Raw genomic sequence first — 104,445 nt, 5'->3', positions numbered from 1 at the left:
CCCCCGTACTTGAAATATAGCTTGACCGCCCTGATGCGATCCTCGTACGAATACATGAACTACCTCCAAGTAGTCCAAGTTTTCATCCGCACCCCCGAACCGGACATTACAACTTTGCCGCTACATCCCTTATACGCATAATGCGTATTATGTTAAATAAATGATCCGAGGCCGAAAGCCCTGCAGGCAGCCTTGCCCCGGACATGCTGCGGCTGGCTACCTGCCCGTGTACCGGTCCAGCAGCTCCCGTTGCCCGGCTGGCACCTCGTAGGACATGCCGTACATCCCCAATTGCAGGCTCTTGGCAATGCGCAATGCCGGCCGCACGAACTCGGCTGCTATTGGTTTGTTGAAAGTGGCTTGTGCCGTGTCGATGAAGAGTTCGAGCCAGCGGTCGAAATGATGGCCCTCGATCCCCGCGAGCATCATGTGGCGGGACAGGACATGCCCCCGGTAGCGCTTGCTCCCAAGGACAATGCTTGACCAGAACGTGTCCATCGTTGTGAGATGCTGGTCCCATCGGCCCGAGATGACTCGGTCGAAAAGCGGGCCGATACTCTCGTCGGCGCGAACCCGCGCGTAGAAGGCACGGACAAATGCCGATATTTCGGCTTCGTCGGGCAGTTGCGCGCCTTGGGCCACGGCGTCGCTGGCGGTCTGAAGGTTATTCCCGGGCATCGTCATCCCTAAAAGATGCATCATGAATGCATCTTATCATCTATATAGTCGGGGCTGACGAATGCGCAGATAAACCCCTGCCCTTCGTCAGGTCTTCGCAGCTTGCCTTGAGACCTTGACGGGGATCCGCGCCAGCACAGACGCGGCAGCGTGCTCGTCCAGCACGCGCTGCATCATCTTCGGCTTGAGAATGAGATCTTCGAGCGTGTGTTCGTCCAACACCCGGAAGTATGCGTCAAGCGCCGCGTGCAGCACGCCGCGCAAGCCACATATCGGGGTGATGACACATTGATTGCCTTCCGCGTGGAAGCATTCGACCATCGCAAAATCGCTCTCCATCGTGCGAATCACGTCGCCGACGTTGATCTTGGACGCGGGACGGTTGAGCTGGACGCCGCCGGAGCGGCCCCTGAGGGTATGCAGGAAACCCTCCTGCCCCAGCCGGTGCACGATCTTGATCAGGTGGTTCCTGGGAATGCTAAAGCTGTCCGCAATCCGCTGGATCGTCACCAGTTCGTCCGGGTGCGCAGCAATGTAGATTAACGTACGTAGTGCATAGTCGGTGTAGTCGGTCAGTCTCATCTTCGATCCCCACTCGCCTCCAGGACGGGACGCGTCAGTATATCTTACGCGCCAAATGCATCTTTTAGGGAATCGACCCTCGAGTCAGGTGGGATGCGGCCGCCAGGACCGCCGCATCCCACCACGATCAGAACTTGTACTTCACCCCCGCATACAACGCGCGTCCGACCCCTGGGTAGAAAACCGCCGGGTTGGCAGTGCGCGCATTCGCCACGGTGCCGAAGTCACTGACGTAGCGTTTGTCGGCCAGGTTGCGGGCGTCGAGGAACAGCGTGACGCCGCGCTGGAATTCGTAGCTGGCCTGTATGCCGAACAGCACGTAGGCCGGCACCTTCATCGTGTTGGCGTAGTCCACGTAGGCGCCGGTCGGCACCCAGTCGATCGTGCCCGCCACGCGCAGCGCGGAGCCCCTGTTGTAGGCCACGGTCGTGCGGAGCACATGCTGCGGCACGCCCGCGATGCGGTTGTTGCCGTAAACCGGATCGTTGTCGAAGCGGAAATCGCTGTAGTTCCACATTTGCGACAGCGTGAGCCGGTCGCCTGCGCCAATGATATTGCGCAGTATCTCGGCGCTGGCGCCCAGCTCCACGCCCTGCAGGATGGTCCGGTTGGCGTTGAACGTGGAGGCTGGCACGTCGGGGCTGACCGTGTACTGCAGCATCTGGTCGCGCACCAGCGAACGATAGAGTGTCAGGTCCCAGCCGAAGCGGTCCAGTTGCCCGCGCGTGCCCGCCTCCACCGTCCAGCCGCGCTGCTGCGCCAGTGGCACGAACTGGTTGGTCGCGCCGATGGTCTGGTTCAGGTCCGAGAAGTCCGGCACGTCGGCGCTGCGCGTGATGTCGACGAAGGCCTGCACGTCCTTGCGCGGCTCCCACAGCACGCCGAACTTCGGATTCACGCCGCTGTAGGTGGCGCTGTCCGACTTGGCCGTTGGGCTGGCGGACAAGCCGCCGTAGTCCTGGTACTCCCGCCGGTTGCGGTACGCCTTCGCTCCCGCCATCAGCGCGACCGTAGGCCGCACGTACAGCCGGTCTTCGAGATAGGCCTCGTAGTTGAAGGCATCCTGCCGGGCGTTCAGCGTCTGTGCGCCGCGGTCGCCATTGACGTTGACGTATTGGCGGGCATTGTTGTTGCCACCAAAGAAGCGTGCCCCGGCGATCAACTGGTTGCGCATGCCGCCCAGCGTGAAGTTGCCGGTGTAGCGCGGCGCAAAGCCGTAGGTCCAGTAGTCCTGATCGATGACCTGAAAGATCGGGTGGTACAGGCTCTTGTGGATGATCCAGGTGCTGAAGTCCAGCTGGCCGTTGTCCAGCTTCACGCTGGTCACGTTGGCCAGCCGCTCGGTGCGTGTGTTACGTGCCTGGTCCCCGGCCAGCGCACTGGCGGACGCCTTGCGCGGATCGTTGAGCGCCTCATTGAGCGTGAGCGTGCCTGGCAGCAGCTGGTCGACCACGTAGGCCCCGAAGTAGAAACGCGTTTCCACGGCCGGGCTGAAGCGGTAGCCGAAGTTGGCGTTGAGCTGTTCGTACTGCCCGCGTTCGTGGTTGCGGTAGCCCTCCGAGTGATTGACGCTGAGATTGGCGAGGAAGTCGAATGCGCCGATCTGTCGCGATACCTGGCCGCTGGCGCGCGCGGTGCCGAAGCTGCCACCGTCCACGCGCAGCATGTTTGGCGCATCCGCCGTCAGCGCGGTTGGCGTGGTGAAGTTGACGGCGCCGCCCAGCGTCGAGCTGCCGAATGCCAGCCCGTTGCCGCCCTTGTAGACCTCGGCCGCGGAAAGTCCGATGGGATCGATCTGGTAGTAGTCACCGCTGCCGTCCGCGAAGTTGGTCGGCACGCTGTCCTGCAGGATTTCCAGGCCACGCGTGTGGAAGCCGCGCGAGATGCCGGAGCCGCGGATCGACAGGCGCAGCTCCTGGCCGTAGCGCTCCTGCACGTAGACCCCGGGCGAGTCCTTGAGGACATCGCGCAGATTGCTGGCGTAGGTATCGGTGTAAGACTGCGCATCGACAAATCCGACCGATCCGGCCGATTGGAACAGCGTGTCACGCTGGCGGGCCACGCCGGGCACCGTGAGTGAACCCTCGGCTGGCGCCGCTGCGCTGACGGTGATGGTGGGCAGCGTGGGGAGTGGCGCGTCATTGGATGCCTGCGTGGCGTTGGTTTGCGCGATGGCCGCGCCGCTCAGCGCGAGCGTCTGTACGACTACAGCAATGGCGGTCTTGCGCCAGGCTTTTTCAGATCTCATTTTGTTCTCGTCTACGTTTCAGGTGCCGTGGTATGGACCCCGGGCAAGCAACGGAAGCATACGAAGCACGTATCGGCCTGCGCCATGCGACATGGCAGCGCACGGCATTGAAAAGGTCTATTGCGATGTCGGGAATCGATCAGGGCAGCAGATCCGCTATCGAGTAGCCATCGAGCACGGTGAGGTAGGCCACCAACGCCCCACTCAGCACCGCGTGACAATCGGCAACGCTCGAGACCACGCAAAATCCCCCGGCGCGAAAGCACGCCATCAAGTCCAACCTGTATTCCAAGACCCGGACCACGTCGCCCACAGTGATGGCCGATGCAGGACACGCCAGGCGTGTTCCACCGATACGCCCGCGTGCGGTGTCGAGGTAGCCAGCACGGCGCAGCGCGTGGACGATCTTGACGACGTGATTGAGCGGCAGCCCAATGGCGTCGGCGATGTTCCTCGCCGTCTGCGGCCTGCCATCGTTGCGCGCGAGATGCACCAGCGCATGCAGTCCGTACTCGGTATAGACGGTCAGGCGCATCACGCATTCCGGCAAGGTGGCACCGTCGGATGGCGGAAAAAGACAGCGACATAGGTATCCATTAGCTCGCAAGACTTCCCGTTCCAGGTTTCGATGAAGTCTATTAAAGATGCATACCAAATACAACATAAATGCTCTGCATCGGATAAAAAGGCAAATTTCCGTTGCCTGGAGGACGCGATAGTCCTCACGGGTGGTGTGGCTTAACCCGCTCTGCCGCATCTAAAGATGTATAGTGAATGCATCTTTAAAGGCGAAGGCCGGCCACTCAAACAATCGGGGGTACCAAGTTGAAGTCCTTACTTTCCGCAATCCTTGCCACATCGGCGCTTCTGACGGCGCACGGTGCTTGCGCGGCAACCCGGAACTTCGAGATGAACATCGAAGACACCCGGGTCACGCTGGTAGACAAGCAGCAATTCCATACGTTTGCATTCAACGGGCAGGTGCCAGGTCCGCTGTATGTGGTGGATGAAGGCGACGATGTCAACGTCACCGTCAACAACCTGACCGCCCTGCCCCACACCGTGCACTGGCACGGCATGTACCAGAAGAACTCCTGGAAGAACGACGGCGTGCCGGGTGTCACCCAGGAGGCCATCAAGCCCGGCGACTCTTTCAAGTATCAGTTCAAGGCGGCGCCGTCCGGCACCATGTGGTACCACTGCCACGTCAACGTCAATGAACACGTCGCCCTGCGCGGCATGTGGGGGCCGCTGATCGTCCGGCCGAAGAATCCGACTGCGCTGGAGAGGAAGGTCACCAAGGAATTCATCCTGATGTTCTCCGAGTGGGACTCCAAGTGGGCGGACAAGCCCGGCTTCGGCGGCCTGCCATCAGACAAGCCCGACTACTTCACGATCAACGGCAAGGCTTATCCGGACACCCAGCCCATCCGTATCGAGAAAGGCGACGTGGTCCGCCTGCGCCTGATTGGCGCTGGCGACGGCACGCACAGTTTCCACCTGCACGGGCACAGCTTCAAGATCGCCTTCAAGGATGGCTTCCCGCTGGCCAACCCCATCATGGCCGACACCGTGCTGTTCGGGCCCGGTGAGCGCTACGACCTGATCTTCGAAGCCGACAACCCTGGCCGCTGGATGGTTCACGACCACGTCGACTCCCATACCGTCAACGGCGATCGTCCGATGGGCGGAATCATGAGCGTCGTGGAGTATGCGGGCGTGCCTTCGGACCCCTGGTACGACTGGGCCGGCAAGAAGTACCAGCCCAACTTCTACTACGAGGAATCGCTGAAGAAGGGGCCCGGTCAGTACAGCAACGACTTGCTCAAGGGCAAGGCCGTCCAGTAATCGACCCAGGAACGATCTCGATGAACATCCCTCACCTCACGCGCCTTGCCGTGGCCGCCCTCGCCTTCACGGCGGCGGGCACCGCCGCCCAGGCGAAAACCGGGCAGGAAGTCCTGCAGGCGCAATGCGTGGCCTGCCACGCCGTCACGAAACCCCAGAAGCTCGATGTGGATCGTCTGTGGCAACGCAAGGGCCCGGACCTGTACTACGCGGGCGTCAAGTTCAACCAGCCATGGCTGGAGAAGTGGCTGCAGAGCCCGACCACCATCCGCCCCGCGGGGGTGATGGTGGCCCGGGCGGTCAAGGCCTCTGCCGACAAGGGGCCCGACACCATCGACCCCGCCGCGCTGAGCCCGCACCCGAAGCTGGACAAGGACGAGGCCGCCGCCGTAGCCGCCGAGTTGATGAAGCTCGGCGGCGATGCCGGCCTGGTGGAGAAAGGCGGCTTCAAGAACGACCCGCCCAACGCCTCCATGGCCAGCCTGCTGTTTGCCAAGCTGCGCGGCTGCGCCTCCTGCCATTCGGCCAAGCCGGGCAACGGCGGCAGCTCTGGGCCGGAGATGGTGGATGGTGGCGCGCGGCTGCAGCCGGACTACGTGGTCGCCTACATCAAGGATCCACAGAAATTCGACCCGCACGTCTGGATGCCGCGCCTCGACCTCAATGATGCCGATATCCAGAAGCTGGCCGGATACATCACCACGTTGAAGGGAGAGCCGAAATGAGGCGCCAGACGACTTTCCTGATGCTCGCGCCGCTGCTTGTGGCCGCTGGCATCAACCGTGCGCATGCCGACGACCAGTTCGCGCACGCCACACGGCTCTACAACACGTATTGCGTGCAGTGTCACGGTGTGAACCGTGACGGCAACGGTGTGAACAGCCGCGACATGGCGGTCAAGCCGCGCGATCACACCGACACCAAGGCTATGGGTGACACACCGGATGAAACGCTGTTGAAGGCGATCAAGGGAGGTGGTCTCGCTGTAGGGAAATCCGTTCTGATGCCGAAATGGGAGGGCCTGCTCACCGACGACGACATGAAGGAAATGGTCAGTTACCTGCGCTTCGTAAGCAAGACTGGCACCAAGTAATACGCAACCGAGGAAAAACAAGACAAATGAAAGCCCTTCCAACCCTGCTCTTTGCCGCCGCCGCTCTCCTGGCCGGCGTGCAGGCGCATGCGAAGACCGTCAAGGTCACGATGACAGCCAAGGAGATCGACCTGCCTATCGACAACAAGGGGACGATGTACCGCACCTGGACCTTCGACGGCCAGGTGCCGGGCACCGTGGTCCATGTCACCGAAGGCGACACGATCGAGTTCACACTGATCAACGACAAGGCGAACAAGAACTCGCACTCGATGGACTTTCACGCGGCACGCGTGGATGTCGTCAAGGACTTCGAGGCCGTGAAGCCGGGTGAAGAAGCCCACTACACGTTCACTGCCGACTACCCGGGGGTGTTCTTCTACCACTGCGGCGCGGACCCGATGATCCAGCATATCGCACGCGGCATGTACGGCACGATCATCGTGGATCCGAAGGATTCCAAGGCCATGCCGAAGGCAGATCGCGAGTATGTGCTGATCCAGTCCGAGCTGTACGCGAATCCGGACAACCAGGCGGACATGATGGCCAACAAGTGGACCAACGTCATGTTCAACGGCAGCATCTTCAAGTACGACCCGGTGCATGATCCGAGCGCCACCCGCGTGCTGCAAGCCAAGCCGGGCGAGCGCGTGCGGATTTACTTCGTCAACGCCGGTGTGAACGAGTTCTCGTCGCTCCACCCCATCGCGGGTATCTGGGATCGCGTCTACGGCAGCGGCAACCCCAAGAACGTCCACGTGGGCATGCAGAGCTTCGTGGTTGGGCCGGGCGATGCCGCCACGTTCGACCTGATCTCGCCGAAGGAAGGCGCCAACGCCATCGTGTCGCACTCGCTGCGTCAGGCGCTGTCGGGCGCCATCGCCATCATGCAGTTCTCCAATGATGCCGATCCGAAGGCCGGCAAGGGCGACAACATCCTCGTGAGGTAAGCAGCGCGGGGCTAACGGCTGGCCGAGGCGGGGACATCGTCGCGGCCGGCCACAGAGAGCAAGGTGAAAAACATGAAAGAAGGTGCGATGCTGGGCATCGGCGGCGCTACCGTGGCACTGCTGGCTGGTGTGGTGGGAATGGTGGCTTCGTACGACTACGTCAACGATCCACTGATCAGCCAGGCGCGGGCGGTGACCGCCGATGCTGGGGCGCATGCGGATGGCGGGCACGACCAGATGCACGGTCGACCTGAAGCGGGGAATGCACTGCTGACGGCGGCAACCAAGTCCGCCAGTGGCGCCACGCAGTACACCTGCCCCATGCATCCGAACATCGTCACGGCCCAGCCGGGAAGCTGCCCGATCTGCGGCATGCACCTGGTCAAGGCCGGCGCCACCCAGTCGATGCCGCAGCACCAGCACGCGCAGCAATCTGCTGCCGCCGCGCCGATTGCCGTGACCGTGGGCGATGCCGCCTACCGGCAGATGGGCATCGCGGTGGAGGTCGTCACGCACCGCCAGTTGAAACCGGTCATCAATACCTACGCCGTACTCGAATCCGACCAGGGACGTGCCACGTCCGCCACGCCGAAGTTCGAGGGCTGGATCAAGCGCCTGGGCGTCGCCGCAACCGGCGAGCGGGTGCGTCAGGGCCAGGTGCTTTACGAGATCTACTCCGCCGAGGCGCAACAGCGCCAGCGCGACTACCTCGACCTGCTGACCCGCCGCGACGGCCTGACCTCCGGCGGCATGGCCGCGCTGGAACAGAGCAACGCGATGCTCGGCAGTCTTGCGCGCGAAATTGCCCGCCAGCGGGACCGCCTGCGTGAAGCCGAGATTCCGCCGGCGGTCATGGCAAAGCTCGATACGGAGCGCCGCATTACCGAGGTCATTCCCGTGCTGGCGCAGCGCGACGGCATCGTTTCCGCCATCAATGTCCGGCCGGGCGGCTTTGCCGGACCCAGCCAGCCGGTGCTGACCTACGGCGACCCGCGCGGCACTAGCGCCACGCTGTCGCTCTATCCCGATCAACTGCCACTGCTTGCGCAGGGTGGCCAGCTCACGCTGACCTCGGACACCGTGCCCGGCTGGCGCGCCACCGCACCGCTGCGTGCCACCACGGCGGAGGTCGACCCGGCCACCCGCAAGGCCCGTGTGCGCGTGACGCTCAACCAGGTGCCCGCCGCCCTCGTCGCCGGCACCTTCCTCCATGCCATCGTCGAGGTCGCGGGCGAGACCACGCTAACGGCACCGCGCGATGCCGTGCTGCGCACCGGCCACGGGAGCTTCGTCATGGTCGCGCTGGGCGAAGGACGTTTCGTGCCGACCGAGGTGCGGCTGGGCAAGGAAGACGCCGAGCGCGTCGAGATTGTCGACGGACTGGCCGAAGGCGCGGCAATCGCCGTGAACGGCCAGTTCCTGCTCGGTGCGGAGGCTTCTCTGGCGGCCACGCGCCAGCGCATGGGCGGCGGCGCGGCCGTGAAAGAGATCCTGTAACGACAAGGCAACAGCGTGGCGGCAGCGCATCCGCCCCAATGACATCGGCATGACGGAGAACATATCGTGATAGGACGCATCATCGACTGGTCCATAGCGCATCGCGCGGCCGTCCTGCTTGCCGCGGCGATGCTTTGCGTGGCGGCCATCGTCTCGCTGCGCAGCCTGCCGCTCGATGCCCTGCCCGATCTCTCCGATACGCAGGTCATCGTCAAGACCGACTACACCGGGCAGCCGCCCCAGCTGGTCGAGGATCAGGTGACCTATCCGCTGGCCAGCGCGATGCTGTCCATTCCGGATGCTGATGCCGTGCGCGGCTTCTCCATGTATGGGCAGTCCTACCTGTACATCGTCTTTCGTGATGGCGTGGCGCCTGCCGTGGCGCGTGCGCGCGTCACGGAACAGCTCAACCAGATCCGCGACCGCCTGCCCGCCGCCGTGTCGCCCACCTTGGGTCCGGATGCCTCGGGCGTGGGCTGGATCCTCGAATACGCGTTGGAGGACCCATCCGGGCAGGTGCCGCCGGATCGGCTCAAGGCACTGCAGGACTACTATCTCGCGCCGGAACTCCGCGCCATCCCCGGCGTGGCGGAAATCGCGGGTGTGGGTGGCAAGGGTCGGCAGTACGAGATCCAGGTGGATCCGCAGCGGCTGGCATCGCTCGATCTCTCGATCGCGGATGTTGCCGGCGCCGTGCGCGAGAGCAACCAGGCCATCGAGGGCGGCGCGTTCGAGCTGGCGCGCTCGCGGCTGGTGGTGCGGGCCAATGGCCTGCTGCGCAAGCCTGCCGACCTGGCCGAGATTCCCGTGGCGAACAGTGCAGACGGCGGCGCGATCCGGCTCCGGGATGTCGCCACCATCGCTACCGTGCCGCGCCCCACCGAGGGTGCCGTCGACGTGGACGGCCACGGCGATGCCGCCAGCGCCATCGTGGTCATGCGCCAGGGCCAGAACACCCTCGACACCATCGAGCGGGTCAAGACGCGCCTGGGCCAGTTGCAGGGCGGTCTGCCGGCGGGCGTGAAGGTGACCATCCAGTACGACCGCTCCTCGCTCATTCTGCGCGCCGTCGATACACTGCGCACCAAACTGATCGAGGAATCGCTGGCCGTCGCGCTCGTCTGCCTGGTGTTCCTGCTGCACCTGCGCTCGTCGCTGACCGCCATCGTCACGCTGCCGGTCGGCATTCTCGGCGCCCTGCTCGTGCTGCGGTTGCAGGGCAGCACCGCCAACATCATGTCGCTGGGCGGCATCGCGATTGCCGTGGGGGCGATGGTGGACGCCGCCATCGTCATGGTGGAAAGCATGCACCGGCGCCTGGAAAAGGAACCCGACCCCGCACCCGCGCGCCGCTGGGAGATGGTGCGCGCCAGCGCGAACGAGGTGGGTCCCTCGCTGTTCCTCTCGCTGGTGGTGATCGCCGTGTCCTTCCTGCCGGTCTTCGCGCTGCAGGGGCAGGAAGCGAAGCTGTTCTTCCCGCTGGCCTTCACCAAGACCTATGCGATGGCCTTCGCGGCCGGGCTGGCCATCACGCTGACGCCGGTGCTGATGGGCTACGCGGTGCGCGGCAAGATCCGTGGCGAATCCCGCAACCCCGTCAGCCGTGTCCTGCGTGCCGTGTATGCGCCGCTGCTCTTCGGCACGCTGCGCCATGCCCGTCTGGCGCTGGTCGCCGGCCTCGCCCTGGTGCTGAGCGCCGCGTGGCCGCTCTACCGGCTGGGCAGCGAGTTCATGCCGCCCTTGGACGAAGGCGACCTGCTATACATGCCGACCACGCTGCAATCGGTCTCCGCCGCCGAGGCGCAGCACATCCTGCAGATGACCAATCGCATGATCCTGCAGGTTCCCGAGGTCGAGCACGTGTTCGGGAAGGTGGGCCGCTCGGACTCGGCCACTGATCCGGCGCCGCTGTCGATGATCGAGACGACTATCCGCCTGCATCCGCGCGACCAGTGGCGCCCCGGCACGTCGATCGAGGACGTGATCGCAAAGCTGGACGCCGCCGTGCGCGTGCCAGGCCTGACCAACTCCTGGGGCTATCCCATCCGCACGCGCATCGACATGGTGTCTACCGGCATCCGCAGCCAGCTCGCGCTCAAGGTCAGCGGGCCGACACTCGCGGGCATCGACACCATGGCCGGCGAGATCCAGGCCGTGCTCAATCGGGTGGAAGGCACGCGCTCGGTGTTTGCGGAGCGCGCGGGCAGCGGCCGTTATCTGGATATCGACATCGACCGCGCCGCGGCCGGGCGCCTCGGCATCCGCATCGCGGACATCCAGGGTGTGATCGAAGGCGCGCTCGGCGGCCAGCAGTTGACGGTGATGACCGACGGGCGGGAGCGCATCCCCGTGACGCTGCGGCTGCCGGCCTGGCAACGCGAGACGCCGGACGCCATCGGCGCGCTGCAGGTCAAGGCGCCATCCGGCGCGCTCGCGCCACTGCGCGATCTGGCGCACATCCGCATCAGCGATGGCCCCACCGAGATCAAGAGCGAGAACGCCAAGCTGATCGGCTACGTGTTCGTCGACGTGGCTGGCGCCGATATCGGCGGCTACTACCGCCGCGCCAGCGCCGCGCTGGCGGCGGCCGGCATCCACCAGCAGGGTTACACCGCCACCTGGACCGGGCAGTACCTGCAGTTCGAGAACGCGTCCGCCAACCTCGCACTGATCGGCATCGCCACGGCTGCGCTGGTGCTGGGCCTGCTCTACCTGCACTTCCGCAGCCTGCGGCGCGTGCTGCTGGTGCTGCTCTGCCTGCCCGCCGCCGTGGCCGGGGGCGTGTGGCTGGTGTGGTGGCTGGACTACCAGATGTCGGTCGCGGTTGTCATCGGCCTGATCGCGCTGGCCGGGGTGGCCACCGAGTTCGGCGTGGTCATGGTGCTCTACCTCGACCAGGCGGTCGGCCGCTGGCGGCATGATGGCGGGCACCTCGGCTCGGCGGGCTTCTACCGCGCCGTGGTGGGCGGCGCGCTGCTGCGGCTGCGGCCCAAGGCCATGACGGTGTCGGTGATCCTTGCCGGGCTGCTGCCGGTCATGCTGTCCGACGCCACGGGCGCTGACGTGATGAAGCGGATCGCCGCACCGCTGCTGGGTGGGATGCTGTCGGCGCCGGTGTTCTCGCTGTTGCTGATGCCGGCGCTCTACGTCATGCTGTTCCGCGAGCGTGCCGCCCGCGCGCCGCGCCTCGGCACACTGGATAGGGAGGTACGGGTATGAGCACGAACGCCCCAACCCGGCCATCGGCCCACCCCGCACCCATCGCATTCGGGGAACGGGTGCGGAAGGCGGCCCGCGCGTTGTATCACCTGCTTGGCTCGATGCGCTTCGCCGTGGCGATCCTCGTCATCGTGGCGCTGGCGGCCTGCATCGGCAGCATCGTGCCGCAGAACGCCGGGCCGGCCGCCTATGTCTCCCAATACGGCACGACCTGGACGGCGGTGCTGGTGTTCCTCGGCATGACCGACGTCTACCACGCGAGCTGGTTCGGCGCGCTGCTGGTGGTCATGTCCACGTCGACGGCGATCTGCGTGGTGCGCAATACGCCCGCCATGCTCCGGCAGGTCTTCGATCGGCAGGATCGGGTGAACCGCAAGTTCGTCGAGACCCTGCCCTGCCGCGTGCGCTTCCGCCACGACGCAGGCGAGGCCGCGCTGCTGGCCACTCTGATGCCGGCGCTGCGGCGCGAGCGCTTTCGTGTCGCCACACGGCGGACGGCCGATGGGGCGCTGCTGGTGGCGGCGCGGCGCGGTGGCGCGCGGCGCATCGGCTATATCCTGACGCACGCCGCAATCGTCCTGATTACCGTGGCTGCGTTCCTTGACAGCGATCTCGCCGTGCGGGGCCGCGTGCTGGCCGGCCTCCAGCAGATCGAGACCCGCGACCTGCCCGTCGATGCCGTGCCGCCCAGCAGCGTGCTGCCGGCCGGCACGCTCAGCTATCGCGGCCAGCTCACCCTTGCCGAAGGTGAATCGGCCAGCAACGCCATCGTCCCCATCGGGGATGGCTATCTGGTCCAGCCGCTGCCGTTCACCGTGCGGCTGCACCGCTTCCACATCGAGCGCTATCCCAACGGCCAGCCCCGGGACTTCATCAGCGACCTGGAGATCCAGTTGCCCGGGCAGCCGCCGACACGCCACGCGCTGCGCGTCAACCATCCGCTCGCCGAGCACGGCGTCACGCTCTACCAGTCCGGATTTGCCGATGGTGGCAGCACGCTGAACCTGCGCATGTTCTCCCGGACTGGCGCGGCGGTGCCGCTGGCGGCCACCGTGGGCAGCGATGTGCCGCTGCTGATCGATAACGCGCCCTGGACGTTCCAGGCGAGCGACCTGCGCATGGACAACATCCAGGACACCGGCAACGCGCCGGCACAGGGCCTGCTGCGCCGCTACCTCGAAGGCCGCTCCGGCACCGTCGCCGACCTGGGACCGACCATCGAATACGTGCTGCGCGACCCGGCTGGCCAGCCCCGCACCATGGTGACGTACCTGCGGCCGCTGACCTTTGGCGGCGACCGCTACTTCGTCAGCGGCGTGCGCCGGGCGGATGGCGAGGGCTACGAGTACATCCGCGTGCCTGTCGATGCGGACGGATCGGCGACCACGTTCGAGCGATTCGAGCGCCAACTGCAGGATCCCGCCGCGCGGCAGCGTGCGGCGCGCCGGATACTGGCCAAGCCCTCCGCGGAAATGGCGGACGTGGCGGCCCGTGCGCTGGAGGTGTTCGCCCATGACGGCTCGCCCGGCATCGCCGCGCTGGTGGAAGCGACGGTGCCCGAGGCGGAACGGGGCGCAGCCACCACGCTGCTCTCCGGCCTGGTGGTGCGCGCCGCGCGCGCGCTGGCCGCCGAGGACGACGAGCAGGGTCCACAGGACGCCTCCGCCCGGCGCCGCCTGCAGGACCTGCTGAACGCCCACGACGACATGGTGGCCAGTGACGCGCCCGCGTGGGCGCTGGCCGGCACCGTCAGCCAGCGCGCCGCCTCCGGCCTGCAGGTCGCCCGGCGTGGTGGCGATGCGCTGTTGATCGTCAGCCTGTCGATGCTGGCCATCGGCGTGTGGCTGCTGTACGCGGTGCGCGAGCGGCGCCTCTGGCTGTGGTGGGACCCCGCCAGCCGCGTGGCGGTGGCCGGTCTGCGCGCCAATCGCAAGATGCCCGGGCTCGAAGCGGAACTGGCTGCATGGCTGGCGCCGCTCGGCCCCCTCCCGCCGGTGGACGCCGGCAACCGTGACTTATCGGAACCATCATGAAAACTGCCATTGCAGAGCCCGCCCCGGCGGGTGCCTCCGCCCCCGCCCTGAACGCCGCTGCGGTGGCAAATCCGCCACCGGCGGGCACCCTCCCCGGCAAGCTGTTCGCCATCGCGCTGGCGGGCGGGGTCGCCGTCTGTTACGCACGCTGGTGGGCGGCCATGGACGGCTACGAGGTCGTGATCCTCGCGCTGGCCGCCGCCGGGCTGGTCTATGCCGGCAACGCGTGGCCGCCCCTGCGGGCGTTCATGGCCGGCACGGGTGCCGTGGCATCGCTGCTCTGCTGGCAGCTCGGCCGCGATATCGGCGGCGCCGTGGCCGTCGACAACCTCGCCAGCGGCCCTGTGAGCCAGCCGGTTTTGCTGGGCTCGGGCGCGCTGATCGGCGTTGCCACGCTGGCCTCCATCGCCGGCTGGGTAGGACAGCGGGCGCGCCTGGCCGCGATCGGCCGTGCTGCCACGTGGGCCGGGCTCGGGCTCGCGGCTGCGGCCTTCCTCACGCGCTGGTACGAGTCGTACCGCATCGGTGCCGGCATGGGCCACATACCGGTCAGCAATCTCTATGAGGTGTTTGTCGTCTTCATCATCCTGACCGGCCTGATGATGCTGTACATGGCGTCCCGCTATCGCGCGGCGGGGTTCACGGTGTTCACCCTGCCGCTGCTGTGCGCGGCCTACGCCTTCCTGTTCTGGTATGGCGGCGCGCGCGGCGCAGGCGCGATCACGCCGTTGATTCCGGCGCTGCAGTCGTATTGGATGAAGCTGCACGTGCCGGCGAACTTCCTCGCCTATGGCGCGTTCTCGATCGCAGCCATGCTCGGCGGCGCGCGCCTGCTGTCGGGACGGCGTTTCATGAGGTCGCGCATGCCGGATCCGGCATGGATCGACGAAGCGGTGTACCGCGCCATCGCGAGCGGCTTCGCCTGCTTCACGGTCGCCACGATCCTCGGGGCGCTGTGGGCGGCGGAAGCCTGGGGCGGCTATTGGTCATGGGACCCCAAGGAAACCTGGGCCCTGGCGGTCTGGCTGAACTACGCGGCGTGGCTGCACCTGCGCATGCTGGGCAAGGTGAGCGCGCGCGTGCTGGCGTGGTGGGCGGTGGCCGGCCTGTTCGTCACGCTCTTCGCCTTCCTTGGCGTCAACATGTACCTGGCTGGCCTGCACTCGTACGGTTCACTCTGAACGCGGCCGACGGTTACAAAGCGCTCACACCGCGCGCACGTCCACCAATTCGCCTGCCGCGCCACGCTCCCCTTGGGGATCGACGATATCGGCGATGGCCATGGTGACGCTGACGCCCGAGAACAGGAAAGCGACGGCGAGGGCGAAAAGGGTGGCGACTTCCATGAAGCACTCCAGCGACGTTAGGAGTTTCCATTATATGATGCGTCGCACCATCTGTAAATATTTTGTATGTGGTATATCACGAGAGATTGAGTATCTCGCCTGGAAATGATCGATCAGTCGCTTTCCGTCTCTTTTCTGCATCGATCGCCGAATTCCCGGGCGGCCCAGTCGAGAAACGCCCTCACCCGTGGCGATAGCTGCCGGGACCGCTGATACAGCAGCGAGACCGGCGCCGAAGGCGGCGGCGTGTCCGGCAGGATCTCCACCAGTTCGCCATCGGCCAGTTCCCGTTCGATATGGAAGCGCGGCACCTGGGCCAACCCTAGCCCCAGCTTGATCCCGGCCAGATAGCTTTCCGTCCCGGTCACGGTCAGTACGGCCGGTATCGATACGGCCTGTATTTCCCCGTGGACGTCGAACTCCAGCGGCGTGACATTCCCCGTCGTAACCGATCGGATGCCCACCATCTGGTGCCCGTCGAGCGATGCCAGGCTCGTTGGCGTGCCGAACCGCGCCAGGTAAGCCGGCGTGGCGCAGGTCAGCCGGTCCAGGGTCGCCACTTGCCGCGCCACCAGCTCGCTATCGGGCAATTTGCCATAGCGGAGCACGCAATCGACGCCCTCCTGCACCATGTCGACCCAGCGGTCGCCCTCGCTCATCGAGATCTGGATATGCGGATGCCGGGCGAGGAAGTCCGGAAATCCCGGCAGCAGGAAATGGCGCGCGATTGTGCCCTGCACCTCCAGCCGCAGCAGCCCCTTCGGCTCGGCGCCGTTGAAGGCGCCCTCGGCGTCCTCGATGTCGTCCAGGATGGTCAGGCAGCGCCGGTAGTACGCCTCCCCGTCCAGCGTCGGCCGCACTACGCGCGTGGTCCGCTGCAGCAGCCGAACTCCCAGCCGCCCCTCCAGATCGTGGATGACCTTGGTCACCGTCGATCTCGGCACCTCCATGTCGTGCGCCGCCAGCGTAAAGCTGCGCCGCTCCACCACCCGCGTAAATAGCCGCATTGCGTCGAACCGGTCCACCCCACCCTCCGCCGATTGTTTCCCTGCCAGAACAAGTGCGGGCAATTTTAGACCGATTATCTATCCGCTCCAATCGCGCATAGTTCACTCAACCCGCAGCGTCACACAGCGAATGGCGGCCACCCAACCCCGGAGAAGAACCATGAGCACCACCCAGATCACCCCCGAAGCCACCGCCCAGGCCAAGTCCCCCAACCAGCAGGTCGCCATCGTGACCGGCGCCTCGCGCGGCATCGGCGCCGCCATCGCCCGCCGGCTGGCGCAGGACGGCTTCACCGTCGTCGTCAACTATGCCGGCAGCGCTGGCGAAGCCGAGGCGCTGGTCGCCGAGATCGAAGCCGGCGGCGGCCGGGCGATTCCGGAGCAGGCCAATGTGGCCGACCCGGCCGCCGTGGCGCGCATGTTCGATGCCGCCGAAGCCGCTTTCGGTGGTGTGGACGTCCTCGTCAACAACGCCGGCATCATGAAGTTGGCGAAGCTGGCCGACAGCGACGACGCCTTGTTCGACAGCCAGATCGCCATCAACCTCAAGGGCACGTTCAACACGCTGCGCGAAGCGTCGCGCCGCCTGCGCAACGGCGGCCGAGTGATCAACCTGTCGTCGAGCGTGGTCGGCCTCTACCAGCCCGCCTACGCGGTGTACGCCGCCACGAAGGCCGGCGTGGAAGCCATGACGCATGTGATGACGAAGGAAATGCGCGGCCGGAACATCACGGTGAACGTCGTGGCACCCGGCCCCACTGCCACCGCCCTGTTCCTCGACGGCAAGCCGCAGGAAGTCATCGACAACCTCGCCCGGCTCGCCCCGCTGGAGCGCCTGGGCGCGCCGGAGGACATCGCCAACACCGTGGCCTTCCTGGCTGGCCCCGATGGCGCCTGGGTCAACGGGCAAACCATCCGCGTCAACGGCGGCATCATCTGATGCAGGAGCGGAGTCCATCATGAAGAAAGTCATCCTCATCACTGGCGCGTCGAGCGGCTTCGGCCGCCTGACCGCCGAGGCCCTCGCCAAGGCCGGCCACACGGTCTACGCCTCCATGCGCAACACGGCCAGCCGCAATGCCGAAGTCGTGGCGCAAATGGCTGCGTTCGCCCGCACGCATGACGCTGATCTGCGTACGGTGGAGCTGGACGTACAGTCGCAGCCGTCCATCGATGACGCCGTGGCCAGCATCCTCGCCGCCACGGGCCGCATCGACGTACTGATGCATAACGCGGGCCACATGGCCTTCGGCCCCGCCGAGGCGTTCACGCCGGAACAATTCGCCCAGCTGTACGACATCAACGTGCTCAGCACCCAGCGCGTGAACCGCGCCGTGCTGCCCCATCTGCGCCGCCAGGGGCAAGGGCTGCTGGTCTGGGTGTCGAGCAGCAGTTCCGCTGGCGGCACCCCGCCCTACCTCGCCCCCTACTTCGCGGCGAAGGCAGCGATGGATGCCATCGCGGTCCAGTACGCGCGCGAGTTGTCGCGCTGGGGCATCGAGACATCGATCATCGTCCCGGGCGCGTTCACCAGCGGCACCAACCATTTCGCGCACACGGGGTTGCCTGCCGATACCGCGCGCGCGGAGGAATACGAGTCGGGCCCTTATCCCGGCTTTGGCGATGAAATCCAGCACGCGTTCGCCGGCATCGTGCCGCCCGATGCGGATGCGGGACAAGTGGCCGACGCCATCGTCGATGTCGTCAACGCGCCGTTCGGCAAGCGGCCGTTCCGCGTGCATGTCGATCCGACACAGGACGGCGCCGACGTCGGCTTCGCAGTGCTGGACCGCCTGCGTGCCGAGATGCTCCATCGCGTGGGCATGGGAGATCTGCTCGTGCCGCGCGTCGCGCAGTGAGCACGCTGCAATCTCTACGACCTCGTAACATTTTCCCCTACGCTTCTTCCATCACAACTGCACCGAGACACTGCATCATGCCCTGATGCAGTGCTCTCACGTCACCGCTTCATTACTAGTGTTGCGTGACGCGCGCATGACCCTTGTCGCACGCGGCCAACCGAACGGCCGTACTAAGTATTGCGATATACAGTCCTTACACTTCCTTACAGCACGCCCCCGTCAAACTGACTACCTTTGAATCGCTCCGGCAATGCCATGCCGATCCCATCCGCGATATGGTGTCACGGAGCATCAATGGGCGTGTAACGCCTCGCTGTACCGGTCCGCTTTTGTGGACCTCTCAAATGACCGGCCTGCCTGCCCGGTCTGGAAGTAAAGCCAGTTCCGGCGCGTAGCAACAGCCCGGGACCACGCGCATAAGAACTACCTGGGGACGACGACGTTGCGCCTCCGCGCGCGCCAACACCGCGTGCGGGGTGCAGCTTTTGCCCGTGATTTCCGCGATTCCGCTCCGGCCATCGCGGTGGGGACGCTTTTGCCCGTTTTTTTGACGGGCGCTGACTATTGTTCGGAGGATGGCATGCAGAACGACAAGCCCGACAACAAACCAACGTTGCCGACGCGCCGGCCCACCTCCCCCGCGCCCCCGCCCGGCGGTAAGCTCGACGACCCCCTCGTCGCGCGGCGTGGCGGCACGCTGAGCCTGCGGCCGCTGTGGCAGATCGTGCCGCGGCTGGCCAGCTACGGGATGGTGGCCTTCATCATCTGGGTGGTCCTCTCCGTGATGTTCCCCCCCGTGTTCACGCGGTCTTCCGAGCGCGCCGTGGTGAACAGCCCCGTGAACCTCGTCACCACGCCGGTCGAAGGCATCGTGACGAAGCAGATCGTGGCTGTGGGCAGCACCTTCGCGCAGGGGCAGTCGCTGATGACGCTCCAGAATCCCAATACCGACCGCTCGCTGCTGGTGGAACTGCTCGGCAAGCAACTCGACAACCAGAAGCGCTATGAAGCCGCCAAGGCCAAGCTCGAGGGCAACCAGGCGCGGCTGGCGTCCACCGGCGACGACATCAAGCGCTACCAGTCGGCGGCGCAGCGCGAGCATGCGTCCAAGCTGCGCGGCATCGAGGCGCGGCTCTCCGTGGCCAAGCAGCAGATCGACCAGCAGACCGACCTCGTCAATCGCAACCAGGCCATGCAGTGGGCCGGGGCGGTGAGCCAGGCCTATACCGATGCCTCGCGCAACCAGCTCACCGTGCTGGCCGGCAATCGGGATGCGATCCAGGCCGAACTGGATACCGCACGCGGCAGCAGCGAGGCGGCGCGCGGCAAGGTGTACATGTCGAGTACCGACGGCGCGCTGGGCTCGCTCGCGCAACGGCAGGACGAGTTGCGCGCGGAGAACGTGCAGCTCGAAGCCGAGATCAAGCAGTTGGAGGAGTACGGCCAGTCGGTCGACAAACTCGTCGCCGCCGAGCAGGAGCGCGTGGAGCGGGTCACCAACCTCGACATCAAGGCCTATGGCGGCGGCATCGTCGAGGATGTGACCGCCCCGCCGGGTACGCGCGTGGCGGCCGGCGCCACCTTGATGCGCACCACCAACTGCGCCCAGCCGAGCGTGGTGGCGGTGTTCCCGCGCAGCCTCAGCAAGGACCTCCTGCCCGGCGCCAAGGTCAAGGTGCAGGTCGATGGCGTGGCCGTGCCGGTGTCGGGCGCCGTGTCCGAGATCCTGCCGCGCGCCCCCGATGGCGACCAGGCGCGCTACTTCGTGCCCTTCCCGCCCATCGAGAAGAACGAGATCTATCTGATTGCCAAGCTGAACAAGCCTCTGCCTGACTTGCCCGGCAGCAGCGGCAGCGGCACGGACCGCTGCGCGCTCGGCCACTGGGCCAAGGTCAGCCTCGATCGCCCGTGGTTCAAGAGCCTGATCTGAGATCGATTGCGTTCGATTGCGTTCGACTGGATCGGCAATCCCCCACGTTCCCCACGCCCGCAGGAAGGAGACCTCGCCGTGCAGCGTTATTCCCTACCCTCCCAAGCGCTGGCGTGCGCGGGGGCGTGCCTGATGGCCGCCGCGCTCGCCACGCCGCCCCCCGCCATGGCCGCGCCCCCGGTTCCGCCCGACGCCGCGCGCCAGCAATTGCGCGATGGCGCCTGCCAGGCGCTGACCGCGCGCGTCGGCGCCTTGCCCGGCAAGGGCCCGGTCATGCTCGGCAGCTACGAGCCGGCCCCCGGCGGCGAGCCCCTGCCCGCCCCGCTGCGCCAGTCGGCCTTCGTCTATGACAACGCGCTGGCCGGCATCGCCCTCATTGCCTGCGGGCAGCCCGCCGCCGCGCGCCGGATTGCCGATGGCGTGGTGGCCGGCGTCACGCGTGACCGCCACTACCACGATGGCCGCGTGCGCAATGCCTACCGCGCCGGCGCCGTGCCCGATGGCCCGGTGCCGCTGCCGGGCTGGTGGGACGAGCCGAGCAAGAAATGGTTCGAAGACCGCTACCAGGTCGGCACGGCCACCGGCAATGTCGCCTGGGCCGCGCTGCTGCTGCTGGCGGTCTATGAATCGACGCAGGACCGCCGCTACCTGGACACCGCCGGCACGCTGATGGGCTGGATCGACAAGCAGACCTTCGCCAGCGAGCCCCCGGCGGCCTTTATCGGCGGCTTCTTCGGCCATGAGCCCGCGCCGCAGCGGCAGGGCTGGAAGTCCACCGAACACAATGTCGATGCCTACGCGGCCTTCCGCTGGCTGGGCCGCTACAGCGATGACCCGCGCTGGCGCACCGGCGCGGACCGCGCCAAGCGCTTCGTGGAGGCGATGTGGCAGCCCGGCGAAGGCCGCTTCGTCATCGGCACGCGCGACGATGGCCGCTCGCTCAACGCCGGGCCGTCCGCGCTCGATGCCTCGCTATGGCCGCTGATCGCCGTGCCCGAATCGGCCAATACCTGGCGCCGCGCGCTTGACTGGACGCGCAGCCGCCACGCCGTGGGCGGCGGCTACGGCTTCAACGCCAGCCCCGATGGCGTCTGGACGGAAGGCACCGGGCAGGCCGCGCTGGTCCTGCGCGCCATGGGCCGCGAGGACGAGGCCCGCCCGCTCTGGCCGCTGCTGCTGGCCCAGCGGGCGCCCTCGGGCTACCTCTTTGCCACGCCCGAGCGCCGCATCCGCACCGGTCTCCAGATCGGCCCGGACAGCACCACCGACGATTTCTACTACTACCACCTGCCCCACCTCGGGGCCACCGCGTGGGCCATCCTGGCCGCGGCCGGCTGGAATCCGTTCCAGCCCGGCGGACGACAGGCCGACACCGCCAATGTCGCCAACAAGGAGTGACGATGTTCGCCGATTTTCTCGAAAACCGGATGCTGATGGAGATCAACGCCGGCGCCTTCCTGATCGCGGTGCTATGCCTGCGCGGCAGCCGCCATCGCGCGGCGGACCGTTGGCTGTTCGGCATCGCCGCCGGGGTGCTGCTGTCGTGCTACTACGTCTGGCGCTGCACGCAGACCCTGCCGGACTGGCGCATGGACTTCCCGAGCGTGTGGTCGTACGCGTTCTTCGGCTTCGAGACCCTGACGATTGCCTACACGCTGATCTCGATCGTCACGCTGACGCGCACCTCGGACCACAGCGCGGCGGCCGATGCCGGCGAGGCGGTCCTGCGCCGCAGCCCCGAGGTGCCGCAGGTGGACATCTTCATCGCCACCTATAACGAGGGGCTGGACGTGCTCGAGAAGACCATCGTCGCCGCACTGGCCATCGACTATCCCAACTTCCGCGTCTGGGTGCTCGACGATACCCGGCGCGACTGGCTCAAGGACTTCTGCGGTACGGTCGGCGCGCGCTACGTGACCCGTCCGGACAACACCCACGCCAAGGCTGGCAACCTCAATAACGGGCTACAGCACAGCGCGGAGGCGGGCGGCGCGGCGTTCATCATGGTCCTGGACGCGGACTTCGCGCCGAACCGGAACATCCTGCTGCGCATCATCGGCCTGTTCGACGACCCCGTGGTCGGCGTGGTGCAGACGCCGCAGTTCTACTACAACGCCGACCCGATCCAGTACAACCTGCGCTCCACCGAATGCTGGGTGGACGAGCAGCGGGCCTTCTTCGACGTCATGCAGCCGGCCAAGGACGCCTGGGGCACCGCGTTCTGCATCGGCACTTCGTTCGTGGTGCGGCGCGACGCGCTGACCAAGATCGGCGGATTCCCGACCGGCACGGTCACCGAGGACATCCACCTGACCTACCGCCTGATGCCGCACGGCTACATCACGCGCTGGCTCAACGAGCGGCTCAGCGTGGGCCTGTCTGCCGAAGGGCTGCCTGAGTACATCAGCCAGCGCAGCCGCTGGGGGCTGGGCACGATCCAGGTGGCGCTCACCGCCGATGGCCCCCTGCGCGGGCGCGGCTATTCGCTGCGACAACGGCTGCACTACGTGCACGGCCTGCTCCACTGGCTGAGCCGCCCGTTCACCTTGATGCTGCTGGCCGGCCCCCTGCTCTACTGGTATTTCAACGTGCCGACGCTATATGGCGATCCGGTCCAGTTCCTCGCCTATGGCGTGCCGGCGCTGCTGCTGTACTGGGCCTACAGCATCTGGATCACCGGCTCGCGGGCGATGCCGATCTTCACCGAGGTCACCCAGATCGTGGCGGCACTGGCGGTGACCGCCACGCTGGCCAGCGCCGTGTTCAAGCCGTTCGGGCGACCGTTCAAGGTCACCAACAAGGGGCTGGACCGCTCGAAGCTGGTGATCCACGGCAAGTTCGCCGCGCTCTACGGCGGAATGTTCCTGTTCACCGGCATGGGGCTGGCGCGTGCCGTGGCCGCCGATGGCTCGGCGCCCGGCCTGGCCTTCAACATCGGCTGGACGCTGGTGTCGATGGTGCTGTACTTCGCCTCCCTGCTGGTGTGCTTCGAGCTGCCGCGCCCCCGCAAGGAAGAACGCTTTCCGCACCGGGAGCGCGCCGTGCTGCGGCTCTACGGCAAGGACGGCGTGGCCTACGAATTCCACGGCACCACGCGCGACCTCTCCTGCAACGGCGCGGGCCTGCTGCTCGACGGCAATGCGGCCGTCACGCGCGGCATGGACGGCGCCGAAGGGGCGATCTGGCTGGCGCCGCTGGGCTGGGTGTCCTGCCGCGTGGCGCGTGCGCGCGGCAACCTCGCCGGCGTGGCGCTGCGCCCCGACACGGCCGCCCGCCACCGCCTGATCCGCCTGCTGTTCAGCGAGCCCGCACACAACATCGCAGACCGTGGCCGGCCCGGCGTGGCCATCGCCCAGCTGCTGCGACGCGCTTTTTCGGGATAACCACCATGACCAAGACAATCACGACGATGCGCTACCTAGTCCCCCTGCTCCCGCTGGCGCTGGTCGCCTGCACGCTCGAACCCACCTACCAGCGGCCCGAGTCGCCGGTGCCCCCGCAATGGCCGACCGGCGCCGCGTACCAATCGGGCGCATCCGGTGCCCAGGCGGCCTCACCGGGGCAAGCGCAGGCGCAGGCACCCGCCGCCAGTCTGGGCTGGGAAGATTTCTTCACCGATGCACGCCTGCGCCGGCTGATCGAACTCGCGCTGGCCAACAATCGCGACCTGCGCATTGCCACGCTGTCGATCGACCAGGCGCGCGCGCAGTACCGCATCCAGCGGGCGGCGCAGTTCCCGGCCATCAATGGCAGCGCCGGCTTCGCCAGTTCGCGCATCAGCGGCGACCTGCGCCCGCCGGGGCAGGACCCGATCATCAACGCGTGGACCGCCGGCGTGGGCTTCAACGCCTTCGAACTGGACCTGTTCGGCCGGGTGCGCAGCCTCAAGCACGAAACGCTGGAACAGTACCTCGCCATCGAGGAGGTGCGCCGCAGCGCGCAAATCAGCCTCGTGGCCGAGGTTGCCAGTGCCTACCTGACGCTCCGGGCCGATCAGGAACTGCTGAAGATCTCGCAGGACACGCTCAAGGTGCAGGAAGACGCCGCGCAGATGATCGACCGCAGCAAGCGCGCGGGGGGCATGGCCCAGCTCGACACGCATCGCGCCCAGACCCAGCTGGAGACGGCGCGCGTGGGCGTGGAGCAGTACACACGCCAGGTGGCGCAGGATGAAAACGCGCTGGCGCTGCTGATCGGCGGGCAACTGCCGGCCGACTTGCCGGCGCCGCAGCCGTTCGAGAACAATTCCTTTGTGGCCGAATTGCCGGCCGGGCTGCCCTCCACCGTGCTCGAGCAGCGGCCAGACATCATGGCCGCCGAACACCGGCTCAAGGCGGCCAACGCCAATATCGGCGCGGCGCGGGCGGCCTTCTTCCCGACCATCTCGCTGACCGCCAGCGTCGGCGCGGCCAGCAGCACGCTGGCGGGGCTGTTCTCGGGCGGCATGGCCTGGGTCTTCGCGCCGCAGATCACCCTGCCGATCTTCAACGCGGGCGCCAATCAGGCCCGCCTGACCGTCTCCGAGGTGCAGAAGGACATCAACGTGGCCGCCTACGAGAAGACCATCCAGGGTGCCTTCCGCGAAGTGGCCGACGGGCTGGCCGCGCGCGGCACCTACGACCGCCAGACGGCTGCGCAGGAGGCGCTGGCGAAGGAGATTACCGAGACGCGGCGCCTGTCGGAAATCCGTTTCAAGAACGGGGTGGATGACTACTTCGGCGTCTTCGATGCCCAGCGGCAGCTCTACAACGCCCAGCAGACGCTGGTGACGATCCGCCTCGCGCGGCTGACCAGCCGGGTGGGCCTGTACAAGGCGCTCGGCGGCGGATGGACGCAGGCGACGGTGGCCCAGCCGGCTCAGCCCGCACCCGGCGCGCCAGCCGCGCCAGCCGCCCCCGCCGCGAAAGCTGCCACGCCGGCCGTCACGCAGCCGGTTGCGCAGGCACGGTGAACTGGACCACGGCGCCCCGGGGCTGGTTCGGGCTCGCCCAGAGCCGGCCGCCGTGGGCCTCGATGATCGACCGGCAGATCGACAGACCCATGCCCAGGCCCGTGGCCTTGGTCGTGTAGAACGGGGCGAACACGCGCTCGGCGTCTTGCGGCGCAAAGCCCGGGCCGGTGTCGCTCACCGTCACCAACACGCTGCCGGCCTCGGCCTGCACGGTGCGGATAAGCAATTGCCGGGCACCGTCGCCGATGCCGCCCATGGCCTCCAGCGCGTTCATGATCAGGTTGAGCAGCACCTGCTGCAGTTCCACGCGGTCGCCTTCGATGGCTGGCAAGCCGTCCGCAAGCTGCGCCTGCACCGTGGCGCGGCCCTTGTCGGCTTCGCCACGGGTCAGCTCGACCACCTCGCCGATCGCCTGATTGATGTCCACCAGCTCCTTGCGCGGCGGTGCCTTCTTGATCAGCTGGCGGATGCGCCCGAGCACGTCCCCCGCGCGGTTGGCGTCCTTGACGATACGGGTGAGCGCCTGGCCCACCTCGTCGATATTGGACGGTTTGGCGCCCAGCCAGCGCAGTGCCGCCTGCGCATTGGTCACCGTCGCCGCAATCGGCTGGCTGACTTCGTGCGCGATCGACGCCGCAAGCTGCCCCATGGTGGCCACGCGGTTGGCGTGCGCAAGTTCGGCCTGGACTTCGCGATAGCGCTGCTCGCCCTGGTGGACCCTTTCCTCGGCCTGCTTGCGCTCAGTCAGGTCGAGCACGAACGCCACGCCCTCCTTCCGGCCGGCTTCGAACGTGGCCAGGCCGACGATGACCGGCAAGTAGCTGCCATCCTTCCTGACGTACGCCTTCTCGAAGGGCCGCGCGTGCCCCGTCCGCACGGCCTCGGCCAGTGCATGGTGGTTGACCGGGCGCAATTCCGGCGGCGTCAGGTCGTTCCAGCCCACGCGCCCCGAGAGCAGTTCCTCGCGCTCATATCCCACCATGCGCAGGAAGGCATCATTGGCTTCGAGAATCTCGCCCTCGCCCCGCCAGAAGACGATCCCGATGATATTGGCGTCCACGAGTCGCCCGATTTTCGCTTCCCGTTCCGCCACGTCGCGGTACAGCCGGGCGTTCTCCAGCGAGATGGCGGCCTGCGAGGCCAGCAGCTTCAGCACCGCGATCTGGGCCGGGCAGAACACGCGGGCGGTCAGGTTGTTTTCGAGGTACAGCGCGCCGATGAGCTTGGCCTGGTTCATCAGCGGCAGGCAGAGCACGGAGCGGGCGCGATGCTGGCGAATGTACGGGTCGGCGGAGAACGACGGCTCGGCCACGGCGTCGTCGAGGAACACGTTCTCGCGCGTGCGCAGGGCATGGTAGAGGACCGATTCCGGCAGCATGGCCGCGCTCACGGGCGCCGCGCGCAGTTGCAGCAGGATCGCGTCGCTGCCGGTCGTGGCTTCCGCCGCAATTCGCAGTTCGCCGCCGTCCGACAGGATCAGCAGGCCGCGTTCGGCGCCGGCCTGCTCGATGGCCGTGCGCATGATCATCTCGATCAGGTTGTCCAGGACGATTTCGCCCGAGGCGGCCTGTGACACCTTGATCACGGTGGCAAGGTCGAGATGTTCGACTGGCGTGGCGATGGTGTTCGTCGCCCCGGGCGCGGCTTCCTCCGTCCGCAGTTGCGGATATTCGGCCTCCAACTGCCGCACCTTGCCCGCAGCGCCCCAGCGCAGGTAGCCGTAACGGGCGTCCCGCAAATAGACACGGGCGATCTTCGCCAGACCACGCGCCGCATAGAAGCGTGCCGCGAGTTCGTTGACAAGCGCCTCATTGTGCACATAACCGCAATCCTGCGCGAGCTGGATGGCGGTCTCGTAGCCAAGTTCGGCGTCCACCACACGGTCTTCGAGCCGGGCGATTTCGGCAGCCACCAGCGCGGCATGGCCGGCAAAGTTCTCCGGGCAGAGATCGGCCCAGATGCGGAGTTCGCGCTGCTGGGCGGCCAGGATGTCCAGATGCGGCTGGCGGTCGTCGGCTGGCATGGCGGTGCACAGGCCGGCCCGGGCCAGCGCGCTATAGAAGACGTACTCGCCCTCTTCGATGAACCCGTGCGCGGCCGGCAGCAGCGGTTCTGCCCGGGACGCGGCCTCCAGGGCGCCCGCATGGTCGCCGGCGACATAACGCGCCTGCAGTTTGCGGATCCAATACCAGCAGGCGTTCAGGATGGAGCCCATGGGCAGGCGGCCCTCGACCTGGGCTTCGTTGAACTGCGCGTCGTCCAGGCTGCCGAATGCCGGCGTCAGGCCGCGCAACATCCGGATCAGCGCAAGCTGGGTCTCCATGAAGCCGATGACGAGGCCGAAGCGCTTCATCTTCACGTAGGCCAGGCCGCGTTCGGCTTCGCTCTGGGTCTCTGCCAGCGGCGTGCCGATGAACAGCAGGTTGGCGGCGAGGCTGTTGCAGACGAAGGCGCCGAACGGCACGTCGCCAGTCCGGTTCGCGGCGCCGAAGGCGCGGCGCAACTGGTCGTTGGTGGTCCGCACAGGCTCCGCCCAGCGCCGGGCGAACAGCGCGTAGGACAGGTAGGTGCGGGCTTCGTAGTGATCGAGCCCGCGCCGCTCCGCCAGTTCGCAGCCAAGCTGGCCGAACTGGAAGGCGCGCGCGTAGTCGCCAAAGCGCCGCCCGACCACCCTGGGCACGTTGGTGTAGGCCACGCACGAGGCATCGGCGTTGCCGTGCTCCAGACTGAGGTTGGTCGCTTTGCAGATGGTCAGGGACGCGAGGTTGGCATCCGTATGCGACGCCGGCACGAAAAGCTTGATCAGGACGTCGACGGTACCGATCGAGGCGGGATCCTCCATCGGCGGCAAGTCGATCAGCGTTTCGATCGGCCGATCGCCGAGTTGGGACCGGATGCGCGCGTACTCGGCCTGCACCGCCGTCTCGTCCGGGTGCGGGGACCAGTCGATCCCCACATGGCGGAGGAAGGCGAGGCAAACGGCGATGGCGTTGTCGCGCTGGCCGAGCACCACGTAGATGTCCACCTGCCAGCAGGTGACCTGGGCACGTTCGACCGTCGTCGTGGCGCGCGCGGACAGCGCCGCGAACCGCGCTTCGGCCACCGGCGCCTGCCCGGACAGGAACTCGCACTGGGCGCGACCCGACTCCAGCGCGAATCGCAGCGCAGGCCGGCGGACCCAGCCGTCGTCGTTCAGGAGGGCCGCGCCCGCCGCGAAATAGGTGAGCGCCGAGGCGTAGGCCGTCGCCGCCTTGGCGCGCTCGCCGGCCAGCAGGTTGAATTCGGCCAGTTGGTCCCGTTCGTCCTGTTCGGCGATCAGCGCCGCGCCCCGGTTGAGCTGGCCCACGATCTCGAAGATCGCGCCTTCGCGTTGGTCCAGCGGCGTCTGGGCGGCAATCAGTCGCCCGACCCGGAGGTGGGCCTCGGCGCGCGAGGCTTCGGGGATCATCGAATAGGCGGCTTCGTGGATCCGGTCGTGCACGAAGGCGTAGGCGCCCTCCTGCCGCTCGACCAGCTCCTGGCGAATCGCCTCCCAGAAGGCCGCATGGACCTGCCCTTCGGCCATGCCGAGGATGGTCGAGAGCGTGGTGATGCCGGCGACGTTGCCGAGGCAGGCCAGTTGCTGCAAGGCCTGCTGGGTCGCGTCGGGCAGGCGGGCCAGCTTGCCGACCATCAGCTCCACCACGTTGTCGGTGTAACCCTTGGCGTGGATGCGGTCGGCCTCCCAGCGCCAATCCCGGGCGGCATGGTCGAAGGTCAGCAGGTTCTCATCGACCAGCCCGTGCAGGAACTGGATCACGAAGAACGGGTTGCCGACGGTCTTGTCCCAGATCAACTGTGCCAGTGGCGCGATGCGCGCCGGCTCGCCATGCAGCGACTCTGCCACCAGTTGCTCGACATGGCCGCCGGTAAGCGGCGCCAGCCGGATTTCGTCGATCCTGACGCCCTTGCCGCGAATGGCGCGCAGCGTGCCCGCCAGCGGATGCGCGTCGTCGACCTCGTTGTCGCGATAGGCACCGATCAGCATCAGGTAGCGCAGGTCCGCATGGCTCAGCAGGTCTTCCAGCAGGGCCAGCGTGGCGGCGTCGAGCCACTGGAGGTCGTCGAGAAACAGCGCCAGCGGATGCTCGGCCCGGGCGAATACGCCGATGAAGCGCCGGAAGACGAGCAGGAAGCGGTGCTGCGCCTGCTGGGGCTCCAGTTCGGCCACCGGCGGCGGCTCGCCGATGATCAGCTTCAGCTCCGGGATCAGGTCGGTCATGAGCCGCGCATTGGGCTCCAGCGCCTCCAGCAGCGCGCCGCGCCAGCGTTCGAGCTCCGCATCGGGCTTGCCGAGCAGCGAGCGCACCAGGCCCTGGAAGGCCTGCACCAGCGTGGAATACGGGATGTCGCGCTTGTACTGGTCGAACTTGCCGGACGCAAACAGCCCGCGCGGCGGCACCAGCACCCGGTGCAGTTCATAAACCACCGACGACTTGCCGATGCCGGAATAGCCGGAGACCAGCACCATCTCCGGCACGCCGCCGTCGACGATCCGCGCGAAGGCGTCGAGCATCGTATCGACCTCCTGCTCACGCCCGTACAGCTTCTCGGGTATCCGCAGCCGGTCGCGCGTGCCGTGCTCGTCGAGTGCGAGTGCGTCGATGCTGCCCTGCCGCGTCCAGTCGTCCAGACAGCGCCGCAGGTCATGCTCGAGCCCGGCGGCGGTCTGGTAACGCTCCTCGGCCGTCTTGGCCAGCAGCTTCGCGACGATGTCGCAGAGCATGTCCGGGATGGTCTCCACCCGCGTGCGCGCCGCCACCGGCAGGCGGGCGATATGGCAGTGGACCCACTCCATGGCGTCGGTCGCCACGAATGGCAGCACACCGGTCAGCATCTGGTACAGCGTGACGCCCAGGGCATAGAGGTCGCTGCGCGAGTCGATCGACCGGTTCATCCGCCCGGTCTGCTCGGGCGCCATGTAGGCGAGCGTGCCGGCGATGGTCTCGGGCGGCTCCGGGGCCTGCCGTTCGCGTGGCAGCCGCGAGGCAAGGCCGAAACCAGTGAGCCGGGCCTGGCCGTCGGCGCAATTCACGAGGATATGGGTGGGCTTGAGGTCCTTGTGGACCAGCCCGCGCTGGTGCAGCTTGCCCAGTGCCGATGCGATGCCGATGGCGTGCCCCAGGAACGTCTCCGTCTCCATCGGCACGCCCAGTTGCTGCGAAAGCGGTTCGCCGCCGGCGTCCTCCAGGATCAGCAGGCTCCGGCCACCTTCGTGGACCAGTGCCAGCGGACGGGCGGCCCAGCTGCCATCCAGTTCGTCCTTCAGGCCGAATTCGTGGGCGAGGCGATCCAGCGAGGCAGGCAGCGGGTGCTCGGCGGCGGGCCGCGCCAGCAGGACGGTCGGCCCGTTGCCGCCGCCCGGGTGCCGCCCTCGATGGAAGACGCGCTCCCCATCGTCCCACTGCATCTTCACGCTGTCATTCATTGGCACCGGCACCCTGTCTATATCTATGCGCGAAAAGGCGCCGCGACAGCATATACCAAGCCGCCAGCCGCAAGCTGCCCGGAAGGCACCGCGCGACAGGATTGTCCGAGTTTCAGGGCTGTCTGGCGGCCCGCTGTTGTCGGCTTAAATATCGGGTCGAGATAATCAGAGTTATCAGGCCATGTCGAATCGTGATTCGGCCGATTTTTCGGGGTGACGAAGGGAAAAGCCGAGGGGGCGGCTACACTGTCGCCGCTGCAATTCCTCGCTGACCTACCATGCGTTTTCCCTTGATCGCGCTGACTGCCTGCCTCGTCATGCAGGCCAGCGCCCACGCCGCCGGCGATATCGAGACCGGCCGCGCCGTATTCGACCGCAAGTGCGCCTCCTGCCACAAGATCGGCCCGGCGGCGCGCGGCACCTTCGGCCCCCATCTCAACGGCATCGTTGGCCGGCCGGCGGGCATGACTTCCGACTATCGCTATTCCGATGCCATGAAGACGTCGAAGGTGGTCTGGACCCCCGAGACGCTCCGCGCCTTCATCCACGCCCCGAACAAGGTGGTGCCGGGCAACAAGATGCGCTTCTGGGGCATCGGCGACGACAGCGAGATCACCGACCTGCTGGCCTTCCTGCAAACGGTTCGGTAGGGGCTAGAATCCCGCCAGCACCTCCCCACAGGTTTTCCATAGGCTTCCAGCGTGGCACTTGAGCAGGGCTTCATCCTGACCCGGCACTGGCGCGATACCCCCGCCGGTACCGAGGTCGATTTCTGGCTGGCCACGGACCAGGGGCCGCGCCTGCTGCGCCTGCCGCCCCAGCCGTCGGTGGCCTTCGTGCCCGAGGCCCAGCGCGATCAGGCCGAGCCGCTGTTGCGCGGCGAGCGCGGCGTGGACTTGCGCCCGCTCGAGTTGCAGGACTTCCACCGTCGGCCCGTGCTCGGGCTCTACTGCCAGCAGCACCGCCAGTTGATCCGGATCGACAAGGCGCTGCGGCAGGCTGGCGTGGATGTTTACGAGGCCGATATCCGCCCGCCCGAGCGCTACCTGATGGAGCGCTTCATCACCGCGCCGGTCTGGTTCGACGGCCAGCCGGACGCGCACGGCGTGCTGCGCCACGCGCAGATGAAGCCGGCCACCGACTATCGCCCCACCCTGCGCCTGGTCTCGCTCGATATCGAAACCACCGCCCATGGCGAGCTGTATTCGATTGCGCTGGAAGGCTGCGGCCAGCGGCAGGTCTATATGCTCGGCCCGGCGCCGGCGGGCGATCCGGCCCCGCTGGACTTCGCGCTCGAATACTGCGACACCCGCCCCGCCCTGCTCGAAAAACTCAACCAGTGGCTGGCCGAGCACGACCCGGACGCCATCATCGGCTGGAACCTCGTCCAGTTCGATCTACGCGTGCTGCAGGCCCACGCGGTGCAGTTCCAGGTGCCGTTGCGGCTGGGCCGGGGCGGCGCCGAGATGGAGTGGCGCGAGCACGCCAGGCAGCAGCACTACTTCGCGGCGGCGGCCGGGCGGCTGATCATCGACGGCATCGAGGCGCTGCGCGGCGCCACGTGGAGCTTTCCGTCGTTCAGCCTGGAGTCGGTGGCCCAGACCCTGCTCGGCGAAGGCAAGGCGATCGACAACCCCTACGACCGCATGGACGCCATCGACCGCATGTTCGCCGAGGACAAGCCCGCGCTGGCACGCTACAACCTGCGCGACTGCGAGCTGGTCACCCGCATCTTCGCCGCCACCGAGCTGCTGACCTTCCTGCTGGAGCGCGCCACCGTCACCGGCCTGCCGACCGACCGCAGCGGCGGCTCGGTGGCCGCCTTCACACATCTATATATGCCGCTGATGCACCGGCAGGGCTACGTGGCGCCGAATCTGGGCGAACTGGCGCCCGAGGCCAGCCCCGGCGGTTTTGTCATGGATTCGCGCCCGGGCCTGTACGAGTCGGTGCTGGTGCTGGACTACAAGAGCCTGTATCCGTCGATCATCCGCACCTTCCTGATCGATCCGATCGGGCTGGTGGAGGGGCTGGCCCACCCCGATGACGCCGATTCGGTGCCCGGCTTCCGGGGCGCGCGGTTCTCGCGCGGCAAGCACTGCCTGCCGGCCATCGTCGCGCGGATCTGGCAGGGCCGCGAGGCGGCCAAGCGCGAGCAGAACAAGCCGCTCTCGCAGGCGCTGAAGATCATCATGAATGCGTTCTACGGCGTGCTGGGATCGAGCGGCTGCCGCTTCTTCGACCCGCGCCTGGCGTCGTCGATCACCATGCGCGGCCACGAGATCATGCGCCAGACGCGCCTGCTGATCGAAGCGCGCGGCTATGACGTGATCTATGGCGACACCGATTCCACCTTCGTCTGGCTGCGCGGCGCCCATGCCGAAGACGATGCGGCACGCATCGGGCGTGAACTTGTCGCCTACGTCAACGACTGGTGGCGCGACCACCTGCGCCAGACCTTCGACCTGGACAGCGCGCTGGAACTCCAGTTCGAGACCCACTTCCGGCGCTTCCTGATGCCGACCATCCGGGGCGCCGAGTTGGGCAGCAAGAAGCGCTACGCCGGTCAGGTCATGCGTGCCGATGGCCGCGCCGAGATGGTGTTCAAGGGGCTGGAGACGGTGCGCACGGACTGGTCGCCGCTGGCGCAGCAGTTCCAGCAGACGCTCTACGCGATGATCTTCAACCGCGAGCCGTACCGCGATTATGTGCGGGACATCGTGCGCCGCACGCTGGCCGGCGAACTGGACGCGCAACTGGTCTACCGCAAGCGCCTGCGGCGCCAGCTTGGCGACTACCAGCGCAACGTCCCGCCTCACGTGCGCGCCGCGCGGCTGGCCGATGCCTATAACGATAGCCAGGGCCGCCCGCGCCAGTACCAGAACGGCGGCTGGATCAGCTATGTGATGACGGTGGCCGGGCCGATGCCGATGGAGACGCTCGATCCGCGCCAGTCGCCGATCGATTATGACCACTACATCACAAAACAGCTCCAGCCGATTGCCGACGCCATCCTGCCCTTCCTCGACGATGATTTCGACACGCTGCTGACTGGGCAGATGGCGCTGTTTCCGGACTGAAATCCGCCCCCATCCCAAGAGCAGCGCGGGATTCCTGCTGCATCGCGGCAGATTCGAACCGCCCGAACCCATTACACTTGGCGCCTGTTCTGATACTGCGCCCCATTCCGTCCATGTCCGAGACCCACGCCACTGCCGCCCCCGTTCGCTCCAAAGCCCTGCGCGCCGCCGCCAGCGTGCTGGTGCTACGCGACGGCCCGGCGGGCATGGAGGTGCTGATGATGCGCCGCCCCCAGCGCGACGACGACCGCAGCGCCGGTGCCTTTGTCTTCCCGGGTGGCACGCTAGATGAGCAGGATACGGCACTTCACCCCTTGTGCGATGGCCTCGACGATGCCGCCGCCAGCGCCCGGCTCAACGTCGACAAAAACGGGCTCGATTACTACCTCTGCGCCGCACGCGAAGCGTTCGAGGAAGCCGGCCTGCTGTTCGCCCGCGATGCCAACGGCCAGAATGTGGATCTCGATGCACTCGACGCGGACACCTACGGCAGCCTGCGCGAAGCCGCCGGCTACGGCGGCGCCGGCATCGCCCATGTCTGCGAACGGCTGGGCGTGCGCCTCGCCGTGGACCAACTGGCCTACGGCAGCCACTGGCTGACGCCGCCGGGCCTGCCGAAGCGCTTCGACACGCGCTTCTTCTTCGCGCTGGCGCCGGCTGGGCAGACCGCGCGGCACGATGGCGTTGAAGCGGTCGAGCATCGCTGGATGCGGCCCGTCGATGCGCTCGACCCGGCCAACAATATCTCGCTGGTGAACGTCACCCGCCGCATGCTCCAGTCGATTTCGCATTTCCCGACTGCGCAGGCGTGCTTCGACCATGCCCAAAAGCTGCGCAACATCGTGCAGATCATGCCGCGCCTGGCCACCGGCCCCAAGGGCGTGCGGCCGGTGATGCCGGAAGAAGCGCCGTACGCCGAAATCGCCCGGATCGACCCCGATGGCGCCGGCCATGGCCGCTACGCGCTGGCGCCGGGCGCAGCGGTGAAGCTCTCCGAACGGGTCTGGCGCGTCACGGCGGACAACGGCAACGTGATGACCGGCCCCGGCACCAACACCTACTTCGTGGGCGGCGGCGCGGACAACACCTGGGCGATGATCGATCCCGGCCCCGCAGATCCGGCCCATATCACCGCCGTGCTGGCCGCCGCGCCGGGCCCGGTGAAGTGGATTCTTGTCACGCATACCCACCTGGACCATTCGCCCGCCTCCGTGGCGGTGCGCGAGGCCACCGGCGCGCCGGTCTGGGGGCGCGTCACGGCCGTGCAGGACCGCCAGGACCAGACTTTCGCGCCGGACCGCATGCCCGAGCACGGAGAGCGGATCGTGCTCGGCCCGCACGCCACGCTGCGGGTGGTGCACACGCCGGGGCATGCGTCGAACCATCTTTGCTACCTGCTCGAGGAAGAGAAGACGCTGTTCACGGGCGACCACGTCATGCAGGGCTCCAGCGTCGTCATCAATCCGCCCGATGGGGACATGCGCGCCTATCTGGCGTCCCTGCAGGCGCTGCTCGACGAAGACCTGGAGTGGATTGCGCCGGGCCACGGCTTCCTGATGCCGCGCCCCCGGGATGCCATCCGGCTGCTGATTCGCCATCGGCAGCAGCGCGAGGCCAAGGTGCTGAACGCGCTGCGCGCGCTGGCGCCGGCCGATATCGGCACGCTGCTCGCCAGCGTCTACGACGACGTGCCCGAGCGCATGCATCCGGTGGCGCAGCGCTCGCTGCTGGCCCACCTGCGCAAGCTCGAGGAAGACGGCGTGGCGCGCGAGACCGAGGCGGTCTGGCATCTGATTTCGGCATGAGCCACAAATGAACCGCGCATGAACTTCAGCCTTTCCGATCTGCGCGCCTTCGTGGCGGTGGCCGAACTGAGCAGCTTCCGCGCGGCGGCGACGGAGTTGCATCTGTCCCAGCCGGCGTTGTCGCGCCGGATCGAGAAGCTGGAAGACGCCCTCGGCGTGCGGCTGTTCGACCGGACGACGCGCTCGGTGGAGATGACCGCCGTGGGCCGGGAGTTCTCGCGCAAGGCGCGCGAACTCCTTAACGGGCTGGAGGAGTCGCTGCTCGGCATCCGGGACGTGGCCACCCGCGTGACCGGCGAAGTCACGGTGGCGTGCGTGCCCTCGGCGGTGCGCTATTTCCTGCCGGCGGTGCTGCGCAAGTACCACGAGACGTGGCCGCGCATCGTCGTGCGGCTGATCGACGAAGGCGCCAACGAGGTGCTGAACCTGATCGTGCGCAACGAGGCCGACTTCGGCCTGAACTACATCGGCACGCAGGAGCCCGACGTCGAGTTCGAACCCGTGCTCAAGGAACCGTTCGTGGTGGCCTGCCCGCCCGACCATCCGCTGGCGCGCAAGCGCAAGGTCACCTGGGCCGAACTGGGCCAGTACGACTACATGACCGTGGGCAAGGCCAGCGGCAACCGCATGCTGCTGGACCTGGCGCTGACCGATGTACCCGATCGCCCGCAGTGGTATTGCGAGGTGCGGCACGTCAGCACGCTGGTGAGCCTGGTGGAAGCCGGGCTCGGCGTGGCGGCGGTGCCCCGGCTGGCCATGCCGCCGGGCAAGCATCCCACGCTGACCAGCGTGCCGCTGGTGGAGCCCACCGTCTCGCGTACCGTGGGGCTGATCCGGCGGCGCGGCCGGTCCCTGTCGCCGGCGGCGCAGCAACTGTATGACATGCTGCTGACGGCCAATGCCGAAATGCAGGGGGCCAAGACGCTTTCAGGGTCCTCCCGCCACTCAAAACGCGGCAACCCGCGCGGCAACCCCCGTACCTGAAATATCTGGATACCTTGCCGCACTGGCAGCGCGGCGCATCGCTGCCTACATTGGATGACATCGCTATTCGTCCAAGGCGCCGCCATGTCCAGACAATTTGCCATCCTGCTGCTGATGCTGGCCGCCTCCGGCGCCACCCATGCCGTCACCAAGTGCCAGAGCGGCAAGGACACGCTCTATACGGCGGCATCGTGCCCGGCGGGCTACCGCGATGTCACGTCCACCATGCGTGCCAATGTGACCACCATCACCAAGACCCCCAAGATCCGCCAGGACGAGCAGGCCTACCTGCAGAGCCGCGCCCAGATGGCGCAACAGATCCAGGTCTGGCAGGGGCGCGAGGACGATCTCGACCTGCGCGCGCAGAACGTCTTCTGGAATCAGTGCCGGGCACTCGAGTACCAGGCGCGGGCCGCCGAGCGCGCCATGCATACCACCGAGTACTGGAGCCGCGCGGACCGCTACCGCAGCGACGTCCATGCCCTGCGTTCGCAGCAATACGAGATGGGGTGCTACTTCTAGGGCCGAGGCTGATGCGAGGCGGTCATCATCCATGCCCCTCGTAGAACCTGCCGATATTAGTCAGGCTTAGATCGGCATACAGAAAATTTCAGGCTAATCGGCGCCGGTGAAACGTCTTGTCTCACATACAATTCGTTCCCATCGGCCCGCCAACGAAAGCTGGCAACGCGGTCGCAACCTACTCCTGTGATGCCATGCTGACTCTCACTGTGATCGTTGCGTATATGCTGGCCTGTATCGTCGCACTGGCCTTCGGCGCCCGCTGGGTGCTCAAGAATGACCCGCTGCTCAAGCAGTCGGGCGCCCGCCCTCACGGCGACGATCATTCGACGCTGACGCGCTAACCCGCCATGCGCTGATCGCCCCCCGGCTACGCCAGCCACGCAATCCCCAGAAGCCCGGTTCACGAGACCGGGCTTTTGCTTTGGTGGGGCTTTCGTGTATCAGGCTGCACACGCCCAAGCCCGCCTTGGAAGGTCGCGCCGCTGTCCTACACCGCGACCCGGAACGCACCGACACCCTCCCGCGCCCCGCAGTGACTATCGTTATGGCAGGCGTCCGCCTCGTGACGCCATGTCCTTCTTGTCTGCGAGCCGCCCCGCCATCCATGTCGCGCGTACCGATCCAGCCCGCCATGCGGGCCGCCCCGCCCGGCACCGTGGCCGGGCCTGATGTTGTGCCGGATGTCGTACCGGAGGGGGTGCCCGCAGTCACGGCTGAGGTGCCCGCGGACGCCGCGCCGGTGTCACCCACCCGTACGCCCCCCAAGCTGTCTGTCTCTGTGCGCCGCGCCAGCACGGCGTTGGTCATTCTGGCGACGCTCGCATCGCTCTACACCCTGCACCTCGCCCGCGACTTCATCGTGCCAGTAGTGGTGGCCATCGTCATCGCCTACCTGCTCGATCCGATGGTCGAGTGGCTCCAGCGCCAGCGCGTGCCGCGCGCCGTGGGCGCGACCGTGGTGCTGCTCGGCATGCTGGCCCTGCTGCTGTGCGGCGCCTATCTGCTCCAGGGGCAGATTGAATCTATTGTCGACCGGCTGCCCGCCATCGCCAGCAAGCTCTCCCGCTCGCTGGGCGAACTGGTGAGCGGCGACGACTCCATGCTGCAAAAGATCCGCCGCGCCACCACGGTACTGGTCGGTACCGGTCAGCCACCGCCGACCAAGGGCGCGCCGATCGTCGTCGAACGTTCCGCCGACGCCCTCAACAACGCCATCTGGGTGGGATCGATGGGCGTCTTCGCGATGCTGGCGCAGGCCATCGTCGTGCTGTTCCTGACCTGGTTCCTGCTGCTGGGCGGCGACATGTTCAAGCGCAAGTTCATCAAGATGGCCGGCACCACCATCAGCCAGAAGAAGATCAGCGTGCACATGCTCGACGAGATCAACCGGGCGATCCAGCGCTACATGCTGATGCTGGTCATCACGAACGCCGCGCTGGGGCTTTGTACGTACATCCTGCTCAGGTATCTGTCGATCGACAATGCCGGCGCGTGGGCGCTGGCGGCTGCCGCGCTGCACCTGGTGCCGTACTTCGGCGCGGTGCTGATCGCCCTGTGCCTGGGCGTGGCCGGGTTCATGCAGTTCGGCACGCTGTCCGTCGCGGCAGCGGCGGCCGGTGGGTCGATGCTGATCGCCACGCTGATCGGCTCCGGCATGACCACCTGGATGACGGGCCGCATGGCGCGCATGAACGCGGTCGCCGTCTTCGTCTCGCTGCTGCTGTTCACGTGGCTCTGGGGCACCTGGGGGATGCTGCTGGCGATTCCGCTGGCCGTCATCGCCAAGGTCGTGGCCGACCACGTCGAAGGGCTCGAGGTGGTGGCCGAGTTCCTCGGCGAATAGCCGTCCCCCTCGCCTTCCTTCCTCCTATTTCGTCACGCGGAACTTGATGCGACGCAGAATGACCGCGCCGCATGGATCACGTATAACCGAATGCTGCGCCGCGATGTGGCGGCGGCGCTTCAACCGGCAACATCTTTCGCGAGGGAGGTATCAGGCATGCGTTGGCAGCAACGTCCGCAGGGCTCCAACTGGGGCGATTTCGGTCCTGACGATCAACTGGGGCGCGTCAATTTGATCGGCCCCGAGCAGGTGGTCAAGGGCGCGCGCGAGATCCAGGCGGGGCGCAGCTTCTGCCTCTCGCTGCCGCTGGACTACCCCGGCGGCAACAAGCTCAATCCGCGCCGCCATCCGCCCGAGTTGCGCCCCACCTTCCGCGACGACTCCCCGTACATGAACTTCCCGCTGGCCAAGGTGAACCCGGCCGCGACCGATGTCATCAGCGACGATCAGGTGCTGCTCTGCCTCCAGTACTCCACCCAGTGGGACTCGCTGGCGCACGTGGGCGCGCTGTTCGATGCGGACGGCGATGGCAAGCTCGAGCGCGTCTACTACAACGGCTATCGCGCCAACGCGGACATCGTCGGCCCGGTCGACTATGCCGATGACGACCAGTTCGCCGCCCACGATTGCAGCCACGGCCATACCCACAGCCACGCCGACGCGCTCGGCATCGAGAACTTCGCCGTCAAGGGCATGCAGGGCCGGGGCGTGTTGGTGGATCTGGCCGATGTGTTCGGCATGGACTTCCGCAACGTCGGCTACGACGACCTGATGCACGCCATGGACACCCATCGCGTGGAAGTGGAGCCCGGCGACATGCTCCTGCTGCGCACCGGCTTTGCCGAAGTCGTGCAGTCGATGCAGCGCGAGCCCGACGAAGCGGTGCTCCACCACAGTTGCGCAGCGCTAAACGGGCGCGACGCCCGGCTGCTGAACTGGATCACCGATTCCGGCATCGCCGCGCTGATCGCCGACAACTACGCCGTGGAGCGCTACCCGGCCCTGCCGCCGCCCGACGAGGCGAAGACGCATCCGCTGCTGCCGCTCCACCACCATTGCCTGTTCAAGCTGGGGCTGCCGCTCGGCGAACTCTGGTATCTCAAGGACCTGGCGGACTGGCTGCGCGCGCACCGCCGCTCGCGCTTCATGCTCACGGCGCCGCCGCTGCGCCTGCCGGGCGCGGTGGGCTCGCCGGTAACGCCGGTGGCTACGGTGTGATCCGCGGTGTGCGTTTTTAAATCGTAGAAAAACTAGATAAAAAACTGGAGGAGACAACCATGAAGACTTCCGCGACATGGCGGCGGACGGCCCTTGCCTTGCTGGCGCTTGCCGGTGCTGGCGGTGTGGCCGGCATCGCCTCGGCCCAGTCGAAGGCAGGGATTTCCGATGATGTCGTCAAGATCGGCCTGCTGCTCGACATGAGTGGCCTCTACGCCGACGTGACCGGGCGCGGCAGCGCCACGGCGGCGCAGATGGCCATCGACGACTTCGGCGGCAAGGTGCTCGGCAAGAAAATCGAGCTGGTGGTGGTGGATCACCAGAACAAGGCCGACATCGCCGCCAACAAGGCGCGCGAATGGTTCGACACGGACAAGGTCGATGCCATCCTGGATGTGGCGGCTTCGGCACCCGCGCTGGCCGTGCTCGACGTGGCGAAGCAGAAGAACAAGATCGTGGTGTTCTCCGGCCCCGGCAGCGAGCGCCTCACCAACGATCTGTGCACGCCGGTTTCGGTCCACTACGCCTACGACACCTACGCGCTGGCCAACACCACGGCCAAGGCCATGGTCCAGCGCGGCGGCAAGACGTGGTTCTTCCTGACCGCCGACTACGCGTTCGGCCACACGCTCCAGCAGTCAGCCACCACGGTGGTCACCGAGGCCGGCGGGCAAGTGCTCGGCGCCGCGCGCCATCCGCTCAGTACCAGCGACTTCGCCTCCTACCTGCTCCAGGCGCAGGCGAGCAAGGCGCAGGTGGTGGGCCTGGCCAACGCAGGCGGCGACACGGTCAACGCCATCAAGGCCGCCTCCGAGTTCGGCCTGACGCGCGACGGCAAGCAGCGTATGGCCGGACTGTTGCTCTATATCAACGACATCCACGCGCTCGGCCTCAAGACCGCGCAGGGGCTGGTGCTGACCGAGGCGTTCTACTGGGACATGAACGACGCCACGCGGGCCTGGTCGCGCAAGTACTTCGACAAGGTCAAGAAGATGCCGAACATGAGCCAGGCAGGCGTCTACTCCTCCGTCACGCACTACCTGAAGGCCGTGCAGGCGGCCGGCACGGACGAGACCGCACCGACCATGGAGAAGATGAAGGCGATGCCGATCAACGACTTCTTCGCCAAGAACGGCCGCATCCGCGCCGATGGGCGCATGGTGCACGATATGTATTTGTTCGAGGTCAAGACGCCGGCCGAGTCCAAGTATCCGTGGGACTACTACAAGGTGCTGGCCACGGTGCCGGGCGACCAGGCGTTCATCCCGCCGTCGAAGTCGCAATGTCCGTTGCTCAAGGGCAGCCGCTGACGGAGCGCTGAGGGGCGCTTGACGCCCCAATTGTTCAAATCCCGGGACAGTCTGTCAGCCCAGACGCGCTTCTCCCGTTCCTGATCCCTCGTTACATTGCAGTCGCCGCCGGCACGCCCGAGCCCTTACGGGGTGCGCGGGCGGCGACCATAACAAGGATCACGAACGCATGAAGACCCGTCTCGCCTGCCTGGCCACGCTGGCCATCCTCCCTGCCCTGCCCGCTGCTGCCCACGCCCAGGGCAGCATCACGCTCTACGGCGTCGTCGACGCTGGCGTGGAATTCCTGACCAACGTGCCGAACGCGGCCACCGGCAGCAGCAACAACGTCGTGCGGATGTCCGCCGGCAACCTCTCCACCTCCCGCTGGGGCCTGCGCGGCGCCGAAGACCTGGGCGGCGGCCTGAAGGCCGTCTTCACGCTGGAAAACGGCTTCGACCTCGACACCGGCAGCGCCAACCAGGGCGGCCGCATGTTCGGCCGTCAGGCGTTCGTCGGCCTGCAGAACCAGTACGGCACGCTGTCTCTGGGCCGCCACCAGACCGTGCTGTACGACTTCTCGCTGGCCTATGACCCGATGGCCATCGCCACGCGCTACTCGGTATTGATGCACGACAAGTGGATGTCCGGCCGCGCCGATAACTCGGTGAAGTTCACCGGCCAGACCGGCGCGCTGTACTACGGTCTGTTCTACAGCACCGGCTACGACAGCAGCGCCGGCGGCGAGGTGCCTGGCGACTACAAGGCCGGCCGCAACTTCAGCGCCAGCGTCGGCTACACGGCCGGCCCGCTGTCCGCCCGCGTGGTGTACGACGAAGTGCGCGGCAGCACCGTCGCCACGGACGACAACCGCGAGCGCCGCGCCACCCTCGGCGCCAGCTACGACTTCGGCCGGGCCCGTGCCTTCGCCGGCTATCGCTGGTACTACGGCGACTTCGCCAGCAGCTCGCTGCGCACCAACCTGTACTGGATCGGCGCGAACTACCAGGTCACCCCGGCCATCACGCTGACTGGCGCCGCCTACTACACCGATGTGCGAAACAGCGGCGGCGACCCGTACAGCTTCGTGCTGTCCGGCACGTACGCGTTCTCCAAGCGCACCGACCTGTACACCATCGTCGCCTACGCCCAGAACCGGGACGGCTCGGCCATGGGCCTGTCCGGCTTCGGCCCGTCGCTGAACCGCAGCGCCAGCACCCTGACGGCCACAACCGAACAGGTGGGCGCCGGCCAGAACCAGTTCGGCGCCATCGTCGGCATCCGCCACCGCTTCTGAGCGCAGCGGCCACGCTGAAATCCACTTGACGGAGACTTTCCCTTCGTCTTTGGGCCCGCCTTGGCGGGCTCTTTTTTGGCTCTTCGAAGAATTCCGGGGATTGAATCGCGGCCTTCCGTATCCTGATACTTCGAGGAGTGCGGGTCGAAGTGCCGGCAGGTTCACAAGACAGTCATGCGGCGGGTCCGGGATCTGCGCTGTTCGAATACCGTGTCGTGCTGCATGTGCCGCGGCGCGGGGTGTTGTGCGAGCAGTGTAGAGTGCCGCACCTTGAGCGGCTGGAATGGCTAGGGTGCTACGCAGTTGCACGGTGAAGGCGGTTGCGCCCTTCTACGACCTTGGCTGGCATACGGCCAAATCCATCGACAAGGCCCGCCTGCGCGAGGCGGTTGTCGAGCCCGACTGGTCAGGCATCCGCTATCTGGCGATGGATGAATTCGCGCTTCACAAAGGGCATCGTTACGCCACGGTCGTCGTTGATCCCATCAGGCGGCAGGTGCTTTCTTCCTGAAGATCAAGGCAGCCTTCCCCGGAAGTCCTCGTTGAACCTTTTTTTGGGGTCCTTCATCGATTTCCGGGGAGCACTCCTCGGAAGGATGACCGTAATAGTGAAACTGCAAGCAGCAGATCGAAATCTAGCGACTACTGGAAGTGAGATGGAGTGCGAACACCCACGACTGCTTTCCTCCGCTACCAGGCACCGCGCTATACTTAGCGAAGGGGCTCTCTACCCGTCGTAGGGTGCAGGACCATTTGCCGTTTCGACTCTACAGTAAGAATTGAACAGTCCATCTATGCTAATTACCCGATTAAAACTAAAAAATTGGCGAAATTTTAAGAATTTTGACGTGCCACTAAGAAGTCGTACCTATGTAATAGGTGCCAATGCTTCCGGCAAATCAAATTTACTAGATGTCTTCCGCTTTCTTCGTGACATCTGCAAACCTGCAGGCGGCGGCCTACAAAAGGCTATTGAGGATCGGGGGGGGCTGACGAAGCTGCGTTGCTTGCAAGCCCGGACAGACAACGAGGTTGAAATCTATGTAGCTATTTCTGAGGATGTCGACTCGGAGCCCTCCTGGGAATACACCCTGGCGTTCAAACCTGAGGGAAAGGGCTTGCATCGCATCCTCGTTACGCGAGAAATTGTAAAACGCCGAGGGAGAGCGACCGCTGTCCTTAATCGCCCAGAAAGTAAAGATAAAACGGACACGTTAAGGCTTACCCAAACAGCTATTGAGCAAATCAACTCGAACTCTGACTTCCGGGAAGTTGCCGATTTTTTCCGTGAAACGACTTATCTTCACTTGGTGCCGCAGCTGCTCAAGCATGGTGAGATTGGTGCACGCATAGTAGAGGGAGACCCATTTGGTCAGGGACTTTTGCAGCGCATTGCGAAGACGCCACAAAAGACTCGGGATGCGCGTTTGCGTCGGATCCAGCAGTCTTTGGAGAAAGCAGTACCGCAGTTTAATCAACTTAAGTTTGAGCAGGACAAGGTCACCGGTCTGCCGCACTTAATGGCGTCCTACCAACACTGGCGCACTCACGGTGCATGGCAGCGCGAGGATCAGTTTTCTGATGGGACACTGCGACTGCTAGGGCTTCTTTGGATGCTACAAGAAAGTAATTCCTTGCTGCTATTGGAGGAACCAGAGCTTTCTCTGAATGACTCGATCGTGGCGCACATTCCGTTAATGATCGATCGCGTGCTGCGAAAACAAAAGGCCTTTGGGCGGCAAGTAATTATCACTACGCACAGTGAGGCCCTATTGCGAAATCCCCTTGACGGAAAGGCCATTATTTTACTCGAACCGGCTAGTGACGGCACTATCGCTCGAGTGGCGGATGATACAGAACTTCAGTTAATGTCATCGGGGTTGTCTCCCGCCGACGTTTTGTTGCCCAAAACACATCCGCAGGGAATTGATCAACTTGGGCTGTTCGCATGATAGGGTCAGTTTTTGTTGTGGGCGAGGACGAATTATGTTGCGCTATAGCGGACGCCTTGATTGCATATAGCGGCATAGCCACAAATATTCAGCAGCGGATCGTCGCCGGAGGAGCAGCGCCTTTCAAGCAAAGAATTTCGGCTATGAACAATGTCGCAAGAAATGTGATGCCGGTATTAATGGTCGCCGACGCAGACCAAGCACCATGCGTAGTGACGCAGCGTAATGCATGGCTTCCTCCAAATGTCAGCCAAAGGCTTTCGATGCGGTTGGCTGTGAAAGAGGCAGAGGCCTGGGTTCTTGCGGACCATGTAGGGTTCTCAAAATTTGCAAACATCAGCAAGGATTTGTTTCCGGCGCACCCAGAGGCGGAGCCCGACCCCAAACAAGTATTACTGGGCCTAGTAAGGAAAAGCAAGAGGAGAGAGCTGCGTGACGAGATGTTACCTGGCAAAGGCGCCACATCGCCGGTCGGCCTAGGCTATAACATTCACATGACGGACTTTGTAAAAAACCACTGGAACATAGGTCGAGCTGTCGATCGAGCACCAAGTTTGGCCCGGGCAATTCCTAGAATACTCGCGCTACTGCGTAACGTCGCAGAACAGTGAGCGTATGAATGGCGATTTATGTATTTTTAAAGATGGCCCGATGCTGCGGGTCTATGAGCGCTTGAGCGGCCATCCCTTTCGGTCGCGCCCGTCTATAACCGATAGCTGCTCGCCATCCCGTCTACCTCTCCGTTCATGACCACGACAAGCAGTAAAGGAGCATTCCCCCCCTAGGGACGACACGACACGCTTTCAGATTCCTCGCTGCCTTGGAGACACGGCCCCGAGAATCGCCGATGAATTAATTACTTTGCGTCGTCCCCTCCAAAATACGCCGCAATCCGCGCCAGTTTGTCCGGGTTGCGTTGCACGTGGATGCGGGCGATGCGGTCGCCTTCGACCACAAAGGTCTGCGCGGACTCCAGCGCGCCGTCGAAGTAGCGCAGCAGCGCCCATTCGCCATTGAGCAGCACCAGCCGCACCCGGAGGCCCTCGCCGGGGAATCTGAGGCGCGTGGCGTAGAACAGTTGCGCGATGCGGCGGGCGCCTTCGAGCGGCTTGGGGAAGGTCTGGACCTTGCCGCCGCCGTCGCCGGCCAGGGTGGCGTCGTTGGCCAGCAGCGCCTGGATGCCGGCGAAGTCGCCGCCCTGCATCGCCTGGGCGAACGCCTGGACCATGTGCCGATGGGTGTCCGGGGACACCGTGAAGCGCGGCCGGTCGTCGCGTAGCTGGGTTTTTGCCCGGCTGACCAGCTGGCGGCAGCTGGCCTCGCTCTTGCCGATCACGCGCGCCACCTCGTCGTAGTCGTTGTCGAAAACCTCGCGCAGGAGGAAGGCCGCGCGGGCCTCGGGCGTCAGGCGCTCCAGCAACAGCAGGAAGGCGACGGAGATGTCGTCGGCGCGCTCCTTGATGGCCTCGGGGTTGTCCGGGCTGTCCGTGATCAGCGGCTCGGGCAGCCAGATCCCGGTGTAGTGCTCGCGCTGGATCTTGGCGGCGCGCAGGCGGTCGATGGCGATGCGGGTGGTTACCGAGACCAGCCAGGCTTCGGCATTTTCGATTTCCGTCTGGTCAGCCGTGTGCCAGCGCAGCCAGGCGTCCTGTACGACGTCCTCGGCCTCGGCCACGGCGCCGAGCATCCGGTAGGCAATCCCGTGCAGGCGCGGGCGCAGCTTGTGGAAGGTGGCGGTGGTGTCGTCCATGATTCGATGCGAAAAGGCGGCTGGCAGACCGCCATGGTGGCCACGCGTGCCGGCCCAGCGCAAGAACTTTCAAGCATTTTCCGACGCACACCTTGAAAATTCCGGTGCACTGTATATATTTACAGTAACTGTATGAATGAACAGTATATCGGAGTGCGGAATGGAACACCTGATCCACCTGATCCGTGTGCAGAACGAATATGACCGCCAGGTGCTGGTCTGGTTGCGGGGGCGCATTGGTGATGCCGCCCTGCTGTCGGCCGCGCGCCGGGCCACCGTCGACGACAAAAAGCCTTATCTTTCAACGATTTGCCGCCTGATCGGGATTCGGGCGCCGTCGCGCCGCGCGCTGGCCGACGAGGCTCGCAAGAGCCATCGCGCGGTGGGCGAGCGGTATCTGGAGCAGATCCGCGAGATCCTGGCCCGCCCGACGTCCGGCCATGAAAAAGCCGGGCACGAGGCCCGGCCACAAGCGGCGCTGTTCTAGATCGCCTAGGCAGCGTCTGATCCGGGCTCAGGCCGGCAGTTCGGTCACGCGCATTGCGGGCGTGATCTGGAGCGGATCGGTCATCAGCTCCAGCACGGCCGGCTGGCCGGCGTTGCGGGCGCGTTCGAACGCCGCCGCAAAGTCCTCTGTCTTCTCCACCCGCTCCGCCCATGCGCCGCAGGCGCGCGCCATCGCCACGAAATCAGGGTTGGCGATGGTCGTGCCGCTCTGACGGCCCGGGTAGCGCTTCTCCTGATGCATGCGGATGGTGCCGTACATGCGGTTGTTCACCAGGATCACGATCAGGTTGGCGCCGTGCGCGGCGGCCGTGGCGATCTCCTGCGGATACATCAGGAAGCAGCCGTCGCCAGCCAGGCAGACCACGGTCTTCTCGGGCGCGCGCAGCTTCGCGGCAATCGCGGCCGGCAGGCCGTAGCCCATCGCGCCGCAGGTGGGCGCCAGTTCCGTGCGCGGACGCTTGTAGGCATAGAAGCGGTGCAGCCAGACCGTATAGTTGCCGGCGCCGTTGCTGAGGATGGCGTCTTCGGGCAGCACCGCGTTCAGGTGCAACATCGCGGCAGCCATATCCACCCCCGTCAGTTCCGCATGGGGCTTGGGCGGCGTGACGAAGGCCTCGTGTTCGGCACGGGCACCGCTGGTCCAGTCCTTCCATCCGATAGAAGCCGGCGCCGGCAGCGCGGCCAGCATGGCCGCCGCAGGCACCACGCCCGAATGGATCGGCAGTGCCGACTGGTAGACGCGGCCCAGCTCGCCGCTATCGGCATGGATATGCACCAGCTTCTGCTTGGGACGCGGGACTTCCAGCAGCGTGTAGCCATCGGTGGCGATGTCGCCCAGCCGGGTGCCGACCGCCACGATCAGGTCGGCCGTGCGCACCCGCTCGGCCAGCTTGGGGCTCACGCCCAGGCTCAGATGGCCGATGTAGTGCGGGTCGCGGTTATCGATCACGTCCTGCCGGCGGAAGGCGCAGGCCACGGGCAGGTTCCATGCCTTGACGAAGGCGGCGAAGTCACGCACTGCCGCGTCGGTCCAGCCGGCGCCGCCGGCGATCACCAGCGGCTGGCGGGCCTCGGCCAGCGCGGCGGCCAGCGCCCGGGCATCCTCGGCTCGCGGGGCGGCCACCACGGTGCGGTACGGCTCGGCATCGGCGCAGTCCACCAGATCGTCGAGCACGTCTTCAGGCAGCGCCAGCACCACCGGGCCGGGCCGGCCGGACGTGGCCACCTGGAAGGCGCGCGCCACCATCTCGGGAATCCGGGCCGGATCGTCGATCTCGGCCGCCCACTTGGCCATCGTGCCGAACACTGCCGCGTAATCCACCTCCTGGAACGCCTCCCGGCCCTTGTGGGCGCGGGAGATCTGCCCCACGAACAGGATCATCGGCGTGGAGTCCTGCTGGGCGATATGCACGCCGATGCTGGCGTGCGTGGCGCCCGGACCCCGGGTGACGAAGCAGATGCCGGGGCGGCCGGTCAGCTTGCCGTCGGCCTCGGCCATGTTGGTGGCGGCGCCTTCGTGCTTGGTGACGACGAGGTCGATGGCCGGCTGGTCGTGCAGCGCGTCCAGCACGTCCAGGAAGCTCTCGCCGGGCACGCAGAAGATGCGCTCCGTGCCATGCAGGCGCAGTTGGTCCACGAGGACACGGCCGCCGGTGCGGGCCTGGGAGGATGGGGTTTGAGCGGTCATGACGAAAAGTATGGACAGGATCGGAGGCGGCGCCAAGGTGGAGCCAAGCAGGCGCCAGACCCGAAGCAGGCGGCGATGACAGCGATTTTTCCGTTTGACGGGCGCCGCCGCGGGGTCTATCGTGCATTTCTGTTATGCGTTTTATGCAAGGCAGCCCGCCTCGCGCCCGTGTAGATTGGCTACCGAGGCGATGCTGCCATGACAGCGCGCCCGCCCGCGACACCTGACGGCCATCCCGACCGTCCCATAACAATGCTCGCGAAAACAGGAGACCATGCAATGTCCTTCCCTCATCGATTGATGCGGCCGGCCCTGGCCGTGCTTTGCCTTGGATGCATGGCGGCGGCCCCACTGGCGCAAGCCCAGTCCGCCGACCAGTACCCCAGCAAGCCGATCAACTACGTCGTGCCGTTCGCGGCGGGCGGCACCACGGACCTGCTCGGCCGACTGATCGGCCAGCGGCTGTCGCAGGTGCTCGGCCAGTCGGTGGTGGTGGAAAACCGCGCCGGCGCCGGCGGCAATATCGGTTCGGACTACGTGTCCAAGGCCGCGCCGGACGGCTACACGCTGCTCGGCGGCACCATCAGCTCGCACGCCATCAACGTGAGCCTGTATCCCAAGATGCCGTACGACCCGGTCAAGAACTTCCAGCCGGTGGCGCTGATCGGCACGCTGCCCAATGTGCTGGTGGTGAACGTGAACAGCCCGTACAAGTCGGTGCAGGACGTGATGGCGGCGGCCAAGGCCAAACCGGGGTCGATCAACTTCGGCTCGTCCGGCAACGGCACCTCCCAGCATCTGGCGGCCGAACTGTTCGCCAACATGGCCGGCCTGAAGATGACCCACGTGCCCTATAAGGGCAGCAGCCAGGCGGTACAGGCGCTGCTCGGCAATCAGGTCGATATCGTCTTCGAGAACAGCGTGGCAGCCATGCCGATGGTGCAGTCCGGCAAGTTCCGCGCGCTGGCCACCACCGGCGCCAAGCGCGCCGCCGAGCTGCCCGATGTGCCGACCATGGCCGAATCGGGCCTGCCGGGCTATGAAATCGTCTCGTGGCAGGCGATCTTCGCGCCGGCCGGCACGCCGATGCCCATCGTCAACAAGCTGGCCACCGAGATCGGCAAGATCATCCACCAGCCGGACGTCAAGGCAAAGCTGGTGGGCATGGGCGTGGAGCCGTCTGGCGCCGGCCCGGCCGAACTCGGCAAGTTCCAGAAGAGCGAGGTGGCCAAGTGGGCCAACCTGATCAAGGTCGCCAACATCCACCTGGAGTAACGCATGGCAGAACACCGTATTCCGACCGCCGGCCTGCATCGCTGGGTCGTGGACCTGTGGCTGGCGGCGGGGTCCGATGCGCGTGAGGCGCAGCTGACCGCCGACCACCTCGTCGGCGCCAATCTCTCGGGCCATGACTCGCATGGCGTGGGCATGATCCCGAAGTACGTGCTGTCCTGGCAGGGCGAGCAATTGCAGCTCAACCAGCAGGTCAGCGTGGTGCATGAGTCCGGCGGCATCCTGAGCCTGGACGGCAACCGGGGCATGGGCCAGGCCGTGACCGAGGAGGCGATGCGCATGGGCATCGCCCGCGCGGAGGAGCACGGCGTGTGCGTGATGGGGCTGCGGCGCTCGCACCATCTGGGCCGGGTGGGCCATTGGGCCGAGCAGGCCACGGCGGCCGGCATGATCTCGATCCACTTCGTGAATGTGCTGTCCAAGCCGCTCGTGGCGCCGCATGGCGGCTACGACGCGCGCTTCGGCACCAATCCATTCACGATCGGCGTGCCGGTGGCGGGCGCCCCGCCGCTGGTGCTCGACTTCGCCACCAGCGCCATCGCAATGGGCAAGGTGCGCGTGGCCAACAACAAGGGCGTGCCGGTGCCGCCGGGCAGCCTGATGGACCCGAACGGGCATCCCACCGACGACCCGTCGGTCATGTTCCCGCCGCCCGGTACGCCGCACGGCGCGCTGCGCACCTTCGGCGAGCACAAGGGCTACGTGCTGGCCGTGATGTGCGAGCTACTCGGCGCGGCCGTGACTGGCGGCCACACCCTCCGCCCGGAAACGCTGACGCACGAGCATGCGGTCTGGAACAACATGCTGGCGATCATCTTCGATCCGGCCCGCCTCGGCAGCAGCACCACCTTCGGCCATGAGGTGGAATCCTTTGTCGATTGGCTGAAGGCGTCCCGGCTGCAACCGGGCAACGATGCCATCCGCCTCCCCGGCGACCCCGAGCGCGCATGGCGCAAGGCGCGCGCCGACTTTATCCCCGTGGATGCCGGCACGCTGGCCCAGCTCGACGACGCCGCGGCGCGCGTGCTCCAGGCGCGCGGCCAATCCCCCGGCCCGCTCTCCGCCCTGGCGGCGGACTGAACCCAAGGCTCAAGGAATTCTCATGACGACCCCTCACCTGCCCCAGCTTTCCCCGCTGCCCAACCAGTTCCGTGCGGACATCCTTGCGCGCAAGCGCCTGATTGGCTGCTGGACCTCGCTCGGCCAGCCGGTTACCACCGAGATCATCGGCCTGGCCGGCTTCGACTGGATGCTGCTCGATGGCGAGCACGCGCCCAACGACGTGCTGACCTTCGTGCCGCAGCTGATGGCGCTCAAGGACAGCACCAGCGCGCCCGTGGTCCGGCCGCCCTGGAACGATCCCGTGCTGCTCAAGCGCCTGCTGGACATCGGCTTCTATAACTTCCTGATCCCGTTCGTGGAGTCGGCCGAGGAAGCCCGCCGCGCAGTGCGGGCCACGCGCTACCCGCCGGACGGCGTGCGCGGGGTGTCCGGCGTACAGCGCCAGAACCGCTACGGCACGCTGCCGGACTTCTTCAAGACCATCAACGAGAACATCTGCGTGCTGGTGCAGATCGAGAGCCGCAAGGGCGTGGAGGCTGCCGACGAGATCTGCGCCGAGCCCGGCGTGGACGGCATCTTCATCGGCCCGAACGACCTCGCCGCCGCCTACGGCCACCTCGGCGACCCGAACCACCCGGAGGTGCAGGCCGCCGTGGCGCAGATCTACGACGCCGCCAACCGCGCCGGCAAGGCCATCGGCACGCTGACTCCCGTGGAGGCAGACGCCCGCCGCTACCTCGACATGGGCGCGCACTTCGTCGCCGTGGGGCTGGACCACACGCTGCTGCGCGACGCCTCCCGCGCGCTGCGCGAGCGCTTTGCGCAATGACGCTATCTATATAGGAATACGGATATGAGCAAGATCGGATTCATCGGACTCGGCGTGATGGGCGCGCCGATGGCGCAACACCTTCAGGCGGGCGGCCACACGGTCTACGCCCACACGCGCAGCGGCGTGCCGCAGGCGCTCCAGGATGCCGGCATGCAGGCCTGCGCCAATGCCACCGAGGTGGCGCGTCAGGCCGACGTCATCTTCCTGATGCTGCCCGATACGCCGGACGTGGCGCGCGTGCTGTTCGGCGAGCACGGCGTGGCCGAGGGCCTGAGCCAGGGCAAGACCGTGGTCGACATGAGTTCGATCTCCCCGATCGAGACGCGCGAGTTCGCGGCCCGCATCGAGCAGCTGGGTTGCGAGTATGTGGATGCGCCGGTGTCCGGCGGCGAGGTGGGGGCCAAGGCGGCCACGCTGTCGATCATGGCCGGCGGCAAGCAGGATGTGTTCGACCGCGTGCTGCCGCTGCTCCAGCTGATGGGCAAGAACATCACGCTGGTCGGCAATGTCGGTGACGGCCAGGTGGCCAAAGTGGCGAACCAGGTGATCGTGGCGCTGACCATCGAGGCCGTGAGCGAGGCGCTGGTGCTGGCCGCCAAGGCCGGCGCGGACCCGGCGCGCGTGCGTCAGGCGCTGATGGGCGGCTTTGCCAGCTCGCGCATCCTGGAAGTGCATGGCGAACGGATGATCAAGCGCACCTTCGACCCGGGCTTCCGCATCGAACTGCACCAGAAGGACCTGAACCTGGCGCTGTCCACGGCCAAGGCGCTGGGGGTGGGACTGCCGAACACGGCGTCCTGCCAGCAGCTGTTCAACGTCTGCGTGGCGCAGGGTGGCGCGGGCTGGGACCATTCGGGGCTGGTCAAGGCGATCGAGCATATGTCGTCGTTCGCCATCGGCGACAAGCCCAAGACGGCGGGCTGATGTCGGCGCTGAACTCCGACGACCTTGCGTGCTTTGTCTGCGTGGCCAACACGCAGAGCATCTCCCGCGCGGCGCTGGAGCTTGGCGCGGACCAGTCCACGGTCAGCCGCCAGATCGCCCGGCTGGAGGCGGCGCTGGACACGCGCCTGTTCCATCGCAGCGGCCGGGGCGTGGTGCTGACCGAGTCCGGCTCCACGCTGCTCGGCTACGCGCGCCAGGTGGCGGTCACGCTCAACGAGGCCCGTGCCGCCGTGCGCAAGTCCACGGCACAGGGGCCGTCCCAGTTGGTCATCGCCGCGCAGCCGACCATCGCCAACACGGCCTTCGCGGCCATCGGCACGGCGCTCAAGCAGCGCTTTCCGGCGACCAGGCTGCGCTTTGCCGAAGGGCTGGCCAGCCCGATCCTTGCCTGGCTGGCTGCCGGCGAGATCGACGTCGCCCTGCTCTACCTGCCCGAGCAGCAGGGCGCGCTGAAGGTGGATGTCCTGCTGGAAGAAGACCTGACGCTGGTGACGCCCACCTCGTGGAGCCACCTCGGCCTGACATTCCCGGTGCGGCGGCTGGGCGAAGTGCCGCTGATCCTGCCGAGTACCGGGCATGGCCTGCGCGTGCTGGCCGAATCGCTGGCCGCGCGCGCCGGCACAACGCTGAACATGGCGCTGGAGTGCGATGCCTCGAATACGGTGTCGATGCGGCTGGTGGAGGATGGCTGCGGCGCCACGCTGCTGCCGTTCGCCGCCGTGGCGGACCGCGTGGCCCAGGGGCGGCTGCACTCGGCCCGGCTGGTGGAGCCGGTGGTGACGCGGCAGGTGGTGCTGGCCACGGCGCGCAATCGCACCGTGGTGCCCGAGCTGTGGGACATCATGCAGACCGTGCGGCAGTCCGTGCGGAATATCGTGATGTCCGGCGCGTGGCCGGGAGCGCGGCTGGTCTAGCCCCGCCCCCGGGAATCCGGATTGGATTCGCTTACTGCTTCGGCGCCTGCAGTTCCTGCTTGGCGGTTTCGTTGGCCGCCTTGTTGGCGTCCTTGCGCTCCTGCTTGGCGGCGCCAACATCCTGCTTGTATTCGCCCTTCGCGGCGGCCTTCTCGGCCTTGTACTGGTCGCTCGCAACCTTGCGGGCTTCGCGGCGCTCCACCAGCGGGTCCTTCGGCGGTTGAATCTGCGTCATGCCCGGCGGCACGGCGGCGTTGCCGCCGGCGGGTGCCGGGGCGGCCGTGGTCTGGGCGAAAGCGGTGGCGGACAACAGCCCAGCGGTCAGGGCGCCGATCAGCGAGCCAGTGCGGATGATTCGGTTCGTGGACATGTTCTTGGACATATGAGACCTCTCAAGATGTTGTTATCTCGGACGGTGCCCGCGTACAACCTGTGGCAGCGCGGGCACCACGCAATGCCGCACGCAGGATGTCTTGCCTTCCTGCGCCGCGCACCGAAGTTTAGAAGCCGACTCGTGCCCCGCGTGCCGCATTCCAACATCTCCTTACAAAAACTCATCGGCGCTGACAGACACTCTCCGACAACGCCACACTTTTCGCGAATTCTGCAGATTTGGCGTGCTTGAAGCGACCGGCTCCGTCGCCCACACTGGGAGGCATCGACCGTGCCAACCAGGAGGGATCATGCATCTCGAAGGCTCGTGCCAATGCGGCGCCGTGCAGTTCAGTCTGGAGTCCGATTCGCCCTGCCCCTATATGCATTGCCATTGCTCGATCTGCCGCAAGACTGGCGGCGGCGGAGGCTATGGCATCAACCTCGGCGGGGATGCCCACTCGCTGCGCGTTCGCGGCAAGAAGCATGTCTCGCGCTATCACGCGGTGATGCGCGAGCCCGGCCAGCGCCCCAAGCGCTCGAAGGCCTTCCGCCATTTCTGCGCCGAGTGCGGCAGTCCGCTGTGGCTCTGGGACCCGCGCTGGCCCGACATGGTCTACCCCAACGCGAGCGCCATCGACACGCCCCTGCCCCGCCCACCCGAAGTGGTGGAGGCTTCGCTGGAGAACGTCGCGCCATGGGTGGATGTGCCACGCGGCAAGGGCCATCGCCATTGCGAGACCTGGCCGGAAGAATCGCTGCACGACTGGCACAAGCGGCACCGCCTGCTGGCCTGAGTGGCCTAAAGTCGGACACTGGCCGACAGACGCCCGCCAAGTGATTTCCTATGCTCCAAGCATGGCGCCCCGCGCGCAAGGAGCCTGACATGCCGAGCTTCCGCCCTCTTCCTCTCCCCCTGGCCGTCTGCCTGACCGCCGCTGCGCTACTCGCCACGGGATGCGGCGAATCCGCCAAGCTGCCGGAGTCGGCCGGCATCGGCGCCTCGCCGCAATTGCCCGAGCCGAACAAGACGCTGATCCCGACCGTGCATATCGCGCCGGCCAAGGGCTGGGAGGACGGCAAGAAGCCGGTGGCGGCGGATGGCATGACGGTGACCGCATTCGCCGACAAGCTCGACCATCCGCGCTGGGTCTACGTGCTGCCCAATGGCGATGTCCTCGTGGCCGAGTCGAACGCGCCGCCCAAGCCGGACGACGGCAAAGGGATCAAGGGCTGGGTCATGAAGCAGGTGATGAAGCGCGCCGGCGCGGGCGTGCCGAGCGCCAACCGCATCACGCTGCTGCGCGACACCAACGGCGACGGCGTGGCCGACGAGCGCTCCGTCTTCCTCAAGGACCTGAATTCGCCGTTCGGCATGGTGCTGGTCGGCAACGACTTCTACGTGGCCAATACCGACGCCGTAGTGCGCTATCCCTACGCGCCGGGACAGCCGAGCATCACCGATCCGGGCCAGAAACTCGTGGATTTACCAGGCGGGCCGCTGAACCATCACTGGACCAAGAACATCATCGCCAGCCAGGACGGCAACAAGCTCTACGTCACGGTCGGCTCGAACAGCAACGTGGCCGAAAACGGCATCGACAAGGAAGCGGGCCGCGCCGCCATCTGGGAGGTGGATCGCCAGACCGGCCAGCACCGCGTGTTCGCCAGCGGCCTGCGCAACCCGAACGGCATGGCCTGGGAGCCGACCAGCGGCATGTTGTGGACGGCCGTGAATGAGCGCGATGAAATCGGCAGCGATCTGGTGCCGGACTACATTACCTCCGTGCGCGATGGCGGCTTCTACGGCTGGCCGTACAGCTACTACGGCCAGCATGTGGATGTGCGCGTGAAGCCGCCGGCCCCCGATCTGGTGGCGAAGGCCATCGTGCCCGACTACGCGGTGGGCACGCATACGGCCTCGCTGGGGCTGGCCAGCGCCGCTGGCAACAGCCTGCCGGCAAGGTTCCAGCACGGGATGTTCATCGGCCAGCATGGCTCATGGAACCGCAAGCCGCGTGCCGGCTACAAGGTGATCTTCGTCCCGTTCGAGGAGGGCAAGCCCAACGGCGCGCCCTTCGACGTGCTGACCGGCTTCCTGACCGCCGACGGCGACGCTCAGGGCCGCCCGGTGGGCGTGGCCGTGGACAAGCGCGGCGGGTTGCTGGTGGCCGATGACGTCGGCAACGTGATCTGGCGCGTGACCGGTGCGACTAAATAGATAGCGCCGAAAAGCAAAAACCGGCGGCGCGAGCCCCTCGCGCCGCCGGAAGACCACCCACCACGATGGTCCAAACAACAATCCGACTGTGAAGAATCAGAAGCGGTGCTGGAGACCCGCCGTGACGCCGACCTGATTGTTGGCAGAGCCCACAAAGTCGCGCGAGAGACTCACGGTCTGACCGTTGCGCGCCTTGGCATAGCCTGCGGACAGGTAGGCCATGGTGCGTTTGGAAAGATTGTATTGAGCGCGCAGCGAGAACAGGATCGGATCGCCGTCCGTCGCGCCCTTGATGTTCTGCTTGTACACCGCGCCGTAGAGCGTGAAGGCCGGCGTGAAGTCGTACGCCGCGCCCACCCAGTACAGGTCGCTCAGCTGCGAGGCCGCGCCGTTCGTGAAGGTGCGCTTATAGTTGCGGTAGCCGCCGTACAGCGCAAGCGAGCCGAAGTCATAGCTGGCGCCCGCGTGGACGCCCTGGATGTAGTCCATCGTATCGGCCGGCGTGGTGCTGCCGCCCGCGCCGTTCTGGCGATCCCAGGTCACGGCGGTAGCGAAGCCGCCCGACGAATACCCGACGCCGACGTCGTATTTCGACGAAGACTTGAACTCGCCCGGCACCTCGCCCAGCGAAACCGTGGCGCCCAGCTTCACGCCGCCGAACGTGCCGTCATAGCGGACCACATTGGTCGCACGCGAGAACATGCCGTCCTTGCGCCCGCCCGACGCCGTGGACGAGGTCGCCCACGAGTAGTTCGGCGCGTAGCCCATCGGGTCGAACGGCAGCATGAAATCGTAGGTCGTGGTGAAGTCACGGCCCAGCAGCAGGCGGCCCCATTTGTTCTGCAGGCCCACGGTGGCGCGGCGGTCGAACAGCGTGTTGTCGGTGTCCAGCTTGCCGGTGTCGATGGCGATACCGCTTTCCAGTTGGAACACGGCCTTCAGGCCGCCGCCCAGGTCCTCGGTGCCGCGCAGGCCCCAGCGCGAGGTATTCTTGCCGCCCGAGATCACCTTGACTGCCGAACCACCGCCCGGCCCGGCGTGGTTGAGGTACTCCACGCCCGAATCCACGATGCCGTACAGCGTGACGCTGGACTGCGCTGCCGCACCGCCCGTAGCAACGCAAGCCATCCCGGCAACGACCCATGCCATCCGTTTCATGCCTGTCTCCTGTGTCTTTTTTGTGAGTGAACGGCGCGAATGGTATGGGAGGCTCACTTTCAGATCGCTTTCGAAAATCCTTCAAATACGGACCGTTGCGGGCGTGCGGATTGGGGCTTTCCCTAGCTAGCCCGCCCCGCCGCTTCCCGGTATCAATCACGCGCTGTTGCCGTTCCCCTGCCGCTACTGCCGTCCCCCTGCCATGCGTATCCTGCTTGCCGAAGACAACCTGAAACTGGCCGCCTCCCTCGTGGAGTCCCTGGGCCAGAGCGGCTTCACGGTCGATTGCATGCACGACGGCGCGAGCGCCGACAACCTGCTCTCCACGCAGGACTACGCGCTGGCCATCCTCGATATCGGCCTGCCCCGCCTGGACGGCCTGGAAGTGCTGAGGCGCCTGCGGCAGCGGCGCAACCCGGTGCCGGTGCTGATCCTGACCGCGCACGGTTCCGTCGAAGACCGCGTGCGCGGCCTGGACCTCGGCGCCGACGACTACCTCGCCAAGCCCTTCGCCCTGACCGAACTGGAAGCCCGCGCCCGCGCGCTGATCCGGCGCAGCCACGGCCACGACCGCACCGCGCTGCACTGCGGGCCACTCCACTACGACGCCGTCAGCCGGGCCTTCACGCTGCACGGCACACTGCTGGCGCTGACCGGGCGCGAGCGCGCGGTGCTGGAGATCCTGCTGATGCGCGATGGCCGGGCCGTCAACAAGGCCGCGCTATCGGAGAAGATCTTCGGCATCGAGGAGTCGGTGAACCCGGACGCCATCGAGATTTACGTCTACCGGCTGCGCAAGAAGCTGGAAGGCAGTGGCGTCGGCATCGTCACGCTGCGCGGGCTGGGCTACCTGCTCGAGGTGCGCGCCCCGGCCCCCGAGGACGCCAACCTCGCCGCCCAGCCGTGAGCCGGTCAGGACGTCGGCGATGAAATCAGCAAGCCTGCGCTGGCAGCTCTCGCTGTGGCTGCTGCTGCCGCTGCTCGGGCTGCTGGCGCTCGACGCCTGGCTGACCGACCGCCGCGCCATGGCCGCCGCCCACGAGGCGTTCGACCGCACGCTGGCCGCCTCGCTCAAGGCCATGCGCGAGGGCATTAGCCTGCGCGACGGCCGCGTGGAGGTGGAGGTACCCTACCTCGCCCTCGAAGTCTTCGACGCCGAAGCCGGTTCGCGCATTTACTACGAGATCCGCGACGAGACCGGCGCCACCATCACCGGCTATCCGGCCCTGCCGATGCCGGCCCAACCCGTGCGCGCGCTCTATCGCACGCAGTTCTACGATGCCGACTATCGCGGCGAGCCGGTGCGGATGGCCGCCATGCCGCTGCCGCTGCACGACGTGCGCTCCGCGCGCACGCAACTGGTCTGGGTGCTCGTGGCCGAGACCACCGAGCCGCGCGCGCAACTGGCCAATGACATCCTGATGGGATCGCTGCTGCAGGAGCTGATGCTGGTCAGCCTGGCGCTGGCCATCGTCTGGTTCGGGGTGCGGCGCGGGCTGCGGCCGCTGCACCGGCTGTCCGAGGCGATAAGCGCGCGTGGCCCGGACGACCTCCAGCCGCTGGACGCCGCCACGCTCCCCGTGGAGACCCAGCCGCTGGTCAACGCCGTCAACCAGTACGTGGCGCGGCTCCAGCGCATGGTCGAGGGGCGCAAGCGCTTCTTTGCCGATGCCGCGCACCAGCTCAAGACGCCGCTGGCCATCATCCAGGCCGAATCGGAACTGGCGCTGCGCGAACGCGAACTGGCCGGCGCGCGGGCGCATCTGGCCCGCCTCAACAGCTCGGTCCGGCAGGCGGCGAAGGAGGTGGAGCAGCTGCTGTCGCTCTCCCGGCTGGAGCCGGACAGCGGCTACGCGCCCACGCTCCACCGGCTGCGGCTCGGCGCGCTGGCACAGGCGGTGGCCCTGGACTGGGCGCCACTGGCCCGGCGGGACGGCGTGGATCTGGGTTTCGAAGGAGACGTTGCCGAAGCTGGCGACGCGCAGGATGAGATCGACGGCCAGCCCGAACTCCTCCAGGAACTACTCGGCAACCTGATCGACAACGCGGTGCGCTACGCGGGCGCTGGCGCCATGGTGACGGTGCGTGTGCGCGGCACGCGGCTACAGGTGGAGGACAACGGCCCCGGCATCGCGCCGCAGGACCGGGAACCCGTGTTCCAGCGCTTCTATCGGGGCGAGGCCAGCGCAGCGCGCGCCGGTAGCGGGCTCGGGCTATCCATCGTGCGGGAAATCGCCCGACTCCACGGCGCGGCAATCGTGCTCGGCGACACGCCCGGCGGCGGCCTGACCATCGCGCTTCATTTCCCGCCTGCCGGGGGCGAGGCGGCCTAGCTCTTGCCCGTCAGCTTGCCGATCCGGCGCCCGAACCAGTCGTCGATCATGACCTTCTCGTAGCGCAGCCGGTCCGACGGCCCGTACAGGTTCACGCCCCAACCGAAATTCATGTTCGAGATGCGCTCCTGCGCGCTGGCCACCACCTCGTCACCGTGGCGCAGTTCATATTGCAGCGTCATGCGCGGCCACGTGGCATCCCGGATCACGCGCACCTGCTGCGCGTAGCGCCAGTCGATATAGCCGGCCAGATCGATGTCCAGCACCTCGATCGTCAGCGAATACCCCTCCGGCAACTTGCGCGCCGCCAGTTTGGCGAAGTGCTTTCGGATGTCATCGAGCACCTGCCGGTCACTGCCATACGACTGGGACCACGAGGCATCGGTATAGGTCTCGGGATGGATGAACGTCAGCGACAACGCGGAAGACGTCTCCCCCTGCGAAGGCGCCGGCGCCCCGCCGGCCACCCCGGACACCCCCAGCGTCGCCAAGGCAACCAGAACGGGAAGAAAGTACGTGGACATGGCATCACGCCTGCAGAAAGCACGGCCTGGAACGCCGACGAACGATGCCCGGACAAATCAGGACAGGAACGCATGCGCCACCCGGCATCAAGCCGCTGAGCCCGGGATGGTTTCAGGATAGGTCAGCGGGGGAAACGCATCTGGCCCCTAACCGCCCGGGTTCCCCGCCATCGACGTTTCACAAGGCCTGGCGTAAGCTGAACCCCTCTTATTTCCCGACCCAGCGAGAAGCGATGCCCACCTATGACTACCGGTGTGACGATTGCGGCGATTTTGCGTTGATGCGGCCGATGGCGCAGCGGGACGAGCCGGTTGGCTGCCCGCACTGTGGCAAGGCTGCGGCGCGGGCGCTGGTGGCCGCGCCGGCGTTGGCGGGGGCACCGGGGGCCGTGCCGTCGGAGTTGGCGGGCCATGGTGCAGGGTGTGCCTGCTGCGGGCCGGTGAAGCTGGCCGGGCGTGCCGATGGTGGCCGGGGTGGCGCGGGGTGGTCCAAGTTCAGCTCGGGCTGACCGGACCAGTCTACGTTTATCGTCCGCTCAGCGCGCCAGCCACGCCAGCAGCAGCGCGTTGACGGCCGTATCGGCCTCGTATTGGACCCAGTGGCCGGCGCCGGGCACGATCTCGCCGCGCCTGCCTTCCCGCCCGTCGATCAGGCTTGCCAGCACCTCTGGCGGATCGGCGGTCACGTCGTGCTCCCCGAAGGCCATCAGCACCGGTCCGCCGAAGCGGTCCAGCGCCTCGCGCAGCCCGCCGGCGCGTGAAATCTGCTTGCTGCGGAAGCGCGTGTCGCGGCAGGACTCGGTGTAGGCGAGCAGCGCCAGCGCATCCACCTTGGCGGGGTCCGCGATCATGAACGCGGCGACGTTCTGCTGCATCGCCGCCGCCAGCGTCTCGGGGCTCTCGGCGCGGCGCCAGTCGAGCAGCGCGATGGTCTGCCGCCGTGTGCCGCCGTGGCCACCCGGCCCCAGCAGCGCCAGCCCGCGCACGTTGGGCAGGCGGGAGGCCAGATGCGACGCCGTCAGCCCGCCGAACGAGAAGCCGACCAGATCGACATCGCTCATATCGGGCAGTTGGGCGAAGTTCGCCACCACGGCCTCCACCAGCGCCGGCATGTCGGTCCCCACCGGGTCTCCAGAGACGCCGTAGCCGGGCAGATCGGGCACCCAGACCGTATGGCGGGCCGCCAGCGCCTCGATATTGCGCACCCAGTGCAGCCAGCTGCCGTGGCCGCCGTGCACGAGCAGCACATCCGGCCCGCTGCCAAAGCGGCGCCACACCATGCGGCACCCGGCCGCTTCCGTGACGCGGGTCGTGCCCTGCGCCGTCAATCGTGCGACGAATGCTGCCGCCGATGTGTCTTCCTTCAAAATCCTGCCTCCCCAGTGAATCCGCGCCGCTCAGAGCGGCAGCGACAAGCTCGCTTCCAGGCCGCCCTCGCGCCGATTCTGTAGCTTCAACTCCCCACGCATGGCCTTGGCCAGTCGCAGGGCGATGGCCAGCCCCAAGCCGCTGCCCGGACCCCGGCTGGCGGTGTGCGGCGACCGGTACCATGGCCTCAACACGGCATCCAGCTCCGATGGCGCGATCCCGGGTCCGGAATCGATCACAGCCAGATGCAGGCGCCTATTCTCCATGCGAACGGCGATGCGGACAACGCTGCCATAGCGAAACGCATTGTCGATCAGGTTGACCAGCACGCGGCGCAGCGCGTGTGGACAGGTGACGATCGGGCGTCCCACCTGCCCTTCCAGCGCCAGTACGCAGCCCGCATCCCGATAGTCCTGGACCAGCACGTCGAGAAGGCTATCCGCGTCCACGCTCCGCAGCGGCTGTACAAGGCCGCTCTGCATGCGCGCGCAGGACAGGCTGGCTTCGGCGAGTTCCCGCATTTCGTCGAGATCACGCTCCATGGCGTGACGCAGCGGCGCGTCGTCGATCATCTCGCAACGCAGCAGCATGCGTGTCAGCGGCGTGCGCAAGTCATGCGCATACGATGCCTGCATGGTCAGCAGCTCGGATTCTCGCGCCTTGCATCGCCGGTACATCCATTGCGCACAAACCAGTGCAAAGAGCAGCAATCCGGCGCATCCGAGCAGGAGCACACTCGTCAGGGCTCCCGGTTCCATAGTCATTGGCATTCTCCGTTCGCCGTCAACCAAACGGCGCTGCGGAATATCACCATGACGCGGTGCAAGGCGCCATCATCCGGTGAGATGGCGGTCCCTAAACCTTCATTTACGCGAACGCTTCGCCGGTGGCCGGGCTAGGCAGCGCGCGCCTCGCCCAGCGCGCGCATGATCTGAACGGCCTCTACCACCGTGCGCGCGTTCATCTTGCGCATCGCGTGGCCGCGATAAATCTTCGCGGTGATCTCGGCAATGCCCATGGCCGCGGCAATCTGCTTGTTCATCATGCCGGCCACGACATGCCGGAGGACCTCGCGCTCACGGGTGGTCAGCGTATCCCAGGACCGTCGCAGCCCGCGCAACGACTGCTCCGTTTCAAGCTGCTGCATGTCGCGCTCCAGCGCGGCAATGACGGCGTCGATCATGTCCTGGTCCCGGAACGGCTTGGCCAGGAAATCGACCGCACCGGCCTTCATGGCCTTCACCGACATGGCGATATCGGCGTGGCCGCTCATGAAGACGATCGGCATGTGCGGCTGGCCCTTTTGCATTGCCGACTTCTGGAACGCGAGCCCGCTTTGCCCGCGCAGGCGGACATCGAGCACAAGACAGGCGGGGCCGATCACTTTCGGCGCGCGCTGAAAGTCCTCCACGGACCCGAACGCCCGGACCTGCAGATCGATGGACTCCAGGAGGCTGGTCAGGGCTTTGCGCATCAGTTCGTCGTCGTCCACGATATGGACCGTGCCCTGGGCGAGCACCTGCGGATAAGCCGTGGAAGCATGGTGGGGGGCAGTCATGGTCGGAAACGGTGCGCTATAGAAGAAGTGAGTCTGGAATGCTCTGACATACGCCGGCAGGCGCGCATCCATACCAAGGTATGGGTCTACACGGTATCCAGCGCCTGCCCCTTTGTCTCGGGCAACAGCAAGACCATGAGCAGCACCACGCCGTACGCGGCCCCCGAGAAGATGGCGATGGCCATGGCAAGACTCGTGGAGTGGCTGAGCATGCCGACCAGACTCGGAAACAGGGCGCCGATGCCGCGCCCGAAGTTGTAGGTAAAGCTCTGCCCGTTGGCGCGGCTTTCCGAGGGATACAACTCCGTCAGGTAGGCGCCGACCCCACTGAAAATGCCGCAGGACGCGAAGCCCAGCGGGAAACCGAGCCACAGCATCTCCGCGTTGGAAAGGGGCAGCGTCAGGTAGAGGTATACCGAGGCGATCGACAGCAGCGCAAACAGGATGAAGTTGCGCCGGCGCCCCCAGTAGTCGGACAGATAGGCGCCGACGACATACCCACAGAAGGAGCCCACGATGATCACCATCAGGTAGCCGCCGGTGTTCAGCACGGACAGGTGCCGCTCCAGCTTCAGGTAGGTGGGCAGCCATGTCGACATCGCATAGAAGCCGCCCTGGATGCCCGTGCACAGCAGCGCGGCCAGCACGGTCCGGCGCAGCAACGCCGGCGAGAAAATGACCCACATCGAAGCGGGCTTGACCCCTTGTCGCCTTGCCTCGGTCGCCGTCGCGAACACTTCGGGCTCCGGCACATGCTTGCGCACGTACAGGACGAGCAGCGCGGGCAGGACGCCCACCCAGAACAAGCTGCGCCACGCCAGCGACTCGGGTAGCACCGAGAACGCAATGCTGTAGAGAATCGCCGCGAGCCCCCAGCCGACCGCCCAGCCGCTTTGCACCAGGCCGACCGCCTTGCCACGGTGCTTCGGGGCGATGATCTCCCCGATCAGCACGGCGCCCACGGCCCATTCCCCGCCGAAGCCGAGCCCCTGCAAGGCACGGAGCACGAAGATCTGCTCGAAATTCTGCGCGAAGCCGATCGCGAACGTGCAGACGGAGAACCAGAGGATTGTGCCCTGCAACACCTTGACCCGGCCGTAGCGGTCCGCCAGCATGCCCGCGATCCATCCGCCAATCGCGGAGAAGATCAGCGTCACGGTGCCCAGCAGCCCTGCCTGGCCCCGGTCCAGTCCCCAGACGTCGATCAGTGACGCGAGGACAAAGCTGAACACCATGAAATCGAAGGCATCGGTGGCCCAGCCGATGAACGATGCCAGGAACGTCCGCCTGGCTTGCGGGCTCAGTTCCGCATACCAGTCCAGGCTGGATGGGCTCGGCAACGCGGGTTGGTCAATGTTTTTTGTTGTCATTGTCTAGGCCGTTCGAAGGATCTATCGGGGCAGGCCGGATGCCGCGTCGCGGGCGGCAAGCGCGCGACGGATGACATCGGGGGTAGCAGGCGCCTCGCGGATCCGCACGCCAATCGCATCATGGATGGCATTGAGGATGGCGGCCGCCGTGGGCACCAATGCCGGCTCGCCAATGCCTTTTGCCCCGTAGGGGCCGATGGCCGTGGGCGCCTCGATGAAGATCGACTGGACCTCGGGCATGTCGTGCACCGTGGGAATCAGGTAATCGTGCAGATTGTTATGCCGGCCCGGGTGGTATTTCTCCATCAACGCCATGCCGACGCCCTGCGCCACCGCCCCCTCGACCTGCCCTTCGAGCAGCGTCGGGTTGACCATGCGGCCCACGTCATGCGCCGCCACCACTTTCAGCACGCGGACGCGTCCGCTCTCGCAGTCCACCACCACTTCCGCCATCTGGGCGCCGAACGCATAGGTCGCGTAGGGACTGCCTTGCCCGGCGGCATCTAGAGAAGTGATGGGCGGATCGAAACGCTCTTCCGCCGCGACGACATAGCCGTGGGCGTCGACCGGGAGCGTCCGAAGATCCAGGGCACGATCGTCGATGGCGATGCCGCTCGCACTGACCCGGATCTTCGCATCGGCCGCCGCGCCTGCCAGCGCCAGCAGCCGGTGGCGCAAGGCCGTACCGGCAAGATAGGCTGCGCGGCCCGTGATGAAGGTCTGGCGCGACGCCGAGGTGCGGCCGCAATCCGGTGTGAGATGCGTGTCCGGCCCGATGAACTGTAGTTGGTCGACCGGAACACCGAGCGCGTCGGCGGCGATCTGGGGAATGACCGTGTTCGCGCCCTGCCCCGCGTCCACCGCGCCCTGATGCAGGACCACCGTGCCGTCCGGCCGGACACCGAAGCGCACCGTGGAAGGATTCGGCAACGCCGTGTTGCCGCAGCCATAGAAGAACGCGGCGATGCCGACGCCATGGCGAATATGGCTGGGCGAGGCTGCATTCAGGCTGGCGATGCGGCTCCGTGCCGCCTGCCATGCCGGACGCAGCGCGTCGAGGCATTCGACCAGCCCCACGCTGTGGTCGAGCACCTGCCCGGTCGGCAACGAGTCGCCGGGCCGCAGGGCGTTCTTCGCCCGAAACTCCAGCGGATCGATGCCCGCCGCGAGCGCAAGTTCGTCGATCAGTTGCTCCTGCGACATCATCGTCTGCGGCACGCCGAAGCCACGGAACGCCCCGGCGGGGGTGATGTGGGTATGGATGGCACGCGTGTGCGCACGGTAGTGCGGCAGGACGTACGGGCCGCCAGCGTGCACCGGCACCCGATTGGCCACAGCGGTGCCCCAGGAGGCAAAGGCACCGGTATTGAAATCGCCCTCGAACTCCACCGCGCACAACCGGCCATCGGCATCGGCGGCCATGGTAGACGTCATGCGGCCCGGGTGGCGCTTGGTCGAGGTGCCCATCGATTCTTCGCGCGAGAACACCATGGCCACGGGCCTGTCGAGGTGCCACGCCGCGATGGCGAGCAGCGGCTGGACCGTCATGTCCAGCTTGCCGCCGAAGCCTCCGCCGACGGCCGTGGCCACCACGCGCACGCGCTCGGGCGGCACGCCAAGGATACGGGCCAGATCGCCGCGATGCGGGTGCGGCGCCTGGGTGGACGAGTGAATCTCGATCATGTCGCCGACGCGCCGCGCCCAGCCCGCCTCCGGCTCAAGGTAGGCGTGCTCGACGAAACTCGAGTTGAACGTGGCGCTCACCACGTGACGGGCGTCCTGAATCGCGCGCCCGGTGTCGCCGCGGCGTACGTGCCCTTCGATCAGCACATTGCCCGGACGGTTGGCATGGAGCTGCGGGCTGCCTTCGCTTACGGCTTCTGCGAGGGTCAGAACCGGCGCGAGGGGCTCCCACGCCACGGGAAAGCGCGCCAGGGACAGGGCCTCGATCGCCTCGCGCTCGCCGACGACCAGCGCTACCGCTTCGAGATAGTGCCGCGTCTCCGCTTCCGGCAGGACGGGCTGATCGGCGTACGGGGTGGCCACACCATGGAGATTGATCCCGGGGACATCGGCATGGGTCAGGATGCGATGCACGCCGGGATGCGCATCGACGAACGCCTTCAGGTCGCCGAACGCGAAGCGCGCGCGGTGATGGGGGCTGCGGACCGCGCGCACGACCAGACTGTTGGCCGGGTAAGCGTCGCCGCCGAAGCGCTGGCTCCCATCGACCTTCTCCGGCCCATCCAGCCGAGTCAGGGGCACGCCCACGGCGGGGCCTTCGGATGGCGGGGGGGTGCAACGCCGCACCCCGCTGCCGCAACCGACTTCGGTCACGGCGTCCACGATCTTCTGGTAGCCGGTGCACCGGCACAGCACGCCCTCGATGGCGGCACGGGCCGTTGCGCGATCGGTCACGCGGCCGGCGTCGATCGCCGTCGCAGACGCCATCAGCATGCCCGGCGTGCAGAAGCCGCATTGCACCGCCTGATGCGCGAGAAACGCCTGCTGGAGCCGCGCGCCACACTGCGTGCCTTCGGCCAGTCCCTCGACGGTCACGACGCGGCGACCCGCCACCTGCCCCACGGGCGTCAGGCAGGCATAGCGCGGCTCGCCATCCACGAGGACCGTGCAGCTTCCGCAGTCACCCTGGCGACAGCCGTCCTTCGTGCCGAATTGCCGCAGCCCGGCGCGCAGGTAGTCGAGAAGGCGCTGGGACTGGTCCGCTGGCAGCGGCAGGCGCTTGCCGTTCAGTTCGAATCCCTCTTCACCGGGCGGCGTCGGTGCTTCGCCGGCAGCGCCTGCGTTGGGAACGGAAAGGGAAATGTCATCCAGCAGATACGCCATGAGCGGCCTCCTCGATGCAATGGGTCATGGCGCGCATGATGGCGAGCCGTGCGAGATGGGTGCGATGGGCGGCAGTCGCGCGGCAGTCTTCTATCGGAGACAGGGCTGCAAGCGAGGCGCCGTCGATGATGTCGCGCAGTGCTTCCGGCCGCTGCGCCAGCAATGACGCCTCCAGTGCCGGCATCCGCACCGCGACCGCCGAGGCGCCGCCGACAGCAACGCCGGCGTCCTCCACTGTGTTCACTGCGGACATGCGCAGCCGCACGGCGGCTGACACCACGGCGAGGGCCGAGCCGTCACGATTCGTGCACTTGACGAACGCCGTGCGGTCCGCGTCGGCCGGCAGCGGAAACAGGATGGCGACGAGCAGTTCATCGGCCTTCAGGGCGACCTGACGGGCGCCCAGGAGAAATTCGTGCAGCGGCAGCCGCCGCACGCCCCGGACACTCGCCAGCTCGACCTGCGCATCGAGCGACAGCAAGGGCGGCACGCCATCCGCAATCGGCGACGCGTGGCACAGGTTGCCGCCGACGGTGCCCTGGACGCGAATCTGCAGCGAGCCAACGGCCGCCGCCGCGTCCCGGAGCGCCACCGGCAGCCACGTGGTCAGTGCGACGGATTCCCAGGCGCTGGCGGCGCCGATCCGCACCCAGCCATCGCACCGCTCGATGCGGCGCAAGGCGTCGATGCGGCTGATGTCCACCCATTCCGACCGGGCCGGCACGAGCGCCAGATCGGCGAAGGCATCGGTTCCGCCGCAGACCACACGCCGCCGCGGATCATCCGCAAGCGTTGCGAGCGCTTCCTCGACGGTGTGGGCACGGAAATAGTTCATGGCTATGGGGCGGAAGGCGGCATTGCCGGGGCGGGGGCATCCGCGCGGACGGCGCGCAACACACTATCTATCACAAATTCTTCCCAATGGCGCACCGCTTCCGGGGTATCGAGTTCCTCGCCAAGGAACACCGACAAGGTGTAGCGGTTCGACGTATAAAAATAGCCCGCCGATGCGATCAGGAGGAACACATCGCGCGCATTCAGGTCCGGGCGGAACAGACCCCGTTCGGCGCCACTCGCCAGTATCCGGGCCACGATCTGCACCGCATGCGCCGAATATTCGCCCCGGCGCTCCAGCTTGGACACATGCCGGCCCTTGTGCTGGTTCTCCGTGTTGAGCAGATTGACGAACTCGGGATTGCGCCGGTAGTAGTCCAGCTTGAACCGGATCAGGATCTCGAGCGCCTCCACCGGCCTCGCCGGATCCGGCGCCACCTTGGCTTCGGCCTCGTCCATTCGCCGGTAGATGTCTTCCAGCACCGCGACGAACAGCCCCTCCTTGCTCCCGTAGTAGTAATAGATCATCCGGTCATAAGACTTCGCCAGGCTGGAGATCTTTTCCACGCTGCCGCCTTCGTAGCCGTATCGAGCGAAGACCTTGGTCGCCGCGCGAAGAATCTTGTCGCGGGTGGCTTGCGCCGTCGCTTCCCGGATGCCGGTTCCGCGCACAGCCTTTTTTCCTGCTGGGGTCATATCACTCCTATGGTGGCGGCATGCCGATCCGCCGCACCAACATTCTCCGACCAGAACTCGTACTGCAATTTTCATACAGTGAGTGCTACATGAGTGAATGATCATACATGGCCCTAAAAGCAGTTGCAAGGTAGCGACAAAATATCGTTGTAGTTCAAAGGTTTAGAATCATTAATCACCTCGGTTCTGCGAGCCGAAATCCACACCTCATCAGATTTCCATCTGTCATTGTCAACGCCGATGTGCTAACGTTGGTTAATGGAGCGTTCACTACATGAAGTGAACGGATCCAGGTTGAACGGGGTCCACGACAGGTGGGCGAGAGGCAAGAAGAATGAACAACGAACTCGACAATTCCCGGCGCACCGCGCCGGCCTGGAAACCGGCCTCCGAGAGGAGCGCCGCCGAAACCGCGCCAACACTCGATGGCCCCCCATCGTCATGGCTACCCGACCTTGACATGCACACGCTACGGCGGGCCTCCCGGACCCTGGCCACCGAGGTCATGCCGGCCAGGCGCCTGGGCACCCTGCTCCATGCCGCCATGCAAAGCACGGAGGCCACGTGGGGCTTTATCGCGGTCGTGCACGCAGACAGCTGGGAGACCGTAGCCAGCGCCACGGCATCGGACGCCCAGGCCTTTTGTACCGAGCCCCTGCCCATGGCCGACCTGCCGCTGTCCATCCTGTCGACAGCCATCCGCATGCAGAGCGGACTGGCGCTCCACGATGCCTGCGCCGCGCATCATTGGGGGGTCGACGACTATGTCCGACGTTGCGCGCCCCGCTCCGTAGTCTGCGTGCCGATGCGGTGCGATGGCGCGGCGGTCGGCGCCTTGTATCTGGAACACCGGCACGCGGCAGGTGCCTTTACCCCGGCAAAGATCGCCGTGGTCGAGATCATTGCCTTGCAGGCCAGCTTCGCCCTGGAAAACGCGCGCCTTCATGACGCGCTTTCGGTGCAGGGCGCGCGGCTGAGCAGTACCGAGGAAAAAATGCGCGATACGCTCTCGGAACTGGCACGTGCCAGCCAGCTCAGGGCGCTCGGGGAAATGGTGGCGTCGATCGTGCACGAAGTTGCGCAGCCCGTCTCGGCCCTCGACTCCTCTGCCCGGGCCGGCCTGAGATGGCTCGATCGCAGCACCCCGAACATCGATGCCGCCCGGGAGATGCTCGCGCACATCTCCGCCTGCGCCATGCGCGCCCGCACCATCATCAGCGGCCTGCGCGCCCAGGCGCGCCAGGTCGAGCCGACCTTCACCGCCTTCGACCTCGGCGAGGCCGTTCGAGAGGCGGCAGAGATCGTCGCCTGCACGCTCGATGCCATGAACGTACATTTGCGCCTCTATGCATTCCCGCCTTCGACGCAGGTGCGCGGCGAACGTGTGCAATTGCAACAGGCCATCATCAGCCTGCTGATCAACGGCGCGGAATCCATGCATGGGCAGCCGGCTGGCGAAAGACTGCTGGTGCTGGCATGCAGCCCCTCGCAAGACGTGCTGCGCATTGACATCGACGACGGCGGCGAAGGTTTCCATCCGCAACTGGCGGACCGCATCTTCGAGCCGCTGTTCACCACAAAGCCGAACGGCATGGGCATGGGCCTGACCATTTGCAAGGCCATCGTGGACGCGCATCAAGGTCAACTGGACCTGACCCCGCGCCCGGAAGGCGGCACGCGCGCCACCATCACGCTGCCGCGCCTGCCTGCCCTCTGGAGCGCGATGCAATAGGCACGTTCACGGCACCAGGAGAAGCTTGCCGGTGGTCGCCCGCCCTTCCATGTCGGCATGGGCTTGCGCGGCGGCCGCCAGCGGATAGACGCCGCCGATGGTCGTGCGCAGCTTGCCGTCGAGGACCCACCGGAAGAGCTGCGCCGCGTGCGCCCGCAGGCGTTCCGGCGTACGCACATGATGGGCGAAGACCGCGTAGCCAAGCTTGATGCTCTTCGGGAGGCTCATGATGTCGATGAGACCGGGGCCACCCAGGACCGGCCCGAACCAGCAGAACGTCCCTGCAACCCGAAGCGAATCCATCGACCCTTGAAAGGTCGCGGGCCCGGAGCCGTCATAGACGACGTGCACGCCCTCGCCGCCGGACAGGCGCACGGCCTCTTCGGCAAATTGGCCAGCCTTGTCCACGATGACATGGTCCGCCCCGGCATTCCGCGCGATCACCGCCTTGCTTTCCGACGATACGCGGCCAATCACCCGGCCGCCCCGGAGCTTGATGATCTGCGTCAGCAGCAGCCCAACGCCACCGGCCGCCGCGTGTACGAGCGCGACGTCGCCAGGTTGCACCGGATAGAACTCGGTCGCGAAGTGGCTGGCGGTCAGCCCCGCCATCATGATGGCGGCAGCAGTCCGATCGTCGATGCCATCGGGCACGGGCACCAGGGAGGTTGCCGGGACCACGGCCATCTCGGCATAGCTGCCGGGCGCGTAAGCCCAGGCCACGCGCTGACCGAGCTGGATGTCGTCGACGCCTTCACCGGTGGCCACCACCCGTCCGGCACCTTCGACGCCCAGCGCCTTCGGGTAAGGCATTTCCGTCCAGAACTCCCCCCGCCGGACGCCAATGTCCATGAAATTCACGCCCGAAGCGGCAACCTCGACCAGTACCTCCCCTTTTCCAGGCACGGGGATGGGCGACTCGACCACATCGATCACGTCCGGGCTATTCAGCATTACGACTTTCATTTGTCATCCTTTCTTGAACGTTCGTTCCAAAATAGAGAAAAAAAACAGCTCACCGCAGCGCTTTCAGCGTGAGCTTTCCAAAGGTGCGCAATTCCGCCTCGCCGGCTCCAGCACGGGCAGCGAGCCGAATGGCAGCGAAATTCGCCTGCAGGAATCCGGCGATGTGATGCGGATCGAGATCCGCTGCAATATCGCCGTCAACCTGTGCTTCCTTGATTCTGGCGGTAAAGGCCTTGGCCAGGACGTTCGCCGCATCATGACGAATCTGGGTGAGGTCCGCGCGCTCGGTACCAAACTCGCTGATCGAACTGACGCCCAGACACGGCGCGCCGGCGTGGATTACCACCCGTTCGACCATCCGCTGGATGCCCTCGAAAGCCTTGGCATTGCTGTATAGCGTGGCAATGTGGGCCTGCGTTTCCGCCCCGGCATAGCGCTCCACCGCGGCACAATAGAGTTGCCATTTATCGTTGAACGTGGCGTAGAGGCTCTGCCGCCCGATTTTCATGGCGGCGGTCAGCATCTCGGTGGACGTACCCGCGAAGCCATGCTCCCCGAACACGCCGATCGCCGCGTCGAGGACTTCGTCCTTGTTGAATTCTCTTGGTCTGGCCATGGGTGAAATCTAGGCGTTCTGGAACGATAAGTCAAGAATTCCGGCCATTTCGATTGTGAGGGCATCCGGCGGGGCGCGGCGCAACTGGCATATTGCTGGCTTCGACGCGTGCAGACAACGCCAGACCACCCGGAGACCCGCATGGATGCCACCCGCCCGACCGATGACTCCCAGACCGCGCTATGGAATGGCACGGCCGGCAATGCCTGGGTCGATGCCCAGGCGATCCTCGACCAGTTGTTCCACCCGTTCGAAGACCTGCTGGCCCGGACCACCGCCGAGCATCAGGCGCGCGCCGTCCTGGACGTGGGATGCGGCACCGGCGGCACTACCGTGGCCGTGGCCCGGGCGGCCGGCCATGCGACCGGGATCGATATCTCCGCCCCGATGATCACCGCCGCCCAGGCCCGCGCCGCCCGCGAGCAGGTGCCGGCGAAGTTCATCCTCGCCGATGCCCAGACGCACGCCTTCGCCCCGGCCAGCTTCGACCTGATCGTGTCCCGCTTCGGCGTGATGTTCTTCGACGACCCGGTGCGCGCCTTCGCCAACCTGCACCAGACCCTCCGCCCCAACGGCGCGCTGCGCGTCATCGCCTGGCGCAGCGCCGGCGAAAACCCCTTCATGACCACCGCCGAACAGGCCGCCGCCCCGCTGCTGCCCGAACTGCCCCCGCGCCAACCCAACGCCCCCGGCCAGTTCGCCTTCGCCAACGCCGCCCGCGTCGAACAAATCCTAAAAGACAGCGGCTGGCACGACATCGACCTCCAGCCCATCGACGTCACCTGCACCTTCGCCGAAAAAGACCTGCTCACCTACATCACCCGCCTCGGCCCCCTGGGCCGCATCCTCCCCAACCTCGACGAAACCCGGCAGAAAGCCATCATCGACGTAGTACGCCCGGCGTTCGACCCGTACGTGCACGGCGAGACAGTCAGGCTGGATGTGGCGTGCTGGATGATTGGGGCGGAGGGGTGAGGTTTGTCGGGTGTCATTGGCCGCTATCGCGCAATTGAATAGGATGGCCGGCTTGATATGACATCGCTTTTGAGAGGCACTCCGACATCATGCGCGCAATAAGATTCGTCGCCCTATGGCTGGCACTTGGTTCAATGCCGGTTTACGCGGCGCCCGCTGCCACGGTCAACGAGCGGACCTTGCGCGAAGCGTGCGGAGCGTATTCGCAGGCTGGCATGCGCGAATGCCTTGTGGCGAAGGTGGACGAGAGCCGCAAGGCATTGAAGGCTGCCGAGGCGGAGGCCAGTGGCCGACTTGCCGGATGGGATGAAGACCCCAAATACGTCAATTTCGCAAAAGTGCGATTGGCTGCCAGCACGAAAGCCTTTGCCACCTATCGCAAGGATCAGTGCTCGCTTGCCGCAGCGCTGGGCGGCGGCGCGATTGGCAACGCGTTGGAAATCTGGCGGTTGGCCTGTGAGGCCGAGCTTAACCACTGGCGCGCCGACCAGCTTCAGCGGGCCACGGTCGACCTGCCTTTGAAGTAAATGTGATGGCCCCCCTGCGCCACCACCTAAGCCGCCACCATCGCCTTCGACTCCTGCACCTCCCCATCTCCCAGGATCTCCCGGGCGCTGGCCGGGCGGCGGTACAGGTAGCCTTGGGCGCAGTCGACGCCGACTTCGGCCAGCAAGGCGTGCTGTGCTTCTGATTCGATGCCTTCTGCGATGACCACCAGCCGGAAGTGGTGGGCCATTGCCACGATGCTGCGCAGCAGGGCGCGGCCGTCCGGGGAGACGTCCTGGGTGAATTGCCGATCGATCTTCAGGTAGTCGAACGGGAAGTTGCGGATCATGTCGAGGTTGTTGTTGCGCGTGCCGAAGTCGTCCACGGCCAGGCGGATGCCGGCGTGGTGCAGGCGGTCGAACGCCTCCATGGCCGCGCCGTGGTCGGCCAGCAGGTGGCGCTCGGTGATTTCCATCACCAGCCCGGAGCCGTCCGGCATCGATGCCTGCAATGCCGCCAGTTCCGCCGCGAAGCCCTTGCGCCGCAGGTTCAGCGGCGCCACGTTCACGGCCACATGGAGCGCGCGCGTCGGGCGGTAGCGGTTCATGTCGTCCACAGCCTGATGCAGGACGAAGCGCGTGATGTCGTCGATCACCGCCGTCGATTCCACCGTTTCGATGAACGACGAGGGCGGGATCATGCCCCAGCGCGGATGGCGCCAGCGCAGGAAGGCTTCCACGCCGATGGTCTCGCGCGTGCGCACCGCCACGATCGGCTGGTAGGCCAGATGGAACTCGCCGCGCCGGAGGCCCTGCCGCACGGCCTGGAGCAGCAGCCGCTTGGGCGCGGCCACGGCCAGGAAGCCGGCCACGGCCAGCAGCCCGAGCAGCAGCCCGATGGCGCCGATGAACAGGGCGTAGCGGTGCAACAGCTCGGAGGAGAACGCCGGGGATGCCGCCACCGCCACGGTGAGGGGATAGGCGGTGGAGCGGGCTAGCGTGTTGCGTGGGATGGCGGTGGGCGCGTCGCGGTAGGTGCCGTCCTGGTCCATCGTGGCCTCGCCGACGCTCAGGGCGATGGTGCCGGCGCCGAATTCCTTGCCGTGCGCCAGGGTGTCCACGAGGTAGGTGCCGTCGATCAGGAAAATCGCGCCCTGCGAGGGCTCGGTGGCGCTGGGCAGGTACAGCACCAGCGCGGGCGCCTGTTCGCGGAACGGCGTGCGGCCGACCAGCACGATGCGCTGCTGTCGCGCGGCGGCCTTGTTATCGCCGAAATACCAGCTCAGCGGCACCTTGATCTCGCCGCGCGCCGACGAGCAATAGATCACGTCATTGGCCACCACGGCCGCCGCGCGCGCATAGGGGATGTAGCTTTCGCGCTCGCGCAGCGGGCGGCCGATGGCCGCGCACGGCAGGCCGGCCAGCGGCGCCACGTGCAGGGTGCCCTCGCGCTCCACAGTGGCGATGATGCGCTCGATGGCGGCCACCACATCCCGGGCGACCATCGATTCGCGGCGATCCACCAGTTGCTGGGCATACTGCTGCCCCACCCACAGCGCACTCGCCGTGGTCACGGCGCACACCACCAACGACACCAGCCACGTGACGGGCGAGAAAGACCATCCCTCGAAGCGGTCGCGCCATGCCATGCCCAAGACTTCCCCTCCGCCAACCTGGACTGTCCGCTGATTGTGGGCCGGCCTGCCGTTTCAATGCTGTCCGACAAGCGCCTACATGCGCGTCGCTGTGGCGTTTAGTCCACTGGCTCGAGCCTGCGGTACTGGTTGTAATGCCGGATGGCGCGACGCGGGTCGCCGAGGGCCTCGTGCAGCCGCGCGGCGTTGTAATGCGCATCGGCGAAATCAGGGGCCAGTTCGATGCACGCGTGGTAGCTCTCCAGCGCCTCGCGCGGCGCGCCGGCGTCTTCCAGCGCCACGCCGAGGTTGAAGTGCAGCAACGGCTGCGCGGGCAATGCCGCGAGCGCGGCCCGGTAGCTGGCCACGGCATCGGCATGGCGGCCCTGCTCGCTCAGCAGGCAGCCCAGGTTCAGCCAGGCGTCGAGGTAGTCCGGCGCCGCCGCTACGGCCTGACGATAGGCCGCTTCGGCGCCGGGGGCGTCGTCATGCTGCTCGCTGGCCACGGCGCGTTCGAACCAGCCGGTGGGATCGGTGTCGCCGACCGAGGGCGCTGGCGCTGCCGGTGCGCGCGCGTGTCGCAGATCGACGATATTGCCCGATGGCTGCGGCGGTCTGCCGGCCGCGTCCAGGTCGAGCACGAACTGGCCGGTGTCCACGTGCCAGCGGCCCTGGCGGTCTTGCACGGTCACGTCGCCGCCCACGGCGGACAGGCGCAGGCCGGTAGGCGGCCGCCCCTCGCCCAGCCCTTGCAGCCGTTTCAGGGAGCGGGTGATGTGGCGCGTGGGAATGCGCGAATCGCGCAGTGACTGGGCTGTGCGCAGCAGCACCACGTCCTGGAACGTGAACCGATAGGCCTGGCGTGCGCCGCGCCGGGGGGCGATCACGCCGGCGGCGATCAGCGCCGTCACCACGGTGCGCGAAATGCCCAGAACGCCCTGGACATCGCGCATGGAGTAGTCATCCATCAATACGCATCCGTCATCGCGCTAGCCCTGCTTGCGAGCGCGTTTTGGCTCGGCGGCGGTCTTGGCCGGCGCCGCAGCGGCACGGCGGGCGGTCTTGTGTGGCGCGGTTTCGGCAGCGGGGGCGGCAACCTTCCCCGCACTCTTGGCCGCCGCCGGCTGGCGCTTGTTCGCGCCGATGCTCTTGCGCAGGGCCTCCATCAGGTCGATGACCTCGCCGCCGGACGGCGCCGGGGCCTCGGCCGCCACGGTGATCTTCTTGCCGGAGATCTTCTTGTCGATCTGCTCGAGGATGCGTTGCTTCTCCTCGTCGGTATAGGCCGAGGCGTCATAGCCCTTCACCGAGTTTTGCTCGATCAACTGCTGCGCCAGCGCCAGTTCGGCGGGCTGCACGTCGGTCTCCTCGACGTGCAGGTCGGCCATGTCGCGTACTTCGTCGGCATAAAGCAGTTGCTGGAGGATCAGGCCATCGTCGCCGACGCGGATCTGCACCATGTACTGCTTGCCCTTCCACGACCACTTGGCCAGCGCGCAGGTCTTGGTCTTGCGCATGGCCTCGGCCAGCAGGTTGTACGGCTTGGCGCCGCGCTTGTCCGGGCCCAGGTAGTAGGGCTTGTCGTAGTAGATCGGGTCGATGGCGCCGGCGGGCATGAACGAGACGATGTCGATGGTCTGCTGCGCGGCCTCTTCCAGCGCGGAAAGCTCCTCGGGCGTGAACGTGACGTAGCGGTCTTTCTCGAACTCGTAACCCTTGACCATCTCGGCGCGCTCCACCACCACGTCTTCCTTCAGGCAGACGTACTGCTGGCGCAGGCGCGAGCCGCAGCCCTTGTGCAGCAGGTTGAAGCTGATGCCGGACTTGCTCTCGGTGGCCGAGAACACTTTCACGGGAATCGACACCAGCCCAAAGCTGATGGATAGCGAGGCGATGGAACGTGCGGCCATGGCGCAGCCCTCCTGGAGACTCCTGTCGTTCCGTCGAGTCTAGTCAACGCGGGGCCCTGCCCGCCAGCGGGCGCGTGCTGCATGTTCGTGACGGGTCACCTCCCACAGCAAAAATGTCGATCGTGGCTCACATCGATCAATCGTCGGCGGCCCGGCGCGCACGATGCTGGCGCCGGTACGCGCCCGGGGCGATGCCGAAATGCTGGGCGAACACGCGGCCGAACGCGGCCTGCGAGGCGTAGCCGCACTGCTCGCCCACGGCGGCGGCGGAGAGCCCGTCCTGCCGCAGCAGCCGGGCGGCGCGATCCATGCGCAGCGTGGTCACCAGTTCCAGCGGGGTCATGCCGCCGAGTTGGCTGAAGCGCCGCGCCAGGGTCGCGCGCGAGACGTTGCACAGCGCGGCCAGGCTATCGACGGTCCACGGCTGTTCGGGCGCCCGCACCACCGCCTCCACCACGCGCGCCATGCGGGCGTCCGCCATCAGCGCGATCAGCCCGCGCGACACCCCGCCCCGATCGATCAAGGCCCGCAGCAGCACCGTGAACAGCGCCGTGGACAGGTCCGCCACAATCGCCGCCCCACCCGGCCGTGGCCGGTCCGCCTCGGCATGCATCATGCCGATCAGCCCGCGCAGCCAGCTCGCATTCCCGTTGAGGTTGGGATCGTCGGTGCCGATGCACAGCACCTCCGGCAACGTGCGCAGCAGCACATCGGCGGAACTGCCCAGCACGAAGGTGCCGCACAGGATGTCCAGCGGCGCGGCGGCGCCGGGCACGGTGACTTCGGTGACCACCCCGTTGAAATGGCGCGACGCCGCCACGGCGCGCGAGCCGGCCTGCAGGCCGATCAGCGTGTGGGCGGCGCCATGCGGGAACAGCAGCACGTCGCCGGCGGTGGCGCGCAGGCGGCCATCGCCCACGGCAATCTCGATCTCACCTTCGAGGATCACGTGATACGGCACGTGCCCCGGCGCGGCCTGGGCGTTGAAGGTCGACCAGACCCCCGCCACGCGGCAATGCAGGTCCACGGTGCCCGATGGCGCGAGCAGGCGTACGAGTTCGCTGAGACTATCCATTGAGACGATTGAGCAAATAGTTGAGTGAATTCTAGTCCATTCGGATCGTCGACGCCCCTACTATGGAGTCCAAGGAAGCGCCACGCAGCACGGTGTCTCCGCAGCAAGGAACCCAGAACTCTCACCCATCGCATCAGCAAGGAGTTGCAATCATGACCACCCGTCTCCATACCGCCCCCGTCCAGCAAGCCACCGGCCAGACCGCCGAACTGTTCGGCGCCATCCGCAAAGGCCTCGGCAAGGTGCCGAATATGTACGCCACCATCGGCAGCAACGCGCCGGCCGTGCTGGCGCAGACGCTGCAGGTCGGCGAAGTCGTCAAGGGAAGTTCACTCTCTGCGCGTGAACGGGAAGCGATCAACCTGTCCGTGAGCGAGCACAGCGGTTGTGACTACTGCGTGGCCGCCCACACGATGATCGCCAAGCTGGCTGGCTATACCGCTGAGGAAACCCGCCAATTGCGCCAGGGCAGCTATCCGCAGGACGCCCGGACCGACGCGCTGGTGCGCTTCGTCCTCGAACTGGTGGGCACGCGCGGCACGTTGCCGGCCGCGAGCGTGGAGGCAGTGCGCGCCGCCGGCTTCAACGACACGCAGATCGTGGAGGCGGTGCACGCGGTCGGCGCCATCCTCTTCACCAATATGATCAATCGCCTGAACGACACCACACTGGACTTCCCGGCCGTGTAAGGATCAGGGCGGATGGGCGGTGCGTGGTCAGCCACTCAGCGCCACGCGCTGCCCATCTGGATATAGAAGGCGTTCTGGTCCCGGCTGTGGGCGATGTCGATCCCCATCGAAATCCCCAGCTTCCGTGCGATGACATAGCGGAAGCCGGTGCCCACGCTGACCACGGTGCTGGCGTCTGAGAAGTCGTTCCAGCGTCCGTAGGCCTTGCCCACCCCGCTGAAGGCGAGCACCGACCAGCGCGGCGTGACGTCCCAACGCAACTCCACCTCGGAAACCACGGCGTTGCGGTCCTGGTAGCGGCCTACCTGTACGCCGCGCAGGTCGACATAGGGCTGTGCATAAAACGGCACATCACCCGTCGAGAACTTGGTGTCGGCGCGCAGCCCCAGGATCAGCGTGCGGGCGATGGGCAGCCAGGTGAAACCCCGGGCGTTATACATATTGAAGTCCTGCGAACTGCCGAGCGCCCCGCGCGCGAACTGGGCCTCGAATTCGGCATAAATCCCCTTGCCCGGGAAGAAAATATTGTCGCGGGAGTCATAATCGACCACGAGTGCACCCTTTCCGATGCGCTGTTCGCTGGTCACTCCCCCCACTTCCGGGGCGTTGCCGCCGAATTTGAACGTGGCCGTGGAATCGAAATAGGTATAGCGCGGTCCGACATACCAGTGCGAATCGGCCACGCGGAATAGCACCTGCTGCACCAGAAAAACCCCGTCCAGCGAATAGTGACGCGGCTGGTTCGACAAGCCGAAATACTCCAGATTCGCGCTCACCTTGGCGATCGCGCCGAGGTAGCGGATGCGGTCGCCCTGCCAGGTATGGAAATGCGCGAGCCCGGCCGCCCAGGTGCCATTTTCGGTATAGGCGCCGCCGATGCCGGTGATATTGGGTGGCGCAGGGCCCTCGCCGCTGGCGTGGGCCTCGGCGGCCCGGTCGGCCAGCGATTGCGAAAAGAACAGCAGCCCGAGCCCGAAGCCATAGCCGACGGCCGGCTCCGTGATGATGGTCGGCACGGGCAGCGCGCCCTTGTGGTGGAGCAGGAAATCGCTCATGTCGAGCATGCCGTCCTCGGGGTCGAAGAACGACAGCGGCGGTTTTTCCGACTTGCCTGGCGGGGCGGCTGGTGGCTGTGCCTGCGAAGGGACCAGCGCGTCCGGCACCGGTTGGGCATGGCCGACCGATGCGGCGGCCGCAATCAGGCCCGCCATCGAGGCCCGGGCGAAAGGATGCATGGTGGCTCTCATCGATGAGCTGGCGTGCTAAATGGGGCGACGCCCTGCGGCGAATGTAACGTAGCCTGCGCCTCCATGACCGGATTGCCGATATGAACGTTCTTGCGCCCGTGTTTAGTTTTTCTTTTCCAGGCACCCTGCGCCAGTGTCGATGCCGTACCTTGCAACTTACCCGCTTGGGTCATCCATCATTATCTCGATGGAAATCGTGCCACCCGGATGGGTGATTATCTAGGGGATTATTCTTGGGCGGCAATTTAGATACCAGCGGCATTTACATCAAATCACAATAAAATTGAATTCACATTTTTTACAAGATTTGCCAGACTAGCTGCGGACATGGCATGGGGCACATGTCCCGGCGCACACCGCGTATGCGCGCACGCCACCGAAGGCAAAGAACAGACGGCCGTATCAGCCGCGCTCACGCGCTGGCGAGCCGTCGCGCGGCTTGATCGATTGGATGCAAGAGGGGGTAAGCGCAGTGAACCACTACACCAAAGACAACTTCCAACTCACACAGAGTATCGGCTTCCATCTCAACAAGGCGCGCAACAGCCTGCTGCTGGAGATGGATTCGGCCCTGCGTCCGCTGGACATCAATGGCCAGCAGATGGGCATCCTGCTGTCGCTGAACCGCGGCATGGCGACCACGCCGTTCGAGATCAGCAAGCTGCTCGGCATCGACAGCGGCCTGATGACGCGCATGCTCGACAAACTGGAGGAAAAGCGGCTGCTGGAGCGCAGCCGGAGCATCGACGACCGGCGCGTGGTCAATCTGATCCTGACCGAGAAAGGCAAGGCCGTCGCCACGCAGATCCCCGATATCGCGCCCGAGGTGCTGAACCATCACCTGAAGGGCTTCAGCGAGGAGGAATTCGAGGAATTCCGCCGGCTGCTCCAGAAGTTCGTTACCGGCAACTGACCGGAGCCGTTATCCCCTCCTGCCCCGCTAGGCGGCGGGGCGAGACAGGCTGTCCACGGCGCGCCACGCGGTATCCACCGCGCCCGTCACCGATGCATTGCCGGCGCTGTCCGCGCCGGCAATCCGCACATTGCCGACCCCTCGCCCCGCCTGTTCCAGCGCGGCCTGCAGCGAGGCGTCGTCGGGCGCCAGCCCGCCCGGCATATAGCTGTAGCCATGCGCCCAGCGGTTCAGCGTAATCCCACGTATCTGTTTCGATGAAGCGAAGCCGCCCGGGGCCAGCATGCGGTCCAGTTGGGCGCGGATTTCGCGCTCGAGGGCGTCGAAGGGCGTGCCCAGCAGGAAGGCGCGACCGGCGCGGAAGCGCTCGCGCGCGCTCATGCCGCTGTCCGGCACCGTGGGCACGTAGAGCATGTGAAGCACCGCCGGATTGGCCGGATCGGCTGCAGCACCAGCCGGCGCCTCCAGCCACAGGTCCGAATACGCCATGGTCGGCGCGTGGATGCGCCACGCCTTGAGGGTCTCGAAGGCGCGCCAGTCGTCCAGCGCCACCTTCGTATACACCAGCGGCGCCTTCACGCACGCGCGCAGCGTGGCCTTGGCCGGCGCCGGCAGCGTCGGCAGGATGAACGGCACCATCATGTTGTAGCCGGCCACCACCACGTGCTGCGCCTCCACGCGTTGCAGGTTGCCTTGCCAGCCATAGGTCACGCGCGTGATGCGCACATCGGGTTCGATGGCCACCGCCGTACTGTTCAGGCGCACGCGCACCGGGCTGCCGTCGCGGTCCAGCCGGGCGTAGTCGAAGCGGGCATCGGCCAGCCCGGCGCCACCGCGCGGCGCCATGGACACGCCCGGCACCAGCGCCTGGATCAGCGCCCGGGCCAGCGTGGCGTTGCCATCGGCAAACCAGAGCCGCGAGGCCGGCGACTTGCCGAGGCGCGGATCGAGCACCGGCTTGGGCATGCCCGCCCCCGCCGGCAGACCGATGGCGATAGCCTGCGCCACCGAGATGCCGTCCGCGTCGAGCGCATAGGCATCGTGGCTGCGGCTGCGCAGGAAACGCACGGCCGGCAGGCCAAGCCCCGCTTTCTCGCGCAAGAAGATCGCATAGCGCGTCCGCTGGAGGTAGGCCGTGCGATCGGTCCCACTCATCTCGGCGAGGTAATCCACCCCGCCCTGCGCCAGCCGCAGCAGCGCCTGCCGGTCTGCCGGGGGCAGTGGCGCGGCATCGAGAAAATGGGCGATGCCGTCGGCGGGCGGCTGGCTGGCGGCGTTCCGGGCATCGATCCCGTCTGCGAACGGATCGCCCGCGAGCCACTGGTCGCGGCCGAAGTGCTCGGCGTCGAAGAACACCGCGCGGCCCATCCCCCGGCGCTGATAAGCGTCGCCCGGGCCGGGTGCCGGCGCGGTGCGGATGTCGATGCCCACCCCGGCCAGCATCGTGCGCATGGCCGCGCTGTCGGTGGCAGATGGCGGCATCTCGGCGCTGCCGCCATAGCTCACCAGCGTCTTGCCGCGCACCGTGAATTCGTTGCGCTTGGCGTGGCCGCCGAAGTCGTCGTGATTGTCGAGGATCAGGATGCGCCGGTCCGCGCCGAACTTCTGGCGATAGAACCAGGCCGTCGCCAGCCCGCTGATGCCGCCGCCCACTACCACGAGGTCATACGATTCTCGCGCCAGCACGGTCGGGTATGTGGTGCCTTCGCGCGCCAGCCCGTGGGCCAGCGTAAACGTGCCGGCATGGTTGCCGCGCAGCCCGGTGAGCGCCGGCGGGTAGCCGGCCGCCGTGGCCTGTGCACGCACCAAGCCCGCCGGGGCGATACCGGCCGCGATGGTCAGCGCGGCGCCATTGAGGAAGTCTCTGCGAGTGATCGTCATGGCGTCAGCGCGATGGGGGCCGTGCGGGTTCGGGCGTGGGCGTGCCGAGTTCGCGCCGGCGGGCGGCCACGGCGGCCTCCGTCACGGGCGCGGCACGGTTGCCCCAGCTGCCGCGGATGAACGTGAGCAGGTTGGCCAGCTCCTGGTCTTCCATGGTCCAGCCATAGCCGGGCATGTGGTAATCGGTGGGCGCGGTGCTCACGCGCGCGGTGACGGCGCCTTCGAGCAGCAGGTTGATCAGCGACGCCGGGTCTGGATCGGCCACGGTCGGGTTGCCCGCCAGCGGCGGAAACACCCGCGCGAAGCCACGTCCGCTGGCGTTGTGGCAGGGCATGCAGAACGTGGCGAACTGGCGCGCGCCGGCCGCATCGAATCGACCCTGCTCCAGCAACGTGGTCACGGTGGGGTCGTAGCGGAATGGCTGGGTCTCGCCGCGCGTGCCGGGCAGTGACTTCAGATAGGTGGCCACGGCGTCCAGGTCGCCCGGCGTCATATGCTGCGTGGACGCGGCGATCACCGTGGACATCGGCCCGAACGAGGTGGCGTGGGCATTGCGGCCGGTGCGCAGGTACTCGGCCACGTCCGCCTTCGTCCACGCGCCGATGCCCGTGATCTGGTCGCCCGTCAGGTTGGTGGCCGACCATCCTTCGACGGACGCGCCAGCCAGGAAATGCCGGCTGCGCTCGTCCAGCCCCTTCTCCCCATACAGCGGCCCGCGCGGCGTATGGCAGGCGCCGCAGTGCGCCACGGCCTGCACCACGTAGGCGCCCCGGTTCCAGGCGGCGCCCTTGGAGGCATCGGTACGCACGGGGTCATCGCGCAAATTCAGCCAGTTCCAGGGCACCAGCAGCCAGCGCATGTTGTACGGCCAGCGCATCTCGGCGTCTGGGTTGGACTGGCTGACCGGCCTGACCTCGGCACGCAGGTAGGCGTAGAGCGCCGCCACGTCGTCACGTGTCATGCGGGCATAGGACGTGTACGGCATGGCCGGATAGAGGCGCTTGCCGTCGCGCGCCACGCCGCGGCGAACGGCGCGGTCGAAATCATCGAGCGAATACTCGCCGAGGCCCGTGGCCGAGTCCGGCGTGATGTTGGTCGAATAGACCGTGCCGGCGCCGGTGCGCAGCGGCAGACCGCCGGCCATGGGCGCCCCGCCCTCCTTGGTATGGCAAGCGGCGCAGTTAGCGATGCCGGCCAGGTAGCGGCCGCGTGCGATCTGCTCCGGGGACGGCGCGCTCGCCGGCGCCGCTGCCCGCGCGGGCAGCGCGGTCAGTACGCTCATCACGGTCAAGGCCGCAAGCGCGGCGAGGGCGGCCGGCAACCACCTTCCGAAACATCGCATGGGGCGCATCCTGTAATCGGACTGCATGGGGACGGATTGGACCCGACATCTTGCGGCCTGAGCCCGAAACGGAACAGAATCAGCCGCATGACTTTTTACCGTATCAGATTTGCGCCGATTCCCAAAGCATGAAACGTTATGAAGCGTTGGCCGAGACACTGGCCGCCGACATCCGCAACGGCACGCTGCCGCCCGGCRCGCGCCTGCCCTCCATCCGCAAGACCGTGGCCCAGTATGGCGTGAGCCCGTCCACGGCCTTCCAGGCCTACTACCGGCTCGAGGAGCGCGGGCTGGTGCGGGCGCGCGAGCGATCCGGCTACTACGTGGCGGGCGCGGCCACCCGCGTGCTGCCGGCGCCCCGGGCGCACGCGCCGCAGAAGGTGTCGACCGAGGTCGATGTCTCCCGGCTGGTCTTCTCCGTGCTCGACGGCGCGCGCGAGCGCGATCTGGTGCAGTTCGGCTCCGCCTTTCCCTCGCCCGAGCTGTTCCCGTGGGAGCGGCTGGGCAAGGCACTGGCGCGCGCCGGCCGCGAACTCGATCCGTGGAACAGCGTGGACGACCTGCCGCCGGGCAATGCCGCGCTGCGGCAGCAGATCGGCCTGCGCTACCTCGGCACCGGCGCGCCGCAGCCGGTGGACGACATCATCGTCACCAACGGCGCGCTCGACGCCCTGAACCTCTGCCTGATGGCCGTGACCGAGCCGGGCGATGTGGTGGCCATTGAATCGCCGGGGTTCTACGCCGCGCTCCAGGCGCTGGAGCGGCTCCGGCTCAAGGCGGTGGAAATTCCGGTCGATCCCGTGGATGGCCTCGATCTCGACGCACTGGAGGCCGCGCTCGGGCGCCATCGCATCAAGGCGTGCTGGTTCATGACCCAGTTCCAGAACCCGATGGGCGCCAGCATGGCCGAGGACCGCAAGCGCGCGCTGGTGGCCCTGCTCGCGCGCCACGGCGTGCCGCTGATCGAGGACGATGTCTATGGCGAGCTGTACTTCGGCAACCGCTGCCCGCTGCCGGCCAAGGCGTTCGACACCGAAGGGCTCGTGATGCACTGCAGTTCGTTCTCGAAGACGCTGGCGCCGGGTTTCCGCATCGGCTGGGTGGCGCCCGGGCGCTACGGCGAGGCCATCCGCCATCTGAAGCTGATGACTACGCTCTCCGCCGGCGTGCCCACGCAGCTGGCGTTGGCCGAATACCTGCGCCATGGCAGCTACGACAAGCATCTGCGCCGGCTGCGCCATGTGCTGGAAATGCAGCAGGGGCAAATGATCGACGCCATTGGCCGGTATTTCCCCGACGATGTACGCGTATCGCGGCCGGACGGCGGTTATTTCCTGTGGGTGGAGTTGGGCGAAGGCTTCGACGCGCTGGCGCTGCATCAGGCGGCCCGGGCGGCGGGTATCGGCATTGCGCCGGGGCCGGTGTTCTCGGCGCGGCAGGGCTTTCGCCACTGCATCCGGATCAACTACGGGCACGCCTGGAACGAGACGGCCGAGGCTGCGGTGAAGACACTGGGCACACTGGCGAAAGCCGGCCGATAGCCGACGAAGCCCGACGATTCAGGCGCGGCGACGCCAGGCCCAGTAGGCTTCCACCAGCCCGAAGCCGCCCTGCATGACGAGGGCCAGCACCGCCGCCGGCACGGCGCCGGCCAGCAGCAGCGTGGAATCGTTGAGCGCCAGACCGGTGGCGATCCGCTCGCCGTAGCCGCCGGCCCCGACGAAGGCGGCGATGGTCGCCGTGCCCACGCTGATGATGGCGGCCGTCTTCACACCGGCCAGGATGATCGGCATCGCCAGCGGCAACTCCACATAGCGCAGCACCTGCCCGGTCCGGAAGCCCAGCGCGCGCGCCGCATCCCGCATGCCCGGCGCGATTTGTTGCAATCCAGTACAGGTGTTTCTGACAATGGGCAGCAGCGCGTAGAGGAACAGCGCAACCATGGCCGGCCAGACGCCGATCTGGCCCAGCAGCGGGATCAGCATGGCCAGCAGGGCCAGCGAGGGAATCGTCTGCAACACGCTCACCACGGCCAACACCGCCTGCCCGAGCCGGCGCCGGCGCGCCGCGACAATCCCGAGCGGCACGCCCAGCAGCGTGGCCGCCCCTACTGCGCCGCCGACGAGCGACAGATGCCGCACGGTCAGCCGCCAGGTATCGGCGCTCCAGAGCACCCCGCCGAGGCCATCGCGCCGGTCGCCCTTCTTTTCCCCCGCCGACGCGACCCCCGCCCCGCCCACGAACCGCCGGGCGATGGCCGCGAACGACTCGTCATCGATCTCGGCCGCCGCGTTCATGTCGATCATGTCCGTCACGCTGATCCGGCCGGCCAGCCCCTGCAACGCCTGCCATGCGGCCGGATGCCGGCGCGGCGCGTCGAGCCGATAGACGATCACGGCTTCGTAAGGTGGAAAGACATGCCTGTCGTCCTCCAGCACGCGCAGGTGGAATTTGCGGATCTTGGCGTCGGTGGAATAGATGTCGGTGGCGTCGATCTGCCCCTCGGCCAGCGCCTCGTAGGCAATGCCATGGTCGATGCCGACCGGCCGCTGCGTCAGGCCATAGCGCTGCGCCAGCATCGGCCAGCCATCGGCCCGGCCCAGGAACTCGTGCGACAGGCCAAGCCGCAGCCGGGGCTGGCCGGCGAGGTCGGACAGCTTGCGCAGATTGCCCGCGCGGGCGTCGGCCACCGCAATCGCATAGGTATTCTCGAAGCCCAGCGGGATGCCCGCGCCAAGGCCCATCGGCGCCAGCGCCGCGTTGATCTGGGCCAGCGTGGCGCCGGGGGGCAGCTTCAGGATCTCGCCGGCCAGCGTGCCGGTGTAGTCGGGATAGAGGTCGATGCTGCCCGCCTTGAGCGCCTCGAAGACGATGGCGGTGTTGCCCAGGCCCGGCAGATGGCGCGCCTCGCTGTGCGCAGCGGCGGCAGTCTGGGTCAGGATTTCACCGAGGATGTACGACTCGGTGAAGCGCTTGGAGCCAACGCGCAGCGGCTCGGCCTGGGCCGGGCGGGCGCACAGCAGGGCCGCCATGAGCGCCATCCACGCCACGAGCAGCGGGAATGCGGTGGGAAAACGCTGGGTCGAGGCAGGCAAGCCGGGGCTCCGCGTGGGGATGTCCCGACATCATAACGGCAGTGGATCAGGAAGTTGGGCCAGCCTGGTTGGCGGATTGGCCGGGGGGTTGGTCGCCGGAGGGCTGGCGTGCAACATGCACGGCCAGCCAGATCGTCGGCTGGGCGGCGTCGGTCCAGGCCACGCGGTGGCGGCAATGGGCCGGCAGGTGCAGCCAGTCGCCGGCGCCCAGCGTGTGCGTGGCGCCGGCATCGATCTCCACCGCGCCGCTGCCGCTGACCACGACCACCCATTCGTCCTCGGGGTTGTCGTACCAGAAACCGGGCGGGCTGGCCTGCCCATTGGAGACGATCCGCTCGATGCGCACGTCGCCGGCACCCTGCCACTGCGTCAGCGCAGTAAACACCTCGCCCGGCGCGTTCGCCGGCACGTCTTGCAGCAGGTTGCCGTGGATCGGTGTCATCGCTGGTTTCCTCCGCCCGGCCTGCCGGGGCGTTACTCGGGTCCGCCCGGGGCGAGCACCTCGCGCGTGCCGTTGCGGCCCATCGGCGAGACAAGCCCCGCCGCTTCCATCTGCTCGATCAGCCGTGCGGCACGGTTGTAGCCGATGCGCAGCTGGCGCTGCACGGCGGAAATCGACGCCCGCCGCGAATTGAGCACGAACGAGGCCGCGTCGTCGTACAGCGGGTCGGATTCGCCCTCGCCGCCGGTCTCGCCAAACAGGTCGGTGGCGCCTTCCGGCGTGTCGCCGGCCAGGATGGCTTCATCATAGTCAGGCTCGCCGAACTGCTTCCAGTGCTCCACCACCCGGTGCACCTCGTCGTCCGCCACGAACGCGCCATGCACGCGCTGCGGGTAGCCGGTGCCGGGCGGCAGGAACAGCATGTCGCCCTGCCCCAGCAGGCTTTCGGCGCCCATCTGGTCGAGAATGGTCCGCGAATCGATCTTCGACGACACCTGGAACGCCACGCGCGTCGGGATATTGGCCTTGATCAGGCCCGTGATGACGTCCACGGACGGCCGCTGCGTGGCCAGGATCAGGTGGATACCGGCGGCGCGCGCCTTCTGCGCCAGTCGGGCGATCAGTTCCTCGATCTTCTTGCCGGCCACCATCATCAGGTCGGCCAATTCGTCGATTACCACCACGATCAGCGGCAGCGTGGACAGCGGCTCGGGCGCGTCCGGCGTCAGCGAGAACGGGTTGCGCACCTTCTCGCCGGCCGCCTCGGCCGCGCGGATCTTCTGGTTGTAGCCGGCCAGATTGCGCACACCGAGCGCGGACATCAGCCGATAACGCTTTTCCATCTCCCCCACGCACCAGTTCAGCGCGTGCGCGGCCTGCTTCATGTCCGTGACCACGGGCGCCAGCAGGTGCGGAATGCCCTCGTACACGGACAGTTCGAGCATCTTGGGGTCGATCATGATCAGGCGCACGTCTTCCGGCGTGGCCTTGTACAGCATCGACAGGATCATCGCGTTGACCGCGACGGACTTGCCCGAGCCGGTGGTACCGGCCACCAGCAGGTGCGGCGCGCGGGCGAGGTCGGTCACCACGGGGTTGCCGGTGATGTCCTTGCCCATCGCCAGCACCAGCCGCGAGGCATGCGCCTGGAACGCCGCGCCGGCCACGATCTCGGACAGCCGGATCATCTGGCGCTTGGCATTGGGCAGCTCCAGCCCCATGCAGGTCTTGCCGGGAATGGTTTCCACCACGCGGATCGACGTCACGCCGAGCGCGCGCGCGAGGTCCTTCATCAGCCCCACCACCTGTGCACCACGCACGCCCATGGCCGGATCCACCTCGAAGCGCGTGATGACCGGCCCGGCGCTGGCGCCGACCACCGACACCGGCACCTTGAACTCGGCCAGACGCTGGGCGATCAGTTCGCCCGTTTCGCGCAGGTGTTCTTCGGAAACTTCCTCGCCGTTCTCGACGGCCGCTTCGAGCAGACCGGCGCTCGGGAGGCGATAGTCCACGATACGGGGCGGCGGCGGGGTGACCGGGGCGGGGGTTGCTACAGGCGCAGCGGCCGGCGTCAGCGGCACGGTCCGGCCGACCACCGCAGGCAGCACGATGCGCGGCTTGGGCGCGGGCTGCACCAGCGTGTTGGCGTCGAACGCGGGGGGGACGTCGTCGCTGGTGTCGTCGCTTGCGTCGTCTTCCGATGCCTCGGCGGCGGCCGGTGACGGCGTGGGCGCCTCGATCACGAAATCGGCCGACGCCACGGCGTCTGCCACGGAGAACGTGGGTTCGGGTTCCGGCTCTGGCTCGGGTTGGGGTTCAGCGATGGGCTCCGGTGCGGCTTCCGGCTCGGCAAGCACTGCCGCCACGGGCTCTTCAACCGCTTCTGGCTCGGCAACGGGCGTTTCTGCCACTGTTTCTGCCACTGTTTCTGCCACTGCATCGGGCGCCGCTTCCTGCCCTGCCCGGCCCGCCAGCGCGCGCAGTTCGGCCAGCAGTTCCAAGGCCTCCTGGCGGATCGCGGCCATCGTCACGGGTGCGTCGGGTGTCGCGGGTACGGCAGCAGGCGCGGGAGTATCCACGGTATCCACTGTGGCGAGATCGTCGATCCCGTTCACGATGGCTTCCGCGCGTGCCACGACTTCTGGCTCCATCGGCATCGTCGCCGTGACGGCGGGCGGCTCCATGACGGCCACGTCGGACGGGGCCGCCGCCACCGCCGCCGCTACCGTCGCAGCCTGTGCGGCTTCCGGCAGCGTGGTGATGGCCGAGCGCAGGCCCAACGCGGGATTGCGGAACGGGCTGCTCACCACCGTCGCGCGCGGCGCGGCGGGCTTTTGTGGCGCAGGGGTGGGAGCGGGGTTGGGTACACCGGCCCGGGCCGGCGACATCGGCGCCGGCTTCGCGGCTGGCGGCGGCATCACGGCCGCCGGTTTGGCGGGCGCGGCCTTCACAGCGCCGGGCGAATCGGCGTGATGCAGCCAGATCTCGCCCGGTTGCGGCGGCGACTGGCGCGTGCGCGGCGGCGGCTGCCATGCGGGCTGCTTGCGTGCGGAGACGGCTTCGATCTGCTTGGTGCGCGGGGGCGTGGGGCTCCAGCCGGCGGCGCTATGGGTAGGCAGGGACGTGGTTTCCCAACGGTCCAGCCCCTCGCGGCCAGCGGCCATCGACGGCGACGCTGCCGCGCCAGCGAATGCGCCGGCATCGGACCGGGACTCGGGTCGTGCGGCGGGACGTGCCGGCTGACGCGGCGCATCTTCCTGCGCGCGCGGCTTGCGCAGCAGGAACAGGCTGCGCCACGTTTCGCCAAAGACCATCGGTGCGGCCAGCCCCAGCACGGCCAGCATCATCAGCAGCGCGCCGGTCCAGCCCAGCAGGTTCGACGCCAGCCCCGCCAGCGCGTGCCCCACGGCGCCGCCGGCGCCCTCGCCTTCGGCCGCCGTCAGGGACTCCAGCGTGGCGCTGGCGCCCAGCACCAGCAGCGTACCCAGCCACACCCGCAGCGAGCCACGACCAAACGGCCGGCGGTCGCCGGCGAGCGCGCGCGTTGCTGTGCGCCATGCCAGCGGCAACAGCCAGAAGGTCGACAATCCGAACCAGCCCAGACCCATGATGAATATGAAAACGTCAAAACTACGGGCAGCGATTGTAGCGGGTCTGAGCGCCCCGGATGGCGCCAATCCCGGCCAATTGCCAAAAATCAGAGGATTCTCTGACTCTGCATGACCAGCGACGACGCGGGAGTACCATCGCCGCAACGTTCTTCTCCCCTCCCCCTCTCCGTATGACTTCGCCGATTTCCACGCTGCGCATTCTTCTGGTGGAAGACCACGCATTCCAGCGCGCCGTGGCCGCCGACATGCTGCGCGCACTCGGCGCGACGCAGATCGTGGAAGCCGACGATGGTGCGACCGCGTTGGACCGGCTCTCCGCGCAATCGTTCGACGTGGTGTTCTGCGACATCGCGATGCCGCAGCTCAACGGCCCGGGCCTGATGGCCGAGCTGGCGCGGCGCGGGGATCGGGCCTTTGCGGCCACGGCACCGGCCTGGGTCTGGATGACCGCGCAGGATGCCGACATCCTCGATTCGCACCAGCGTCTGGCCGAAGCGCTCGGCCTGCGTGCGGTACACGCGCTGCGCAAACCGCTGGAGCAGGTCGAGTTGGCTGGCATCCTGGCCGAGGCGGCCCGGGGCGATGGCGCGCGGCCGGACGCGGCGACGCCCGACGATGCCACCCTGCTCACCGCCGTGCCCGATGGCCTCCACATCGTGCTCCAGCCGCAGTTCGCCCTCGCCACGGGCCGGCTGGCGGGGGCCGAGGCGCTGTGCCGCTGGCGCCATCCCACGCTGGGCAACGTGCCGCCGGACCGTTTCATCGCCCGGCTGGAAATGCTCGACGCCGCCGACCCCATCCTCTTTATGGCGATTGATGCCTGCCTGGCCATGCATCGGCGCCTGCGCGCAGCCGGGCTGGAGATCGTGCTGGGCGTCAACGCCTCGGCGCGCACGCTTTGCCGGCCGGAGACGCTGCCGAGGCTGGACGCGATGGTCGCCGCCGCCGGCCTGCCCCGCCGGCAACTGGTGATCGAACTGACCGAGGAATTCCCGGTGCCGGACACCGTGGCGCTGTCCGTGGCGCTCAACCAGTTGCGGCTGCTGGGCTATGGCGTGGCGATCGACGACTTCGGCGTGGGCATCGCCACGTTGAAATTACTCGCGGATCTGCCATTCACGCAGATCAAGCTGGACCGCTCGTTCGTCAAACATGTGGATGGGGACGACCAGCGTACGGCGATCTGCCGGCACGTGATTGCGCTGGCGCGCGACCTGGGGCGCGAATGCGTGGCGGAAGGCGTGGAAACGGTGTCGCAGCGCGCGGCGCTGGCGTCGCTTGGCTGCGATCTGGGACAGGGCTATCTGTGGTCGGCCCCGCTGGCGCCGGACGATTTCCTCGCCGCGGCGCCGGCATGGGCCGGCCTTACGGCGCCGCCCGGAACGGATATTTCGCGAAAATCTGAGTGACCACGGCGTCGAGCGCCGGCTGGCTGTCCTGCGGATCGACACGGCTCGCATCGCCCTGCGCCACGCCCTCCCAGACCAACTGGTTCTTCCGGGCATCGACCAGATCGATATTGAGCGTGCCTTCTGTATACACGTAGGTGTCGTTGTAGAAGCCGTAGCCCGGCCACGGCCCGTACATGCCGCCGCGATAGGCGTAGTAACCCATGTAGCCGGGCGGCGGCATCGGCGCCGGGTCGCTGACCACCTTCTGGCGCAGCCGCGCGTTGAAGTTGACGAGCAGGTCCGGCGACTGCTGGGTATACCGATAGCCGCGCGCCGTCATTTCGCGCTGGACCGCCGTCTTCAGATATTGCGTGGTCAGACTCTCGTAGCCCTGTCGATCGGTGCCGGGCCGGGCGACGAAGCCAAAGGTGCGATAGGCGGAGAAGTCCGCCGTGCGGTTGTAGTCGGTGCGGATATCCGGGCCGGTGGCGCAGCCGGCGAGTGCGGCAAGCGCCGCAGCGCCGAATACGCCCCGGGCGCGGCTCACGATCTGGGTCGGAAGCTGGGTGCGCATGGTGTCAGTTCCACTTGCCGTCGACGCCGCCCACGCTGAGGCGGCCCGCGCCCAGCAGCGCCACGGTGATGGCGCTGGCCAGGAACATGCCCTGCAACTCCAGCTCCCAGCCGCCGTTCTTGTTGATCATATTGAGCTGGCCCGCATGCACCAGCGCCAGCGCGAAGATCATGTTGATGGCCACGATCAGCGCCGCCGGCCGCGTCCATAGGCCGATGATCAGCAGGATGGGCGCCACCACCTCGCCGATATAGACCCCGTAGGCCACATAGGAAGGCAGCCCGGCCTGGGTCACCGTCTGGATGACGAAGCCGGGTCCCGCCATCAGCTTGGCAATGCCGTGGAGCAGGATCAACACGCCCAACACGATCCGGATAACGGCCTTGCCCAGGTCCTGCGAACCTTGCGTGCGACTCATTGCTGCGCCTCCTTGCCCTTGGTTTGGAAACGGGGGTACGGCCCCCGCCCTCCGGGGCGCCGCACAAGTACCTTAGTGTGTACCGGCGTGAAGGTAAAGGCGCAATGCCCAGATGGCGAGGTCAGGGCTGGGGCTCGTCCTTCGGGGGCGAAAGCATGGTCGAAGACGGGGCCAACGGCGGAGGCGCCGCGAAAGGCGGCGCCGCGTGCATCGGCATGACGCCCGTCGTCATCATGCCCACCCGGCGGGCGGTCTCGGGCAGTACCTCGGCCAGGAAATCGAGGAAGCGGCGCAACGGCGGCGTCACGCCTTTGCGTGACGGAAACACCGCATGGAGGACGCCCATCGGCAAATCCCACTGGGGCAGGACGACTTCCATGTCGCCGCGCGCGATCTCGTCGCGGCAATACATGCCCGGCAGCATGGCCACGCCCACGCCGGCCAGCACGGCCTCGCGCAGCAGCGCGAATTCGTCGCAGACGAGCTTGGGGTCGTACTGGATATGGACGGATTCGCCGGCTTTGTCGAACAGCGTCMAGATGAACTTGCCATCGTGCGGCCGCTGGCCGACGCCGGGCATGCCTTCCAGCGCCTGCGGGGTGCGCGGGCGGCCGATGCTGTCCAGCAGCGCCGGGCTGGCCACCATCCGCAATTCGCCCTTGCCGAAGGTACGCACGGCGAGGCTGGAGTCCTCGAGCACGTCGCGCACGCGCAGGGCCAGGTCGTAGCCCTCGCCGATCACGTCCACGCGCCGGTTGGTGGCGTCGATTTCCAGCTTGATGCCGGGGTTGGCGCGCATGAAGCCGCCGATCCACGGGGCGAGCAGGATCTGGGCGATGGCCACCGGGCAGCTGATGCGCAGCGATCCTCCCGGCTGCTCGCGGGCATGTTCGATCACTTCCCGCGCAGCTTCGGCGGCCTGGAGCATGTCCCGGCAGCGGGCGTAGTACTGCTCGCCGAGTGGCGTTACGCGCACCTGACGTGTAGTCCGGCGCAGCAACTGGACGCCCAGGTCGCGCTCCAGCTGGGCAATGCGGCGGGAAAGCCGCGACTTCGGCACGCCGCTGGCGCGGCTAGCGGCCGAGAAGCTGCCGTGTTGTACCACCTGGGCGAACAGCGACAGGTCATTGAGGTCTTGCATCCGGGTCTCCGGTGAGGCGATGGCCGCGATTGGGGGCGTTGAGGACGCAGGTCGTTGCGAAGGTAGAACAATTATTTGCATTTTGCCTCACTACCGGCACCAATGCCCAGCCGCTATCGTTCATTCCATCCAACCGAACCCTAGTGGAGAAAGACATGAACATCCTGCAGATCGATTCCAGCGTCCTTGGTGACAACTCCGTTTCGCGCTCGCTGACCGCCAGCGTGGTGGCCGACCTGGTCGCCAAGAACCCCGGCGCCAAGGTGACCGTGCGTGACCTGGACCAGGACGCCCCGGCCCACCTGACCGGCAACCTGCTGCCCGTGCTGGGCGGCCCGAAGGATGGCCTGAACGCCGTGCAGCAAGCCGAACTGGATCGCACCGAAGCCTGGCTGGCCGAACTGCTGGCTGCCGACGTCGTCGTGATTGGCGCACCGCAATACAACTTTGGCATCCCGAGCCAGCTCAAGGCGTGGATCGACCGCGTGGCACAAGCTGGCCGCACCTTCCGCTACACCGAAGCCGGCCCGGAAGGCCTGCTCAAGGGCAAGCGCGCCATCGTGGTGTCGTCCCGTGGTGGCGTACGCCAGAACGCCGACGCGCTGGATCTGCATGAAATCACCGTCGATACGGTCCTGCGCTTCCTGGGCATCGCCGACATCTCGATCGTGCGCGCCCACGGCCTGGCCATGGGCCCGGACAGCCGCGAAGCTGGCCTGAGCGCCGCCCGCACGGCCATCGCCGCGCTGAACGACGCCACCCGCGCCGCTGCCTGATCTGCTGCCAGAACTGCTTTCCGCTCCTCCGTGGTAACGGTGCCGCCTCCCTTGGCACCGGTTTTTCCTCCAGGCCGCGCCCTTCCGGGCGCGGCCCTTTTTTTGCGTCCAGGCCTTGCGGCGGTGCGTCACGCGTGCCGCCGGGTGTAGGCATCGGCCTACGGCCCGCCTCACCTTCCCCCGGCTCGCTCCGCCGGGCGAACGGGTCTATCATGGGTCGGATTCGGGTCGATTCCCATCGGCCTGCCGTCGCGTCGCATCCGAGTCGTCCCTGGGAGCCTGCATGACCTCTGCACTGTTGCCTGCCGCCGCCAATCATCCGCCGCACGAGCCCGCCCTGCTCGGCCAGTACCGGCACGTGCGCGCCGCCACGGAAGCCATGGTGGCGGATATTTCCGACGCCGATTCAACCGTGCAATCCATGGACGACGCCAGTCCTGCCAAATGGCATCTGGCCCATACGACGTGGTTTTTCGAGGAATTCGTGCTGGCCGCGCGCATCCCCGACTACGAGCCGGTGGATCCGCAGTATCGCTACCTGTTCAACTCCTATTACGAGGCAGTCGGCGCGCGGCATCCGCGTCCGCGCCGGGGGCTGCTGACGCGGCCGTCGCTGGACGAGATCCTGGCCTATCGGGAAGCCGTGGACGAATCCATGCTCTCGCTGCTGACCGACGCCCAGACCGACGCGGAAGCCGCGCTGGTCACGCTCGGCCTCAATCACGAGCAACAGCACCAGGAACTGCTGCTGACCGACATCCTGCATCTGTTCGCCCAGAATCCGCTGCGTCCGGCATATGCGCCCGCGCTGACCGCGCCGGTCATCGCCGATCCGCGCCCGGCGCCGGAGTGGCTGAAGTTCTCGGGCGGCGTGGTGGCCATCGGCCATGCCGGCGATGACTTCGCGTTCGATTGCGAAACCCCGCGCCATAACGTGCTGCTGCAGCCGTATGCGCTGTCCTCGCATCCGGTCAGCAACCATCAATGGTTCGAATTCATCGAGGACGGCGGCTACCAGACGGCCGGGCTGTGGCTTTCCGATGGCTGGCGCTGGGTCTGCGACAACGCCATCCAGGCGCCGCTGTACTGGGAAGAGCGCGACGGCACGTGGTGGCAGATGACGCTGCGCGGCATGCAGCCGGTGGATGCGGACAGCCCAGTCACGCACGTGAGCTTCTTCGAGGCCGACGCCTTCGCGCGCTGGGCCGAGCGCCGGCTGCCGACCGAGGCCGAATGGGAGCACGCGGCGCGCAACCTATCGGCGACCGGCAATTTCGTGGAAGGCCGCACGCTGCGGCCGCTGCCGGATCGGCAGAACACCTCGGGAGCCTTGCGCCAGATGTTCGGCGATGTCTGGGAATGGACGGCCAGCGCCTTCCTGCCCTATCCCGGTTTCCGCCCGAGCGCGGGCGCGGTAGGCGAGTACAACGGCAAGTTCATGAGCAGCCAGATGGTGCTGCGCGGTGGATCCTGCGTGACGCCGGAATCCCATATCCGGGCCAGCTATCGCAACTTCTTCTATCCGCACCAGCGCTGGCAGTTCACGGGCGTCCGGCTGGCGGACGATGTGTGATCCGCTGAGGAGTGACTAACTCACCGACCGCCTGCCCTGCGAGCCCGACTTTCGGTGGTGGTGCAAAATTCTGGCGGTTAATTGAAAAATTTAAGATTCGAAGAGGCCGATCGATGTTCTGATCACCCCTCCTTCAGCCGACGCCAGAGCGTGGTGGCACTGATCCCAAGCTGGGCACAGGCGGCCGTCCGATTGCCGCCGCATTCGGCCAGCACCCGGCGGATGTGCTCCGCCTGGCTCGCCTTGGCCACGCCGGCCAGCGAGCGGCTCTCTTCCGATGGCGCGGTCAGCATCGCCATCTCCATCTCCATCGGCATCCTTGACACCCCCTCGCCGTTCTCCGAAGAAAACAGCTCCGGCACAGCCGCCTGCAGCTCGCGCTGCAACGCCGCCGGCTGGAGTTCGGCTCCGGCCACGAGCACGGCAATCCGCTCCGTCACGTTCTCCAGCTCACGGATATTGCCGGGCCAGGCATAGCGGGTCAGGCGCTCCCGCACCGTCGCGGGCAGTCGCTGCGGGGCCTTGGTGCCGAGCCGCTCCTGCGCGCGCCGGTATAGCAGTTCGGCGAGATCGGGCAGATCGGCCACGCGCTCGCGCAGCGGCGGCATTTCAATGCGCAGGATGTTGAGCCGGTAGTAGAGATCCTGGCGGAAGGTGCCCTCACGCACCCGCGCGGCGAGGTCCCGGTGCGTGGCGGCAATCACGCGCACATTGATCGGCACGGCCTCGATGCCGCCAATCGGCAGCACCTGTTTTTCCTGGAGCACGCGCAGCAGCCGGGTTTGCAGCGCTGGCGGCATGTCGCCCACCTCGTCGAGAAACAACGTGCCGTTGTGGGCCGATTCGAACAAGCCCGCCTTGCCCCCGCGCCGGGCGCCGGTGAACGCGCCTTCTTCGTAGCCGAACAGTTCGGATTCGAGCAGCGACTCGGGAAACGCCGCGCAATTCACGGCGATGAACGGGAAAGCGCGGCGCGGACTGGCGTCGTGCATGCCCTGCGCCAGCACTTCCTTGCCGGTGCCGCTCTCGCCGCCAACCAGCACCGTGGAATCGACCAGCGCGTAGCGCCGGGCCAGCGCGCGCAGGTCGCTCATCGCCGGGGAGGCGCCGGCCAGGTCGTCCAGGCTGTAGCGCACCCCGGCCGGGCGGGCGCGGGCGCGCGAGCGCAGGTTGCGGTCGGCGCGATGGATGGCGTTGGCGTCCTGAATGGTCAGCACCGCGCCCGTGGTGCCGGCTTCCCCGACGATGGGAATGCGGTTGACCACCACCATGCGGTCGCCCAGCCGGTGGATGGCCTCCAGCTCGCGGGTGCCGCTTTCCATCACGGCGTCGAGCGCGAGGCCCGGCGCCAGCGTGGACAGCTTGCGCCCTACGGCCACGCCGGTCGGGGTGCCGAGGAACCGCTCCATGGCCGGATTGAACGCCTGCACGCGGCCTTCAGTGTCCACGGCGGCCACGCCTTCGTTCAGGTGGGCCAGGATCGTATTCACGTAGTCGCGCCGGGTGGATTCGATACGCCGCAGCCGCGCCGCCTCGATCGCATCCTCCAGCGCCAGCCGCACCGCATTGCCCGAATATAGGAAAACGCCCATCAGGCCGTATTTGTCGGCCAGGTCGGTCACCATGCCCGGCCCCACCACCACGCGGATGCCCTCTTCCTTGAGCGCCCGCACACGTGCCGTGGCGTCATCCTCGGTCAGATAGGTGTAGCGGGGGATGTCGAGCGAGAACGCGCGCACGAATTCGTCGACTTCGGCGTAGGTCGAGGCATGGGTGACCAGCGCCACCTTCGGCGAAATCCGACGCGCCGTGGCCAGCGCGCTCATCACGTCGAAGCCGGTCACCTTGACCAGCACCACGGGCACATCCACATGCTGGCGCAGATAGGCACCGTTGGAGCCGCCCGCCACCACCACATCGACGCGACCCTCCCGCACCTCGCGGTTGATGGCGCTGGCGGCGGCCTCGAAGGCCCGCCCGACGATGCGGAACTCCGCACGGGCCGCGTAGGCCGGGATCAATTCTGCGAAGGCGCGCGAGAGACGGCTGATGCCCATCGCCCAGATGCGGGGACGGCCGCCGGCCGGCATGGCGGGCGCGTGGAGGGGCGCGGAGGAAGGCAGGAGACTCATGATGGGAACGGCCGTGTAGACGGTTTGCATTGTGCGCGGGATGGTTCGATCTTTCAATCCTGAACGACTTGCATTTCATATTTGAAATGTGAATGTGATGAAAGCGCCTATGTCGGACCTGACGCGATGGTTGAGATTACCGGCGTAGATAGTTGTTTATTAACGATATCTATCTATCTGAACGGCCATCCAGCGAAGCCAGCCACCACATGGCACACCCCTTGCGCTCTATCTGGCCGCTCTCAATGCCATTCCAGAACACTCCAAGCACACGCCCATGACCTTTTCCGCCTCCGAACTCGCCCGCTCCGCCGGCGCCCGCTTCCGCCAGGCCCTGGCCGACGAAAGCCCGCTGCAGATTCCCGGCACCATCAACGCCAACCACGCGCTGCTGGCCAAGCGCGCGGGCTATCGCGCCATCTACCTGTCCGGTGGCGGCGTGGCCGCGGGCTCGCTCGGCCTGCCTGACCTGGGCATTTCCAACCTGGATGACGTACTGACCGACATACGCCGCATCACCGACGTCTGCGACACCCCGCTGCTGGTGGACGTGGATACCGGCTTCGGCGCCTCCGCCTTCAACGTGGCCCGCACCACGCGCTCGCTGATCAAGTTCGGCGCCGCCGCGATGCACATCGAGGACCAGGTTGGCGCCAAGCGCTGCGGCCACCGTCCGGGCAAGGAAATCGTCACCCAGGGCGAAATGGTCGATCGCATCAAGGCCGCCGTCGACGCCCGCACGGACGAGAACTTCGTCATCATGGCCCGCACCGACGCGCTGGCCGTGGAAGGCCTCGACAAGGCCATCGAACGTGCCGTGGCCTGCGCGGAAGCCGGCGCCGACGCCATCTTCCCCGAAGCCATGACCGACCTCGACATGTACCGCCGTTTCGTCGATGCCGTGCGCGTGCCGGTGCTGGCCAACCTGACCGAGTTCGGCGCCACCCCGTATTTCACGCTCGACGATCTGCGCAGCGTGGGCGTGGCGATGTCGCTCTACCCGCTCTCCGCCTTCCGCGCCATGAACAAGGCCGCCGAGAACGTGTACGAGGCCATCCGCCGCGACGGCACCCAGAAGAACGTCGTCAGCACCATGCAGACCCGAGCCGAACTGTACGAGCGCATCGGCTACCATGATTACGAGCAGAAGCTCGACGCGCTGTTCGCGCAGGGCAAGGCCAAGTAAGCCAGCCCGCCCGACACCATCCGCTTCGATCTACAACGATCTGCACCCATCAGTACCCATCAGCACCCAGACCAACAAGGAGACCCACAATGTCCGAAGCTCAACCGCTCGCCACGCCCAAGCCCAAGAAGTCCGTCGCCCTGTCCGGCGTGACCGCGGGGAATACCGCGCTTTGCACCGTGGGCCGCAGCGGCAATGACCTGCACTATCGCGGCTACGACATCCTGGACATCGCCGATACCTGCGAATTCGAGGAAATCGCCCACCTGCTGGTGCACGGCAAGCTGCCGACCAAGGCCGAACTGGCCGCCTACAAGGCCAAGCTGAAGTCCCTGCGCGGCCTGCCCGCCAACGTCAAGGCGGCGCTGGAATGGGTCCCGGCCAGCGCCCACCCGATGGATGTGATGCGCACGGGCGTGTCGGTCCTCGGCAACGTGCTGCCCGAGAAGGACGACCACAACACGCCGGGCGCGCGCGACATCGCCGACCAGCTGATGGCCAGCCTCGGCTCGATGCTGCTGTACTGGTACCACTACAGCCACAACGGCCGCCGCATCGAGGTGGAAACGGACGATGACTCCATCGGCGCCCACTTCCTGCACCTGCTGCACGGCAAGGCGCCGTCCAAGCTGTGGGAACGCGCGATGCAAACGTCGCTGATCCTCTACGCGGAGCACGAGTTCAACGCCTCCACCTTCACCGCGCGCGTGATCGCCGGTACGGGTTCGGACATGCATTCGTCGATCTGTGGCGCCATCGGCGCGCTGCGCGGCCCGAAGCATGGCGGCGCCAATGAAGTGGCGTTCGAGATCCAGAAGCGCTACGACACCCCGGACGAAGCCGAGGCCGACGTGCGCCGCCGCGTGGAGAACAAGGAAGTCGTGATCGGCTTCGGCCACCCGGTGTACACCACGGGCGACCCGCGCAACCAGGTGATCAAGGAAGTGGCGCGCAAGCTGTCGAAGGACGCCGGCTCGACCAAGATGTTCAGCATCGCCGAGCGCCTGGAAACGGTGATGTGGGATGCCAAGAAGATGTTCCCGAACCTCGACTGGTTCAGCGCCGTGAGCTACCACATGATGGGCGTGCCGACGGCGATGTTCACGCCGCTGTTCGTCATCGCCCGCACCTCGGGCTGGGCCGCGCACATCATCGAGCAGCGGATCGACAACAAGATCATCCGCCCGAGCGCCAACTACACGGGGCCCGAGAACCTCAAGTTCGTGCCGATCGAGAAGCGCTGACCGGTGCCGCGCGGGGCCCCTGCCCCGCGCCGCCCGCCACGGACGCTCCATAACCACCCCACGCCATGAACACTGCCTACCGCAAGCCGCTGCCCGGCACCAAACTGGACTACTTCGACGCGCGCGCCGCCGTGGAAGCCATCCACCCGGGCGCCTATGACAAGCTGCCCTACACCTCGCGCGTGCTGGCCGAGAATCTCGTGCGCCGCTGCGACCCGTCCACGCTGACCGCCTCGCTGCAACAACTGATCGAGCGTAAGCGCGAACTGGACTTCCCGTGGTTCCCCGCACGCGTGGTCTGCCACGACATCCTGGGCCAGACCGCGCTGGTGGACCTGGCCGGCCTGCGCGATGCCATTGCCGACCAGGGCGGCGACCCCGCGCTGGTCAACCCGGTGGTGCCGGTGCAACTGATCGTCGATCACTCGCTCGCCGTGGAATGCGGCGGCTTCGATCCCGATGCGTTCACCAAGAACCGCGCCATCGAAGACCGACGCAACGAAGACCGTTTCGATTTCATCAACTGGACCAAGAAGGCGTTCCGCAACGTGGACGTCATCCCGCCGGGCAACGGGATCATGCACCAGATCAATCTGGAGCGGATGTCGCCGGTGATCCACGCCGAGCAAGGCCTGGCCTACCCCGATACCGTGGTGGGCACGGACAGCCACACGCCGCACGTGGACGCGCTGGGCGTGATCGCCATCGGCGTGGGCGGCCTGGAGGCCGAGAACGTGATGCTGGGCCGCGCCTCGTGGATGCGCCTGCCTGACATCGTCGGCGTGGAGCTGTCTGGCAAGCGCCAGCCCGGCATTACCGCCACCGACATCGTGCTGGCCCTGACCGAGTTCCTGCGCAAGGAAAAGGTGGTCGGTGCCTATCTGGAATTCCGTGGCGAAGGTGCCACCAGCCTCACATTGGGCGACCGCGCGACCATCTCGAACATGGCCCCCGAATACGGCGCCACGGCCGCGATGTTCTATATCGATGAGCAGACGCTGTCCTACCTGCGCCTGACCGGCCGGGAAGACGCGCAAGTCGCGCTGGTGGAAACCTACGCGAAGACGGCCGGCCTGTGGGCCGACTCGCTGGCCAACGCCGAGTACGAGCGCACGCTGCATTTCGACCTGTCCACCGTGGTCCGCAACATGGCCGGCCCGTCGAACCCGCACAAGCGGCTGCCGACGTCCGACCTGGCCGCGCGCGGCATCGCCGGCCAGTGGGATGACGTGCCGGGCCAGATGCCCGACGGTGCCGTCATCATCGCCGCCATTACGAGCTGCACCAACACCAGCAACCCGCGCAACGTGATTGCGGCGGCACTTCTGGCCCGCAATGCCAACGCGCGCGGGCTGACGCGCAAGCCGTGGGTCAAGTCGTCGCTGGCGCCGGGCTCGAAGGCGGTCGAGTTGTATCTCGAGGAAGCCAAGCTGCTGCCCGATCTCGAAAAGCTCGGCTTCGGCATCGTCGCGTTCGCCTGCACCACCTGCAACGGCATGTCCGGCGCGCTCGATCCGGTGATCCAGAAGGAAATCGTCGACCGCGACCTGTACGCCACGGCGGTGCTGTCCGGCAACCGCAACTTCGACGGCCGCATCCACCCGTACGCCAAGCAGGCGTTCCTGGCCTCGCCGCCGCTGGTGGTGGCCTACGCCATCGCTGGCACGATCCGCTTCGACATCGAGCGCGATGCGCTGGGCAAGGACGCCGACGGCAAGCCGATCTACCTGAAGGACATCTGGCCGAGCGACGAGGAAATCGACGAGATCGTCGCCAAGAGCGTGAAGCCGGAGCAGTTCCGCAAGGTCTACGAGCCGATGTTCGCCATTTCGGTGGACCAGGGCGAGGCCGTGAGCCCGCTCTACGACTGGCGCGCCCAGAGCACCTACATCCGCCGTCCGCCGTACTGGGAAGGCGCGCTGGCCGGCGAGCGCACGCTGCGCGGCATGCGGCCGTTGGCAGTGCTGGGCGACAACATCACGACGGACCACCTGTCGCCATCGAACGCGATCATGCTGAACAGCGCGGCTGGCGAGTACCTGGCGAAGATGGGCCTGCCCGAGGAAGACTTCAACTCGTACGCCACGCACCGGGGCGACCACCTGACCGCCCAGCGCGCCACCTTCGCCAACCCGACGCTGATCAACGAGATGGCCGTGGTCGATGGCACGATCAAGAAGGGTTCGCTGACGCGGATCGAGCCGGAAGGCAAGGTCGTGCGCATGTGGGAAGCCATCGAGACCTATATGGAGCGCAAGCAGCCGCTGATCGTGGTGGCCGGGGCCGACTATGGCCAGGGCTCGTCGCGTGACTGGGCGGCCAAGGGCGTGCGGCTGGCCGGCGTGGAAGCCATCGTGGCCGAGGGCTTCGAGCGCATCCACCGTACCAACCTGATTGGCATGGGCGTGCTGCCGGTGGAGTTCAAGCCGGGGGTGAACCGCACCACGCTGGGCCTGGATGGTACGGAGACGTACGACATCGTCGGCGCCCGCAAGCCGCGCGCCGAACTGACGCTGGTCATCCATCGCAAGAACGGCGAGCGCGTGGACGTGCCGGTGCAGTGCCGGCTGGACACCGCCGAGGAAGTGTCGATCTACGAGGCCGGCGGCGTGCTGCAACGGTTCGCGCAGGACTTCCTGGAATCGGCGCGTGCCGCGGCTTGATTTGAATTCACCGGAAACTGGACGAAGCATGACTCACGTAGCGCAAGTCAAGATTCCCGCCACCTACATGCGTGGCGGCACCAGCAAGGGCGTCTTCTTCCGCCTGCAGGACCTGCCCGAGGCCGCGCGCGTGCCCGGCGCGGCGCGCGACAAGCTGCTGATGCGCGTCATCGGCAGCCCGGACCCGTACGGCAAGCAGATCGACGGCATGGGTGCGGCCACGTCGAGCACCAGCAAGACGGTCATCATCAGCGCCA

General features: G+C 66.9%; 85 protein-coding genes and 1 pseudogene (1 of these 86 cut by a window edge). 51 read left to right on the top strand and 35 right to left on the bottom strand.

Annotated elements, in window-relative coordinates; translation table 11 throughout:
* Positions 1–216: 216 nt before the first annotated feature.
* The 4 genes from AC1DP9_RS18120 to AC1DP9_RS18105 all read right to left on the bottom strand — a co-directional run bounded on the left by AC1DP9_RS18120 (position 217) and on the right by AC1DP9_RS18105 (position 4,043).
* On the bottom strand, positions 217–702 hold the full coding sequence (locus AC1DP9_RS18120) for a group III truncated hemoglobin (RefSeq protein WP_477108106.1): 486 nt from the start codon (positions 700–702) through the stop codon (positions 217–219).
* Positions 703–765: 63 nt separating this feature from the next.
* A complete protein-coding gene (locus tag AC1DP9_RS18115; RefSeq protein WP_477108105.1) occupies positions 766–1,260 on the bottom strand; it encodes an RrF2 family transcriptional regulator in 495 nt (164 codons plus the stop codon).
* Between the two features lie 127 nt (positions 1,261–1,387).
* Positions 1,388–3,508 (bottom strand): TonB-dependent receptor family protein, encoded by a 2,121-nt coding sequence (locus AC1DP9_RS18110; RefSeq protein ID WP_477108104.1) that lies wholly within the window; start codon positions 3,506–3,508, stop codon positions 1,388–1,390.
* Positions 3,509–3,647: 139 nt separating this feature from the next.
* Positions 3,648–4,043 carry an RrF2 family transcriptional regulator gene (locus AC1DP9_RS18105; RefSeq protein WP_477108103.1) on the bottom strand — a complete coding sequence of 132 codons (396 nt, stop codon included), beginning with the start codon at positions 4,041–4,043 and terminating at the stop codon, positions 3,648–3,650.
* Positions 4,044–4,417: 374 nt separating this feature from the next.
* On the opposite strand from AC1DP9_RS18105, the gene AC1DP9_RS18100 reads away from it, so the two are divergent.
* From AC1DP9_RS18100 to ccsB, 8 genes are all read left to right on the top strand, one after another.
* Positions 4,418–5,356, top strand: coding sequence for a multicopper oxidase domain-containing protein (locus tag AC1DP9_RS18100; RefSeq protein WP_477108102.1), 939 nt, complete (start codon positions 4,418–4,420; stop codon positions 5,354–5,356).
* Between the two features lie 20 nt (positions 5,357–5,376).
* The gene (locus tag AC1DP9_RS18095; protein ID WP_092297918.1) at positions 5,377–6,081 is read left to right on the top strand and encodes a c-type cytochrome; all 705 of its coding nucleotides are present in this window, start codon (positions 5,377–5,379) and stop codon (positions 6,079–6,081) included.
* Positions 6,078–6,449 (top strand): c-type cytochrome, encoded by a 372-nt coding sequence (locus AC1DP9_RS18090; RefSeq protein WP_441590912.1) that lies wholly within the window; start codon positions 6,078–6,080, stop codon positions 6,447–6,449. Before AC1DP9_RS18095 ends, AC1DP9_RS18090 begins: the two co-directional genes overlap by 4 nt.
* Positions 6,450–6,475: 26 nt before the next feature.
* Positions 6,476–7,399, top strand: a complete 924-nt coding sequence (locus AC1DP9_RS18085) for a multicopper oxidase domain-containing protein (protein WP_092297915.1) — start codon at positions 6,476–6,478, stop codon at positions 7,397–7,399.
* A 72-nt stretch (positions 7,400–7,471) separates the two neighbouring features.
* Entirely contained in the window at positions 7,472–8,896 is a 1,425-nt protein-coding gene (locus AC1DP9_RS18080; protein ID WP_477108101.1) for a heavy metal-binding domain-containing protein, read from the top strand.
* Positions 8,897–8,962: 66 nt separating this feature from the next.
* On the top strand, positions 8,963–12,115 hold the full coding sequence (locus AC1DP9_RS18075) for an efflux RND transporter permease subunit (RefSeq protein ID WP_477108100.1): 3,153 nt from the start codon (positions 8,963–8,965) through the stop codon (positions 12,113–12,115).
* Positions 12,112–14,148, top strand: a complete 2,037-nt coding sequence (locus tag AC1DP9_RS18070; protein ID WP_477108099.1) for a cytochrome c biogenesis protein ResB — start codon at positions 12,112–12,114, stop codon at positions 14,146–14,148. The genes AC1DP9_RS18075 and AC1DP9_RS18070 overlap by 4 nt, the downstream gene beginning before the upstream one ends.
* The gene (ccsB, locus tag AC1DP9_RS18065; RefSeq protein ID WP_477108098.1) at positions 14,145–15,329 is read left to right on the top strand and encodes a c-type cytochrome biogenesis protein CcsB; all 1,185 of its coding nucleotides are present in this window, start codon (positions 14,145–14,147) and stop codon (positions 15,327–15,329) included. Before AC1DP9_RS18070 ends, ccsB begins: the two co-directional genes overlap by 4 nt.
* A 24-nt stretch (positions 15,330–15,353) precedes the next feature.
* Here ccsB and AC1DP9_RS18060 read toward each other — a convergent pair whose 3' ends face one another.
* Together AC1DP9_RS18060 and AC1DP9_RS18055 are read right to left on the bottom strand one after the other, a co-directional pair.
* Positions 15,354–15,494 carry a hypothetical protein gene (locus tag AC1DP9_RS18060; RefSeq protein WP_454757086.1) on the bottom strand — a complete coding sequence of 47 codons (141 nt, stop codon included), beginning with the start codon at positions 15,492–15,494 and terminating at the stop codon, positions 15,354–15,356.
* 113 nt (positions 15,495–15,607) lie between these two features.
* Positions 15,608–16,519 (bottom strand): LysR family transcriptional regulator, encoded by a 912-nt coding sequence (locus AC1DP9_RS18055; RefSeq protein WP_454757087.1) that lies wholly within the window; start codon positions 16,517–16,519, stop codon positions 15,608–15,610.
* Between the two features lie 142 nt (positions 16,520–16,661).
* Here AC1DP9_RS18055 and AC1DP9_RS18050 point away from each other — a divergent pair, with 142 nt between their 5' ends.
* The 6 genes from AC1DP9_RS18050 to AC1DP9_RS18025 all read left to right on the top strand — a co-directional run bounded on the left by AC1DP9_RS18050 (position 16,662) and on the right by AC1DP9_RS18025 (position 25,244).
* Complete coding sequence (locus AC1DP9_RS18050) at positions 16,662–17,441, top strand: SDR family oxidoreductase (RefSeq protein ID WP_477108097.1); 780 nt, start codon at positions 16,662–16,664, stop codon at positions 17,439–17,441.
* A 19-nt stretch (positions 17,442–17,460) separates the two neighbouring features.
* The gene (locus AC1DP9_RS18045; RefSeq protein WP_477108096.1) at positions 17,461–18,360 is read left to right on the top strand and encodes an SDR family oxidoreductase; all 900 of its coding nucleotides are present in this window, start codon (positions 17,461–17,463) and stop codon (positions 18,358–18,360) included.
* Positions 18,361–18,943: 583 nt separating this feature from the next.
* Complete coding sequence (locus AC1DP9_RS18040; protein ID WP_477108095.1) at positions 18,944–20,293, top strand: HlyD family secretion protein; 1,350 nt, start codon at positions 18,944–18,946, stop codon at positions 20,291–20,293.
* Between the two features lie 132 nt (positions 20,294–20,425).
* On the top strand, positions 20,426–21,691 hold the full coding sequence (locus tag AC1DP9_RS18035) for a hypothetical protein (RefSeq protein WP_369823508.1): 1,266 nt from the start codon (positions 20,426–20,428) through the stop codon (positions 21,689–21,691).
* 2 nt (positions 21,692–21,693) lie between these two features.
* Positions 21,694–23,676 (top strand): glycosyltransferase family 2 protein, encoded by a 1,983-nt coding sequence (locus tag AC1DP9_RS18030; RefSeq protein ID WP_477108094.1) that lies wholly within the window; start codon positions 21,694–21,696, stop codon positions 23,674–23,676.
* Between the two features lie 5 nt (positions 23,677–23,681).
* Positions 23,682–25,244 carry an efflux transporter outer membrane subunit gene (locus tag AC1DP9_RS18025; protein WP_477108093.1) on the top strand — a complete coding sequence of 521 codons (1,563 nt, stop codon included), beginning with the start codon at positions 23,682–23,684 and terminating at the stop codon, positions 25,242–25,244.
* Here AC1DP9_RS18025 and AC1DP9_RS18020 read toward each other — a convergent pair.
* Positions 25,216–30,711 carry a trifunctional serine/threonine-protein kinase/ATP-binding protein/sensor histidine kinase gene (locus AC1DP9_RS18020; protein ID WP_477108092.1) on the bottom strand — a complete coding sequence of 1,832 codons (5,496 nt, stop codon included), beginning with the start codon at positions 30,709–30,711 and terminating at the stop codon, positions 25,216–25,218. The two genes, AC1DP9_RS18025 and AC1DP9_RS18020, sit on opposite strands and share 29 nt — an antisense overlap.
* A 278-nt stretch (positions 30,712–30,989) precedes the next feature.
* Here AC1DP9_RS18020 and AC1DP9_RS18015 point away from each other — a divergent pair, with 278 nt between their 5' ends.
* From AC1DP9_RS18015 to AC1DP9_RS17955, 13 genes and pseudogenes are all read left to right on the top strand, one after another.
* A complete protein-coding gene (locus AC1DP9_RS18015) occupies positions 30,990–31,361 on the top strand; it encodes a c-type cytochrome (protein WP_477108091.1) in 372 nt (123 codons plus the stop codon).
* Between the two features lie 51 nt (positions 31,362–31,412).
* A complete protein-coding gene (locus AC1DP9_RS18010; RefSeq protein ID WP_477108090.1) occupies positions 31,413–33,791 on the top strand; it encodes a DNA polymerase II in 2,379 nt (792 codons plus the stop codon).
* A gap of 113 nt (positions 33,792–33,904) precedes the next feature.
* Positions 33,905–35,596 carry an MBL fold metallo-hydrolase gene (locus AC1DP9_RS18005; protein WP_477108089.1) on the top strand — a complete coding sequence of 564 codons (1,692 nt, stop codon included), beginning with the start codon at positions 33,905–33,907 and terminating at the stop codon, positions 35,594–35,596.
* 18 nt (positions 35,597–35,614) lie between these two features.
* On the top strand, positions 35,615–36,580 hold the full coding sequence (locus tag AC1DP9_RS18000; protein WP_477106074.1) for a LysR family transcriptional regulator: 966 nt from the start codon (positions 35,615–35,617) through the stop codon (positions 36,578–36,580).
* An 84-nt stretch (positions 36,581–36,664) separates the two neighbouring features.
* Positions 36,665–37,102: a hypothetical protein gene (locus AC1DP9_RS17995; protein ID WP_477108088.1), complete on the top strand. Its 438-nt coding sequence runs from the start codon at positions 36,665–36,667 to the stop codon at positions 37,100–37,102.
* A 194-nt stretch (positions 37,103–37,296) separates the two neighbouring features.
* The gene (locus AC1DP9_RS17990; RefSeq protein WP_177219971.1) at positions 37,297–37,446 is read left to right on the top strand and encodes a hypothetical protein; all 150 of its coding nucleotides are present in this window, start codon (positions 37,297–37,299) and stop codon (positions 37,444–37,446) included.
* A gap of 263 nt (positions 37,447–37,709) precedes the next feature.
* Entirely contained in the window at positions 37,710–38,948 is a 1,239-nt protein-coding gene (locus tag AC1DP9_RS17985; protein WP_477108087.1) for an AI-2E family transporter, read from the top strand.
* A gap of 156 nt (positions 38,949–39,104) precedes the next feature.
* Positions 39,105–40,166, top strand: a complete 1,062-nt coding sequence (locus AC1DP9_RS17980) for a cyclase family protein (RefSeq protein ID WP_477108086.1) — start codon at positions 39,105–39,107, stop codon at positions 40,164–40,166.
* A 59-nt stretch (positions 40,167–40,225) separates the two neighbouring features.
* A complete protein-coding gene (locus AC1DP9_RS17975) occupies positions 40,226–41,476 on the top strand; it encodes an ABC transporter substrate-binding protein (RefSeq protein ID WP_477108085.1) in 1,251 nt (416 codons plus the stop codon).
* Between the two features lie 169 nt (positions 41,477–41,645).
* Positions 41,646–42,752, top strand: a complete 1,107-nt coding sequence (locus tag AC1DP9_RS17970) for a porin (protein WP_477108084.1) — start codon at positions 41,646–41,648, stop codon at positions 42,750–42,752.
* A gap of 132 nt (positions 42,753–42,884) precedes the next feature.
* Positions 42,885–43,254, top strand: a pseudogene (locus tag AC1DP9_RS17965) (transposase family protein); the annotation flags it as partial.
* 292 nt (positions 43,255–43,546) lie between these two features.
* On the top strand, positions 43,547–44,704 hold the full coding sequence (locus AC1DP9_RS17960) for an AAA family ATPase (protein ID WP_477108083.1): 1,158 nt from the start codon (positions 43,547–43,549) through the stop codon (positions 44,702–44,704).
* A gap of 143 nt (positions 44,705–44,847) precedes the next feature.
* Entirely contained in the window at positions 44,848–45,315 is a 468-nt protein-coding gene (locus AC1DP9_RS17955; RefSeq protein WP_477108082.1) for a hypothetical protein, read from the top strand.
* 245 nt (positions 45,316–45,560) lie between these two features.
* On the opposite strand, the gene AC1DP9_RS17950 is transcribed toward AC1DP9_RS17955, so the two are convergent.
* On the bottom strand, positions 45,561–46,454 hold the full coding sequence (locus tag AC1DP9_RS17950; RefSeq protein WP_477108081.1) for an RNA polymerase sigma-70 factor: 894 nt from the start codon (positions 46,452–46,454) through the stop codon (positions 45,561–45,563).
* 169 nt (positions 46,455–46,623) lie between these two features.
* Between AC1DP9_RS17950 and AC1DP9_RS17945 the strand changes: the two genes are divergently transcribed.
* Positions 46,624–46,941 (top strand): CppA family protein, encoded by a 318-nt coding sequence (locus AC1DP9_RS17945; protein ID WP_477108113.1) that lies wholly within the window; start codon positions 46,624–46,626, stop codon positions 46,939–46,941.
* A 27-nt stretch (positions 46,942–46,968) separates the two neighbouring features.
* Here AC1DP9_RS17945 and AC1DP9_RS17940 read toward each other — a convergent pair whose 3' ends face one another.
* Positions 46,969–48,648 carry a thiamine pyrophosphate-binding protein gene (locus AC1DP9_RS17940; RefSeq protein WP_477108080.1) on the bottom strand — a complete coding sequence of 560 codons (1,680 nt, stop codon included), beginning with the start codon at positions 48,646–48,648 and terminating at the stop codon, positions 46,969–46,971.
* Between the two features lie 279 nt (positions 48,649–48,927).
* On the opposite strand from AC1DP9_RS17940, the gene AC1DP9_RS17935 reads away from it, so the two are divergent.
* Genes AC1DP9_RS17935 through AC1DP9_RS17915 form a run of 5 tightly spaced genes read left to right on the top strand, consistent with a single transcriptional unit; the run spans position 48,928 to position 53,694 of the window.
* On the top strand, positions 48,928–49,923 hold the full coding sequence (locus AC1DP9_RS17935; protein ID WP_092297864.1) for a Bug family tripartite tricarboxylate transporter substrate binding protein: 996 nt from the start codon (positions 48,928–48,930) through the stop codon (positions 49,921–49,923).
* A 3-nt stretch (positions 49,924–49,926) separates the two neighbouring features.
* Positions 49,927–51,021 (top strand): malate/lactate/ureidoglycolate dehydrogenase, encoded by a 1,095-nt coding sequence (locus AC1DP9_RS17930; protein WP_477108079.1) that lies wholly within the window; start codon positions 49,927–49,929, stop codon positions 51,019–51,021.
* Between the two features lie 22 nt (positions 51,022–51,043).
* Positions 51,044–51,832, top strand: coding sequence for a 2-dehydro-3-deoxyglucarate aldolase (gene garL, locus AC1DP9_RS17925; RefSeq protein WP_092297858.1), 789 nt, complete (start codon positions 51,044–51,046; stop codon positions 51,830–51,832).
* 24 nt (positions 51,833–51,856) lie between these two features.
* Positions 51,857–52,759, top strand: coding sequence for a 2-hydroxy-3-oxopropionate reductase (locus AC1DP9_RS17920; RefSeq protein ID WP_092297855.1), 903 nt, complete (start codon positions 51,857–51,859; stop codon positions 52,757–52,759).
* Entirely contained in the window at positions 52,759–53,694 is a 936-nt protein-coding gene (locus tag AC1DP9_RS17915; protein ID WP_477108078.1) for a LysR family transcriptional regulator, read from the top strand. The genes AC1DP9_RS17920 and AC1DP9_RS17915 overlap by 1 nt, the downstream gene beginning before the upstream one ends.
* Before the next feature lie 31 nt (positions 53,695–53,725).
* On the opposite strand, the gene AC1DP9_RS17910 is transcribed toward AC1DP9_RS17915, so the two are convergent.
* Positions 53,726–54,064, bottom strand: a complete 339-nt coding sequence (locus AC1DP9_RS17910) for a hypothetical protein (RefSeq protein WP_092297967.1) — start codon at positions 54,062–54,064, stop codon at positions 53,726–53,728.
* Between the two features lie 313 nt (positions 54,065–54,377).
* On the opposite strand from AC1DP9_RS17910, the gene AC1DP9_RS17905 reads away from it, so the two are divergent.
* Together AC1DP9_RS17905 and AC1DP9_RS17900 are read left to right on the top strand one after the other, a co-directional pair.
* Positions 54,378–54,863 (top strand): GFA family protein, encoded by a 486-nt coding sequence (locus AC1DP9_RS17905; RefSeq protein WP_092297849.1) that lies wholly within the window; start codon positions 54,378–54,380, stop codon positions 54,861–54,863.
* A gap of 89 nt (positions 54,864–54,952) precedes the next feature.
* Complete coding sequence (locus AC1DP9_RS17900) at positions 54,953–56,287, top strand: PQQ-dependent sugar dehydrogenase (protein ID WP_477108077.1); 1,335 nt, start codon at positions 54,953–54,955, stop codon at positions 56,285–56,287.
* 96 nt (positions 56,288–56,383) lie between these two features.
* Here AC1DP9_RS17900 and AC1DP9_RS17895 read toward each other — a convergent pair whose 3' ends face one another.
* Complete coding sequence (locus AC1DP9_RS17895; RefSeq protein WP_477108076.1) at positions 56,384–57,445, bottom strand: porin; 1,062 nt, start codon at positions 57,443–57,445, stop codon at positions 56,384–56,386.
* Positions 57,446–57,647: 202 nt separating this feature from the next.
* On the opposite strand from AC1DP9_RS17895, the gene AC1DP9_RS17890 reads away from it, so the two are divergent.
* Together AC1DP9_RS17890 and AC1DP9_RS17885 are read left to right on the top strand one after the other, a co-directional pair.
* Positions 57,648–58,352, top strand: coding sequence for a response regulator (locus tag AC1DP9_RS17890; RefSeq protein ID WP_092297840.1), 705 nt, complete (start codon positions 57,648–57,650; stop codon positions 58,350–58,352).
* Between the two features lie 19 nt (positions 58,353–58,371).
* Positions 58,372–59,778: a sensor histidine kinase gene (locus AC1DP9_RS17885; protein ID WP_092297838.1), complete on the top strand. Its 1,407-nt coding sequence runs from the start codon at positions 58,372–58,374 to the stop codon at positions 59,776–59,778.
* Here AC1DP9_RS17885 and AC1DP9_RS17880 read toward each other — a convergent pair.
* Entirely contained in the window at positions 59,775–60,302 is a 528-nt protein-coding gene (locus AC1DP9_RS17880) for a DUF3016 domain-containing protein (protein WP_477108075.1), read from the bottom strand. The genes AC1DP9_RS17885 and AC1DP9_RS17880 overlap by 4 nt on opposite strands.
* Positions 60,303–60,535: 233 nt before the next feature.
* Between AC1DP9_RS17880 and AC1DP9_RS17875 the strand changes: the two genes are divergently transcribed.
* Positions 60,536–60,811, top strand: a complete 276-nt coding sequence (locus AC1DP9_RS17875; protein ID WP_092297832.1) for an FmdB family zinc ribbon protein — start codon at positions 60,536–60,538, stop codon at positions 60,809–60,811.
* Between the two features lie 27 nt (positions 60,812–60,838).
* Here AC1DP9_RS17875 and AC1DP9_RS17870 read toward each other — a convergent pair whose 3' ends face one another.
* From AC1DP9_RS17870 to AC1DP9_RS17840, 7 genes are all read right to left on the bottom strand, one after another.
* Positions 60,839–61,669, bottom strand: a complete 831-nt coding sequence (locus AC1DP9_RS17870; protein ID WP_477108074.1) for an alpha/beta fold hydrolase — start codon at positions 61,667–61,669, stop codon at positions 60,839–60,841.
* Between the two features lie 30 nt (positions 61,670–61,699).
* A complete protein-coding gene (locus AC1DP9_RS17865; RefSeq protein ID WP_477108073.1) occupies positions 61,700–62,434 on the bottom strand; it encodes a sensor histidine kinase in 735 nt (244 codons plus the stop codon).
* 131 nt (positions 62,435–62,565) lie between these two features.
* The gene (locus AC1DP9_RS17860; protein WP_477108112.1) at positions 62,566–63,228 is read right to left on the bottom strand and encodes a response regulator transcription factor; all 663 of its coding nucleotides are present in this window, start codon (positions 63,226–63,228) and stop codon (positions 62,566–62,568) included.
* A gap of 86 nt (positions 63,229–63,314) precedes the next feature.
* Entirely contained in the window at positions 63,315–64,598 is a 1,284-nt protein-coding gene (locus tag AC1DP9_RS17855) for an MFS transporter (RefSeq protein ID WP_477108072.1), read from the bottom strand.
* A 21-nt stretch (positions 64,599–64,619) separates the two neighbouring features.
* Positions 64,620–67,445, bottom strand: a complete 2,826-nt coding sequence (locus AC1DP9_RS17850; protein WP_477108071.1) for a molybdopterin-dependent oxidoreductase — start codon at positions 67,443–67,445, stop codon at positions 64,620–64,622.
* Positions 67,426–68,280: an FAD binding domain-containing protein gene (locus AC1DP9_RS17845; RefSeq protein ID WP_477108070.1), complete on the bottom strand. Its 855-nt coding sequence runs from the start codon at positions 68,278–68,280 to the stop codon at positions 67,426–67,428. The genes AC1DP9_RS17850 and AC1DP9_RS17845 overlap by 20 nt, the downstream gene beginning before the upstream one ends.
* A 2-nt stretch (positions 68,281–68,282) precedes the next feature.
* The gene (locus tag AC1DP9_RS17840) at positions 68,283–68,975 is read right to left on the bottom strand and encodes a TetR/AcrR family transcriptional regulator (RefSeq protein ID WP_477108069.1); all 693 of its coding nucleotides are present in this window, start codon (positions 68,973–68,975) and stop codon (positions 68,283–68,285) included.
* A 334-nt stretch (positions 68,976–69,309) separates the two neighbouring features.
* Here AC1DP9_RS17840 and AC1DP9_RS17835 point away from each other — a divergent pair, with 334 nt between their 5' ends.
* On the top strand, positions 69,310–70,707 hold the full coding sequence (locus tag AC1DP9_RS17835; protein WP_477108068.1) for a GAF domain-containing sensor histidine kinase: 1,398 nt from the start codon (positions 69,310–69,312) through the stop codon (positions 70,705–70,707).
* Positions 70,708–70,713: 6 nt separating this feature from the next.
* On the opposite strand, the gene AC1DP9_RS17830 is transcribed toward AC1DP9_RS17835, so the two are convergent.
* Positions 70,714–71,673 carry a quinone oxidoreductase family protein gene (locus AC1DP9_RS17830; protein ID WP_477108067.1) on the bottom strand — a complete coding sequence of 320 codons (960 nt, stop codon included), beginning with the start codon at positions 71,671–71,673 and terminating at the stop codon, positions 70,714–70,716.
* Positions 71,674–71,722: 49 nt separating this feature from the next.
* Positions 71,723–72,289, bottom strand: a complete 567-nt coding sequence (locus tag AC1DP9_RS17825) for a TetR/AcrR family transcriptional regulator (protein ID WP_477108066.1) — start codon at positions 72,287–72,289, stop codon at positions 71,723–71,725.
* A gap of 141 nt (positions 72,290–72,430) precedes the next feature.
* On the opposite strand from AC1DP9_RS17825, the gene AC1DP9_RS17820 reads away from it, so the two are divergent.
* On the top strand, positions 72,431–73,264 hold the full coding sequence (locus AC1DP9_RS17820; RefSeq protein ID WP_477108065.1) for a class I SAM-dependent methyltransferase: 834 nt from the start codon (positions 72,431–72,433) through the stop codon (positions 73,262–73,264).
* 134 nt (positions 73,265–73,398) lie between these two features.
* The gene (locus AC1DP9_RS17815; RefSeq protein ID WP_441590861.1) at positions 73,399–73,791 is read left to right on the top strand and encodes a lysozyme inhibitor LprI family protein; all 393 of its coding nucleotides are present in this window, start codon (positions 73,399–73,401) and stop codon (positions 73,789–73,791) included.
* Between the two features lie 26 nt (positions 73,792–73,817).
* Here the strand turns inward: AC1DP9_RS17815 and AC1DP9_RS17810 are convergent, their stop codons facing one another.
* The 4 genes from AC1DP9_RS17810 to AC1DP9_RS17795 all read right to left on the bottom strand — a co-directional run bounded on the left by AC1DP9_RS17810 (position 73,818) and on the right by AC1DP9_RS17795 (position 78,368).
* Positions 73,818–75,398 (bottom strand): EAL domain-containing protein, encoded by a 1,581-nt coding sequence (locus AC1DP9_RS17810; protein WP_477108064.1) that lies wholly within the window; start codon positions 75,396–75,398, stop codon positions 73,818–73,820.
* A 104-nt stretch (positions 75,399–75,502) separates the two neighbouring features.
* Entirely contained in the window at positions 75,503–76,351 is an 849-nt protein-coding gene (locus AC1DP9_RS17805; RefSeq protein WP_477108063.1) for a tetratricopeptide repeat protein, read from the bottom strand.
* 21 nt (positions 76,352–76,372) lie between these two features.
* A complete protein-coding gene (ku, locus tag AC1DP9_RS17800; RefSeq protein ID WP_477108062.1) occupies positions 76,373–77,293 on the bottom strand; it encodes a non-homologous end joining protein Ku in 921 nt (306 codons plus the stop codon).
* A 136-nt stretch (positions 77,294–77,429) separates the two neighbouring features.
* Entirely contained in the window at positions 77,430–78,368 is a 939-nt protein-coding gene (locus AC1DP9_RS17795; protein WP_441590857.1) for an AraC family transcriptional regulator, read from the bottom strand.
* A gap of 152 nt (positions 78,369–78,520) precedes the next feature.
* Between AC1DP9_RS17795 and AC1DP9_RS17790 the strand changes: the two genes are divergently transcribed.
* Positions 78,521–79,057 carry a carboxymuconolactone decarboxylase family protein gene (locus AC1DP9_RS17790; protein ID WP_477108061.1) on the top strand — a complete coding sequence of 179 codons (537 nt, stop codon included), beginning with the start codon at positions 78,521–78,523 and terminating at the stop codon, positions 79,055–79,057.
* 35 nt (positions 79,058–79,092) lie between these two features.
* On the opposite strand, the gene AC1DP9_RS17785 is transcribed toward AC1DP9_RS17790, so the two are convergent.
* Positions 79,093–80,292 (bottom strand): BamA/TamA family outer membrane protein, encoded by a 1,200-nt coding sequence (locus AC1DP9_RS17785; RefSeq protein ID WP_255370910.1) that lies wholly within the window; start codon positions 80,290–80,292, stop codon positions 79,093–79,095.
* Positions 80,293–80,776: 484 nt separating this feature from the next.
* Between AC1DP9_RS17785 and AC1DP9_RS17780 the strand changes: the two genes are divergently transcribed.
* Positions 80,777–81,217, top strand: a complete 441-nt coding sequence (locus tag AC1DP9_RS17780) for a MarR family winged helix-turn-helix transcriptional regulator (protein ID WP_092297785.1) — start codon at positions 80,777–80,779, stop codon at positions 81,215–81,217.
* Positions 81,218–81,244: 27 nt separating this feature from the next.
* Here the strand turns inward: AC1DP9_RS17780 and AC1DP9_RS17775 are convergent, their stop codons facing one another.
* Both AC1DP9_RS17775 and AC1DP9_RS17770 read right to left on the bottom strand, forming a co-directional pair.
* Positions 81,245–83,098: a flavin monoamine oxidase family protein gene (locus tag AC1DP9_RS17775; protein ID WP_477108060.1), complete on the bottom strand. Its 1,854-nt coding sequence runs from the start codon at positions 83,096–83,098 to the stop codon at positions 81,245–81,247.
* 4 nt (positions 83,099–83,102) lie between these two features.
* Positions 83,103–84,380, bottom strand: coding sequence for a cytochrome c (locus tag AC1DP9_RS17770; protein ID WP_477108059.1), 1,278 nt, complete (start codon positions 84,378–84,380; stop codon positions 83,103–83,105).
* Positions 84,381–84,568: 188 nt separating this feature from the next.
* On the opposite strand from AC1DP9_RS17770, the gene AC1DP9_RS17765 reads away from it, so the two are divergent.
* Positions 84,569–85,981, top strand: a complete 1,413-nt coding sequence (locus tag AC1DP9_RS17765) for an aminotransferase-like domain-containing protein (protein ID WP_477108058.1) — start codon at positions 84,569–84,571, stop codon at positions 85,979–85,981.
* An 18-nt stretch (positions 85,982–85,999) separates the two neighbouring features.
* On the opposite strand, the gene AC1DP9_RS17760 is transcribed toward AC1DP9_RS17765, so the two are convergent.
* The 3 genes from AC1DP9_RS17760 to AC1DP9_RS17750 form a co-directional block, all read right to left on the bottom strand.
* Complete coding sequence (locus AC1DP9_RS17760) at positions 86,000–87,481, bottom strand: ABC transporter permease/substrate-binding protein (protein ID WP_477108111.1); 1,482 nt, start codon at positions 87,479–87,481, stop codon at positions 86,000–86,002.
* A gap of 100 nt (positions 87,482–87,581) precedes the next feature.
* On the bottom strand, positions 87,582–87,977 hold the full coding sequence (locus tag AC1DP9_RS17755; protein ID WP_477108057.1) for a cupin domain-containing protein: 396 nt from the start codon (positions 87,975–87,977) through the stop codon (positions 87,582–87,584).
* A 32-nt stretch (positions 87,978–88,009) separates the two neighbouring features.
* A complete protein-coding gene (locus AC1DP9_RS17750) occupies positions 88,010–91,087 on the bottom strand; it encodes an FtsK/SpoIIIE family DNA translocase (protein WP_477108056.1) in 3,078 nt (1,025 codons plus the stop codon).
* Between the two features lie 173 nt (positions 91,088–91,260).
* Between AC1DP9_RS17750 and AC1DP9_RS17745 the strand changes: the two genes are divergently transcribed.
* Positions 91,261–92,499 carry an EAL domain-containing response regulator gene (locus AC1DP9_RS17745; RefSeq protein ID WP_477108055.1) on the top strand — a complete coding sequence of 413 codons (1,239 nt, stop codon included), beginning with the start codon at positions 91,261–91,263 and terminating at the stop codon, positions 92,497–92,499.
* Here the strand turns inward: AC1DP9_RS17745 and AC1DP9_RS17740 are convergent.
* The 3 genes from AC1DP9_RS17740 to AC1DP9_RS17730 all read right to left on the bottom strand — a co-directional run bounded on the left by AC1DP9_RS17740 (position 92,456) and on the right by AC1DP9_RS17730 (position 94,614).
* Entirely contained in the window at positions 92,456–93,055 is a 600-nt protein-coding gene (locus AC1DP9_RS17740; RefSeq protein WP_477108054.1) for a DUF4136 domain-containing protein, read from the bottom strand. The two genes, AC1DP9_RS17745 and AC1DP9_RS17740, sit on opposite strands and share 44 nt — an antisense overlap.
* A gap of 4 nt (positions 93,056–93,059) precedes the next feature.
* The gene (locus AC1DP9_RS17735) at positions 93,060–93,473 is read right to left on the bottom strand and encodes a DoxX family protein (protein WP_477108053.1); all 414 of its coding nucleotides are present in this window, start codon (positions 93,471–93,473) and stop codon (positions 93,060–93,062) included.
* Positions 93,474–93,594: 121 nt separating this feature from the next.
* The gene (locus AC1DP9_RS17730) at positions 93,595–94,614 is read right to left on the bottom strand and encodes a LysR substrate-binding domain-containing protein (protein ID WP_477108052.1); all 1,020 of its coding nucleotides are present in this window, start codon (positions 94,612–94,614) and stop codon (positions 93,595–93,597) included.
* 155 nt (positions 94,615–94,769) lie between these two features.
* Here AC1DP9_RS17730 and AC1DP9_RS17725 point away from each other — a divergent pair, with 155 nt between their 5' ends.
* Complete coding sequence (locus tag AC1DP9_RS17725) at positions 94,770–95,390, top strand: FMN-dependent NADH-azoreductase (protein WP_092297759.1); 621 nt, start codon at positions 94,770–94,772, stop codon at positions 95,388–95,390.
* 283 nt (positions 95,391–95,673) lie between these two features.
* Positions 95,674–96,963 carry an ergothioneine biosynthesis protein EgtB gene (egtB, locus tag AC1DP9_RS17720; RefSeq protein ID WP_092297757.1) on the top strand — a complete coding sequence of 430 codons (1,290 nt, stop codon included), beginning with the start codon at positions 95,674–95,676 and terminating at the stop codon, positions 96,961–96,963.
* Positions 96,964–97,085: 122 nt separating this feature from the next.
* On the opposite strand, the gene prpR is transcribed toward egtB, so the two are convergent.
* The gene (gene prpR / locus AC1DP9_RS17715; RefSeq protein WP_477108110.1) at positions 97,086–99,020 is read right to left on the bottom strand and encodes a propionate catabolism operon regulatory protein PrpR; all 1,935 of its coding nucleotides are present in this window, start codon (positions 99,018–99,020) and stop codon (positions 97,086–97,088) included.
* Positions 99,021–99,372: 352 nt separating this feature from the next.
* Here prpR and prpB point away from each other — a divergent pair, with 352 nt between their 5' ends.
* From prpB to prpF, 4 genes are all read left to right on the top strand, one after another.
* The gene (prpB, locus tag AC1DP9_RS17710; RefSeq protein WP_441590839.1) at positions 99,373–100,281 is read left to right on the top strand and encodes a methylisocitrate lyase; all 909 of its coding nucleotides are present in this window, start codon (positions 99,373–99,375) and stop codon (positions 100,279–100,281) included.
* Between the two features lie 89 nt (positions 100,282–100,370).
* Entirely contained in the window at positions 100,371–101,525 is a 1,155-nt protein-coding gene (prpC, locus tag AC1DP9_RS17705; RefSeq protein ID WP_092297748.1) for a bifunctional 2-methylcitrate synthase/citrate synthase, read from the top strand.
* 65 nt (positions 101,526–101,590) lie between these two features.
* Positions 101,591–104,188: a Fe/S-dependent 2-methylisocitrate dehydratase AcnD gene (gene acnD, locus AC1DP9_RS17700; RefSeq protein ID WP_477108051.1), complete on the top strand. Its 2,598-nt coding sequence runs from the start codon at positions 101,591–101,593 to the stop codon at positions 104,186–104,188.
* Between the two features lie 28 nt (positions 104,189–104,216).
* A protein-coding gene (gene prpF, locus AC1DP9_RS17695) for a 2-methylaconitate cis-trans isomerase PrpF (protein ID WP_477108050.1) crosses the window boundary here: on the top strand, positions 104,217–104,445 show its start. It continues 968 nt past the right edge of the window; 229 of the gene's 1,197 nt are visible here — the first part of the coding sequence; it begins with the start codon at positions 104,217–104,219; its stop codon lies off the right edge, out of view.

This window comes from Cupriavidus sp. 01L43 (genome assembly GCF_056399925.1).
The sequence above is the reverse complement of the archived record's forward strand: the minus strand, read 5'-3'. Positions and strand labels throughout refer to the sequence as shown.

Excerpts from the sequence above, each read along its gene's own strand:
- AC1DP9_RS18000 (WP_477106074.1), top strand. The coding sequence starts at position 35,615 with ATGAACTTCAGCCTTTCCGATCTGCGCGCCTTCGTGGCGGTGGCCGAA.
- AC1DP9_RS17745 (WP_477108055.1), top strand. The coding sequence starts at position 91,261 with ATGACTTCGCCGATTTCCACGCTGCGCATTCTTCTGGTGGAAGACCAC.
- AC1DP9_RS17770 (WP_477108059.1), bottom strand. The coding sequence starts at position 84,380 with ATGAGCGTACTGACCGCGCTGCCCGCGCGGGCAGCGGCGCCGGCGAGC.
- AC1DP9_RS17795 (WP_441590857.1), bottom strand. The coding sequence starts at position 78,368 with ATGGATAGTCTCAGCGAACTCGTACGCCTGCTCGCGCCATCGGGCACC.
- AC1DP9_RS17940 (WP_477108080.1), bottom strand. The coding sequence starts at position 48,648 with ATGACCGCTCAAACCCCATCCTCCCAGGCCCGCACCGGCGGCCGTGTC.
- prpR (WP_477108110.1), bottom strand. The coding sequence starts at position 99,020 with ATGGGCATCAGCCGTCTCTCGCGCGCCTTCGCAGAATTGATCCCGGCC.
- AC1DP9_RS17805 (WP_477108063.1), bottom strand. The coding sequence starts at position 76,351 with ATGGATGACTACTCCATGCGCGATGTCCAGGGCGTTCTGGGCATTTCG.
- AC1DP9_RS18070 (WP_477108099.1), top strand. The coding sequence starts at position 12,112 with ATGAGCACGAACGCCCCAACCCGGCCATCGGCCCACCCCGCACCCATC.
- AC1DP9_RS17740 (WP_477108054.1), bottom strand. The coding sequence starts at position 93,055 with ATGCGCACCCAGCTTCCGACCCAGATCGTGAGCCGCGCCCGGGGCGTA.
- AC1DP9_RS17920 (WP_092297855.1), top strand. The coding sequence starts at position 51,857 with ATGAGCAAGATCGGATTCATCGGACTCGGCGTGATGGGCGCGCCGATG.
- ccsB (WP_477108098.1), top strand. The coding sequence starts at position 14,145 with ATGAAAACTGCCATTGCAGAGCCCGCCCCGGCGGGTGCCTCCGCCCCC.
- AC1DP9_RS17735 (WP_477108053.1), bottom strand. The coding sequence starts at position 93,473 with ATGAGTCGCACGCAAGGTTCGCAGGACCTGGGCAAGGCCGTTATCCGG.
- AC1DP9_RS17970 (WP_477108084.1), top strand. The coding sequence starts at position 41,646 with ATGAAGACCCGTCTCGCCTGCCTGGCCACGCTGGCCATCCTCCCTGCC.
- AC1DP9_RS18030 (WP_477108094.1), top strand. The coding sequence starts at position 21,694 with ATGTTCGCCGATTTTCTCGAAAACCGGATGCTGATGGAGATCAACGCC.
- AC1DP9_RS17880 (WP_477108075.1), bottom strand. The coding sequence starts at position 60,302 with ATGTCCACGTACTTTCTTCCCGTTCTGGTTGCCTTGGCGACGCTGGGG.
- AC1DP9_RS18020 (WP_477108092.1), bottom strand. The coding sequence starts at position 30,711 with ATGAATGACAGCGTGAAGATGCAGTGGGACGATGGGGAGCGCGTCTTC.
- AC1DP9_RS18060 (WP_454757086.1), bottom strand. The coding sequence starts at position 15,494 with ATGGAAGTCGCCACCCTTTTCGCCCTCGCCGTCGCTTTCCTGTTCTCG.
- AC1DP9_RS17955 (WP_477108082.1), top strand. The coding sequence starts at position 44,848 with ATGAACAATGTCGCAAGAAATGTGATGCCGGTATTAATGGTCGCCGAC.
- AC1DP9_RS17975 (WP_477108085.1), top strand. The coding sequence starts at position 40,226 with ATGAAGACTTCCGCGACATGGCGGCGGACGGCCCTTGCCTTGCTGGCG.
- AC1DP9_RS17815 (WP_441590861.1), top strand. The coding sequence starts at position 73,399 with ATGCCGGTTTACGCGGCGCCCGCTGCCACGGTCAACGAGCGGACCTTG.
- AC1DP9_RS17910 (WP_092297967.1), bottom strand. The coding sequence starts at position 54,064 with ATGTCCACGAACCGAATCATCCGCACTGGCTCGCTGATCGGCGCCCTG.
- AC1DP9_RS17895 (WP_477108076.1), bottom strand. The coding sequence starts at position 57,445 with ATGAAACGGATGGCATGGGTCGTTGCCGGGATGGCTTGCGTTGCTACG.
- AC1DP9_RS17750 (WP_477108056.1), bottom strand. The coding sequence starts at position 91,087 with ATGGGTCTGGGCTGGTTCGGATTGTCGACCTTCTGGCTGTTGCCGCTG.
- AC1DP9_RS17855 (WP_477108072.1), bottom strand. The coding sequence starts at position 64,598 with ATGACAACAAAAAACATTGACCAACCCGCGTTGCCGAGCCCATCCAGC.
- AC1DP9_RS18100 (WP_477108102.1), top strand. The coding sequence starts at position 4,418 with ATGAACATCGAAGACACCCGGGTCACGCTGGTAGACAAGCAGCAATTC.
- prpC (WP_092297748.1), top strand. The coding sequence starts at position 100,371 with ATGTCCGAAGCTCAACCGCTCGCCACGCCCAAGCCCAAGAAGTCCGTC.
- AC1DP9_RS17985 (WP_477108087.1), top strand. The coding sequence starts at position 37,710 with ATGTCGCGCGTACCGATCCAGCCCGCCATGCGGGCCGCCCCGCCCGGC.
- AC1DP9_RS18115 (WP_477108105.1), bottom strand. The coding sequence starts at position 1,260 with ATGAGACTGACCGACTACACCGACTATGCACTACGTACGTTAATCTAC.
- AC1DP9_RS18015 (WP_477108091.1), top strand. The coding sequence starts at position 30,990 with ATGCGTTTTCCCTTGATCGCGCTGACTGCCTGCCTCGTCATGCAGGCC.
- AC1DP9_RS17830 (WP_477108067.1), bottom strand. The coding sequence starts at position 71,673 with ATGAAAGTCGTAATGCTGAATAGCCCGGACGTGATCGATGTGGTCGAG.
- AC1DP9_RS17930 (WP_477108079.1), top strand. The coding sequence starts at position 49,927 with ATGGCAGAACACCGTATTCCGACCGCCGGCCTGCATCGCTGGGTCGTG.
- AC1DP9_RS17890 (WP_092297840.1), top strand. The coding sequence starts at position 57,648 with ATGCGTATCCTGCTTGCCGAAGACAACCTGAAACTGGCCGCCTCCCTC.
- AC1DP9_RS17950 (WP_477108081.1), bottom strand. The coding sequence starts at position 46,454 with ATGGACGACACCACCGCCACCTTCCACAAGCTGCGCCCGCGCCTGCAC.
- AC1DP9_RS17755 (WP_477108057.1), bottom strand. The coding sequence starts at position 87,977 with ATGACACCGATCCACGGCAACCTGCTGCAAGACGTGCCGGCGAACGCG.
- AC1DP9_RS18085 (WP_092297915.1), top strand. The coding sequence starts at position 6,476 with ATGAAAGCCCTTCCAACCCTGCTCTTTGCCGCCGCCGCTCTCCTGGCC.
- AC1DP9_RS18095 (WP_092297918.1), top strand. The coding sequence starts at position 5,377 with ATGAACATCCCTCACCTCACGCGCCTTGCCGTGGCCGCCCTCGCCTTC.
- AC1DP9_RS17840 (WP_477108069.1), bottom strand. The coding sequence starts at position 68,975 with ATGACCCCAGCAGGAAAAAAGGCTGTGCGCGGAACCGGCATCCGGGAA.
- AC1DP9_RS18080 (WP_477108101.1), top strand. The coding sequence starts at position 7,472 with ATGAAAGAAGGTGCGATGCTGGGCATCGGCGGCGCTACCGTGGCACTG.
- prpB (WP_441590839.1), top strand. The coding sequence starts at position 99,373 with ATGACCTTTTCCGCCTCCGAACTCGCCCGCTCCGCCGGCGCCCGCTTC.
- AC1DP9_RS17900 (WP_477108077.1), top strand. The coding sequence starts at position 54,953 with ATGCCGAGCTTCCGCCCTCTTCCTCTCCCCCTGGCCGTCTGCCTGACC.
- AC1DP9_RS18120 (WP_477108106.1), bottom strand. The coding sequence starts at position 702 with ATGATGCATCTTTTAGGGATGACGATGCCCGGGAATAACCTTCAGACC.
- egtB (WP_092297757.1), top strand. The coding sequence starts at position 95,674 with ATGACCTCTGCACTGTTGCCTGCCGCCGCCAATCATCCGCCGCACGAG.
- AC1DP9_RS17885 (WP_092297838.1), top strand. The coding sequence starts at position 58,372 with ATGAAATCAGCAAGCCTGCGCTGGCAGCTCTCGCTGTGGCTGCTGCTG.
- AC1DP9_RS17835 (WP_477108068.1), top strand. The coding sequence starts at position 69,310 with ATGAACAACGAACTCGACAATTCCCGGCGCACCGCGCCGGCCTGGAAA.
- AC1DP9_RS17790 (WP_477108061.1), top strand. The coding sequence starts at position 78,521 with ATGACCACCCGTCTCCATACCGCCCCCGTCCAGCAAGCCACCGGCCAG.
- AC1DP9_RS17850 (WP_477108071.1), bottom strand. The coding sequence starts at position 67,445 with ATGGCGTATCTGCTGGATGACATTTCCCTTTCCGTTCCCAACGCAGGC.
- AC1DP9_RS18105 (WP_477108103.1), bottom strand. The coding sequence starts at position 4,043 with ATGCGCCTGACCGTCTATACCGAGTACGGACTGCATGCGCTGGTGCAT.
- AC1DP9_RS17825 (WP_477108066.1), bottom strand. The coding sequence starts at position 72,289 with ATGGCCAGACCAAGAGAATTCAACAAGGACGAAGTCCTCGACGCGGCG.
- AC1DP9_RS17875 (WP_092297832.1), top strand. The coding sequence starts at position 60,536 with ATGCCCACCTATGACTACCGGTGTGACGATTGCGGCGATTTTGCGTTG.
- AC1DP9_RS17860 (WP_477108112.1), bottom strand. The coding sequence starts at position 63,228 with ATGACTGCCCCCCACCATGCTTCCACGGCTTATCCGCAGGTGCTCGCC.
- garL (WP_092297858.1), top strand. The coding sequence starts at position 51,044 with ATGACGACCCCTCACCTGCCCCAGCTTTCCCCGCTGCCCAACCAGTTC.
- AC1DP9_RS17865 (WP_477108073.1), bottom strand. The coding sequence starts at position 62,434 with ATGACTATGGAACCGGGAGCCCTGACGAGTGTGCTCCTGCTCGGATGC.
- AC1DP9_RS17810 (WP_477108064.1), bottom strand. The coding sequence starts at position 75,398 with ATGGCATGGCGCGACCGCTTCGAGGGATGGTCTTTCTCGCCCGTCACG.
- AC1DP9_RS18050 (WP_477108097.1), top strand. The coding sequence starts at position 16,662 with ATGAGCACCACCCAGATCACCCCCGAAGCCACCGCCCAGGCCAAGTCC.
- AC1DP9_RS18035 (WP_369823508.1), top strand. The coding sequence starts at position 20,426 with ATGGCCGCCGCGCTCGCCACGCCGCCCCCCGCCATGGCCGCGCCCCCG.
- AC1DP9_RS17845 (WP_477108070.1), bottom strand. The coding sequence starts at position 68,280 with ATGAACTATTTCCGTGCCCACACCGTCGAGGAAGCGCTCGCAACGCTT.
- AC1DP9_RS18025 (WP_477108093.1), top strand. The coding sequence starts at position 23,682 with ATGACCAAGACAATCACGACGATGCGCTACCTAGTCCCCCTGCTCCCG.
- AC1DP9_RS17960 (WP_477108083.1), top strand. The coding sequence starts at position 43,547 with ATGCTAATTACCCGATTAAAACTAAAAAATTGGCGAAATTTTAAGAAT.
- AC1DP9_RS17935 (WP_092297864.1), top strand. The coding sequence starts at position 48,928 with ATGTCCTTCCCTCATCGATTGATGCGGCCGGCCCTGGCCGTGCTTTGC.
- AC1DP9_RS17760 (WP_477108111.1), bottom strand. The coding sequence starts at position 87,481 with ATGGCGCTCATGGCGGCCCTGCTGTGCGCCCGCCCGGCCCAGGCCGAG.
- AC1DP9_RS18040 (WP_477108095.1), top strand. The coding sequence starts at position 18,944 with ATGCAGAACGACAAGCCCGACAACAAACCAACGTTGCCGACGCGCCGG.
- AC1DP9_RS17775 (WP_477108060.1), bottom strand. The coding sequence starts at position 83,098 with ATGACGATCACTCGCAGAGACTTCCTCAATGGCGCCGCGCTGACCATC.
- acnD (WP_477108051.1), top strand. The coding sequence starts at position 101,591 with ATGAACACTGCCTACCGCAAGCCGCTGCCCGGCACCAAACTGGACTAC.
- AC1DP9_RS17980 (WP_477108086.1), top strand. The coding sequence starts at position 39,105 with ATGCGTTGGCAGCAACGTCCGCAGGGCTCCAACTGGGGCGATTTCGGT.
- AC1DP9_RS17785 (WP_255370910.1), bottom strand. The coding sequence starts at position 80,292 with ATGCATCCTTTCGCCCGGGCCTCGATGGCGGGCCTGATTGCGGCCGCC.
- AC1DP9_RS18045 (WP_477108096.1), top strand. The coding sequence starts at position 17,461 with ATGAAGAAAGTCATCCTCATCACTGGCGCGTCGAGCGGCTTCGGCCGC.
- AC1DP9_RS17820 (WP_477108065.1), top strand. The coding sequence starts at position 72,431 with ATGGATGCCACCCGCCCGACCGATGACTCCCAGACCGCGCTATGGAAT.
- AC1DP9_RS17990 (WP_177219971.1), top strand. The coding sequence starts at position 37,297 with ATGCTGACTCTCACTGTGATCGTTGCGTATATGCTGGCCTGTATCGTC.
- AC1DP9_RS17915 (WP_477108078.1), top strand. The coding sequence starts at position 52,759 with ATGTCGGCGCTGAACTCCGACGACCTTGCGTGCTTTGTCTGCGTGGCC.
- ku (WP_477108062.1), bottom strand. The coding sequence starts at position 77,293 with ATGGCCGCACGTTCCATCGCCTCGCTATCCATCAGCTTTGGGCTGGTG.
- AC1DP9_RS18005 (WP_477108089.1), top strand. The coding sequence starts at position 33,905 with ATGTCCGAGACCCACGCCACTGCCGCCCCCGTTCGCTCCAAAGCCCTG.
- AC1DP9_RS17995 (WP_477108088.1), top strand. The coding sequence starts at position 36,665 with ATGTCCAGACAATTTGCCATCCTGCTGCTGATGCTGGCCGCCTCCGGC.
- AC1DP9_RS17905 (WP_092297849.1), top strand. The coding sequence starts at position 54,378 with ATGCATCTCGAAGGCTCGTGCCAATGCGGCGCCGTGCAGTTCAGTCTG.
- AC1DP9_RS17725 (WP_092297759.1), top strand. The coding sequence starts at position 94,770 with ATGAACATCCTGCAGATCGATTCCAGCGTCCTTGGTGACAACTCCGTT.
- AC1DP9_RS18110 (WP_477108104.1), bottom strand. The coding sequence starts at position 3,508 with ATGAGATCTGAAAAAGCCTGGCGCAAGACCGCCATTGCTGTAGTCGTA.
- AC1DP9_RS18090 (WP_441590912.1), top strand. The coding sequence starts at position 6,078 with ATGAGGCGCCAGACGACTTTCCTGATGCTCGCGCCGCTGCTTGTGGCC.